79 protein-coding genes and 5 tRNA genes are annotated in these 90,788 nt (G+C 32.5%); 54 read left to right on the plus strand and 30 right to left on the minus strand.

Translation table 11 applies throughout. The features are described 5' to 3' along the window. The first annotated feature begins 177 nt into the window (after positions 1 to 177). On the plus strand, positions 178 to 3,864 hold the full coding sequence (locus H526_RS0114820) for a starch-binding protein (protein WP_035085688.1): 3,687 nt from the start codon (positions 178 to 180) through the stop codon (positions 3,862 to 3,864). Between the two features lie 75 nt (positions 3,865 to 3,939). Here H526_RS0114820 and H526_RS0114825 read toward each other — a convergent pair whose 3' ends face one another. The 8 genes from H526_RS0114825 to H526_RS0114860 form a co-directional block, all read right to left on the minus strand. Next, positions 3,940 to 4,434: a DUF192 domain-containing protein gene (locus H526_RS0114825; RefSeq protein ID WP_027393734.1), complete on the minus strand. Its 495-nt coding sequence runs from the start codon at positions 4,432 to 4,434 to the stop codon at positions 3,940 to 3,942. Positions 4,435 to 4,649: 215 nt separating this feature from the next. Beyond that, complete coding sequence (gene creD, locus H526_RS0114830; RefSeq protein WP_027393735.1) at positions 4,650 to 6,014, minus strand: cell envelope integrity protein CreD; 1,365 nt, start codon at positions 6,012 to 6,014, stop codon at positions 4,650 to 4,652. Between the two features lie 29 nt (positions 6,015 to 6,043). Then, positions 6,044 to 6,697 carry a DUF1361 domain-containing protein gene (locus H526_RS29240; RefSeq protein WP_051336175.1) on the minus strand — a complete coding sequence of 218 codons (654 nt, stop codon included), beginning with the start codon at positions 6,695 to 6,697 and terminating at the stop codon, positions 6,044 to 6,046. Then, positions 6,697 to 6,975, minus strand: coding sequence for a hypothetical protein (locus tag H526_RS0114840; RefSeq protein ID WP_147404134.1), 279 nt, complete (start codon positions 6,973 to 6,975; stop codon positions 6,697 to 6,699). The genes H526_RS29240 and H526_RS0114840 overlap by 1 nt, the downstream gene beginning before the upstream one ends. 26 nt (positions 6,976 to 7,001) lie before the next feature. Then, on the minus strand, positions 7,002 to 7,469 hold the full coding sequence (locus H526_RS0114845; protein WP_027393737.1) for a Coq4 family protein: 468 nt from the start codon (positions 7,467 to 7,469) through the stop codon (positions 7,002 to 7,004). A 54-nt stretch (positions 7,470 to 7,523) separates the two neighbouring features. Further along, on the minus strand, positions 7,524 to 7,817 hold the full coding sequence (locus tag H526_RS0114850; protein WP_027393738.1) for a winged helix-turn-helix domain-containing protein: 294 nt from the start codon (positions 7,815 to 7,817) through the stop codon (positions 7,524 to 7,526). A gap of 42 nt (positions 7,818 to 7,859) precedes the next feature. Then, positions 7,860 to 8,465: a hypothetical protein gene (locus tag H526_RS0114855; protein WP_027393739.1), complete on the minus strand. Its 606-nt coding sequence runs from the start codon at positions 8,463 to 8,465 to the stop codon at positions 7,860 to 7,862. A gap of 74 nt (positions 8,466 to 8,539) precedes the next feature. Beyond that, positions 8,540 to 10,021, minus strand: coding sequence for a carboxypeptidase-like regulatory domain-containing protein (locus H526_RS0114860; protein ID WP_027393740.1), 1,482 nt, complete (start codon positions 10,019 to 10,021; stop codon positions 8,540 to 8,542). A gap of 63 nt (positions 10,022 to 10,084) precedes the next feature. On the opposite strand from H526_RS0114860, the gene H526_RS0114865 reads away from it, so the two are divergent. Beyond that, positions 10,085 to 10,447: a DUF1801 domain-containing protein gene (locus H526_RS0114865; protein ID WP_027393741.1), complete on the plus strand. Its 363-nt coding sequence runs from the start codon at positions 10,085 to 10,087 to the stop codon at positions 10,445 to 10,447. On the opposite strand, the gene kdsA is transcribed toward H526_RS0114865, so the two are convergent. Continuing rightward, complete coding sequence (gene kdsA / locus H526_RS0114870) at positions 10,434 to 11,252, minus strand: 3-deoxy-8-phosphooctulonate synthase (RefSeq protein ID WP_027393742.1); 819 nt, start codon at positions 11,250 to 11,252, stop codon at positions 10,434 to 10,436. The two genes, H526_RS0114865 and kdsA, sit on opposite strands and share 14 nt — an antisense overlap. A 275-nt stretch (positions 11,253 to 11,527) precedes the next feature. Here kdsA and typA point away from each other — a divergent pair, with 275 nt between their 5' ends. Both typA and H526_RS0114885 read left to right on the plus strand, forming a co-directional pair. Continuing rightward, positions 11,528 to 13,327, plus strand: coding sequence for a translational GTPase TypA (gene typA / locus H526_RS0114875; protein WP_027393743.1), 1,800 nt, complete (start codon positions 11,528 to 11,530; stop codon positions 13,325 to 13,327). Between the two features lie 552 nt (positions 13,328 to 13,879). Then, positions 13,880 to 14,812 carry a GNAT family N-acetyltransferase gene (locus tag H526_RS0114885; protein ID WP_233557590.1) on the plus strand — a complete coding sequence of 311 codons (933 nt, stop codon included), beginning with the start codon at positions 13,880 to 13,882 and terminating at the stop codon, positions 14,810 to 14,812. 3 nt (positions 14,813 to 14,815) lie between these two features. On the opposite strand, the gene H526_RS0114890 is transcribed toward H526_RS0114885, so the two are convergent. Continuing rightward, a complete protein-coding gene (locus tag H526_RS0114890; protein ID WP_027393746.1) occupies positions 14,816 to 15,961 on the minus strand; it encodes a glycosyltransferase family protein in 1,146 nt (381 codons plus the stop codon). A 182-nt stretch (positions 15,962 to 16,143) separates the two neighbouring features. On the opposite strand from H526_RS0114890, the gene H526_RS0114895 reads away from it, so the two are divergent. The 4 genes from H526_RS0114895 to H526_RS0114910 are packed head-to-tail and all read left to right on the plus strand — an operon-like array spanning position 16,144 to position 20,085. After that, on the plus strand, positions 16,144 to 17,262 hold the full coding sequence (locus H526_RS0114895) for a DegT/DnrJ/EryC1/StrS family aminotransferase (protein WP_245591211.1): 1,119 nt from the start codon (positions 16,144 to 16,146) through the stop codon (positions 17,260 to 17,262). 4 nt (positions 17,263 to 17,266) lie between these two features. Then, complete coding sequence (locus H526_RS0114900; protein WP_027393748.1) at positions 17,267 to 18,562, plus strand: O-antigen translocase; 1,296 nt, start codon at positions 17,267 to 17,269, stop codon at positions 18,560 to 18,562. A 36-nt stretch (positions 18,563 to 18,598) separates the two neighbouring features. Then, a complete protein-coding gene (locus tag H526_RS0114905) occupies positions 18,599 to 19,672 on the plus strand; it encodes a glycosyltransferase (RefSeq protein WP_051336176.1) in 1,074 nt (357 codons plus the stop codon). Positions 19,673 to 19,677: 5 nt separating this feature from the next. Beyond that, positions 19,678 to 20,085, plus strand: coding sequence for a sugar 3,4-ketoisomerase (locus H526_RS0114910; protein ID WP_027393750.1), 408 nt, complete (start codon positions 19,678 to 19,680; stop codon positions 20,083 to 20,085). Here H526_RS0114910 and H526_RS0114915 read toward each other — a convergent pair. Continuing rightward, entirely contained in the window at positions 20,068 to 21,012 is a 945-nt protein-coding gene (locus tag H526_RS0114915; RefSeq protein WP_035085689.1) for a glycosyltransferase family 2 protein, read from the minus strand. The two genes, H526_RS0114910 and H526_RS0114915, sit on opposite strands and share 18 nt — an antisense overlap. Beyond that, positions 21,012 to 21,884, minus strand: a complete 873-nt coding sequence (locus H526_RS0114920) for a glycosyltransferase family 2 protein (protein ID WP_027393752.1) — start codon at positions 21,882 to 21,884, stop codon at positions 21,012 to 21,014. The genes H526_RS0114915 and H526_RS0114920 overlap by 1 nt, the downstream gene beginning before the upstream one ends. Before the next feature lie 59 nt (positions 21,885 to 21,943). Between H526_RS0114920 and H526_RS0114925 the strand changes: the two genes are divergently transcribed. Further along, positions 21,944 to 22,771 (plus strand): 2OG-Fe(II) oxygenase, encoded by an 828-nt coding sequence (locus H526_RS0114925; protein WP_027393753.1) that lies wholly within the window; start codon positions 21,944 to 21,946, stop codon positions 22,769 to 22,771. A 13-nt stretch (positions 22,772 to 22,784) separates the two neighbouring features. Here H526_RS0114925 and H526_RS0114930 read toward each other — a convergent pair whose 3' ends face one another. After that, entirely contained in the window at positions 22,785 to 23,762 is a 978-nt protein-coding gene (locus H526_RS0114930) for a class I SAM-dependent methyltransferase (RefSeq protein WP_027393754.1), read from the minus strand. 20 nt (positions 23,763 to 23,782) lie between these two features. Continuing rightward, positions 23,783 to 24,466, minus strand: coding sequence for a cell division ATP-binding protein FtsE (locus H526_RS0114935; RefSeq protein ID WP_027393755.1), 684 nt, complete (start codon positions 24,464 to 24,466; stop codon positions 23,783 to 23,785). 299 nt (positions 24,467 to 24,765) lie between these two features. On the opposite strand from H526_RS0114935, the gene H526_RS0114940 reads away from it, so the two are divergent. The 12 genes from H526_RS0114940 (at position 24,766) to H526_RS0114995 (ending at position 38,836) form a co-directional block, all read left to right on the plus strand. Further along, complete coding sequence (locus H526_RS0114940; RefSeq protein WP_342667689.1) at positions 24,766 to 26,016, plus strand: MBOAT family O-acyltransferase; 1,251 nt, start codon at positions 24,766 to 24,768, stop codon at positions 26,014 to 26,016. A 3-nt stretch (positions 26,017 to 26,019) separates the two neighbouring features. Next, positions 26,020 to 26,949, plus strand: coding sequence for a hypothetical protein (locus H526_RS0114945; protein ID WP_027393757.1), 930 nt, complete (start codon positions 26,020 to 26,022; stop codon positions 26,947 to 26,949). Between the two features lie 180 nt (positions 26,950 to 27,129). After that, complete coding sequence (locus H526_RS0114950; RefSeq protein WP_035085691.1) at positions 27,130 to 30,147, plus strand: tetratricopeptide repeat protein; 3,018 nt, start codon at positions 27,130 to 27,132, stop codon at positions 30,145 to 30,147. A 27-nt stretch (positions 30,148 to 30,174) separates the two neighbouring features. After that, on the plus strand, positions 30,175 to 31,923 hold the full coding sequence (locus H526_RS0114955; protein WP_027393759.1) for a TonB-dependent receptor: 1,749 nt from the start codon (positions 30,175 to 30,177) through the stop codon (positions 31,921 to 31,923). 94 nt (positions 31,924 to 32,017) lie between these two features. After that, positions 32,018 to 32,830, plus strand: coding sequence for a M23 family metallopeptidase (locus H526_RS0114960; RefSeq protein WP_051336177.1), 813 nt, complete (start codon positions 32,018 to 32,020; stop codon positions 32,828 to 32,830). A 109-nt stretch (positions 32,831 to 32,939) separates the two neighbouring features. Further along, positions 32,940 to 33,635 carry a hypothetical protein gene (locus H526_RS0114965; RefSeq protein ID WP_027393761.1) on the plus strand — a complete coding sequence of 232 codons (696 nt, stop codon included), beginning with the start codon at positions 32,940 to 32,942 and terminating at the stop codon, positions 33,633 to 33,635. An 85-nt stretch (positions 33,636 to 33,720) separates the two neighbouring features. Beyond that, complete coding sequence (locus H526_RS0114970) at positions 33,721 to 34,260, plus strand: SRPBCC family protein (RefSeq protein ID WP_027393762.1); 540 nt, start codon at positions 33,721 to 33,723, stop codon at positions 34,258 to 34,260. Positions 34,261 to 34,435: 175 nt separating this feature from the next. Next, positions 34,436 to 34,846 (plus strand): hypothetical protein, encoded by a 411-nt coding sequence (locus H526_RS0114975; protein WP_211237843.1) that lies wholly within the window; start codon positions 34,436 to 34,438, stop codon positions 34,844 to 34,846. Positions 34,847 to 34,896: 50 nt separating this feature from the next. Beyond that, positions 34,897 to 35,694, plus strand: coding sequence for an RNA polymerase sigma factor (locus H526_RS29245; RefSeq protein ID WP_035085693.1), 798 nt, complete (start codon positions 34,897 to 34,899; stop codon positions 35,692 to 35,694). 370 nt (positions 35,695 to 36,064) lie between these two features. Then, entirely contained in the window at positions 36,065 to 36,532 is a 468-nt protein-coding gene (locus tag H526_RS0114985; RefSeq protein WP_027393764.1) for a hypothetical protein, read from the plus strand. 72 nt (positions 36,533 to 36,604) lie between these two features. Further along, positions 36,605 to 37,087, plus strand: a complete 483-nt coding sequence (locus tag H526_RS0114990; protein WP_027393765.1) for a hypothetical protein — start codon at positions 36,605 to 36,607, stop codon at positions 37,085 to 37,087. A gap of 123 nt (positions 37,088 to 37,210) precedes the next feature. Then, a complete protein-coding gene (locus H526_RS0114995; RefSeq protein ID WP_027393766.1) occupies positions 37,211 to 38,836 on the plus strand; it encodes an amidohydrolase in 1,626 nt (541 codons plus the stop codon). Between the two features lie 24 nt (positions 38,837 to 38,860). Here H526_RS0114995 and H526_RS0115000 read toward each other — a convergent pair whose 3' ends face one another. Then, a complete protein-coding gene (locus H526_RS0115000; RefSeq protein WP_027393767.1) occupies positions 38,861 to 39,631 on the minus strand; it encodes a hypothetical protein in 771 nt (256 codons plus the stop codon). Between the two features lie 45 nt (positions 39,632 to 39,676). On the opposite strand from H526_RS0115000, the gene H526_RS29250 reads away from it, so the two are divergent. Beyond that, entirely contained in the window at positions 39,677 to 40,207 is a 531-nt protein-coding gene (locus tag H526_RS29250; RefSeq protein ID WP_051336178.1) for a DUF2059 domain-containing protein, read from the plus strand. On the opposite strand, the gene H526_RS0115010 is transcribed toward H526_RS29250, so the two are convergent. Further along, a complete protein-coding gene (locus H526_RS0115010; protein WP_371813704.1) occupies positions 40,185 to 40,910 on the minus strand; it encodes a class I SAM-dependent methyltransferase in 726 nt (241 codons plus the stop codon). The two genes, H526_RS29250 and H526_RS0115010, sit on opposite strands and share 23 nt — an antisense overlap. A gap of 49 nt (positions 40,911 to 40,959) precedes the next feature. On the opposite strand from H526_RS0115010, the gene H526_RS0115015 reads away from it, so the two are divergent. Next, positions 40,960 to 41,478, plus strand: a complete 519-nt coding sequence (locus H526_RS0115015; protein WP_027393769.1) for a YkgJ family cysteine cluster protein — start codon at positions 40,960 to 40,962, stop codon at positions 41,476 to 41,478. On the opposite strand, the gene H526_RS0115020 is transcribed toward H526_RS0115015, so the two are convergent. The 12 genes from H526_RS0115020 to H526_RS0115075 form a co-directional block, all read right to left on the minus strand. Then, positions 41,479 to 42,354, minus strand: a complete 876-nt coding sequence (locus H526_RS0115020; protein ID WP_027393770.1) for a hypothetical protein — start codon at positions 42,352 to 42,354, stop codon at positions 41,479 to 41,481. Between the two features lie 14 nt (positions 42,355 to 42,368). After that, a complete protein-coding gene (locus H526_RS0115025) occupies positions 42,369 to 43,010 on the minus strand; it encodes a hypothetical protein (RefSeq protein ID WP_027393771.1) in 642 nt (213 codons plus the stop codon). Positions 43,011 to 43,186: 176 nt separating this feature from the next. Beyond that, entirely contained in the window at positions 43,187 to 44,287 is a 1,101-nt protein-coding gene (locus H526_RS0115030; RefSeq protein ID WP_027393772.1) for a DUF6620 family protein, read from the minus strand. A 28-nt stretch (positions 44,288 to 44,315) separates the two neighbouring features. Next, positions 44,316 to 45,353, minus strand: a complete 1,038-nt coding sequence (locus tag H526_RS0115035) for an SPFH domain-containing protein (RefSeq protein WP_027393773.1) — start codon at positions 45,351 to 45,353, stop codon at positions 44,316 to 44,318. 16 nt (positions 45,354 to 45,369) lie between these two features. Further along, complete coding sequence (locus H526_RS0115040; RefSeq protein WP_027393774.1) at positions 45,370 to 46,137, minus strand: hypothetical protein; 768 nt, start codon at positions 46,135 to 46,137, stop codon at positions 45,370 to 45,372. Between the two features lie 19 nt (positions 46,138 to 46,156). After that, complete coding sequence (locus H526_RS0115045; RefSeq protein WP_027393775.1) at positions 46,157 to 46,357, minus strand: hypothetical protein; 201 nt, start codon at positions 46,355 to 46,357, stop codon at positions 46,157 to 46,159. 95 nt (positions 46,358 to 46,452) lie between these two features. Next, positions 46,453 to 47,142 (minus strand): Lipl32 family lipoprotein, encoded by a 690-nt coding sequence (locus H526_RS0115050; protein WP_027393776.1) that lies wholly within the window; start codon positions 47,140 to 47,142, stop codon positions 46,453 to 46,455. A gap of 30 nt (positions 47,143 to 47,172) precedes the next feature. Then, positions 47,173 to 47,517 (minus strand): zinc-ribbon domain-containing protein, encoded by a 345-nt coding sequence (locus H526_RS29255; RefSeq protein ID WP_035085696.1) that lies wholly within the window; start codon positions 47,515 to 47,517, stop codon positions 47,173 to 47,175. Positions 47,518 to 47,631: 114 nt separating this feature from the next. Further along, positions 47,632 to 48,054 (minus strand): hypothetical protein, encoded by a 423-nt coding sequence (locus H526_RS0115060; protein ID WP_027393777.1) that lies wholly within the window; start codon positions 48,052 to 48,054, stop codon positions 47,632 to 47,634. Positions 48,055 to 48,360: 306 nt separating this feature from the next. Continuing rightward, a complete protein-coding gene (locus tag H526_RS0115065; RefSeq protein ID WP_027393778.1) occupies positions 48,361 to 49,005 on the minus strand; it encodes a response regulator transcription factor in 645 nt (214 codons plus the stop codon). Continuing rightward, positions 48,980 to 51,196: a tetratricopeptide repeat-containing sensor histidine kinase gene (locus tag H526_RS29260; protein WP_051336179.1), complete on the minus strand. Its 2,217-nt coding sequence runs from the start codon at positions 51,194 to 51,196 to the stop codon at positions 48,980 to 48,982. Before H526_RS29260 ends, H526_RS0115065 begins: the two co-directional genes overlap by 26 nt. Before the next feature lie 183 nt (positions 51,197 to 51,379). After that, positions 51,380 to 52,714, minus strand: a complete 1,335-nt coding sequence (locus tag H526_RS0115075) for an exo-beta-N-acetylmuramidase NamZ family protein (RefSeq protein ID WP_027393779.1) — start codon at positions 52,712 to 52,714, stop codon at positions 51,380 to 51,382. 8 nt (positions 52,715 to 52,722) lie between these two features. Between H526_RS0115075 and H526_RS0115080 the strand changes: the two genes are divergently transcribed. The 3 genes from H526_RS0115080 (at position 52,723) to H526_RS0115090 (ending at position 56,569) form a co-directional block, all read left to right on the plus strand. Beyond that, positions 52,723 to 53,964, plus strand: coding sequence for an ABC transporter permease (locus tag H526_RS0115080; RefSeq protein WP_027393780.1), 1,242 nt, complete (start codon positions 52,723 to 52,725; stop codon positions 53,962 to 53,964). A gap of 99 nt (positions 53,965 to 54,063) precedes the next feature. After that, a complete protein-coding gene (locus tag H526_RS0115085; RefSeq protein ID WP_027393781.1) occupies positions 54,064 to 55,425 on the plus strand; it encodes a pyridoxal-phosphate dependent enzyme in 1,362 nt (453 codons plus the stop codon). Between the two features lie 160 nt (positions 55,426 to 55,585). Further along, positions 55,586 to 56,569, plus strand: a complete 984-nt coding sequence (locus H526_RS0115090) for a helix-turn-helix domain-containing protein (protein ID WP_027393782.1) — start codon at positions 55,586 to 55,588, stop codon at positions 56,567 to 56,569. Positions 56,570 to 57,000: 431 nt separating this feature from the next. Here the strand turns inward: H526_RS0115090 and H526_RS0115095 are convergent, their stop codons facing one another. Continuing rightward, complete coding sequence (locus H526_RS0115095) at positions 57,001 to 57,855, minus strand: peroxiredoxin family protein (protein WP_027393783.1); 855 nt, start codon at positions 57,853 to 57,855, stop codon at positions 57,001 to 57,003. A 173-nt stretch (positions 57,856 to 58,028) separates the two neighbouring features. On the opposite strand from H526_RS0115095, the gene H526_RS0115100 reads away from it, so the two are divergent. The 27 genes from H526_RS0115100 (at position 58,029) to H526_RS0115230 (ending at position 84,827) form a co-directional block, all read left to right on the plus strand. Continuing rightward, a complete protein-coding gene (locus H526_RS0115100; RefSeq protein WP_245591212.1) occupies positions 58,029 to 59,336 on the plus strand; it encodes a DUF2851 family protein in 1,308 nt (435 codons plus the stop codon). Between the two features lie 17 nt (positions 59,337 to 59,353). After that, complete coding sequence (locus H526_RS0115105; RefSeq protein ID WP_035085698.1) at positions 59,354 to 59,575, plus strand: PspC family transcriptional regulator; 222 nt, start codon at positions 59,354 to 59,356, stop codon at positions 59,573 to 59,575. A 2-nt stretch (positions 59,576 to 59,577) separates the two neighbouring features. Further along, positions 59,578 to 60,585 (plus strand): potassium channel family protein, encoded by a 1,008-nt coding sequence (locus tag H526_RS0115110; protein WP_027393786.1) that lies wholly within the window; start codon positions 59,578 to 59,580, stop codon positions 60,583 to 60,585. A gap of 99 nt (positions 60,586 to 60,684) precedes the next feature. After that, entirely contained in the window at positions 60,685 to 62,259 is a 1,575-nt protein-coding gene (locus tag H526_RS0115115; RefSeq protein WP_027393787.1) for an alanine/glycine:cation symporter family protein, read from the plus strand. A 20-nt stretch (positions 62,260 to 62,279) separates the two neighbouring features. Beyond that, the gene (locus tag H526_RS0115120; RefSeq protein WP_027393788.1) at positions 62,280 to 63,152 is read left to right on the plus strand and encodes a ComEA family DNA-binding protein; all 873 of its coding nucleotides are present in this window, start codon (positions 62,280 to 62,282) and stop codon (positions 63,150 to 63,152) included. Positions 63,153 to 63,268: 116 nt separating this feature from the next. Continuing rightward, positions 63,269 to 64,432, plus strand: a complete 1,164-nt coding sequence (locus H526_RS0115125) for an acyl-CoA dehydrogenase family protein (protein WP_027393789.1) — start codon at positions 63,269 to 63,271, stop codon at positions 64,430 to 64,432. A gap of 440 nt (positions 64,433 to 64,872) precedes the next feature. Then, positions 64,873 to 66,852: a thiol-activated cytolysin family protein gene (locus H526_RS30940; protein ID WP_027393790.1), complete on the plus strand. Its 1,980-nt coding sequence runs from the start codon at positions 64,873 to 64,875 to the stop codon at positions 66,850 to 66,852. A 494-nt stretch (positions 66,853 to 67,346) separates the two neighbouring features. Further along, the gene (locus H526_RS0115135; protein ID WP_027393791.1) at positions 67,347 to 68,726 is read left to right on the plus strand and encodes an alpha-amylase; all 1,380 of its coding nucleotides are present in this window, start codon (positions 67,347 to 67,349) and stop codon (positions 68,724 to 68,726) included. Positions 68,727 to 68,952: 226 nt separating this feature from the next. Next, complete coding sequence (gene rpsU / locus H526_RS0115140; protein WP_025743950.1) at positions 68,953 to 69,147, plus strand: 30S ribosomal protein S21; 195 nt, start codon at positions 68,953 to 68,955, stop codon at positions 69,145 to 69,147. A 124-nt stretch (positions 69,148 to 69,271) separates the two neighbouring features. After that, positions 69,272 to 70,162: a tyrosine-type recombinase/integrase gene (locus tag H526_RS0115145; protein WP_027393792.1), complete on the plus strand. Its 891-nt coding sequence runs from the start codon at positions 69,272 to 69,274 to the stop codon at positions 70,160 to 70,162. A gap of 67 nt (positions 70,163 to 70,229) precedes the next feature. Further along, positions 70,230 to 70,532, plus strand: coding sequence for a ribosome hibernation-promoting factor, HPF/YfiA family (gene hpf, locus H526_RS0115150; protein WP_027393793.1), 303 nt, complete (start codon positions 70,230 to 70,232; stop codon positions 70,530 to 70,532). Positions 70,533 to 70,633: 101 nt separating this feature from the next. Then, positions 70,634 to 70,707 (plus strand) — tRNA-Thr (locus H526_RS0115155). A gap of 122 nt (positions 70,708 to 70,829) precedes the next feature. Beyond that, positions 70,830 to 70,912 (plus strand) — tRNA-Tyr (locus tag H526_RS0115160). 33 nt (positions 70,913 to 70,945) lie between these two features. Continuing rightward, positions 70,946 to 71,018, plus strand: a tRNA-Gly gene (locus tag H526_RS0115165). A gap of 125 nt (positions 71,019 to 71,143) precedes the next feature. Further along, a tRNA-Thr gene (locus H526_RS0115170) sits at positions 71,144 to 71,215 on the plus strand. 58 nt (positions 71,216 to 71,273) lie between these two features. Beyond that, the gene (gene tuf / locus H526_RS0115175; protein WP_027393794.1) at positions 71,274 to 72,461 is read left to right on the plus strand and encodes an elongation factor Tu; all 1,188 of its coding nucleotides are present in this window, start codon (positions 71,274 to 71,276) and stop codon (positions 72,459 to 72,461) included. Positions 72,462 to 72,518: 57 nt separating this feature from the next. Continuing rightward, positions 72,519 to 72,591, plus strand: a tRNA-Trp gene (locus tag H526_RS0115180). A 90-nt stretch (positions 72,592 to 72,681) separates the two neighbouring features. Further along, positions 72,682 to 72,879, plus strand: coding sequence for a preprotein translocase subunit SecE (secE, locus tag H526_RS0115185; protein ID WP_027393795.1), 198 nt, complete (start codon positions 72,682 to 72,684; stop codon positions 72,877 to 72,879). A 6-nt stretch (positions 72,880 to 72,885) separates the two neighbouring features. Beyond that, a complete protein-coding gene (gene nusG / locus H526_RS0115190; protein WP_027393796.1) occupies positions 72,886 to 73,440 on the plus strand; it encodes a transcription termination/antitermination protein NusG in 555 nt (184 codons plus the stop codon). Between the two features lie 77 nt (positions 73,441 to 73,517). Next, positions 73,518 to 73,955, plus strand: a complete 438-nt coding sequence (gene rplK / locus H526_RS0115195; RefSeq protein ID WP_027393797.1) for a 50S ribosomal protein L11 — start codon at positions 73,518 to 73,520, stop codon at positions 73,953 to 73,955. Between the two features lie 18 nt (positions 73,956 to 73,973). After that, the gene (gene rplA, locus H526_RS0115200; protein WP_027393798.1) at positions 73,974 to 74,669 is read left to right on the plus strand and encodes a 50S ribosomal protein L1; all 696 of its coding nucleotides are present in this window, start codon (positions 73,974 to 73,976) and stop codon (positions 74,667 to 74,669) included. Positions 74,670 to 74,684: 15 nt separating this feature from the next. Then, positions 74,685 to 75,206, plus strand: a complete 522-nt coding sequence (gene rplJ / locus H526_RS0115205) for a 50S ribosomal protein L10 (protein WP_027393799.1) — start codon at positions 74,685 to 74,687, stop codon at positions 75,204 to 75,206. A gap of 69 nt (positions 75,207 to 75,275) precedes the next feature. Next, a complete protein-coding gene (gene rplL, locus H526_RS0115210) occupies positions 75,276 to 75,650 on the plus strand; it encodes a 50S ribosomal protein L7/L12 (protein ID WP_027393800.1) in 375 nt (124 codons plus the stop codon). Between the two features lie 129 nt (positions 75,651 to 75,779). Then, positions 75,780 to 79,589 carry a DNA-directed RNA polymerase subunit beta gene (rpoB, locus tag H526_RS0115215; RefSeq protein WP_027393801.1) on the plus strand — a complete coding sequence of 1,270 codons (3,810 nt, stop codon included), beginning with the start codon at positions 75,780 to 75,782 and terminating at the stop codon, positions 79,587 to 79,589. 100 nt (positions 79,590 to 79,689) lie between these two features. Beyond that, on the plus strand, positions 79,690 to 83,988 hold the full coding sequence (gene rpoC / locus H526_RS0115220; RefSeq protein ID WP_027393802.1) for a DNA-directed RNA polymerase subunit beta': 4,299 nt from the start codon (positions 79,690 to 79,692) through the stop codon (positions 83,986 to 83,988). Between the two features lie 70 nt (positions 83,989 to 84,058). Then, positions 84,059 to 84,373, plus strand: a complete 315-nt coding sequence (locus H526_RS0115225; protein ID WP_027393803.1) for a DUF3467 domain-containing protein — start codon at positions 84,059 to 84,061, stop codon at positions 84,371 to 84,373. A gap of 133 nt (positions 84,374 to 84,506) precedes the next feature. After that, positions 84,507 to 84,827, plus strand: a complete 321-nt coding sequence (locus H526_RS0115230; protein WP_027393804.1) for an Mpo1-like protein — start codon at positions 84,507 to 84,509, stop codon at positions 84,825 to 84,827. Between the two features lie 157 nt (positions 84,828 to 84,984). On the opposite strand, the gene H526_RS0115235 is transcribed toward H526_RS0115230, so the two are convergent. Further along, entirely contained in the window at positions 84,985 to 86,571 is a 1,587-nt protein-coding gene (locus tag H526_RS0115235) for a peptide chain release factor 3 (RefSeq protein WP_027393805.1), read from the minus strand. 325 nt (positions 86,572 to 86,896) lie between these two features. Between H526_RS0115235 and H526_RS0115240 the strand changes: the two genes are divergently transcribed. Next, positions 86,897 to 90,788, plus strand: a 3,892-nt coding sequence (locus H526_RS0115240) for a beta strand repeat-containing protein (RefSeq protein WP_035085702.1), incomplete at its 3' end; no start/stop codon positions are given.

A 90,788-nucleotide genomic window follows, 5' to 3' on the forward strand; every position in this document is an offset into this window, starting at 1 on the left:
CATAATCGAAAGTTTTAGTTGTTCATTTTTTTGAACATATAATGACGCTGAAGTATCTATAGGTAGTTTGCAAATACAAGATCTGGGAAAATTTTCTTTGCAGGGGTTAGTTGTCGTTGGAATATATAAATGTTGTTTTACAACATAACACTATTATATATTTAACACACAATATTCATGAAAAACACTAACTTATTTTTGGTATTGCTATTTGTCTATTCGGGGATAGTAGCACAACAAGTCCACACTTCTTATTTGTGGCATATGCAACAGCCCAATTATTGGCCTGAGAAAAGTAAAGAAAATCCTAACCGCTATCAGACTGTTCTAGAGTCTCATAATCTAAAAACTTCTGGTGACTCCTGGAATATTTATGATGATGGAATAAGTCATCCATTAAATAATTTGGAGGAAATTTTTGGGAAATATGATCGTGTAAAAGCATATCAGTATGGACCAAAGAACTCTGTTCAAACATTGTTGGGATTACCAAATGGTGGTGCGCAGGTTAATTATTCTGGTTGCTTGATAGAAAATGTAAATAGCCTAGGAAATGCTGGAGTTTGGGGTTATAGCCAGGGCTGGGAAAATAATTTTATAGAAGCTAAAAACTGGAAAACATCTGGTGGACAGCCTAGGATGGATCTAACGGGATTTACGTTTCATCATGCATTAGCACCATTAATAAGTGAACGTGCTTTAAGAATGGAATTGAAAACGCATAAATTAATAATGACTGAAACTTTTGGAGGAGAGTATTCTAAAGGTTTTTGGCCAGCAGAATGTTCTTTTTCCGAAAGGATCATAAAGGTTTTGGTAGAAGAGGGTTTTCAATGGTCTGTTGTAGCTAATAGCCATTTATCACGTACTTTAAACGATTACCCATTGGATTATGGAACTTCTGGGGTTAATATTGACCCACCTAATGCTGCGGATAAAGTAGCTACCAATGGACAGAATTGGTGGAAAGGTCAAATAGACGGGAGAGGAGGAACTTTTGCCGCTCCATATTGTTATCAAGCACACAAAGCGCAATATATTGATCCAGAAACTGGTCAAGCATATAAAATGGATGTTGTACCGATGGCAGATTTATTGAGTTATCAGAACGGATTTAGTTCTATGGGAACAGGGGAAATAGATGCTAATATTGCTCCTTTTAGTAACGCAAGTCAGCCATCGATTGTATTGCTTGCTCATGATGGAGATAATGCTTGGGGTGGTGGAGATAGTTATTACCAAGAGTCTGTTCCTGGATTTGCTAATGAAGCTGCTTCTAAAGGATATGATCCCACTACAATACAACAATTCTTAAACTCTTACCCAGTTCCAGAAAGTGATATTGTGAGAGTAGAAGATGGATCTTGGGTAAATGCTGCTAATGATTGGGGACACCCTCAATTTATTAATTGGTTATGGCCTTTGTATGATACCACAGATTATACGTTTAATCCGGATGGATGGACTGAGGATGCTAGAAATTGGGCGGTAATAACTGCTGCAGAAAACTATGTTTTAACTGCAGAGGACAATAGTGGAGGTGTTGATCTTGCAAAAGTTATTGACCCTTCTTTCGGGGCTTCCAATGCGGAAAAAGCTTGGCATTTTTTCTTACCATCTTTAACTAGTGGTTATATGTATTATGGGAAAGCAATTGATATGGAGGTTAAGCAGACGCTAGCGGGTAATATTGCAATAGAACATGCGAAAGCAGAAATTGGAGACGCCCCAGAACAAGACAATACGCCACCATCTGTGTTTATTCCACAACGTTTTCCATATAATCCTGGAGGTAAAGGGTTTGGGCCTATTTATGCATATCAAGAAGTTCAGAATACTTCTGATTTTCATGTTTGGACATTTGCACATGATGTAAATGGTCTGGCTTCAGTAGAGTTAAAATATAGAACAGATAATGATGGCGTAAATCCTATTTCTGATAATGTGAATGACGTATATTCAACTAGTGAAGGTGTGAGTTCTTGGAATAGTATCTCTATGATACAGAAAGAATTTCCAAAAGGTAATGTAACACAAGATCCAGAAATTGATTTATTTATAGAACCAACAGCTATTGCAGATTTATGTTATGCAGAGATTAAAGGCCTCTTTAATGTATTGGTAGATTATTATGTAGAAGCTGTGGATACCAAGGGGAATGTGTTTAAGACCCCTATTCAACATGTATATGTTGGGGAATTTAATAGTAGTGATCAGGTAACTCTAACTGTAACCCCCGATTCTGGAAATTATGATGATACGATTGAAGTAGTGTTAGAAGCTTCAACAACATCTGTTAATGATGGGGTTGTTGTTTATTATACTATAGATGGATCAGATCCTGATCAATCAAGTACTGAATATTCGAATTCATTCGATATTGGTAGTGCTGATAGTGAACCAATCATCTTAAAAGCAATAGCATTTGATGAAGATGGAAATTCTTCCGAAGTAATCACTAGGAATTATACATTTGGTGACTTGCCTTCTTATAGTATTCACTTTAAGAACACTTCTAATTGGAGTCAGGTTTATGTATACGCTTTTGATAAAAATAATAATGCAGCATTACCTGGTTGGAATTGGCCAGGTAAATTAATGACTAAAGAACAGGATTCGCCTTGGTACATTACAATCATAGCGGAGTCAGTAGAGGTTGGTCTTGTTTTTACAAATGGAAATGGAGAACAGTCAGACGATCAATTTAGAAATGTAGATGGTTGGTATGTGTATTCAGAAAATATTTGGTATGATCAATGCCCTTCGGATTGTCCGGGAGTTTTAGGATTGCCTGAATTGTCAGTTACTCCATTAGGAGGATCTTATGAAGGAAGCGTTTCGGTTAATTTATCGACTACCAATCAAGGAGTAATTTATTATACCGTAGATGGATCAGAACCTTCGGATTCTAGTTCTTTATATCAAAATGAATTGATTTTTACAGAAGATACTACGTTAAGGGCTATTGCTTATAATAGTAGCGGTCAGTCATCGATTATTTCTGAAGATTATAATATCACCGAGGCTCAATCATTTACTGTTTATTATCGAAATATGTCTAACTGGAATGATGTATATGTGTATTTATTTGATAAAAATACAAATCAACCATTACCTGGTTGGAATTGGCCAGGTAGATCAATGGATAGAGAACAATCCTCACAGTGGTACTCATTTTTGATCGAAGAAAATGCTGACATAGGTATTGTGTTTAACAACAACAACAATGGAGGGCAATCAGATGATTTGATGAGAGAAGTAGATGGATGGTATGATTCATCTACTAATCAATGGTATGATCAGTGTCCAACAGCTTGTCCTGGCGATGTTTCTGATGATGAATTGACAATTCATTTTAATAATAACAATACTAATTGGAATTCTGTAACATTATATTACTGGGAAACAACTCCCACATCTTTGACTACTTCTTGGCCTGGTTCCCAAATGACGGATATAGATGGAGATGGATGGTATGAGTATACATTATCTGGGGTAACATGTGCAAAAGTTATTTTTAGTATAAATGGAGAACAACAAACAGGAGATTTAGAAATATGCGGTGAAGGATGGTATGATAATGGTTGGGTAAATGAGCCTTTAAATAAAGAACCAGAAAAAAATGCGGTAAGGATTTCTTCACCTTATCCTAATCCTTTTAAAGATGAGATTAACTTTAATATATCGGGAGAGGATAGGTCTCTTAGTGTTACGATTAGAGATATAAAAGGAGGATTGTATTATTCTGATGTGATATCAAGTAAAAATGGAGTGATATCAATACCTCTTAATGTGACAAAAGGAATATATTTTGTGAAATTCAGTGGTAAAACTATTAATAAGGTTGTGAAGATTATTAAATAATTTTTCCGATTTATCCCTGGGTAAAACCCTTGAAAAGAATAATCTTTCAAGGGTTTTTATTTGACTCAGATAAGTTTAGTTTCTTTTAAAGGATATAGAATCACCAATTTTTAAATTCCATTGATCAGATAACCCACTGTTTATTTCTAAAATATATTTAGCAGGTTTTCCAGAAGGAAGAGATGTTTCGTCTAATGGCTTTGCATCTTTTTGAAAACTCACGATTTTATATTGATCATCAATGTAGATAATATCTAAAGGGATCAATGTATTTTTCATATAAAAACTTTGTAGTTTAAACTTCTCCTGAATAAATAACATACCTCTTTTTTCTTCCATAGTTTTACGATACATCAGTCCCGTTTCTCTTTCATAATCATTATCCGCGATTTCTATGTCTAACGAAACAATTTGACTTGGGATTGAATCTTGTAAGTTATAAATAGATAGTTCTCCTTCTTTTGTGAATTTTATCTCTTCTGTGACTATTTTTTTATCGATTTCTTTTTTGCAAGAGAAAATAAATAAACTGAAAACCAGTATTACTGACACAAATATGTTTTTTTTCATTAGTATTTTCTTTTTGTTGGTCCAATATGAGTTAAGATCTGTTTAAGAACGAAAAGTAACGGTTTTCTTTGTGAAACACAATTTCTAAAAGAAACAAATCTTTGTTAAAAAAAAGCCGCACTTCAAAAATTCGAAGCACGACTTTTCTCAACTAACTAACCAGCATTTTTGTTTGTTATTTTAAAAAATAGTTATGTGATTTATATAAAAAAAAATTAACCTCCATCATTCCCCCAATCAATTTTTCTAGATACCATCATAATGGTTCCCAGTATTAAAAACAATCCAATACTACCTACTAATAATGCGTAATCTTCTAACTGAATAATTACAAATATAAAGGCGTACAGAGCAGTCAAAGATGCTGATATCATGCCCATAAACTTAAAACTTCTAAGAATTGCTTTAGTATATACAGAAATTAATACTATTACGGAGATACCAGCAATTAGATAAGCATATAAAAAGCTTGAGTGTTCGGAGATTGATATCAGTAAAGTATAAAACATGGTCAGTGCTAACCCTATCATTAAGTATTGGAATGGATGAATATTTATCTTGCTAATAGTTTGTATTAAAAAGAAGACTAAGAAGGTAAGTGCTATAACTAAATATCCATATTTGGCAGTTCTTTCACTCTTTTGATAATCATCTACAGGGACAATAAATTTTACTCCAAAAGCAGATGAATTAATATGTGGTAACTCTCCAAAAAACTCTTGTTCGAATTCTCTGTTCACCTGTAATACTTTCCAGTTAGCTTTAAAACCTTTCTCGGTAATTGATTTAGTTTTTGGATCTGGTAAATAGTTTCCATCAAATTTTGGAGAAGCCCAATCAGAAGTTATACTTACATTAGTTTCTTTACCTACCGGGATGAATTTTAGTTGATTACTTCCGTTGATGATAAGATCTAGGTTAAAGTCAATTGCTTTTTCTTTTGGCCATGAGTTTTCGTTTAGAAATTTAGTTTCTAACGTATTGGTGTATGAATCTTTTGAGTATTTTGATTGGAGTAAGTAATTTTCTGTACCGAGTTTTAATTGGAGATTACTTTTTATTCCTTTTAGATTTGTAGAGTTAAGAATAATAGTAGATTTATCCCATAAAATATCTTCTTCTGGAATATCTTGAGTATCAAAAGATGGTATTGTAAATGATCCTTTAATCTTCATGTCAGAAGTGTATACTGGAGATTTGTAAATACCTCTTTTTAGTGTGTCAGATGTAACGTTTGCTTTGATATCTAATAAATTAGGAAAGAAGAAAGCATGTCGAACCGTAATAATGTCTTCTTCAGTATATGATTTAGTTTTTTCATCCCATATTTTTTTGATATTATGAGTTTGATATGGAAGTTTTAGAATAGGCCCATAGAGCATTACTTGATTCCCCCATTTTTGGTTGATGTCACTTACTACCGTTTGTTCTTGTCTTATAGAACGTTCCTGTATTAGGCTTTTGATATAAGAAAGTGGAATCAATAGAACTAAAATTAATATGCCTACCATAAGCATACGAATGGTAATTGAGGTTTTTATCCATTGTCCAAAGGATTTTTTTGGTTTTTGATTTTCCATGACTGTTTAAATTTATAATGATTGTCTTTTTAGTTATTTTCTTTGTGATAATGTTGTATTAAGTGATAGGTGATGATTAAAAAACTACCAAAACCAATGGTAAATACCCAAGTATGTATATGTTCGATAGGTGATATTATTCGCCTAAATATGTCACCTAGAATATGTAATGGATTTTGAATGAGATCCCAACTATTCCATCGAAGTATACGTCCCATGTATATACCAAACCCACATAATAATAGGGTTAGATGTATGATGAAATTGGTGGCCTTATTAGAAAAGTGTTCCCGAAGTAGTCGCTGCATTGTTCGCAAAGAAGCAAATCCAATTATTAATCCGTTAATGGCAAAAGATAAGATGAGAAGCACATCGAACCATACAGAATGTAGAGAACTAAGTCTAATATGCTGTAAATCGGTTAGTATGTAAGGCGCGTTAGGTAAAAAAGCTAACCAGGCTATAAAACCTAATCCGAATAGAAATCTATTTTTGTGTATTCTGTCAAAACTAAGCACGGTTGTTATTCCGTATGGGATGCAGGCTAGAAATAAGTTCCAGATTAAAAATAGAAAGAAAACAGAATCTAATTTTGTAACTCTAATAATTAAAAGTGTTATGCTAAATGCTACGGCTATACTAAAACCTTTAATAAACGGGAGTTGTTTTTGTAAAGAATTCATTATAAAATAATAGTATGAAAAGGGTTATTGATAACGATTAAGAAGTATCCAATAGCAATAGGAATATTTAATAAGAAAACTAATACAGTGGTTAAGTTTTCCTTGTAACAGTGATAATTGATAACTGTATTTGCTAATAATCCTATAAAAGTTATTCCGTTAAGAACAACGGCAATTATAACATAAAATAGACCTATTGTGGTTATTTGTTCCCATGGAACAATTAGATGTAGTAATAAGAGTATCGTGCCTAAAAGAAAGCTAAAGGTTGCTATCATAAGGGCGTTTCGATTTGCTGATTGTGTTATTTGCATGGTGTAGATATTAAAAAAGTTGTTCTTATGGTGTCCAGTGATTGATCTAGTAATTTTTTGAAATCCAATTGATGAAATGAATAGGCATTACGCCCTTGTTTAAATGCATTTCTAAATACTTTAAACTTATCAGGATAGAGTAAGGTTCCTATGAAAATAACAGTATATAAGTATGCACTCTTTTTACCGTTACCAAGAAGGTAATACTGCATTGATATTTCCTCAGGAACTGTAATTCCAGTTTTTGTTAGTACGTGAAATACATCATGATTTTCTAATTTAGGCTGAGGTGTGAAATCATGTTGTAGCAAAAAGCTCCCTAAGTGAAATCCAAGACTTGTTTTAGGATATCTTAACAGTTGTGATATTGAAATACCCCAAGGATCTTCTTTTTTGAACCATTTTTGATATGGAATTTTACTCCATTCATATAGTATTTCTAATAATATTGATCTCATTTTTAATTTTTAAAAGTACTTTGAAATTCAAAGTAAATAAATAAAAAAATATAGCTATTGCTTTAGTAATTTTTCAATAGCTTCTACATGTTTTTTAAAGGCATCACGCCCTTTTTTAGTGGCACTATATCGCGTGTTTGGTTTTTTTCCTATGAATGATTTTTCAACCAATATATATTCCGATTTTTCTAGCGCTTTGGTGTGACTAGCTAAATTTCCATCCGTTGCACCTAACAATTCCTTTAGCATTTTAAAATCAGCATATTCATTAACCACCAATACGGACATAATACCTAGTCGTATTCGGTGATCAAATGCTTTATTTATGTTGCCAATTATACTGCTCATTTCTTAGCTTTTAAGCTTAAATTTTAAGTGTTTCGAAGAATTTTATCTATCGTGTTTTAAATAGATTAAACTACCATAGACAATATGCATTATCCCAAACCCTAGAACCCAAAACCAGAAACCATAATTTGGAAATACAGAACACACCAAACCTAATATAATTTCTGCATACCCCAAATATTTTACATTTCCAATAGTATATTTTGACGCATTTACTAAGGCTAATCCATAAAAAATTAGCATTAATGATCCAGTAAGGCCATAATGATGATTATAAACTTTGATGATAATAAAAATACCACCAGTAACCAATGGAATTAAAAAAGCAGTGAGTAATCTTTTGGAAGTTCCATTCCAAAGGGTTTCGTTATTTTGCTTAGCTTTTCTGTTGCTTAATATGATACCGGTTATAATGCTTAAAAGCGCTACTGCTGCAAGGTCAATTAGAATATAGTTAAATATCTTTCCTTCGGCGATAACATAATCTATACCGCTGACACTAACAAGATAATAAGCAATTGCTGCACCTATGATTGCATATATACCTGCTAATATTCCTGATAAACCACTAAGGGAGAAAAATCGTGATGATTTATTCATCATATCCTTGATCTCCGTAATATCTTTTAAATAATCTTCTGTGCTCATATTAAAAGTACTTTGAAATACAAAGTAAAATTAAAATATTGAAACTCACAAATTTTTTTGAACTTAATCCGGAATTAGTTTTTACGTTTAAATTGTGATTCTAAACTTCCTTTAACTTCTAAATCTTCTAATGCCTCTCCTACAACACCAGTAGCTATAAGGGTATTGTAGTTATTCCAGAAATTGCTATCATAGGAAAGCGGGTAGTTAAATAGGGCATTAGAAAAATTATTTTTAAAAATTTCGTCATTAGTAAAAGAAGAAATTTTTTCAATATTAACCGCGCCAACTATTAATTCTGACTCTGTAGTTATTTTATAGTTTTCGAATAAATCACCTGTGTTTTCATACGAATTAATTGCTTTAATTCGCTTTAGATACCAAGTGCTCTTATAGTCAGAGAATGTAACATAAACTTGATAGTTCTTTAGACTGGTAATGCGCGTAATAAATGCTTTTTTGCTACTTTTTTCTATAACTTCTGGAGTTTTTAGTTGGGCTGCGAATCGCTGGTTTAAAGTACTCTTTGCTTCGTTAGTAAGTTTATATTGATATGAAATAATTGCCTTGCTATCTTCTTCTATAGTCACTTCACCAATATAGGGAGTTTCAATATCAGAGAAATCTTTTGGCTTAAAAGAAATAATATAAACTAACTTATTATTATAAGTGCTCTTTCCATAAAGGGTGAAAAGATATTTGTTATTTATTTGAGAATCAAAGAAATCTTCTTTCCTTTTTACTTTATCTGCTCCAGTTAATCGAAGAGGACCTCCACCTATTTCATTATTTTCCAACCATTTTAGATTTAAAGTGTCGATAGATTTTAATTTCTTTGATTGTTCTAAAATTTTATAATCTTGTAGATTATTACTTTTTCTTAAGGCTATTATTTTGGCCTTGTCTCTGGTGTCAGCTACAAATTTTTGGGGCTCAGGAAAAGGAACTTGGTTAATATTATATTCTAGACGATTAAACTGCATGTAATTTGTCCTAGATAATAAATAATCAAAATTAGAATCATAAGCGGAGTAATGTATAAGGCTCGCAGCATCGGAGAATTTTGTGTAATTGTTATCTATTTTTGTTAATTCTCTGTAATATGCTTCTAGTTCAGTGGATTGCTGAGAGTAATTTTCTGGAATTAATGAAATAGCTTGATCAATCAGTTCTTTGTATTTGTTTTTTACCGTTACAACAATTTCATCTAATGAGGTAGAAACTGGATTTAGGTATACTTTTTTAGAAGTATCTTTTAATTTTTTTATTGATATACTACTGTTTTCATAACCTACAAAAGAAAATACAACTTTACGGGATTCATATTTTTTACTAATAGTTAACTCAAATTTTCCTTCTTCATTAGTTATAGTTCCTATTGATGTTCCGTCAATTAAAACATTCGTAAAAGGCAAAGGAGTTTTGGTGCTCTTATCCAGAACAGTTGCTTCTATGGTATATGTTTCTTGTTTCTTTTTTTTTATCTGACTTTCAGCTAGTCCAGGTAATAAAAAAAGGAAAAAGAAGATTAATTGAATTGAGTTTTGAGGTTTCAATGTGATTAGATATCTTGGGGTTAATAATTGTAAAATTAACTATTTTAAAAATACCATTTTTTATTGAATCCTGCAGAAAATTATATTCTTAACCAACCGGAACCATTTCGATCTATGTTACTTCATTTACAGGTACTTATTGAAACTACTTTGCCAGAGGTACAATTGCTATTTAAGTGGAAAGTTCCTTTTTATTACATAGATAAAAGTCCTATTTGCTATCTAAATGTAACTAAAGGATATGTGGATATTGGCTTTTGGGGAGCACAATATTTTACCAAGCACCTGGATAAGCTAGTGTCAGATAAAAGAAAATACGTTAAATCTTTACGCTATTTTGAGCCAAAGGAAATAGAAGAAGACATGCTTATTGACCTCCTTGAGCAAGCATATTTACATAGAAATAAAAAAATTATAACGAATTAACGGTTTGTCTAATAGCAACCAAGTTACTAAGTAACTTTTCTAGATATTGTAGGTCTAGCATATTAGCACCATCACTTTTTGCATTTGAAGGATCAAAATGCGTTTCCATAAATAGACCATCAACACCAGTTACCACTCCAGCACGTGCTATTGTTTCTATCATATCTGGTCTTCCACCCGTTACTCCGCTAGTCTGATTAGGTTGTTGTAGAGAATGTGTAACATCTAGAACTGTAGTAGCATATTGTTTCATAGTTGGTATTCCTCTAAAATCTACAATCATATCTTGATATCCGAACATAGTTCCTCTGTCTGTAATCATAGCTAAGTCGCTACCACTATCATTAACCTTTCTTACTGCATGTTGCATTGCTTCGGGACTCATAAACTGTCCTTTTTTAAGGTTTACTGTTTTTCCAGTTTTGGCTGCGGCAACTACTAGGTCAGTCTGTCTTACCAAAAATGCAGGAATTTGTAAAATATCAACATATTCTGCAGCCATAGCTGCATCATCATTCTCATGGATATCAGTTACTGTTGGAACCTCAAAAGTTTCTCCTACTTTACGTAAAATTTTTAACGCTTTTTCATTTCCAATACCCGTAAAACTATCAATACGGCTTCGATTTGCTTTTTTAAAAGAACCTTTGAAAACATATGGAATTTTAAGTTTAGAAGTGATTTCTACTACTTTTTCAGCAATTCTTAAAGCCATTTCTTCTCCCTCAATAGCACAAGGTCCTGCAAGAAGGAAAAAATTATTAGCATCAAGGTTTTTTAGGTTTTTAATCTTTGAAAGTTCCATATCAATATTTTAAGAATGCAAAGATATGCGTTTTAATGATTGAATGAAAAGATTATCTATCAAGAAGTTTTGTATCTATTATCATGTTGAATATTAGTCGTCTTAACCTATGTTACCAAGATATTATTGTTCGAATACTTAATTGTTAACTGAAATTTAAGAAGCTTTACAAGAGAGGTTTAAGTGTTTGATTTTGAAGCTGTTTTATTATTCTTGTTTTAATATACAACCTATTAAAATATAACGTACATTTGCACCCTTAAATTCAGGCGTATATGACTGCTATAAAAAACATTGCTATTATTGCTCACGTAGATCACGGTAAAACTACCTTGGTAGATAAAATTATGTATCACTGTCAATTATTTCGTGAAAACGAGAATACAGGAGATTTGATTTTAGATAATAATGATTTAGAGCGCGAAAGAGGAATCACAATTACTTCTAAGAATGTTTCTGTTACTTATAAAGGAACAAAAATCAATATTATTGATACACCAGGTCACGCCGATTTCGGTGGAGAAGTAGAGCGTGTATTAAATATGGCTGATGGTGTTCTATTATTAGTAGATGCTTTTGAAGGGCCAATGCCGCAAACACGTTTTGTACTTCAAAAAGCAATTGATTTAGGATTAAAACCTTGTGTAGTTGTTAATAAAGTAGATAAGGAGAACTGCACTCCTGATGAAGTGCACGAGAAAGTTTTTGATCTAATGTTTGAATTAGGAGCAGAGGAGTGGCAGTTAGATTTCCCAACAGTTTATGGTTCTGCAAAGAACAACTGGATGAGTGATGACTGGCAGAAAGAAACTGATAGTATAGAACCATTATTGGATATGGTGATGGAGCATATTCCTGCGCCAAAGATCCAAGAAGGGACAGTACAGATGTTAATTACATCATTAGACTTTTCTTCATTTACAGGTCGTATAGCGATTGGTCGTTTACAAAGAGGTACATTGACAGAAGGAATGCAGGTTTCGTTAGTAAAACGTGATGGAACAATAAAGAAATCAAAAATAAAAGAACTTCATACTTTCGAAGGTTTAGGAAGAATGAAAGTCGATAAAGTAGAGGCAGGAGATATTTGTGCTTTAGTTGGTTTAGAAGGATTTGAAATCGGTGATACCGTTGCTGATATCGAAAACCCAGAAGGTTTAAAAACGATCGCAATTGATGAACCAACGATGAGTATGTTATTTACGATTAACGATTCTCCGTTTTTTGGTAAAGATGGAAAATTTGTTACTTCGAGACATATCAAAGAAAGATTAGAAAAAGAATTAGAGAAAAATTTAGCACTTAGAGTTAATGAAACTAATAGTGCGGATAAATTCTTGGTTTTTGGTAGAGGTGTACTTCACTTATCTGTACTTATTGAAACAATGCGTAGAGAAGGATATGAATTACAAATCGGACAGCCGCAAGTAATTATTAAGGAGATTGATGGTGTAAAATGCGAACCTATTGAAGAATTAACTATTGATTTACCTGAGAATGTATCTGGTAAAGCGGTAGAAATGGTAACAATGCGTAAAGGAGAAATGTTAAGCATGGAAGCCAAAGGAGAGCGAATGGTTTGTGAGTTTATGATCCCATCTAGAGGTATTATTGGATTACGTAATCAGTTATTAACGGCTACCGCTGGAGAGGCGATTATGGCGCACCGATTTAAAGAATATCAGCCACTTAAAGGTGATATTCCAGGTCGTATTAATGGATCTTTAGTATCTATGGAAAAAGGTTCTGCAATACCGTATTCTATTGATAAATTACAAGATAGAGGGAAGTTTTTTGTAGATCCAGGTGAGGATATTTATGAAGGTCAAGTGATAGGAGAGAATTCTAGAGGAGATGATATGACAGTTAATATTACTAAAACTAAAAAGTTAAGTAATGTTCGTTCTTCTGGAGCTGATGATAAAGCTAAGATCGTTCCTGCAATTAAATTCTCTTTAGAAGAAGCTTTGGAATATATTCAAAAAGATGAGTATGTAGAAGTTACTCCTAATCATTTACGATTAAGAAAAGTATTCTTAACAGAAGTTGAGCGTAAGAGAAATAAAATTGTATAAGTCTAAAACTTCTTATTTATAATATATAATTAAAAAATCCCGAGGTAACTCGGGATTTTTTGTCGAAATCTTGGGGTAATTGTGGTTTTGGGATTAATTCGTTTGTAGGAGTAATTGTTTATTAGTATAATTTTTTTGTCCGCGCAAATGTAATTTTTTGAAATAACTGTAAACTTGTAAAATCCTTTAAAATAACGGTAAAATACATTTTTTATCGATAAAATACATTTTTTTATGTCTTTAGATCAAAATTTAGTAATAGAACTGGTTGGTTATTTTGCATCATTTATGGTGCTTATATCGTTTCTGATGCGTAATATCAAAAAACTTCGTCTAATAAATACTGTGGGGTGTGTGGCTTTTGTAATTTATGGGGTCTTACTCAACTGGTCATTGCCAATAATAATTACTAATACAGCAATTGCGGGTATAAACTTTTATTACCTTTTCTTAAGAAAAGAAGCATAACTTCTTACTTAATCATCTAAAAGTAAGTTTTATATTCCAGATACTCAAACAAATTAGCTATTTTCACTTTCATAAATACTTATTTTGTCAACGTATACAATTAAAAAATATCAAAAAGAAGATTATTCGTTATGGAATGATTTTATAGATAACTCTAAGAATGGTACTTTTCTTTTTAACCGGGATTTTATGGAATATCATTCTGATAGATTCCTTGATTTCTCTTTATTAGTTTTTAATAATTCAACGTTGATAGCTGTTTTTCCCGCTAACATCAAGAATGAAGCGGTTTATTCACATCAAGGCTTAACCTATGGAGGTATAATTCTTAAAAAGAGTATTGGAGGAGAAAAAGTAAGAAATATTCTTTCTGAAATAATTAAATTTCTTGATTCTTATAAAGTTCGTAATCTATTTGTTAAGACTATACCAATTTTTTACAATAAAAAACCAACCAATGAGTTTACATTTTTTTTGTCAGAACATGGAGGGAAAATTTATCGTAGAGATCTAAATTTAGCTATAGATTATAGTCTACCATCTAGCATTCATAAGAGTAAACTTAAGCATTATGAAAAAAGAAAAGATATTGGTTTTGAAATACAAGAAGTAAATGACTTTTCAGGTTTCTGGAATAGTGTCTTGATACCAAGGCTGAAAGAAAAGCATAATGTAAAACCTGTTCATACGTTGCAAGAGATTGATTTATTAAAGAAAAGGTTTCCCGAATCTATAAAACAATTTGTCATAAGTTTAGATAAAGAAGTTCTTGCAGGAATTACCATTTTTAAAAGTGAAGGAGTAGTAAAGTCCCAATATGGAGCTGTGACCAATAAAGGTGAACAATATAGAGCGTTGGATTTTCTTTTTATCTCTTTAATTAATAAATATAGAAAAGAAGGGTTTCGTTTTTTCGATATGGGTACAGTTACTGAAAATAATTTTGGATTGTTAAAACAGAAGGAGGAGTTAGGATGCGAAATCTATACACAGGATTTTTATGAGTTGGTCGTTTAGATGTCAACTGTATGTCTTCCACGTTTCAATATATTTTTTTGCGACATTAATGTAATGATGCTCTTTTTCGATAAATGCTCTGGCATTTTTTCCTATTTCAAAAACCATATCAGTATTAAGAATTAATTTTTCTAGGTTTTGAGCTATTTTAGCACTATCAGGAGATGTGTCGATTGCTACGACATCTTTAAGATTATAATATTTTCTAAAGTCTTCTCCAGCACCTGTAAAAACCACTTTGCCCATTGCCATGGCTTCTAAGGCATTATACCCTTGATCATGTGCCTGAGCTTGGTCTAATATAATATCTGCAGATAAGAAGTGTTTGATATATTGGTTATACGGGAGATCTTTGGTGGTAATTAATTCGATTTTATCAGGATATTTGTTTGTAATGGTAGTTAAGGCGTTTTCAAAATATTCATTTCCTTTTTTTATGTAATTTGAAGTATTGATTCCGTGAAGTATTTTTATCTTTTTATGCTTTACGAAAGGAATTATCTTGATAGAGTCTATATTTACAGGATTTGGAATCAGTGGTAATACTTTAGGAGTGTTTTTATAAGCAATATGATACTCCACACTTGCTGGAATAACCCCTTTTATATTTTTAAAGACGAAATCGTGTATGTTTTTTTGTTTTTTAGAAACAAATTTCAAAGTGTTTTTATATTCTTTTTTTAGAGTGTTGTCTTTTAAAAAAGGACTTACCGTGCTGTATGGAAATTTTCCAGAAAGTAAATAAGAAATAAATCTAAAATCATCGCCGCAAGCAAGTAAAAAAACATTCTTGTTGTTTTGAAAAAGAAATTTTAAGAGTTTTTTCTCGAAATATTGTCCAATATTAAAAGGAGTTTCGTTAATTAATTGAACAAAATCATAATTGGATAGAGAGGCCTTGTTTTTTTTGAATTTAATGTAGGATTCCACAGATGCAATATCAATCGAAGTAATTTTAAAAATTAAGTGTCTAATCTTATTAAGCACAAAATTGTTTTTTACAACACTTCCATCAACGTCTATATCAATTGGATATTTCTTAAACACATCACCATTACCCACAATAGTTACCTCATGTCCATTTTTTATTAGACCTTCTTTAAGCGAATTGTGTAATCGACTGTATTCTCCTACTAATAATATTTTCATTCAAGTAACGTTAAGTCCCTATATTAAAGACTTTAAAAAATTATCATACGTTTTTATGGGCTTTCACAAAAACAAATATCTTTGCTGTAAAGGTATTTTTAATACTGTAATAATAAAAACTGAATCCTACTGAATTCTTTTTGTACAAGATAATTCATAAATGTAGATAGATATTTTTGATAATGACAAACCCTAAACAGTTGATTCCATTTCTAGATCTTCATAAAATTAATAGTCGTTATCATGAAAAATATAAAGATTGTTTTTCCAAGTTTTTGGATGAAGGTAGATACATTAAAGGAACTTTTGTTAAAGAGTTTGAGGATTCTTATGCTAAGTTTTGTGGAGCTAAGTATTGTATTGGTGTTGGTAATGGACTAGATGCGTTAACAATAATTCTTAAAGGGTATATTGAACTTGGAAAAATTAATTCTGGAGACGAAGTAATTGTTCCTTCAAATACATTTATAGCTTCAATTTTATCTATTAAATATGCTGGGTTACAACCTGTGTTGGTGGAACCTGATAGAGATACTTTTAATATAGATATTAATAGAATTGAAGAACATATTTCTAATAAAACCAAAGCGATTGTGCCTGTTCATTTATATGGTCAGCTAGCGAAAATGAAAGAAATCAATGAAATCGCTAAGAGATATAATTTATTTGTAATTGATGATGCCGCTCAAGCGCACGGAGCAATTTATAACAATGATAGATTGGTAGGTGATTTATGTAATGCTTCTTCTTTTAGTTTTTATCCGGCAAAAAATGTGGGAGCATTGGGGGATGCGGGCGCAATAACTACTAATAATAAAGAATTAGCAGATGTTGTTAGGAGTATTGGGAATTATGGTTCTTCTAAAAAGTATCAAAACGATTATTTAGGGGTTAATTCTAGATTGGATGAACTGCAAGCAGCATTTTTATTGGAGAAGTTAAAAGACCTGAAAGAAGATAATCAAAGGCGAAGACAAATTGCTAAAAGGTATCTGTCAGAAATTGAAAATGATAAAATTGTGTTGCCTGGTTGGGATGGTTCAGAGAATCATGTATTTCATCTTTTTGTGGTTAGAGTCAAAAATCGTTTAGAGTTTTGTCAATATTTAGATGATTTAGGAATTGGATATCATATCCATTATCCAATTCCTCCGCATAAACAGAACGCTCTAAAAGAGTTTTCTGAACTTTCATTACCGATAACGGAACGAATGCACAAAGAAGTTGTTAGTATTCCGCTTAATACGGGCTTAACCGATCAGGAGGTTAGTAAGATTATAAAAACCTTAAACGAATACTAAAGGAGTGGATTCATACTTTGATAAACTAAAAAACAATGTTTTAATTAAAGTTAGCTCTTTTAATGCCATAGGTGTATTCGTAAAAATGATAACTGGCTTTATAAGTCTTAAGGTAGTTGCAATATTTTTAGGTCCAGAAGGGTTAGCGTTGATTGGTAATCTTCGAAATGTTTTGACCTCTATTCAATCGATTGGTACCCTAGGTTTATATAATGGAATTGTAAAATATATTGCAGAATTTAAGAGTGATAAAAAGGAAATTAGATCTGTGTTATCAACTTCCTATCTTTTGTGTTTAATAATAATCATTTTCTTGTCTACATGGCTTTATTTGTTTCCAACGTTTTGGAATAATCTGGTTTTTGGAAATAGTTATCAGTATAATTTTGTTTTTAAAGCCATAGCAATAGCACTCCCTTTTTATTCAGTAAACACCTTGTGTTTGGCAATAATTAACGGATATTCTAAATATAAGATGTATATACTACTTAATATTGTTAGTAGTATTTTAGGTTTACTAATTACGGTTTTCTTAGTTTGGGAATATAAACTAGAAGGTGCATTTTGGGCTATTATCATAAATCCAGCGGTATCATTATGTTTTACCATTGTAATCATACTGAATAAAAAAGATGTTACTAAATTTTTGCCATCTACTAAGATATCGCCAAAATATCTAAAAAGATTAAGCTCATTTGCTGTTATGACATTGGTTTCTGTAACCGTTTTACCCGCTATTTTGATCAGAATAAGAAATTTTATTATTGCTAATGAAGGTTTAGAAGAAGCCGGTTATTGGGAAGCAATACAGAGTATTAGTAGTCAATATATGTTATTTATAACGACTTTATTAACTATATATTTATTACCTAGACTATCTGAAATAAATAGTAGTAAAAGTTTTAGATTAGAAGTATTTAATTTTTACAAGACGATTTTACCAATATTTGTTATTGGGTTTTTGATTATTTATTTTTTGAGAAATATCATAATTGGAATTCTTTTTTCAAATGATTTTACTGCAATGGAACCTTTGTTTATCTGGCAGTTGTTTGGAGATCTTTTCAAAATAGCATCTTTGGTGATAGCATATCAATTTTTGGCTAAAAGAATGTTTTGGTATTATATAATTACAGAAATTATTTCGTTTACATTTTTATATTTTGCAAGTATTTATTTTATAAACCAATTCGGATTTATTGGTGCTTCTATGGCGTATTTTTTTAATTATGTCGTTTATTTTTTATTGTTGATTTTAGTGTTTAGAAAATCATTTTTTGGACCTGATAGGAAAATTTAACTAGTGACTCAAAACAAAAGAATAAAAATTTGTTTGATGGTTTCTTCCTTAGGCGCGGGAGGAGCCGAACGATCAAGTGCTATTTTGTCGAGAATGCTAGAAGATTCTGGGTATGATGTTACGATTGTTAGTATTCTTGATGATATTGTTTACGATTATAAAGGAAACCTAGTAAATTTAGAATTGCTTACTACTTCTAATAAGGGTTTGCACAAACGTTGGCGAAAATTTGTAATTAGTAGAAAACTTATTAAAGAAAATAAGTTTGATTATATCATCGATGCAGCTCCAAGACCTTGGTGGTTTAGACAATGGTTTATTAATACTTTTGTGTATCAAAAGACGGATACAGTCTTTATCATTCACAGTTATAATATCGGTATTTATTTTCCTGATAATAGATTTTTAGGAAAATTGTTATATAAGGATGCATATGAATTGATTGGAGTTTCTAAAGAAGCAGTATGTCATTTTAAAGAAAAATATGGTTTAAGTAAAGGAAGTTGTATTTATAATGCATTTGATAGAAAACGTTGGGATACGATGTCTGAGGTAAATGTAGAGACACCTAGTTATCCTTACATTTTATCTTATGGTAGAATTTCTGAAGATTCCAAAAATTATAGTTTTCTAGTAGAATCATATGCTGCATCAAGATTGCCGAAACAAGGTGTAAGACTTCTTATATTAGGTGATGGGCCTGATAAAATAAAGATTCAAAATCTGGTTAAAAAATTAAAGATTGAAGATTATGTGGTTTTCAAAGGATTTTCGGAAAACCCATTTCCTTATGTAAAAAAAGCTTTGTATACAACATTAACCAGTAACTACGAAGGTTTTCCGATGGTGTTAATAGAATCTTTAGCTATGGGGACGCCAGTAGTGTCGGTAGATTGTAAATCAGGTCCATCAGAAGTGATTGTTACCGGTGAGAATGGTATATTAGTGCCTTTAAATAAAGAAATGGCTTTTACAGAAGCTTTAAATAAAATGATAGAAGATCAAGCTTTTTATCAAAAATGTAAAAATGGTACGATCTCTAGCGTTTCAAAATTTGAAATAGAAAATATAATACCACAATGGCAAGCAATACTTCCTTCCAAAAAATAGAAAATATGACAACCGCCGAGGATTGTGAAATTATTGAAATTCCTAAAATAAAAGATCCTAGGGGTAATATTGCGGTGGTAGAGAAGGATGTTATACCTTTTGAAACAAAAAGAGTATATTATTTGTATGATGTCCCTAGTGATGCTAGTCGAGGAGGTCATGCGCATAAAAATTTACAACAGTTTTTGATCGCTTTAAGTGGTAGTTTTGATGTGATTTTGCATGACGGGGAAAATCAAAAGAAAATAACTCTTAATAAACCTAATAAGGGGTTATTGATTAAATCTGGAATATGGAGAAAGTTAGAAAATTTTTCTTCTGGATCAGTTTGTTTAGTATTAGCTTCTGATGTATATAAAGAGGAAGATTATATCAGAAAATTCACTGAATTTAAACTATTTAAAACTAGATAGTTTTAGCCTAAAAATAGAAATTAAACTACTTTGGACTTTTTTAAACAAGAGTAATACTATTTTAGGTTGTTTTATTAAAAACCTATTTTTCCAATGTAGGTTTTTCCAATTAATATTTTCACAATATTTTTTCGAAGTCAAATAATCTCCAGCAATTCTATATTCTAATGCTATAGAATACCGGTTAGCATCTAGATATATTTTTAAAGAACGGTTATGCTTTTCTTCCTCTACAAATTTTTCAAACTTCATAAAGTTTTTGTTCTTTATGTTTATTTCTTTTGATCGATTTTTGGCATCTAGGTTATATGTGGCAGTAACATATGTTGCCAAAGCTACTTTATATCTTAATGCAATACGAATCCAAAGATCTGTATCCTCACCGTGTGTTATAGAAGAATCAAAACCTTTAATTGCATTTAAAACAGTTTTAGGAGCTGCGCTGGCCGAAGTCCATGCAATAGCATCAATGGAACTAGAATCAAAATAATTATCTATAATTATAAAAGAATTACTATCTGTTTTTATGTTCCTAAAGTCAGCTAAAAAGATAGAATTTGTGCTAAATTTTTTCTCATAAGATGTCGCTAATATACCAGCATCGGGAAATTTTTTGTATAATTGGAATAATATTTCGAGATGATTGGGATACCAATAATCATCTGCATCCAGAAAGGCAATGATCTCACCATTCGCCTTGTCAATCCCAAAATTTCTAGCGTTAGAAACTCCCTTGTTTTCTGTTAAAAAATATCGCAGTCTTTCATCGCTAAAAGTATTTACGATTTTTTCACTGTTGTCATTAGAACCATCATTTATGATTATAATCTCATAGTTCGTGTAGTTTTGAGCGAATACGGATTGTATCGTTTTCTCGATATTTTTTTCTTTATTGTAAAGTGGAATAATGATGGAGAAAAAAGGCACTATATTTTGTTTTTGATTAAACAAAAGTAACCTAAACGATAAAAATCATAGCATACTATAGAAGGATAAGAGGAATTGAAATTTCTTTTAAGAAGATTTCTTGAGATTCGGAAGATAAAAGAAATGATTTTGTCGGTTTTTATTTTATTCATTTTGTAGTACATACTAGAAACCTTGTATCTGTCATAAGAAAGTTTATTAGTATTAATTAAAACAATTAGGTTTTCAATGGCTTGCTCTGTTTTTATAATAAAAGCCTCTGCATTATCATTAGCATCATGTACAACAGGGTTGTCAATATATGTAATAGGAATGTTTTTTTTAGCAATAGCATCAAAAAACACTACATCTTCACATCCATATTTTTCTAAAGATTCATCAAATTTTATGGTTTCAAAGATTTCTTTTTGAATTAAGAAATTTGATGAACAAACAATAGATCGTTTATTTCTGTTGGATAAAGATTCCCTTTTTTTGGTATACATCCATCGAAGGCGATAAGGTTTGTTGGGAGGCTTTTTTAAATAAGTCATTCCTCCTGTTACAACCTTATGGTTTATATTATCTAGATATGTTTTAATAAAGTTTTTGCGTTCTGGAAATGTCCCAGCGTCAATAAAGAGAAGGGAATCATATGTTGCTTCGGAAGCTAGTAGATTCCGAATAGCACTTCTGCCTATGTTTTTTGGCAATTTCTTAAAAGAGCAATTTGATAATTCATGAACATCATTATTTTCTTTTATAAAATGATCCGAATGATCATCAAACACTAATATTTCGAAAGAGACGTTACGTAATGAAATTTGCTGATGAACCTCTTTAATCAACGGAATAATGTTATAATTATAGACAGGGATCAAAATTGATAACATTTATAGATGTTTTACTAGAAGTTTATAATTATTTTTAAGACAAAATTGTAATTGGATAGATGAATCACCCTAATAGAGATAAAATTGCTGATCTCATTTTTTTAAAGCTCAAAGATAATGAAGAAGTTTTAAAAAAACACTTTGCTCATACCAGTGAGGGTATTGGGTATTTTTATTTAGATGATCTACTACCAAAACATTTAACTGATGAAATTTTTGATAAGTTTCCTAGTACGAAGGATATAAAGGTAAAAAGGAGTCTGAGAGAGTATAAATATGTAGCTGCCCAAATGAATAGATATCACCCTTTATTAGAGGAGACTATTTATGCTTTTCAGGATAAGAGGATTGTTGATTTAATCTCCAAAATATGCGGATATTGCAGTGTAAAACCTGATGGAGATTTATATGCAGGAGGAATTTCGATGATGGGAAAAGGAAATTATTTGAATCCACATCTGGATAATTCTCATGATAAGGATGTCAAACTATGGCGTGTACTTAATTTATTATATTACGTAACACCAGATTGGATGCCAGAAAATGGAGGGAACTTAGAACTATGGCCTAAAGGACTAAAAAGTGAACCGGTATCTATAAATTCTCGTTATAATAGATTAGTGGTTATGTCTACTCATAAGGATTCTTGGCATTCTGTTGGTAAGGTAAAAGTAGATAAGGTACGATGTTGTATTTCTAATTATTATTTTTCGACAGAACCAGTAGATGCAAAAAGATCTTTTCATGTAACGACTTTTAGAGGTTGGCCAGGTCAGTTTTTTAGAGATAAAATATTGAAAATCGATTCATCAATACGGATGGGGGTTCGAAAAATATTTAAAAAGGGAATTCGAGAAAACCCACACGTATATAAGAAAGATGATTGATTAGTCTAATCAATCAATTAGTTGTGTTTTGATAAATTCCAAATACAAAGTCACTAGAGTGGTTTCTTAAATAATTATCTTCAAAATCAAATAGTTTATTTAGTACAGCTTCCTTTTCTGAATCCAGTTCTAAGAAATGATGCGATAGGTCTTTAAGCGCATTTGCTAAAAGATTACCACCATAAGAAGCTTCATAAATAGTTGTGTAATTTTTATGAATTGCAGGTAGTATTTTTTCTGATTCTATACATTCTGATGGGTCAGCCAAGATCATTCTAATAATGCCTGAGCCATAAATTCTATTTTTAAATAAATTCAATTTGAATCTTTTTCTATAGGGTTTAGGAATGAGTTTTATAGCATTATTTGTTGCCATTATTTGATGTTTTGGGAATTGTAATCTATTTGGTCCCACGAACTCATTAATTATGAGCTTTCCATCCGTTTTCAAGGTTTTTTTTATTTTTTGTCCTACGAGCTCTTCTATGTTTTTAAAATGATGTAATGAAGCATGAAAAAAAACAATGTCAAAATAATTCTCTCGAAAATCATAGGAATACAAATCTTGAATCTTAAAACTAATATTGTCTAATTTTCGCTCTGATGCTGATTTTTTTGCGGCATCAAAAAGTACTTCGTTAATATCAATACATACGATCTCTTTAAAATTCTTATAGCTTGCAAATGTGAGTTCATGACTACAAATTCCACTTCCTAATGAAAGCATTTTTAGATCTTTAGAATTTGATAAGAACTTTTTCATCACAAAGTCTTCATATTCAACTTTGGAGTCCCCAGTAATAAGTTGATTCCATCGTTCTTGAATTTTAGGAATGATCCACCAATTAGAGGATTGTATATCTAATTCATTAAAAGCGCTTTTAGTTCTTTTAATACTATTAATGTTTAGTTTAGAGGTAATAAAAGACAACCCTCTTTGTCTAAATTTAGTGTAAGTCTCTATAAAATCATCGAGGGTTACTAGTCGCATTATTGTATTAATTTGTAGAGTTATCCTTTTCGTTGAACCACTTCAAAAACCTTGTTACCCTCACATTTTAAAGTCTTAGATGGATATTTTAATAGCAGTGCATAATCATGAGTGGCCATTAAAATTGTATTACCATTTTTATTGATGTCCTGCAGTACTTCCATAACTTCTACAGAAGTTTGAGGATCCAAATTTCCAGTTGGTTCATCGGCAAGTATTAATTCTGGATCATTAAGTAATGCTCTGGCAATAGCGATTCGCTGTTGTTCTCCACCAGATAATTGGTATGGGAATTTAAAATCCTTTGTTTTCATGCCTACTTTATCAAGGACATCATCAATTTTACTATCCATCGCTTTTTGATCTGTCCATCCAGTCGCTTTTAGTACAAACAATAAATTATCCTTTACAGTTCTGTCATTAAGAAGTTTAAAATCTTGGAAAACGATTCCTAATTTTCTTCTAAGAAATGGAATTTGATTTTCTTTTAAAGTACTTAAATCAAAATCAACAATACTTCCTTCTCCTTCTATTAGAGGGATATCTCCATAAAGTGTTTTCATGAAACTACTTTTTCCTGTACCGGTCTTACCGATCAGGTATACAAAATCTCCCTTATTAACTTCGACATTAACATCTGAAAGAATTAAATTTTCTCGTTGATAAATTGAAGCATTTTTAAGGCTTAAAACCATATCGGACATAGTATGAAATTCTGATTTTATTAATTTTAGTAAAAGTAAAAAGTTTATGCAATAATGTATTTATTAAAAATGTTTTTTTATCCACGTAGATTTTAAGTATTTTTCCAGAGAATTCATATGCTCATATTTTGCAATTTAATACCGTTGATTTTGCGTTGTTTTTTCCAATCGTTTTTGTTTTCTATTGGTTCGTCTTTAACAGCTCAAAAAAGATTCAAAATATCTTTCTTCTAACGGTAAGCTACTTGTTTTATTCTTTTTGGGACTGGAGATTTTTATCGCTTATATTTTTAAGTTCAATGATTGATTTTTTGGTTTCAAGTCAATTACAGACCACAACTAGAGTTAGAAAAAAAATACTTTTGGGAATTAGCTTATTCTTTAATCTAGGTGTTTTATTCGTCTTTAAATACTTTAATTTCTTTATAGAAACGTTCACAGAAGCATTTTTGTTATTTGGTAAGCCAATATCTTATGGTTCATTGCAACTCGTTTTACCCGTAGGGATAAGTTTTTATACGTTTCAGACATTGAGTTACACGATAGATGTATACAGAGAAAGAATGCGCGCTACTAATGATATTGTTTCATTTTTTGCATTTGTTTCATTTTTTCCACAGTTAGTTGCGGGACCTATAGAAAGAGCTTCTAATCTTTTGCCTCAGTTTAATAAAAGTAGAGTTTTTAATTATAGTAAGAGTATTGATGGTTTGCGATTAATTTTGGGCGGCTTGTTCAAGAAAATGGTAATTGCGGATAATTGTGCGGTAATAGTTAATAGACTGTTCGAAGATTATACAGCATATTCAGGAAGCACTTTGTTATGTGGTGCCATATTTTTTGGTTTTCAGATTTATGGAGATTTTTCAGGTTATTCGGATATTGCTATTGGTTCTGCAAGATTGTTAGGGTTTGATTTAAAGAAAAATTTTAATTTCCCTTATTTATCAAAGAACTTAATTGAGTTTTGGAGACGATGGCATATTTCGCTTTCTACTTGGTTTAGAGATTACGTATACATTGCGTTGGGAGGTAATCGTGTTTCAAAATTTAGATTGGTATTTAATATTCTTGTTGTTTTTCTGCTAAGTGGATTATGGCATGGAGCTAATCTTACATTTATTTTTTGGGGATTGATTCATGGAATCATATTGATATTTACAGTTTTTATAAATAATGAAACAAAATTTGAGGTTTTTCTCCAAAATCAAAATTCAATAATAGTTGATTTTTTAAGAATGAGTGTTACATTTTTTATAGTTACTATTGCTTGGGTTTTTTTTAGAGCAGATTCAATCACGGAAGCCTTTGGGTATCTAGATCGTATTTTTTCATCAACACTTTTTTCTATTCCACAAGGGAATAAGTTGTTTTTGATTTTATTGATTGGATATCTAGGCATAGAATGGTTTCAGAAAAAAAGAGAACACTTATTGGATATTCAGTATATATCATCTAAAAGCATTCGATATCTAATTTATTATGTTACGGTATTCGTCGTGTTTTACTATGCAGGGGATTTACAAACCTTTATTTATTTTCAATTCTAAACTATGAAGGTTTTTATAAAAAAAATATTCTTATTTCTACTACCACTGCTTTTTATTTGGGTAGCACTAGAGTGTTTTTATAGAACTGTAGAATCTAATTATTCTTATAAGCATAAAATGATTAGTAACTCTTATAATGACATAGAGACATTGGTTTTAGGAGATTCCCATGCTTTTTTCGGTATTAATCCAGAATTTATGGATACCAAAACTTTTAATGTATCTAATATAAGTCAGAGCTTGTATTTTGATCAATTGTTGTTTGATAAACATGTAGATAGTCTTCCTAATCTAAAAAATGTAGTTATTACCATCGGTTATTATAGTTTAAGTCAATTGGAGAATACAAAAGAAGATCGATGGCGTAAATATTTTTACCATCATCAAATGGAATTAGATGTTCCCATTATTAATCCACTAGATCTGAAAAAATATAGTCTCTCATTGACTCGTCGTTTTGATAAATCGATTACTTTATTTCACGATTATATGTATAAAGAAACAATTATCGGGTGTGATGATAAGGGTTGGGGGACATATTATGAAAATACAAACAATATACCTTTAGTAGAAGGAAGTAGAGCTACGGCAAAAAGACATGAGGATTTTTTAATGGATTTCGAAGAAAACTTAATTAGACTTCAATCGATTATAGCGTATTGCAAAAAAATAAAATGCAATGTTTATTTAGTTGATATGCCAGTATATAATGGGTATTTAAAACTACTTAACCCAAGTAAATTAGAGAAAATTACCAATTCGTGTAAAGATCTAGCAAGTCATTATAAGAATGTAACTTATATAAACTTAAGAGAAGATATTAGGATAGAAGATACAGATTTTTATGACCCTGATCATCTTAATCATAAAGGGGCAAAAAAATATACTAAAATCATAAATCAAATTATATCTGATCCAAAAAATGAGGGTTAATGTAATTATCTCCAAAATATTTCGTTATTAGTATGAAGATTAGGGTATCTTTAACACAAAATTTATTCGCGGGAAACGATATTTACTTTAAGAAAAATTGGTCAAGGTCAATCCTTGAGATTTCTATTAAACTGGAACTTTGGTATTATCCAGAGTCTAAACTTTGAAAGAAATATTTACATGAACAAATACATCACTTTGATGCTTTTTGTAGCGGTCCTATCTTCGAAGATTTCTGCACAACAATCAGCAATTTACACAAATGAACTAGTACTGTACAATCAGGCATTAGAACTTTATAACAATAAGCAATTTCTAGCTGCTCAAAATCTTTTTGATAAAGTAAGAGATGCGGTAGACGATGAAAATATCGATGCAGAATGTACTTATTATATAGCAAATTGTGCTGTATGGCTAAATCAAAAAGGTGCGGACGATTTGATGGAAGAATTTGTGGTACAGTATCCGACAAGTATAAAACGTAATGCAGCATATCTGGATGTAGCAAATTATTATTTTGATAATGGTAAGTATGCATATGCTCGTAAATGGTATGACAAAGTAGATGAGGGGAATATGAGTCGTTCCGAAAAAGAAAAGTTCAACTTTAATAACGGATATGCATATTTTAAAATTCAACGATTTAATGAAGCTAAAAAATTCTTAACTAAAGTAGAAGAAACGGATAAATATGGAGCGCAGGCCAAGTACTATCTTGGTTTCATCGCATATGAAGGAGATAATTATCAGGAAGCCGATAAATTGTTTGATGAGGTTAAAGATCTCGATAAATACAATAAGAATTTATCCTATTTCCAGAGTGATATGAATTTTAAATCTGGAAATTTTCAGGATGCAATTAATGATGGGTTAGGTCAACTTTCTAGATCTAAACCTTCGGAAAAGTCGGAATTGAATAAAATCATTGGAGAAAGTTATTTTAATTTAGGACAATATGATAAAGCAATTCCACATCTAAAGGCATATAGAGGTAGAAAAGGGAAATGGAATAATACGGATTATTATCAATTAGGGTATGCGTATTATAAAGGTGGAGATTATACTAATGCTATTTCAGAGTTTAATAAAATAGTAGATGGGCGTAATGAAACTGCACAGAATGCATATTATCATTTAGCAGAATCTTATTTAAAAACAGATCAGAAACAACAAGCATTAAACGCATTTAAGAATGCTTCAGAAATGGATTTTGAAGCTAAGATAAAAGAAGATGCTTTATATAACTACGCTAAGCTAAGTTATGAGATTGGTAATTCATATGAGAGTACTCCAAAAGTATTATTGTCTTATGCAGAAGCATATCCTAATTCTGAGTTTAAAGAAGAAATTCAGGAATTGTTAATTAGTTCCTACATTACTTCTAAGAATTATAAGGAAGCCATGGATTTGCTAGAGGGAAGTCGCGATTTTGGTGATAAAGTAGTATATCAAAAAGTAGCATATTTTCGTGGAATAGAGTTGTATAATGAAGCGAACTATGCGGAGGCGAAATTGTATTTTGATAAATCGTTGGCACAACAAACAGATCCGAAATTTACAGCAAAAGCAATTTATTGGAAATCAGAATGTGATTATTTGCAAAATAGTTTTGAAGAAGCACTTATAGGATTTAAACAATTTAAAGGAAAAGACGGAGCTGCTGGAACAATTGAATATGAAGGAATAGATTATAATATTGGTTATACTTATTTTAAACTAAAACAATACCCACAGGCTGCAGAGTTTTTTGATACCTATTCTAAAAAAAGGGGTATAGATGAAACACAATTAACTGATACTTATTTAAGGTTAGGAGATAGTCATTTTATTTCCCGAAAATATTGGCCAGCAATGGAAGCTTATAATAAGGCAATTAAAAATGGTGGTGCTGATTCTGATTATGCACATTATCAGAAAGCAATAAGTTATGGTTTTGTAAAAAAGAATGATAAGAAGATTAGTGATCTAGAGCTTTTTATTAAAAAATATACACGATCCACATATCGCGATGATGCAATGTTTGCTTTAGGAAATACATATGTGGCAGAGAATAATACACAGAGAGGTATCGAAGCATACGATCGATTAATCAGAGAAGTTCCGAGAAGTTCTTACGTGCCAAAGGCTTTGTTAAAACAAGGATTGATTTATTATAATGGAGATCAGGGAAATAGGGCTCTCACAAAGTTTAAGAGTGTAGTTGCTGATTATCCTGGAACAGAGGAAGCAATCCAAGCCGTTAATACCGCAAGATTGATTCATGTAGATTTAGGTAGAACGGATGAGTATTCGAGTTGGGTAAAAGGATTGAGTTTTGTGGATGTTACAGATGCAGATCTAGATAATACCTCATATGAGGCAGCAGAAAAACAGTTTTTGGAAAATAATGATAATGCTGCAATTACCGGTTTTCAAAAATATTTAAGCGAGTTTCCTAATGGATTACATGCATTAAAAAGTCACTTTTATATAGCACAATTGTTTTATAAAAAAGGAGATAAACAAGCAACCATCCCGCATTATAAATATGTATTAGAAAAAGATAGAACGGAGTTTACGGAGCAAGCATTGGCTAGACTTTCTCAGATCTATTTAGAGAATCGTAATTATAATGAAGCAATTCCTGTATTGGAACGATTAGAAAAATCAGCCGATTTTCCTCAGAACATTATATTTGCGCAATCTAATTTGATGAAATCGCATTATCAACTAGTACATTATCAAGAAACAATTGCATACGCAGAAAAAGTATTGAGTAATCCAAAAATCCAGAATGATGTAAAAAGTGATGCTCAGATTTTTATTGCTCGTGCTGCTTTACAAACCGCAGATGATACTCGAGCAAAAAGAGCATATGCCGAAGTTAGAAAAATTGCCACAGGTGAGTTAGCCGCAGAAGCTTTATATTATGAAGCGTATTTTAAAAATAAAGAAGGGAACTATAAAGAGTCAAACGAAACTGTACAAAAATTAGCAAAAGATTTTTCAGGATATAAATTATATGGTGCTAAAGGTTTAGTGTTAATGGCTAAAAACTTTTACGGACTAGAAGATGCATATCAAGCAACTTATATTTTAGAAAGTGTTATTAAAAACTTTACTGATTATCAAGATGTAATTGACGAAGCACGATCCGAACTCAAAAAAATCAAAGCTGAAGAGGCAAAAACAAATTCATCCATCCAAACCGAACAATAATAATCAGTTATAAACTCTTAGCAATTTATGTCGAGATATATCAAGAAATTAATTTCCTTTACTTGTGTTTTTGCGTTTAGTGTTACCGCAATAGTGGCCCAAGAAAAAGAAGAAGAGGAAACCATAGAAACAGAACGTGTAGTTATTGTTAAAACATATACACCTACGATTAGTGATGCATTTAAAATAAAGTCTACACCGATTCTTAATGATTCTGTTACCCAAAAGAAAAAACAGCTGCGATATAGTATTTTTTCAGTTCCGGTAGCGTCAACATTTACTCCTGCAAAAGGAAGAGCGGCTAGTATTGATAAACCAAAGAAAATACCATTGTATGATAATTATGCTACTTTAGGTTTTGGTAATTTTACATCTGTATTAGCGGAGTTTTATAGCAATTTTCAGATAAATCGTACAGATAATATGGGATTGTACTTACATCATAATTCTTCTCAGGGAGGAATAGAAGATGTAGCGCTAGACGATAAATTTTATAATACGTTTTTGGATCTTAATTATACTTCACGAACCAAGGACTTTACATATGGAATAGAAGTAGGAGCAGAGCATCAATTGTATAATTGGTATGGTTTACCCGAAACTCCTGCATTAACAGAGGCACAAATTGATGCAATTGACCCTCAACAAAATTATTTTGGGGCCAAGTTGGGGGGCAAATTGCAGTTTGATGACTTATATTTTAAAAGAGCTTCGTTAAATTATAGATATTTTGGGGATGCATTAAGCTCTACAGAACATCATGCAGTTTTTACACCTACATTTGAGTTCGAAATTGTAGATGAATTAATTACTACGGATTTCATCGTTGATTATTTGGGTGGAAGTTTTGATCGACCATTAGATCAGGTATTACAAACTCCAAATGATTTTAGTATTCTTAATCTAGGAATACAACCAAGTCTTGTAGTGCTAAGAGATAATTTAACTTTAAATTTGGGTGCTTCAGTTTTTTATAGTATTGATAGCCAGAATAATGATAATGACTTTTTTATCTATCCTAAAGTTACAGCATCTTATCGATTATTAGATGAAGCAGTAATTGCTTATGGAGGATTAGAAGGAGGATTAAAACAAAACACATATAGAGATGCGGTACAGGCAAATCCATATGTTTCTCCAACATTGGTGTTGACTCCTACTCATAATCAATTTGATGCATACGTAGGGTTAAAAGGAAAAATCTCTGATATAATAAGCTATAATTTTAGAGGAGGATATACATCAGAAAACGATAAGGCTTTGTTTGTAAATAATAGACCAGAAATATTACAATTAGAAGGGTATGATTTTGGTAATTCATTTGCATATCGATATGATGATATTCTAACACTGAATGGATATGGAGAGTTAAATTTTAATATCAATAAGAAATTTAAATTGGGAGTTTCTGGAGAATACTTCAGCTATAATACCGAAGATGAACAAGAAGCTTGGAATCTACCAGAGTTAAAAGCATCTGTGCTATTAGATTATCAGATTACTGATCAATGGTTCGCTGGAGCACAACTTTTTTATGTCGGTGAGCGAAAGGATATCAATACTGCCGTTGCTTTTACTCCGCCAACACCGGAAGCTACCATAACATTAGATAGCTATTTTGATGCTAATGTGAACCTTGGATATCGATTTAATGACAAACTCTCTGTTTTTATAAAAGGTAATAATCTTGCGGGTCAAAACTATGAACGTTGGGTGAACTTTCCTGTACAAGGAGTACAGGTGTTAGGTGGAGTAACGTATAAGTTTAATTATTAATCTAACTTTTGTTTAGGTTTATTAAAAATATAATCCATTAGTAATTCCAAAATAAAAAGCTTATTTTCTGCTAGTAATTGGAAATGAATTGAATATGAGGAGCGCTGTATTTTGGATCGTAAGTTTATTATGGATAACTACTTTTAGTCAAGATAATTTTAAAGTCTATTACGAAGAAACAGATAATGGATATACAATTTATGCAGATAATTGGGAGTTTTGCCCAGTTTCGGTAGAGATAGATTTTAGGATAGAGAATCTTACTTCAAATATTGGGGATATCAAGATCATAGAAGTCCCTGAACAAACAACCAAATTTTATATTGCTGATTTAACAGTGGTAGATAGAAAAAAAGCCATTCGTTTAGGGTTTAGTGTTCGCTATAATCATGGAAATCATTTACAAGAATCTTATGATACTGATTATCCATATCACTTACCATTTAAAAAAGGTACGGAACATATGGTAACTCAAGGTTATAATGGCAAGATATCTCATCATAATGAATATGCATTAGATTTTAGAATGCCTGTAGGGACACCCATTTATGCGTCTAGAGAAGGGAAAGTGGTTTTAGTAGAACAAGGGAATAATAAAACGTGTACAGGTGCCGATTGTGCTAAGTTTAATAATTATATACTAGTGTATCACTCTGATGGTACTTTTGCAGAATATACGCATATCAAAAAAAATGGATCCAAAGTGACTCCAGGTGAAGTCATCAAAAAAGGACAGCATATTGGATATAGCGGTAATGTAGGATGGTCTACAGGACCACATCTTCACTTTATAGTATTTCTACAGCGATTTAATGATAGAGAAACACTTCCAACAAAATTTCTTGTTGGTAATGGGAAGCAATTCTTAGAATTAGAAGAAAGGAAGAGGTATATTAAATCTTATTAGTTTTAAAATTGATTTAACTTGGAATAAAGATAAAGAAGAGTATACATTTTAATACCTGTGTAGAAAGTTAAAATATCTTAGTTTTGACTTTATAACTGGAAAAGCTAAAATGAATAAGATATTACTATTAATAGTTACAATTTTTTCAATACAATTAATTTCTGCTCAGCGTACGTATACTTTTGACAAATTGTTTGAGTTTAGTTATCAAGAGTCTCTCGATTTACCAAAAGTAAAGGAATTGGTTTTAACAAATTCTAAAAATAATGACTACTTTCTTTTGGTTCGAGACGATGGGAAAAACAATTTGAAACTATATTTTCTTGAACGTAATAATTTACAATCTACTTTTTATTTAGACAAGAAAGCCTTTTTAGAAGCTAATAGGATAAATCTGGATTGTGATTTGGTTGAAAAGGTTAAAATAAAAAAAAGAGATCTTAAGTATTCTAGAAAATTTATTTTCGAAAATTTGAAAGATACTATTATCAATGATACGGTATTTAATCATATACTATTCAAAAGAAAAAGCAAGAAACATACACCTCCTAAACAAAGAAAAGAGTATGATGTTCACTTTATTACATATCAGAATGAGAGTCAAGAATATCCATTTCTTGGAACTAATTATGTGTACCTAACTTGGAGACAAATGATCAATAGAGATAATTTTGATTTAGGTGTTATAAAAGAACAATATGCGATAAAGAGGAATGGGAAGGAATACATCTATAAATTAATTAATGTTTTGGATATTAAAAATAAATACATTTCAGTGCCAGAAGCTTGTGATTATTCTAATTGAGATATAGTGCTGATTTATAGATGTTGTGTGTGAACTATTTAGATTTAATTTGATAAATTTATAGTGAACACAAAACATTTTGATTATGAAGTATTTAAAATATTTATTATATCTAATTATTGTATTAACGTTAGTGTTTTTTGGAATTGGTTTTTTTACGCCATCTGTATCTTATGAAAACGAGATAACAGTTAATAAACCGGCGAGTGAATCCTGGGAAGTGATGTCTGATGTCGCTAATTTACCTAAGTGGATTAAGGGATTTAAAAGAACAGAATTAGTTAGTGGTACTCCTAATACGGTTGGAGCAGTTTCTAATGTATATGTAGATAATAGTGGAGAAGAAATGATTATGGAAGAGACTATAACCGCCATGAAACTTCATGAACATATGGCAATGACTTTTACGATGGATTTTATGGATATAGATTACGAAATGTTTTTTAAAGAAGCAGGTGGAAAGACAATAATTACTTCTAAATCCAACATTAAGGGGAATAGTATGTGGGCAAAATCATTACTTTCTTTTATGCCAAGTTCTATGAAAACGCAAGAAGACGAAAATTTAGAAAATCTAAAAAAATTAATAGAAGAAAATTCTAAGAACTATTTTTCTGAAAAATAATAGATACCTCAGCTTAAAGAAGATTATGAATTATCTTGATTTAGTTTAAAAATACAGTCATTCTTACTATAGTTTTTTACCTGTAGAAAAAAAACGTAAAAAATTTTCACAGTGCGCATTCTTGATTGTCTAATATAATGTAGCCAAAATAAATTGGTTATTAAAAAATATAAGAATGATGGTAATAAAGAATCATGATGTTCAGAGCATTAATTTAACAACATCAACAGAAAAGGCGTTTGATTATATAGCAAACCCTTTTAATCTTTCTAAATGGACTGGCGCATTTAAAGAAGCTGATCAAGAATCAGCATTATTAGTAACCCCTAATGGTGAACTTAAAATTGGTTTAGAAACAAAGACAAATAAAGAGTTGGGGACTATTGATTGGTATATGACAATGCCTGACAATAGTATAGGAGTTGCGTATTCCAGAGTGACAGCTGGACCAGACAATAATGCAATTTACTCTTTCGTATTAATTGCTCCTCCAGTCCCATTAGAGGAAGTGGAAGGTACATTAAGTGCACAAATTGGTCAGTTAAAAGAAGAACTACTATTGTTACAGACAATTTTAGCGAATTAAAGAAAAACAAAAAAAGGCTAAGGTAAGCCTTAGCCTTTTTACTATATATTATGGAAGAACAACTTATAAAATCTTGCTTAGAAGGTGATAAAAAGAGTCTTGAAAAACTTATTAAGTCCATTGATCAATTAGTGTATAATCTATCAATACGGTTTTTATGGAATAAGGCTGATGCTGAAGATGCTACTCAGGAAATTTTATTAAAAGTAATTACTAATTTGAGTAAATATCAAGGGAAAAGTAAGTTTAATACTTGGGTTTATAGAATTGCAACAAACTATTTAATTAATCAAAAGAAAACTTCGTTCGAAAAAAGACCTATCTCATTTAGTCAGTTCTCAGAAGAATTAAACTCGATTAATGACCCTGTGAGTTATGACTTGCCTGATAGTGGTTTGTTAGAAAAGGAGATGAAAACAGGGTGCACTTTAGCAATGCTTCAATGTTTATCCAGAGAATTGAGAATAGTTTTTATACTAGGCAGTATTCTTAAAATAAAAAGTAATGTTGCCTGTGAGATAATCGAAATTTCTCCCGAAAATTTTAGGAAACGACTCCAAAAATCTAGGAAACTAATTGGTAGTTTTTTAAATTCTAATTGTGGTGTTTATAACACTGCTAATAAATGTAGGTGTAATAAAAGAATTCATATAGCTATTGCTTCTAAAAGAATTGTAAAAGGAGATCTTAATTTTGTGGATAATATAGATGTGTACAATGAAGAAATGGAAGAATTAAATTCAATGACAGGAATTTATAGCAATCATGGGGATTTCATTAATAAATCTGATTTTTATAAAGAATTGAACCAATTAATAGCGTCCAAAAGAATTTTTAATGAGATCTAACTCGCAAATTTCTGTTGAAACTTTTTAGGAGTAAGTCCGTGATGTGATTTAAACCTTATTAATTCTTTGTTTGAAAAGCTACGCTCAATTTACTCAAAATGAAAAGAAAGAGCTCGTAATTGGAATAGAGGATGTTTATATTGTGAAATACTACAAGAGCTAATAGAGTTTTTTTATAAGCATTATAAAAATAAGATTGTATTTACTAGGTCTGTTGCTATTATTTAGAGAAGTATTTCTAATTTGATGTTTTAGAATACTATATAAGAATACAGGTACGCAGCATTGAGTTATGCGTTGACTCGAAAATTTATTATATTTAAGCTTACTATGTTAAAACACAAATCATTAACTAATACTACACTAAGCCATGAAACTATCTGATTTAATTGATGAAAAAATCTCAAAAATTCGATTTAATTATACAGTCGAAAACGAACAGGGAATGCAAGAGTTTCAGTCTCAGATTAGATTATCCAGTGGTAAAGTTGTTTTATTGCCTAAGCATCCAGACGATGATCTTGATTTAATAGAAGATTATTCAAACAATAAACGTGTCAGTTTTGAAAAAGCTCAAAGATACGGTCTAACATCTAGACTAATGTTTAGAAATAAACAGATAAAAGATATACATTTTAAATTCTTGGATGATGAGCAAATAAGCGATTCCAGCGCAATATTAGAATTGGATAATGGAAAGTTTATTACAGAAAATAATTATGGACCAAATGGATTAACCGACATTAATTTAGTCATCATGAATAAAACTCAATTCCTAAATCTTGCTGATGACAACATTCAAATACGTTCACTGCGCAATGATATTTTGAACCATTAGTTATTAAATATTTTTGTAGTATATATGATTTGTCATAACACATAGCATCTAGCGATTTACCTTCTGATTGTAATGACGAAATTAACTGTTTTACTTTTACTAATAATTTTCATATTTAATAGTTGTTTTGATTCATCGAATTCAAAACCTAATACTACTATATTAGATAGTGATGAATATGACTCTAAGATTGAACGCGTAGAAATTCTAAAAAAAGAAATTAAATATTTTAGCGATTTTGAAGACGCAGAGTTCGAATTATTTAATGTAAATGGATTTTCAGATAGTAGAATTGTACTACCAGGGGCATCTTCTTGGGATTATAAGTTTGTAATTAAGATAAATCCATCTGATGTTAATACATGGACAGATGGAATGGAGAAGATTCTATCTAGTAAAGATGATAAAGATTGGATGAATGATATAATTGAGAAAAGAAAAATAAAATGGAAAACAACGAGTAGTCCCGAGTTATATAATAGACAAGGAACTAATGTCCTGATGATAGTGTATAGATCAGAAGGGATTATTTATAAAAGAGTGGTTAATTTATAAATAGTACTACTAACTAAACAATGATTTCCATAGCTCTACAAAAGTTAAGAATTTGAAAAAAAAGGAATATCATCTTTTTTATCTTTATTTTTATCCGATAACACATTTCAAACTCAACACATCATGAAAAAAGTACTTTTAGGTACGTTTAGTGCGCTTGTTTTTATTTCTTGTCAACAACCTAAAGAAATAGCAGATTTACTCGTTTTTAATGCCAATGTATATACGGTGGATGAATCAAAACCTAAAGCAGAAGCTTTTGTAATTAAAGATGATAAATTTATAGCAGTTGGGAATCTAGAAGAAGTAAGTAAAACATATTCCTTTACAGATTCTATAGATGCAAAAGGTAAGACGGTAGTTCCTGGTTTAATAGATGCTCACTGTCATTTTTATGGATTAGGACTGCAACAGCAAAAAGTAAACTTAGTAGGTACTACTAGCTATGATGATGTATTATCCCGTATTATAGATTTTCAGGATAAAAAGAAAGTATCATTTATAACTGGTCGAGGTTGGGATCAAAATGATTGGGAAGTTAAAGAATTTCCAACCAAAGAGAAACTAGATAGCCTATTTCCAGAAATCCCTGTAGCAGTGACCAGAGTAGATGGTCACGCAATGCTTGCTAATCAAGCTGCATTAGATTTAGCAAAAATCACTATTGACACAAAAATTGCTGGTGGCGAAATTATCCAAAAAGAAGGAAAATTAACAGGTGTGTTGATTGATAATCCAATGGAATTAGTAGAAGCAATTTTTCCACAGCCTACAGTGGCAGAACAAGTAGCAGCGCTAAAAGATGCCGAAAAAATTAATTTTAGTTATGGATTAACAACTGTAGATGATGCAGGTTTAAGTCCAGATGTTATTAAGGTTATTGACAGTTTACAAAAAGCTGAAGAACTAAAAATAAGGATGTATGCTATGGTTAGTAATGTACCTGCATATGTAGATTATTATTTAAAGCAGGGGGTGCATAAAACAGATAAGCTTAATGTGTCTTCGTTTAAGGTATATGCAGATGGAGCATTGGGATCTCGAGGAGCAGTATTGAAGAAACCATACTCAGATAAACATGATCATTATGGTGCAATGGTTATTGGGACAAAAGAATTTAAGGAATTAGCAGTGAAATTAGCGGCTTCTCCTTTTCAGATGAATACACACGCCATTGGAGATTCTGCTAATGCCGTAGTGATGAACACCTATTATGATGTATTAAAAGATAAGTCTGATAGAAGATGGCGCGTGGAACATGCACAAGTAGTAGCTCCAGAAGAATTTAAAATACTAAACGATAATTTAGTAATGAGTGTGCAGCCAACACACGCTACGAGCGATATGTATTGGGCGGATGAACGATTAGGTAAGGAACGTATTAAAAGAGCATATGCGTATAAACAATTACTTAATAAAACAGGTAAATTAGCATTAGGGACTGATTACCCTGTAGAGAATGTAAGTCCATTTTATACATTTTATGCAGCAGTAGCTCGTAAAGATCTAAAACAATACCCAGCAGATGGTTTTCAAAAAGAAGACGCCCTAACCAGAGAAGAAACCCTAAAAGGAATGACTATCTGGGCTGCTTATAGTAATTTTGAAGAATCTGAAAAAGGAAGCATTACAACTGGTAAATTTGCCGATTTTGTGATCTTAGAAGAAAATATTATGGAAATCAATGAAGACAAAATCCCTAATATTAAGGTGAATGCTACCTATGTAGGAGGAGAAAAAGTATATTAATAATTGATAAAATTAGTGTAGCTTTTAACGACCTCCATTTCCTTGGAGGTCTGCTATGCATTGTGCATCAAGTTCAGGTACTCCATTACCCATCATATCCATCATACCGCTTTCAAACTCGATAGCTGCTTCCATAAGGCAGTTTTGTACATTACAATGTCCTCTAGACACGGTGTTTTCGTGTTGCGATTGTAAGGGTGTTCCAATATTAACAAGTCCTAGTAAATGTGCAAATTCGTGATTTAGTGTAGCGGCTTCTATGGTAGATAGCATAGGAGCGTTAGGATTACTGCTTAGATTACGAAGTGTGCTTTCATAAATAACAATAGAAGTATTTAAATAAGCAGTACCAAGGGTAACTCTAGATCCATCATCATTATCATTAGTGCCATCTGCAAAATAGATATAAACCGTAATTTCATCACCTTCATTAAATTCAGTTCTTACCGTAGTTTCAATTTCTTTTATTTTATCAATATTAAATGGAGATAATCCAGAAGAAGAAACAGTACGTTGGTTTATTGTAATCCCATCTGGCTTAAAAAGACGTTCTTCTAAAAAAGTTCTAAAAGTATTTACGGCAGTAGTTGTTGGAGCAAACCCTTCTACAGAAACAATCTCTACTGTTAATCCTCTAAAATTAGCATCACTTAATAAATCATTGGCAGATGTTCCTAAAGGCTGTGTGTTAGGTGACTCGCCGTCTGGAATAAGCGTATTATCATCATCATCAGAACATCCAACAAGAATGAAAGAAGCGAATAAAAGAATACTTAAGAATTTTGTAATTTGCATAAAATTTGATTTTCCAGAGGTGTTGGTTAGTAAATAAACGAATTTATGAGAAACTTAGTTTTTGTTTTAACGTTATTTTTAACAGTTACTGCAAATTTTGCACAAAGATCGTACCATGAAGATGCGATGCGATACTTTTCTTTAAACGGAACAGAACAACAATATGATCAAGCGATTGATCAAATGTTTACATTATTAAAACAGCAATATAGCTCCCAGAATGTTCCTGATAGTATTTGGAATGAACTAATGGGTGATAAAACAGAGCCATTAAGAAATATTAAATCATTATTAGTATCTGCATATCGCAGTAATTTTTCTCATGAAGATATAAAAGAGCTTATTGTTTTTTACGAATCAGAAACAGGACAACAGATGGTAAAAGATAGAACACAGCTTAGCGATAGTCAAAAAGTGGCATTGTCGGATTTTTTTAGTTCCGAAGTTGGTCAAAAAGTTCAGAATCAAGGTGATTCATTAAGAACAATGGTTGCTGAGGTTAGTGAGTTATGGAGTAGAGATTTATATACCGAGACTATTAAGAAATTAAAGACTAAAGGATATCAGATGCCATAGTTAATTTAGCCAAAAAATCATTATTTTCTCCTTCTAGTAAAAGTTCGCAAATAAATCCATTAGCATTTGCAGCATTTTGTAAGGTATTGTAATCGACATATAACCAATCGAACCAATCAGATTCTAAATTTTTATATTTTAGTTTGTACTGCATTTCTCCGTAATATGCTGCAGAAGCATCTACCCAAAAACTTCCGTCATCTTCTGCAAATAAATAAGAGATATCAGAAGAATCAATAAGTATTTGACCATTTGGTTTTAATAAATTTTTAATGTGTAAAAAAAAACGATCAATACTTCCTAATTTCCCTATGATTCCACTTCCATTCATTAAAAACAAAAGGGTATCATATTGTGTTTTTTTCAAATCAAAAATATCCTGAACATTAGCATTTATGATTCCTCTTTTTTTACAAATCTCTATGGCTCCTTCAGAAATATCAATTGCGTGTACTTTTAGTTTTTTCTCTTCTGATAAAAATAAGCTATGACTTCCTGCACCACAACCTACATCGAGGACTTCTCCAAAAGCAAGTTCTAATGCTTTTTGTTCGATTTTAGGCATTTCAGAATAATTTCTAAATAAATAAGAAACAGGTATGATATCATCATCAAAATCTGGAGCTTGGACTACAATATCTTCTTGATGTTTTTTATTGTAAAAATCTTTAATAGCTTCTCCAAAAATATCTTTGTTCATCATTATAGTTCTCAATTCGAAATTCGTGATTCATAATTCGTAATTTTGCGCTATGCAAGAATTCATAGATCAATTACCGAAACTGGCCAAAGATACACAGAACGAGAATAAAAAGTATTTTGCAAAGCTAAAAAAGAAACCACCAAAGAATTTGGATAGGTTTATGCAAGATTTACATACTAAAGAGTTTCAGAAAACCGATTGTCTAGAGTGCGCTAATTGTTGTAAAACTACAGGACCTTTATTTACAGATATTGATGTAGATCGAATCGCTAAGCATTTAAAAATGAAATCATATGATTTTGAAGAACAGTATCTAAAAAAGGATGAAGACGGTGATTTTGTTCTTAAGGAAGTGCCTTGTGCTTTTTTGGCTTCTGATAATTATTGCTTGATTTATGATGTAAGACCGAAAGCTTGTAAAGAGTTTCCACATACAGATCGAAAAAAGTTTCATCAAATTTCTGATTTAACTATGCAAAATATTACTGTTTGCCCGGCAGCGTATAATATTGTAGAAAAGATGAAAGAAGTTATGCCTTTAGAGCATAAAAGTAATAGACGTGCATAATTATCTATAAAATTGCCAAATGCCATTTTTGCGTCCTATTATATTTCTGTATGTGATACGATCCCATTTACTATTTTGATTTGTACGAATTAATGGAGATCCATCAGTTCTTCGAAGATCATATAATCTACCATTACCCACTGGAATTGCCGTAAATGATAAGGTGTCAATATCATCAAATTGCCAGATGTTCTTTTTAGAATTCTCTAAAAGACTTTTTCTTAGCTCTTTATTTCTAATTGATAGTGTTATTTCTGGATCAATGGCTGACATATCATAATATATTGGATTCAATGCAGTAATAATTTCATCCAAATTTTCTAAATCTTTTAGATTATTATAGAATGATTTTGCAAAAGCAATGGCTTCCTTATGACTTTTAGGATCAGATATGACATCAGCATTTAACCAGGACCAATGTGGTTTCTTTCCTGATAACGTTATTTCTTTATGGACTGGAGAATCATCATTTTTGGTTTTGATCAATAGCAAAGTTTCTCCTCCTACACCGTCTATCCAATCTCCTTCAGTATACCTAACTAGTCGTACTGCAATATTCCCTTTATTTGACGAGGGATAAACAGATAGTTTGTTTTTTCCAGTTACTATATTCAATTCAACCTGGATGTGTTTCATTTCAGAATCTCCTTTAGGAGAAAGATATCCAATAGGAATGTCATTTAGACGTATTTCTGCACCAGTACCTTCTCCAGTACCTTCTATGTAGAGAATTTTATTTTGATATTTTTCAGCTGTTATACTAGTTGATTTTATAGGAGTATTAGTATTATCTAATGGGTAGGTGTTAAATCCATAAATAATTATACTAGCAAGTATGAAGAAAATAAATTTATAGGTTTTAAGTTTCAATTTCATTACTTAGTAATATTTTAATTTTTTATTTCTGTAAACTCTTCTTGATCGATTGTATCTTCAGGAAATATTGGAGCAGGTTCATAATGTCCGCTGATAGTAGAAAGTATTTCTCCAGTCTCCTTATCTATTTCTTCTGAAGAAAAACTTCCACCTAGATAAGGATCTCTAGAAGAAAAATCTACTTTATAATGTTTTTCTTCTTCATAAATAATCGTTGGAGAATATGGCGTTCCTTTATGAAAAATATCAGAATTCTTTCCGTTTGGATTTAGTATAAGATTAATTACTCTAAGATGTTCTGCCGTTGGATTATAAAATGCAGTATTTTGACTTCCATTACTTTCAGAGCTTTTAGATACATTTTTTGAAGGCAATTCGACAATAATACTCGAGTAATAGCTGGTGTTTTTGGGCAGATATAGTACGTTATACCCAAATTCTACAAGTATTCTCTGATCACTTGCTTTTACCGTAATAAAATGAAAATCATCTTTTTTAATTTTTGGCACCTCTGATTCATTTATTTCTTTTAGTGCAGATTCAATAATATGTTCTCTTCCTAATTTAACTAATCGCTCGACTTCTTTATTTGGTTTGGCATTTTGAGAATATGTCACTTGAATAGATAGTAGAATTAATAAAAGAACTGATTTCATTTTTTGAGTTTGTTGTATTGATCGTTTAGAAAATTCCTAATGTTAATTATAAGGATTAGAAATATACTGCTAATTCATAAAACAAATGACCTGATTTTATCAAGTATAAACTATATCTAATGTCAAGAAACCCTCTTGATTATTATCAGGCCATTGTTCTCTATAAATCAATACTACTAGAAATCTATATCATCTCCTGCACCCGCAGTAGCAAACTCGGAGTTGTATTTTTCCATTAATTCTCCCATTTTTAAGGCCATACGGGTATCAGTAGCCATTTTTGTACTCCATTGTGCTCCAACTGAACTCCAATCGGTTACACTAAGCCCATATTCACCAAGTATAGAAGCTGCATCTTTTCCTTGTGACGCTCCCATATTTTGATGGCACATTATCTTTATATAAAGCTCAAAATCTTCGGTAACTTTATCAAGAGCGCTTCCACCATTTGAAGTATTTGCTTCTGTAGTTTCATTTGTTGCTGTCGATGCGAACTTACCGATATCAGAATTTAAAAAAGCATCTCCATATACTTTTGAGATGGCAAATGTAGTATCTTGAGACATTCTAGCAGTCCATTCTGCAGAAACTTCATCCCAAATAGGTTTTTCGGTTCCTACTACTTTTAGCATTTCTTCTAGATTCATACCTCCCGCGATTTTTGCATTTGCAGCGGCCCAAGTTTCCATATCGATCCCTTTAATTGGATCAAGTAAGCCTCCTTCTGTGGCAGCCTCTATATGAGCATCCATTTGCGCATCAAGTTTTGCCTTTTGTTCTTTTAAAAAGTCGTCTGCAGCGTCAAAAGCTTTTCCTTCTGCTTTTTCTATTTTTATAAGAGTAGATGCTACGTGATCTTCTAACGAAAAGTGCTGATTATTTTTGAATCCATATTGCTTCGCTACAGTTTCGAAGTTCTCACTATTATTAATTTCATCTAATATATTTCTTGCGCTATCAGAATCTGTATTTAAAGCCTCTGGAAAACCTAATGTTTGTAGACATGCATTAAGTTTTCTTTCTTGTCCATTCGCAAACTGATTGAGATCTACCCATCCACCAGTAGTTCCATCGTTTTTCTTGTCATAACATAACCAAGGTTCTATATGTCCAATAAGATCAGGATTGATATCTGGCCAGTTAAAATCTGCAGCTTCCTGAGAAGTATAATCATAATCAATCTCTGATGAAGATTGTTTGTTTTTTATTCCTAAGGCGATCGCTTTTTGACCTTGTTCTGTTTTATCGTGATCCGTGAATTTGTGTATGTTACTCATTTTATTAAATTTTTGTGATTGGTTTTTATTAAAATTGAGACAGGATTTCCTGTTTTTTTTGCTTGTATTCTTGTTCGTCAATAAATCCAGCGTCAAACATCTTTTTTAGTTTTTCAAGTTTTTCCATTGGATCGTTTGGATTTGGTTGTGCAGGAGTAGTATTTTGTTGCTGTTGTGAAGATTGTTGATGATGATTCTGACTGTTCATCATATTTCCCATCATTTGTCCCATTCCTAGTCCAGCTCCCATTTGCATACCTAAATTTCCACCACCTTCGTTCTTTGCCATGTTTTTAAGAGCCTCTAGCTGTTGATAATCTTGATAACTTACACCAAGTTCTTTCATTGCTTGTGCTTCGGCACTCATGTCCGAAATTCTACCGATTCTAGTTTTTGTTTCTTGATCAAAACTGGTTCCCTCAATTCTAAAATCAAGTAGTTCGAATCCTAATGCGTTAAAAATTTCTTTACTAGTTGTTTTGGAAAATTCTGCAATCTCGTTGCGATGTTTATCAATATCAATATAGCTAAAAGATGCTTTGGCAAGAAAATCACTAATTGGTTGTGTAATCCTTGATAAAATTACTTTTTGTATGGATCTCACCGGATAGTAGTCATCACCTGCGATTACATTGGTAAAGAAATCAACAGCTTTGGTTATTCTAAAGGAAAAATTTCCAAATGCACCTAAACCTACAGGAAAATTATAAACAGGATCTTTATAGGTTATAGGAGAAGGTGTACCCCAACGTATGTTTTGCATTTCTGCTTTTCGATAAAAAAAGATACCTACTTTATGTGCAGATTCAAACTTATACATAAGGTTTTTTATGGTAGTCCAAAATGGGATATTACCTGTCTTAAGATCATAAAGCCCCTCTTCTTCAAAAAAGCCTTCAACTTTACCTTCGTATACAAAAAGACATCCCTGTCCTGGTCCGACAATAAGTTTTGAAGCATTTTTAATCTCATCTCCACTTTGTGTCCACTTTTCAAAAAGTATATCAGATTTTGGATTATTCCATTCAATAACTGAGCGCAGTTGATTGCTAAAAGAGTTTGACATGTTTTTTGTTTTTGAATTATATATAATCGATTAGAAATGACATTTTTGACGTGAGATCTTTTTCGTACCTATCTTGATAATCAGGAATGATTTCTATTCTTTTTTTTAGAAAGGTTTCGATGTATTTTCGATATTGAGTGATTAATTCGTCCTTACTAATTATATCTCGATCGCTTAGGTAGTTTTGAAACTTAAGATCTTCGTAAGTTAGGTGATGTTTAAGCGCTGCTGCTTGTCCTAATGCATCAACAGCAAAATGTTCTATGTTTCTTGCTTTGGTTCCTGGTTCGAAGGTGTTTACAGTTTGACAATAATCACAGGTGCTATAATAAGATCTGAAAAAATTACTTTTTACAGGAAGTTTTGCCTGACATTGAGTACACGAAAAATCTTCTGATAATGTTTCTTTTACAGATGACAATAGTTTTTTTGAAGCTTTTTCAAAAATTCGTACTTCATATGATTTTAGCTCTTGATTTAAATCGTGCTGTAACTTAAATCCTTTATTTCGTTCATTGATAAATTTAGTTGAACCATATTCTAAATCTGAATCTAAAAATGTTTGTTCTACTTTATCAAACCAGGTATCATCTATTTTTGATATCAAATCAGATGCCTGCGAGTATATTCCTTGCCAAGCATTTTGAAATGTGATAGTTTCAAAATCTGTAGCTTCAAATAGTAATGGTAATGCTTCTTCTGTTTTACTAAGTACTTCGTGAAATCTATCTTTTATTTTTAAAAGAAAAGTATCCCATCTGTTTTGCGTAGAAATAAAAGACATTATCTGAATTTGTTAGGTTTTAATAGAATTGATTTCCGCAGAAATCGCAATATTTGAGATCGGTGTCACTTGGTCTTGCAGCACCACAGCTTATGCATTTTTTTGTTTCTAAGCCAGCATTCGTTTCTTCATATTTTTTTGTGGAAGAAATAGCATTCCCTAAGATGTCATCTAGAATATTTTTTTTCTTTTTTTCATCTTTATTGTTGTCTTCTTCCATATAGGTAAGCGATTAAATTCAGGATGTTATCCCTACATGGTTGTTATAAATCCATGTAGGAATAACAGCTCCTTATATCATCTAATAGCAATATGTTATTTGCTTAATCCGGCTTTTAAATCTTTAATAGTTTTGGCCATTACTACACCTGGTAGTTTTACCGGTGCAGCAACTTCTGCTAAGAAAGTACCTTTTACTTCTCCAGTTTTGTAAGTAGTGAAACCGATACGGTATAAACCAACAGTTAATGCTTTTAAAGGATCATTAACATCGCTTTTATATCTCAATAGGGAGTTGTAAGAGCTACCACTTGGTTGCTTTGGCATTTCACCGCTATCATCATTTCTTTCTAAAATTGTCCAGTTGGCACCATCTACAGCATCTTGACTGATATTGGCTGTGCTAATGATATCGGATCTTTCTAATGTAATGTATGTGTCAAAATAATCTCCGGATTTTGCATTTTTAGTATATGCTTCGGATTTGATTGCTTTTTTTACTTTAGCTTTACCTACAGGAGACATCATTCTTACTCCAAGTTCTGGAGCAACTGCAGGAACCCATACATAAATATAATAGAACTTTTTTCCATCTTTTACTTCATCCTCATTTCCTGGAGCAGCATATCCAAGATATGATACAACATCTGTATAAGGTACTTTAATTGTTTTTGGACCTATTTTTTTCTCAATAGAGCTTCCGAATTTTTTTAACTTTTGAGCTTGTAAAGTGGTTGTAGTTCCAAGAACAATAAGGCTTAATAGAAATAAAACTTTTGTTTTCATAATGTAGTAATTTGTGTAATTTAAATTTGTTTAATTAGTAAATAATGGTAACACTGTTATTAGTGTAATTAGTAATAAAAAGATGATTATACCTGTAAAATGATACCACGGAATTTTGATTCGATTTTTTTCAAAATGTTCGAAGCTATTAATTAGTTTTTCGTTGTCGAATTCTTGTTTTTCAAAAGCACCTTTGCAGTGACTACACACAGAGTATACTTTTTTCCACAGTGGAAAGAACGGAATCCAGAATACGTGAAAGTACTTTCTATATCCTTGAATCCACATTTGATTTTCTGTTTTGCAAAAAGGACAACAACCTCCATCAAGCTTTGCAGGATGAATTGTAGAAGAACTTGTTCCGAAGATTATCATGGTACGAGTATAAGTTTGATATTTATTTTTATGAATTTTGGTTGTTCAGAATTGAGGAGAGAATGATATCTCTAAACACGATGTTCTCTCCCCATTCTTCAACTAACTAACATTTTATGTAAAGAAAAGGAATGATGCTACGATCATCCATCCACCAACGATCAATCCAAATACTCCTAGTTTACCTTGTTTAGGAGCTAGTTTTGCTCTCAATTCGTTTGCTTTTTCCTTTGCTGCTTCATTTTTGGATAAGAAAAATTTATTGATAAGTCCGAAACCTAACATAAATCCAAGTACTGCAGAGATGATATTACCGGCTAATAAAGTCACCCACCAGATAGGATAGGTAGTAAGCCATCCTAGATTTAAGATTGCTGAAATAATTCCCCAAACACCCCAGAAACAGAATACTAGACCAATCCATCCTTGATAAGGCTCTATTTTTTCTAAAAGTTCTTTTGCGTTTGGTTTTTTTGAAAGCAATAGTGATGGTACTGCTAAAATACTTAATAAAATTAATGAGATTCCCCAGATCATGTCTTTATGGTTTTATAGGGTTAGTAATTAGTTTAATGCTGTACGTTTTGATATTTTGTTTATCAATAACTACAGTACAAAGATGTGATTTATATAAGCTGTTAGAAACACAGTTTCTGGTGAAAATGAGTACCCTGAAAACAGGGATGTATTACTTTTTTAAGTCTGAAAATAGGAGAGAAGTGTGTGCCGTTTTGGGTACACACCTAGTGTCACCAACAATAGGATGGGCGTAATAATGGGGAAGAAATATTTAAATAAATAGAGATTGGTATGAGAGTAACTTAACTTTTTGTCTTAAGAATTTTAATGCTCTACGTAATTCATTTTTATAGCATACTTTGTAAGACCTGCTAGGTTTCTTACATTAAGTTTAGCAATTAAGTTCTTTCGATAACTTTCTATAGTATGTTTACTTAAGAATAATTTATCCGCGATTTCCTGAGTGGTGAATTCTTGAGCAATTAATGTAATAACATCTATTTCTCTTTGAGTAAGTTTTATTTCTTCATCTTTCTTTTTGGAAAACTTATTTTCCATATAAATATCCTTTATCTCACGAGAAAAATATTTTTCTCCACTCAATATAGTCTGTATTGCTTTTAGAAGTTCTTCTTTTTCAGCGTTTTTAGGAACATAACCATCCACATCATGTTCGATTAGGTTATCAATCATATCTGGATTGTTATGCATACTTACGACAAGTGTTTTTATAGTAGAACTTCGTTCTTTTACGATCTTGTTTAGAGCAATACCGTCCATTTCTGGCATAGTAATATCAGTGATGATTAAATCTATTTTTTCATCAGGGTTGATTTCTAGGTATTTAGCAATATGCTTGCCGTTTTTAGCTGTTAAAAGAATATTATAATCGTTTTCAGAATTTAAGATGCTTAATAATCCATCTAAAAACATTTTATGATCATCAGCTATAATTAGGTTGTACTTCATCTGTGGTTGTTGTTAAGCTGGTTATTGCTATATTAATAATTGTCCCTCTTTTTATTCTAGAATCGATATCTATCGTTCCATCAATTTTATCTAATCTACTCCTTATATTTCTGAATCCAATACCCTCGGTATTTTTATTTACATCAAATCCTACTCCATCATCTTCAAAAAGAATATTCAATTCATTATCTAATAAATTAATTTGAAGCGCAATAGAGGATGCTTTTGCGTGTTTAATACTATTAGTGACTAATTCTTGTATGATCTTAAAAGTTTCGACTTGTAACGTTTCTTCTAGGAGATCAACTCTTCTTCTTGGGTACACACTAAATCCAGTTTTTAGCTTACTTGCCCCTCCAATATTACTAAAATATTCTTCTAGTACATCAGAAAAATTGTTTTTACTAAACTTTTTAGGAATTAAGTTATGAGAAAGATCACGGACTAATTCATACGTGTCATCAATTTGAGTATTGACAGCTTTTAATGTGCTTTGGTTTTTTTGATCAGAGTTGTTCAATTGAAGTTTAATAGCAGCAAGATTTCCACCGATACTATCATGTAATTCTTGAGCGATACGTTTTCTTTCTTTGTCTTGCCCTTCTACGGAAGCTTTGATTACTTTTAATTCTTGATCCTTTAATAAGGATGAAATTTTTGTTTCGTTTATTTCTTTCTGTTTTTGATTAAGCTCACTTTGTACTTTAATTTTTTGATAGTAAGTCACTAATAACCCAATTACTGGTACGAGTAATATTAAAAAAGAATATAGTATGATATTTTTAAAAACTTTTTGTTTTGCAGTTTCGTCTTGTTGGATTTTTAATTGCGCATCCTTAAGTTCTTGGTTTTTCTTTAGAATAATATTATCCTTTAATGCTTTTTCGGTAGTGTTTTGAAAAGTTAACAGTTTGTTTTCATTTTCTTTTCTAAGAATTTCATATTCTTTATTTTCTATCTCTTGTACAAGTTTAAGGTTACTTATAGCTTCTTGTTGATTCGCTAATTCCAATTGTTTATTGGTGTTTTCAATTTGCAGAAACCTTATTTCTTTTTCTTTTTGTAATGTTTTATATTTTACTTCTAGTTCGTTAATCTCTTTATCTTTATCAAGTGTTCGGGCAGAATCAGAGATTTGATCATAATGTTCGTAATAGCTTAATGCTTTTTTATAATCATTTTTAGAAACTGCAATTTCTTTTAAGCGGAAATAGATTTTTTCTTGTTCATTTAAGAAACCTATTTTTGTTGCGATATCTAACGCAGAAAGCGTAATGTCTTCTGCTTCTTGGTATCTTTTTAATTCATTTAAAAGTCGCCCTTTTTCTACACTACCAATAATCTGCATTCGTTCAAAATTATTGGCTTTAGCAATTTCTAAGGCCTTATCGAAAGAAACCAATGATTTATCTAAAGCTCCAATTTTTTTATAGGTAATACCCATATTTATAGAAATTGTCCCGATACAGCTTGTTCTATTAGCTGTTATACAAATTTCTCTGGCTTTTTCGAAATATTCAATAGCTTTGTCAAATTCTTCTTTATAGCCATATATGTTGGCAATATTTACAATGGAACCAAATACCATTTCTGGATTTTTCTTATACTCTTGGCATTTTTCTAAGATCTCTAGAGCGAGATCATACTCACTCGTGGCGATATAGACATTAGCTAAACCAAAAGAATTTACATAATAAATACGTTCATCATTATGTTGTTGTGAAATATTAATTCCTTTAAAATACCATTTTTTGGATTTTTCGTTCAGGCCAATAAAACTATTAGCTTGGCCTAGAGTGAAATATGCAAGACCATAAATATTATTTTTAAGAGTGTCATTTTTGAAATTATTTAGTTCAAGTATTTTTTGTCCATAGTATTTTACCGAATCAATCTGGGATATACTTCTAAAATAAGAACTTATAATTAAGCTCAAGTCAGCTTTAAATCGATCACTCTTAACAGCTTTTTTATGTAGTTGTTCTTTAGCAATAAGATAACTTTCTTTTCTTCTATCTGGTATATTAGATATAGTTTTTAGTTCATTTATAATTTCCCTTTCACCTTTATAAGAATAAGGAAATGTTTTTTTAACGTCAATTTGCCCTTGAATATTTAAAGAAAACAGTAGCGTGACTATGGCAATACTGTTTTTTAGATAAGATAATATATTGTAATTGACGAACTTCATTTTTGCTTTAATTATTCTGGGGAGAATATTTTTCTATTTCGTTATGATAAATAACTTTTAAAGTTAAAATTATATTGAAATATCTATTTTACAATGTTTTATAATTTGTTATAGTCAAAGATATTAATTTCAAAAATCATCAATATCCCTGAAAACAGGGAACTTTAGATCTCTATTTTAGGGTTATTTATACAGAAGATATTGAGATCTTATTTTTTTAAATTTTTCTAGATCTTTTATCCACGTCTTTTTTATTTCCCGAGCAGTATATCCTTGTTCTATTTGTTGTTGTAGCTTTTTTGTTCCTGCATGTATAGTGAATGATTTATTGTTGAAAAAACCTTCTTTGTTTTTAGAATTATTATATGCGTTAAGGAGCCATTGTATATTAATACTGCCAAGTCTTTTGATTTTTCTAAGATCTTTTCCATAACAGACTTCTCCTTTGTGTTTAGGGTATTTAGCACCGAAATTAGGTTGTGGAGTGTAAGCAAAATCGTATTGATCAATTGGGAAATCTGGGGATCCAAAAATCTGAAATTGCATTTCCGTACCTCGACCAGCATTAATAGTAGTACCTTCGAAAAAACCTAAACTGGGATATAGGTTTATCGATCTATCATTTGGTAGATTAGGTGAGGGTCGTATTGCTAAACTATAATAAGTTTGATGTGTGTAATTTTTAACAGGGATAATCTGGATTTCGCATTTTAGGTCATTTCCTAACCAACCTTCTCCATTTACCATTTTTGCGTATTCTCCGATTGTCATCCCATGAACTAATGGAATTGGATGCACCCCAACAAAACTGCTATGTTCTATTTCTAAAGTTGGTCCATCTATATAATGCCCATTGGGATTCGGTCTATCCAAAATTAATAAAGGAATATTATTTTCTGCACAGGCTTGCATTACATAATGAAGTGTAGAAATATAGGTGTAAAATCTAGCACCTACATCCTGAATGTCAAAAACAACCACATCAATATCAGAAAGCGAGGCAGCAGAAGGTTTTTTGCTTTTACCATGTAATGATACGATCGGTAATCCCGTTTTTATATCTTTTTCGTCAGCAACGAGCTCTCCGGCATCTGCTTTTCCTCTAAAACCATGTTCAGGAGCAAATACCTTTTTTATGTCAATGTTTTTGGATAATAAAGAATCTACAAGATGTGTATATTGACCTAAAGTGTTTGTAGCAACTTTTTCAGTTTGTAATAATGGACTGATATTAGGAAATTTGAAAATTACAGAAGTTTGATTCCCTACGATTGCAATTTTTTTATTTTGCAGTAATGGTAAGTATAATTCAGTTTGATTTGCTCCAACTATAACAGGTTCTAAAACATTTAGCGAGTCTTGTTGTTGGTTTTCTGAAATAACACTTTTCTTATTTATTTCAGACTTTTCTTGATCAGAAGTGGTCTGTGATGATGTTTTTGTTCCGCTTCCGCAAGAAATAAGCAGTGTAAAAAAGAATAAAAACGTATTTTTGAATGCATTTCTTATAAAAACCATAAGTAACTTTGAATTTCGAATATTTTATTGCCAAACGCCTTATCAAAGGTAAGGAACATAAAAGTAGCATATCATCAGCAATCATAAAAATTGCCATTTTAGCTATAGCCATTGGTATGGTTATGATGTTGATAACTGTAGCTACTGGTATAGGGTTACAACGTAAAATTAGAGAAAAAGTTGCTGCATTTAATGGTCATGTTATTATTACCAGTTTTGATAATAATAACAGCTTAGAATCTATGATCCCTATTAAAAAAGATCAGCATTTCTATCCTAATTTTACAGACGTTTCTGGAATTAAACATGTTCAAGGATTTGCTACTAAGGGCGGACTTATTAGAACAGAGAATGACTTTGAAGGAATTGTAGTTAAGGGAGTTGGAGAAGATTATAATTGGTCATATTTTGAAGAATATTTGATAGAGGGTACTTTACCGGATTTTACAGATCCTAGAAATAATCAAATATTAATATCCGCATATACTGCCTCTAGGTTAGGATTGGGGATTGGGGATAATGCAAATACTGTTTTTTTGAAGAAAAACTCTAGTTCTAACATCCCGGCCAATATTAGAGCTTTTAAGATTGTTGGTATTTATGATTCTGGTTTTCTAGAGTTTGATGAGAAATTTATTTTTGCAGATATCCGGCATATTCAGAAAATGAATAAATGGAAAGAGAATCAAGTCGGAGGTTTTGAGGTGTTTATTGATGACTTTGATGATATTGACAAAAAAGGGAGACAGATTTATGAAAATATTCCTTCGGACCTAGAAGCCGTAACGATTACTTTAAAATATGGTAGTATTTTCGAATGGTTAAAACTCTTTGATCTTAATATCATCGGTATAATTAGTATAATTATATTAGTTGCTGGAATTAATATGATTACGGCATTACTGGTTCTTATTTTAGAAAGAACGCCTATGATTGGTATCTTAAAATCGTTAGGAACAAATGACTGGAGTATTCGAAAAGTATTTTTATATAACGCGGGATATTTAATATTGATAGGATTGCTTTGGGGTAATCTCATAGGTGTAGGATTGTTGTTTCTACAGAAATATTATGGTATAATTGGATTGAATCCTGCTACATATTATGTGAGTACAGCTCCTATTTATATAGATATTGGTTATATAATTTTACTTAATTTGGGGACCATGGTTTTATGCCTTATCATGCTTCTTATTCCATCATATGTGATTGCTAAAATATCGCCTTCTAAGGCTATTCGATTCCAGTAGCATGAATTAGTACATCTTCCTCTAACTTAATGGCTTTGTATTTGTATCTTTGCACCGCATAAAAAACAATTAAAGAGACTCTAATAAATTAGTAAGCTTGTGAAGTACGCAAATAATATTTTGGAAACCATTGGGGATACACCTATGGTAAAAATGAATGCTCTGGTAAAAGATGTTGATGCTTTAGTGTTAGCTAAATACGAGACATTTAATCCTGGGAATTCTGTAAAAGACCGAATGGCTTTAAAAATGATCGAGGATGCTGAAGCTGATGGAAGATTAAAACCTGGAGGAACAATTATAGAGGGAACCTCTGGGAATACCGGGATGGGACTTGCTCTTGTTGCAATTGTAAAAGGGTATAAGTTGATCTGCGTTATGGCGGATAAACAGTCCAAAGAAAAAATGGATATCCTTAGAGCTGTAGGAGCTAAAGTAATGGTGTGTCCAACTAATGTAGAACCAGATGATCCTAGATCTTACTATTCTGTTTCTAAAAGGTTGGCAGAAGAAACACCTAATTCTTGGTATGTTAATCAATATGATAATCCGTCTAACGCAAAGGCTCATTACGAAAGTACGGGTCCAGAAATATGGGAACAGACAGAAGGTAAAGTAACACATTTTATTGTTGGAGTTGGAACAGGAGGAACAATTTCTGGTGTTGGTAAATATTTAAAAGAGAAAAACCCAGATGTCAAAATTTGGGGTATTGATACATACGGTTCTGTATTTAAGAAATATCATGAAACCGGAATATTTGATGAAAATGAGGTGTACTCGTACATTACAGAGGGTATTGGAGAAGACATTTTACCAGAAAATGTGAATTTTTCTATTATCGATGGTTTTACGAAAGTAACTGATAAAGATGCTGCAGTTTATACACAACGACTTGCAAAAGAAGAGGGAATGTTCCTTGGAAATAGTGCTGGAGCAGCTATTAAAGGATTATTACAATTAAAAGATCATTTTAAAAAGGATGATGTAGTAGTTGTACTATTTCATGATCACGGCAGTAGATATGTTGGTAAGATGTTTAATGATGATTGGATGAGAGAACGTGGTTTTCTGGAAGAAGAAGTGTCGACAGCAGTGGATTTGGTAAAAAATCATGAAGAGAAACCTTTAGTTACAGTAAAAACTGAAGAGTTGGTTTCTCATGCAATAGAACGTATGCGTAAATTTCAAATTTCGCAGATACCAGTTTTAGATAGCGAAGGTTTTGTAGGGTCGGTAGATGAAAGTGCTTTATTTTCTGCGTTTTTGGATGATAAAAACACTGCGGATACTCCAATCAGAGAAATTATGAATGACCCTTTCCCAATTGTAGAAGCAAATACATCACTAGATGAGATATCAAGTTTAATCAAAAATGGTAATCCTGCTGTTCTAGTTGCACTGGAGAATGGAAAGCATCATATCATTACAAAATATGATGTTATAAGTCATATAAAATAAATTATTTATATTTATATCATATAAGGTATCCCCTTTATTAGTATTTAAACTGATTTAGGGGTTGTTTTTATACCAAAATCTGAACTTCTTTATTTTTGTGCGCAACTTTATGCAAAAAAAACAATCTATAAAGAAAAGATTCGTATAAAATCGAGGGTGTATGCAAAAATATTCATTTGACTTTTCTGATATAGATGTATTAAGGAGCTATTTTAGATCCCAATTGGATCCTGATGGTACTACGGATAGAATTTATTTTCCTTCAGAAATTGGAGAAGGATATCTTAGCTATTATAAAATATCTCCAGAGGTTTTTCTTTTCATCAATAATTATAAAGCACACGTAGATATAGAATATGTAAGAGAACCTATCGGAGAAAAAGATATTATCTTACATTTTAGGAAATATTCATTAGATCATCAGATTGAACAAAATGAAATAATAAGCTCATATTCTGATGGATATACTCCCGGAAATATGAGATGTATGGATGCGCAACAGGGAGAGAGGGTCTACATAACCAAGGGAGCAGAGGTGAAATCAATTATGATAGTATTGAAAAGTAAGTATACAAAACCTTATTTTCTCAAGAATAGTAATATGGCTGATAAAGTAGATCAATATATTAGATACTCCCATCAGCATATTAATAAGTTTTACCTTTCGTATAAACAATCTCTTTTATTTGACCAGATAGTATGCCCGGATATAAAGAAAGTTGAAAATTACCTGTTTTTTATTGCAAGAGGAATTCGCTTACTCGAAACATTCTGGAAAGATGTCCTAATGTGGGAGACAGAAAGCAATCCTTTTAATATAAATAGTGCTCAGGTTGGTAATATTTATAAGGTAAGTAATTATTTAGAACATAACCTCCATGAACCTTTTGTAGGGGTAGATTATTTGGCTTCGATGGCTCATATGAGTCGTACAAATTTCTTTAATATGTTTAAAGAGATTCATGATCAAACACCTTTGGAGTTTTTTAATAATAAAAAATTAGAAAGTTCTTATAATATGATATTTACAGAAGGGTTGACTATCAAAGAAGTTATGGATAATCTTAATTATTCGAATTCATCAAAATTTAAAAAGGCGTTTTTCAATAAATTTGATGTTTATCCAGATATACAAATTCGATAAGTTTTTTTGAAAAAAAAGTATATAAAATAAAGATGGTCGTCAAAAAATGACAACCATCTATAACCTAACACAAACTCAACTAAGCTTAGGATTTTGAAATCTTTATATATTTTTTTTGAAATTATCTTCCCTATTTCGTTAACAAAGAAAAGAAATGATAAGGTTGTAATAATTTCCATTAATACATAAAATCTTACCAATAGTACATTTTTGTAATTTTTGTGATTTTTTTAAGAAAAACAAAGGTAAAACCGTACTATTGGTAGGTGAATAGTGTGATTTTTTTTGAGATTTCTTTAACTTTTTAGTTTGAAATATCCCGTAATAGGTTTTTAGTCAGTACTTAAGAGTGTTTAGGTGATTTCAAGAAATTTTCAAGAGACAATTTCGTCTATTAGTGTTATGCACTTTGTTATTTTTTAGTGTGCTATCTAGTTAATATTGTCAATAATATTTATAAAAGTATCCGGTTCTGGCCTTACTCTATAATTATCGGTTAAATCTGCGAAGATGATTTTTTGATTAGAGTCTGTAATAATAACTGTTGGTAAAACTGTATCATTATCATACCCCAATACCTGAAGGCCCATTGGTAATCCATTTTTTGCTAAAATATTTAGTTTTTTGGATGCTTCACTTTTATAATCTTGTAAGAAATGAAAGTTTAGTTCATACTTTTCTGCTAAAGATTTAGAAAGTGTATGGGGTTGCGGACTTATTAAAACAACATGTACATTCCTTTTTTCCAGTTCTTTATATTGTAATGCAATTTCCTTGATTTGCATCATGCAAAGAGGACACCAGTTACCACGATAAAATAGATATATAGTAGGGTTTCCCGAAAATGTACTTGTAGTGATTTTGTTTTTATTAATATCTAAAAAATCAAGTTTCGGAAATTGTGCGCCTTTCTTTAATATGGCATTTTCGGAACGGTTATTAAAAATCGAATACCATTTTAAATATAAAATCCAGCTTAAAAACATAGCTAGACTGGGTAATATTTCACCTAGATTTATTTCTCTAAGAATACTAAACCCAAGATTTATCAAAAGACCAATAATAATTAACGTAGTATGGGTTTTTAAATTCTTGTCGGTTCTGGCTACTGGTTTTAGAAAAAGTAAAACAAAAAACAGTGTAATAGTTGATGCTATTATTATTTGTCCAAAGAATTGAAGAGCAGGTAGCCCATGTTTAATAATATGTATTGCGCCAAGTATGGTAAAGTAAAGGCCCGATAAGGGTAGGAGCGTAATGAAAATAGATTTTAATATACTGTTCATGTAATTGTTTTGTGAGTAGTCTTAGTAGCGTTAATTCACTTACAATAAAAGAGTAAAATTATGTAATATTCTTTATAAGTTATTCGTAGCAGGGTAACATTTCATCTTTTTAAGACACATCTAAAGTATATGAACAAATGATAATGTTTATATCAACTGTGATAATTTTTTAAATGAATGATTTATTTATGAATGAAGATTTTCTACATTATATCTGGAAATACAAAAAAATCAATTTTTCGAATCTAAAAACTACTGATAATCAATCTTTAGTGCTTCTTAGGGTTGGAGATCATAATCAATTGAATTCTGGGCCAGATTTTTTTAATGCACAATTAATAATTAATGATCAGAAATGGGCAGGAAATTTAGAGATTCATATAAAGTCTAGTGATTGGTATGTGCATCATCATGAGATAGATCCGGCATACGATAATGTTATATTGCATGTGGTATGGAATGATGATATCGAAGTTTTTAGAAACGATAATTCTCGCTTACCTACTTTGCAACTTAAAGATTATGTAGGTACATCTTTACTTATTCAGTATCAAAAAATTTTTCAGAATAAAACTACCAACTGGATTCAGTGCGAGAAACAACTTCCAGAAGTGTCAAGTTTTACAATTTCTAATTGGCAAGAAAGATTATATATAGAACGTTTGGAGTATAAGTCATCCCAAATTAGAGAATTATTAAAAAAATCATCAAACGATTGGGAAGAGGTGCTTTTTAAGTTATTAGCAAAAAATTTTGGGTTAAAAGTTAATGGTGATGCATTTTTAAGTCTAGCTAATTCATTTGGGTTCCCTTGTTTAAGGAAATGTAGTACAAATGTAGAACAATTAGAAGCGCTATTTTTTGGACAAGCTAATTTGCTAGATGTAGACTCTAGTGTTCCATATGTACAGAAGCTTTTAAAACAGTATGCCTTTTTGAAAAATAAATTTAAATTACAAAATAAAGGAGTGATACCTTTTAAGTTTTTTAGATTAAGACCTTCTAATTTTCCTACAATTCGAATATCTCAATTAGCAAGTCTTTATTTTAAAAATAACCAACTTTTTAGTGAGGTTATGAGTATGAATAATCTCGATATGTTTTATGAACTATTTGATGTAAGTGCGAGTGAGTTCTGGGAAACGCATTATACTTTTGATAAGGAATCCAGTTCGAGAGGTAAAAAAATAACAAAGTCATTTATAAACTTGATTTTGATAAATACGATTATTCCTTTGAAATTTTTATATGCTAGGGATATTGGAAAAGATGTAGAAGAGGAAATATTTGGATTAATGTCACAATTACCTTGTGAAAAGAATAATATTACGAATCATTTTATTGATTTGGGAGTGCGTATGGATGATGCATTACATTCACAATCTATGATTGAACTTAAAAACAATTATTGTGATAAAAAAGCTTGTTTAAAATGTTCCATAGGTAATTATTTATTGAATAGAGAAGGTAGTTTAGGATAATATAATTATTTTGCATTATGCTTTATAATTTAAGACATTTTTTGGAGCGCAATGGATTTTATGTTTCCAGTAGGCTTGCAGACAGGTTAGGAATGCGTGCTAAAAATGTACGCTTGTTCTTTATTTATTTAACCTTTGCTACGGCAGGATTAGGGTTTGTGATTTATCTTAATATGGCCTTTTGGTTAAAATTAAAGGATTTGGTGTATACTAAAAGAACTTCAGTTTTTGATTTATAAGTATGTTAAAGCGATTTGGGTCTAAAATATATATAGCCTTAGCTTTACTAATTACTGTAGTTGCGGTAGGAGTAATAGGTTTCCGTTTTTTTTCCGATTATTCTTGGATCGATGCCTTGTACATGACCGTTATTACAATGTCTACTGTAGGGTTCGGAGAAGTAGAACCACTAGATGATACAGCAAAGTTATTTACGGTTTTTTTAATAACAACAAGTGCAATAATTTTAGGATATTCCTTATCCGTAATAACAGAATATATTGTAGGGAAAAGTGATCCTCAAAGAGTACAACATCGAAAACTGCAAAAAATGATGAACAAACTAGAAAATCATATCATTATTGTCGGCTATGGTCGAAATGGTAAACAAGCTGCAGATAAACTGTTGGCATATAATAAGCCTTTTATTATTATAGAAAATGACAAGGCAGTAATCGAAAAATATCAAAGTGATGAGCTTTTTTTTCTAGAAGGAAATGCCACAGAAGATAATGTATTAATAGACGCTAAAATAAAAGAAGCCTTTTGTTTAATCTGTACCTTACCAGAAGATGCTGATAATTTATTTATAGTGTTATCCGCAAGACAAATTAACAGGGACCTTAAAATTATTAGTAGAGCATCACAAGATGCTTCTTATAAGAAAATAAGATTGGCAGGAGCAGATAATGTGATTATGCCAGATAGAATCGGAGGAGATCATATGGCTTCTTTAGTTGTGGTGCCGGATTTAATCGAATTTTTAGATAATTTATCAATAGTTGGTAAGCGATCTATAAATATAGAAGAGGTTTCTTTTGAAGATTTGTTTGATGATAAAAAAGAGAGAACTATTCGTGAGATTGCTATGCGATCAAGGACAGGATGTACTATCATAGGTTATAAGTCTCCTGAAGGCGAATATATTGTAAACCCAGAAGCTGATACCATTTTAAAGCCAGGTTCTAAAGTTGTTGTCCTAGGAAGACCTGAGCAGGTAAATCAATTGAATAAAGAATTTAATATTTAGATTAGCATAAAAGATTTAATCGTTAAATTATTGTAAACAATGGTTTTTTTTAGCATCTTGCTCACTTCTAAAAAACTAAATTCAATTAACTCACACATTATGAAGAGAATTCTTCTTTCAATTTTAGCACTCACAATCCCATTTTTAACATTTGCGCAGGAGACTGCAGAAAAAGGTTTAGATGAAACAATAAATGAGGTATTTGCGGATTATACAGGTTGGTTTGTTAACGCTATTTTTTATCAAATACCAATAACTGAAGGTGTTGGTATTCCATGGGTAGTAATAATGTTACTAGGGTTTGCAACTTTTTTTACATTCTATTTTAAGTTTATTAATATTGGAGGATTTGCAACAGCGATTAATGTGGTAAGAGGTAAGTACGATGAAATTGATGATCACGGTAAACCAGAAGATACTAATGTTAATGTTGTTGATGGTGATATAGTGGATACTATTAAAGATGAAAGTCAAGAAGGAGAAGTTTCTCATTTTCAAGCGCTAACAGCTGCATTGTCTGGTACAGTTGGTTTAGGGAATATAGCAGGTGTAGCAATAGCTATTACGATAGGTGGACCAGGTGCTACGTTTTGGATGATTGTGGCTGGTTTATTAGGAATGACTTCTAAATTTGCAGAATGTACATTAGGGGTTAAGTATAGAGACGTTGGAGAAGATGGAACGGTATATGGTGGTCCAATGTACTATCTTAAAAAAGGTTTATCAGAAAAAGGTGCCGCTGGATTAGGAAAAGTTTTGGCAGTACTTTTTGCTATATTTTGTATTGGTGGTTCTTTTGGTGGAGGAAATATGTTCCAAAGTAATCAGGCTGCACAAATTTTTAATGAAATTGCTGGTTTTGATGGAAGTAGTTCAGGATTAATATTCGGAATTGTAATGGCTATATTTGTTGGTATAGTGATTATTGGAGGGTTGAAAAGAATTGCTTCGGTTACAGAAAAAGTGGTTCCTTTTATGGTTGGAATCTATCTGTTAGCTGCGTTTGTAGTAATTGGGATGAACTTCAGTGAAATTGGGAGTGCATTTGCTGCTATTTTTAATGGAGCATTTGCTCCAGATGGAGTTGTTGGAGGTTTTGTTGGAGTTTTGATTCAAGGATTTAGAAGAGCGGCTTTTTCTAATGAAGCAGGAGTCGGAAGTGCAGCAATAGCTCATAGCGCAGTAAAAACAAATTATGCTGCTAGTGAAGGTATAGTAGCTTTGTTAGAACCATTTATTGATACTGTAGTTGTTTGTACTATTACTGCATTAGTAATTGTTATAACAGGTAATTATTTAGATCCAGGTGCAGCTTCAGGAGTTCAACTTACTTCTAATGCCTTTGCAAGTGCCATTCCTTGGTTTCCTTATGTATTAACTATTGCTGTTGTATTGTTTGCTTTTTCCACTATGATTTCTTGGTCTTATTATGGATTACAATCTTGGTTGTTCTTATTTGGAAAAACCAAAAGGAATATAATGACTTATAAAATAGTATTTTGTTTGTTTACAGTTCTTGGCGCTTCTATAAGTCTTGGTGCAGTTACAGATTTTTCTGATGCAATGATTTTTGCAATGGCTGTCCCTAACTTAATAGGAGTTTCTTTATTATTGCCTAGAGTAAGAGAAGAATTGAAAAAGTATAGAGATGCTATAAAAGCTTCTAAAAATTAAGATTTATTTATCGTCTTAACATGAAAAATACTGAATCCCATTTCGAGATACACAGACGTTTCCGAAATGGGATTCTTCTTTTAGCACTATTAATGTTCTTTTTAATAGGAGTGTTGTATTTTTTTCCTAACACTATAAGTAGTGAGGACAACTTTGTAGCTTATACAGAATATCAGGTACAGATAGATTCATTGAAAAAGGAAGCACTTAAAAAGAAAAAGGAGTATAAATTAAAGCAGTTTAATCCAAATTTCATAACGGATTATAAAGGATACGTTTTGGGAATGACGACAGGTGAATTGGATAAACTTTATGCATATCGAAAAAAAGATAAATGGATAAATTCTGTATCAGATTTTAAAAGGGTTACTGGGGTTTCTGATTCATTATTAGCAGTAATTTCACCTTTATTTAAATTTCCTGATTGGGTACAAAATTCTAAAAAATCAAAACCTTATAATAATGTACGATATCCTATAAAATCTTTTGCTCAAAAAGAGGATCTTAATGGTGTTACTTCTAAGGAATTTCAAGATATTATTGGTGTGCCCGATTTTATTGCAGAGAGGATTATAAAATGTAGAGATAGATTAGGTGGCTTTATAAGCGATGTACAGCTTAAAGATGTTGAAGGCTTGTATGATAATCAGCGTAAAAAAATTCTATCTCTATATACTGTTAAAGAAATAAGAAGATTTGAAAAGATTAATATTAATAATGCTTCAGTAAAGGAATTAATGGAAGTTCCTTATTTTGATTTTGAGACTGCGTTAGAAATTAAAGATTTTATAGATGCACATCAAGGGATTTCTAATTTTGAAGAATTAGGAAAAATTGAGGGTTTTTCTTTAGAAAAAATAGATAGAATAGCATTATATTTGGAATTAAATTAAAAATCGGAAAAAATTACCGTGATTATTGATAATATGTAAATTCTTAGAAGAGTTTTTTATGTTTTTATTTATGGTAATATGTTAGCTATATAAATCAAAGTTATCATTTAAACAACATGTATTTTACAGAAGAGCACGAATTATTTAGAGAAAGTCTAAAAGATTTTTTACAAAAAGAAGTAGTCCCACATATAGAAAAGTGGGAAAAGACTGGTGATATTGAACGTTTCATTTGGGAGAAGTTTGGCGAAATGGGTTATTTTGGGATAGCTTATCCAGAGGAATATGGAGGATTGGGACTAGATCTTTTTTATACCGTAATATTTTTAGAAGAGTTACAGAAAATAAATTCTGGCGGTTTTGCTGCGGCTATGTGGGCACATGTTTATTTGGCAATGACTCATGTAAATAAAGAAGGAGATCATAGAATTAAAGAAGAATATCTTAGGTCTAGTATTTCTGGAGAAAAAATAGGATGCCTATGTATTTCCGAACCATTTGGTGGTTCTGATGTCGCGGGTATGAGGACTACTGCGGTAAAAGAAGGAGATTCTTATGTTATTAATGGCTCTAAAACATTTATTACCAATGGAGTTTATAGTGATTATCTTATAGTAGCTGCTAAGACTACTCCAGAACTTGGTAATAAAGGGATTAGTATTTTTATAATGGATAGAGAAACTCCGGGTATTTCTGCTACTAAATTAGATAAATTAGGTTGGAGAGCATCCGATACTGGGGAGATAGCTTTTGATAATGTTAAAATACCTGGAAATAACTTGATGGGAGAAGAGAACAAAGGTTTCTCATATATTATGCAGCATTTTGCATTAGAAAGATTGATAATGGGTATCAATGCTCATGCAAGAGCCGAATATGCTTTAGATTATGCAATCAAGTATATGAGCGAAAGAGAAGCTTTTGGGAAAACAATCGATAAGTTTCAAGCTCTTCGTCACTCAGTAGCTGATATGGCTAGTGAATTAGAAATGTGTAAAGAGTTTAATTATTCTATAGCTAAAAGATTAAATGATGGGCAGTATGTGGTAAAAGAAGCAAGTATGTCTAAGTTAATGTCGACAAAAATAGCTGATGAGGTGATTTATAAATGTCTACAATTATTAGGAGGATATGGTTATATGGAAGAATATCCATTAGCAAGACTTTTTAGAGATAGCCGATTGGGACCAATAGGAGGAGGTACTTCTGAAATTTTAAGAGAGATTATCGCCAAAATGGTAATCGACAAGAAAGAATACAAACCAGCTGTGAAATCATAATTATAGGTTGCTTTTTTGGCGAAAATTGTTTTTAATTTGCCAAAATGGTAATTATAAGAAGATGTTTCGCTTGCTTATAAAATTTTAAAAGGCTTTTTATATGTCTATAAACTTAAGACATATAAAAAGCCTTTTTTCTTCTTATTGTCTAGCTAGTGTTTATATGAAATAGTACAAGTTTTTTAATCAAAAGAAGGATTGATAATTTTTTTTACTTCCAAATGTAAATTGGATCAATATACACCAACTTGTAAACTTTATCCCTGATATAGATACGATAATCCTAAATCAGTAGAGGTATTATAGTATTCCCTTTAACCGTTTTTTTTTTCCTTCTAAACGCTTTTTTTTCGTCTTCATCTTACTTCTTTTTTTTTGCAGCGTACTGCGGTTGTAGTATTGCGTCACAAATCATTTATTTAAAAATATTTTAATTAATTATGAAAAAGCTAATAACACTTTTTATTAAACTCAACACATTGTTTTTTTTATGTCTCACTTTTGGGTGTAGTAATGATGATTCATCTGATGAAGAAAACTCGATTGTTGGAGAAGAACCTTTGACATATGAAGATGTGTTTTCTGTCGGAAACGAGATTCCTTCTTTTAATGAAGAAAGAATAGAGGAAGTTATATCTATAGAAGAAACTGCATTAGATGAGAGTAATGCAGATGGAACCACTTCGAGATTTATTTGCGTTACCGAAACTATAGATTTGAAGGATGGAACAGGAAAATTTAATTTATTTGATACAAATGCAGATGTAATATTTCCAGGTAATTTATTACAAGGAAAAACTTTGTCCGAGCCTACGCCTTCTCCTATTGTAGTCGAAAGAGCAGGAGGAACTATTTCTATAAATATTAATAACGGAAATTTACAATCTTCTGTAGAAGTAGATGAGGTGAAACGAAGTACGATTCAAGATGCTATAAACCAAATTATCAGCACATCAGGAGAAGAAGCTCCAGCAAATTTTACAGTGGACATCGAGCAGGTAGAGTCTGAAGAGCAGTTGGCGATAGAATTAGGTATTAATGTACGTGCATTTAGAGTGAATGTTTCTAGCAATTTTAGTTTTAGCACAGAAAAAGAATTTAATCGTACGTTAGTTAAATTAGACCAAAGTATGTATACAATGAGTTTTGATTTGCCTACCGAAATTGGGCAAATTTTTGGCGAAAGTGTTACTCCTGAAGATTTAGCACCATTTGTACAAGGTGATAATCCGGCAACTTTTATTTCCTCTGTAACTTTTGGACGTGTTTTTTACATGTTGATAGAATCGACTTCTTCTCGTCAAGAAATGGATGCAAGTATCAATGCGAGTTTTAGAGGTCTTGCGGTTAATGCTTCCGCTGGCTTGGATGTTTCTTCAGTTGAAAGCTTAAATGACTTAAAAATAAAGGTAATTGCATATGGAGGGCCTTCTAGTGGTGCTTTTGAGTTGATTGGTGAAACCAATATTCGAGATATTGCTTCAGCATTAGGAGAAACTTCTGATTTACGTTTTGCATTGCCGGTTTCTTATGTGGTAAGAAGCGTGGAACGACCTGATCAAATTGTTGGTGTAGATTTAGCTACAGAGTTCTGTAGAACTACTTGCGAATTAAAAGGGCAACTACCACTAAGAGCTTATCAAAATCTGGTTGATATTTTTGGTACCGATGATCGTATAGGAGCAGCTTTCAATATTAAAGATGCCGTCATAGGTGTTTATAATGAAGCAGGTGATAGATACGCTATTTATGACGCAGGATTAGCAGAAGTATTAGGAGTATTTGATCATAATGATCCTGATGGTCCATTAGGAGTTAGTGATTTGGATAACGTAGGGGCTGGTTTCAAACATACAGAAACTGATAAAGGATTTCCTGAAAACACTGTGATATTTATTGATAATGGAGGGATTAGGTCACATCGGTTTTTTGTGAATGAAAATTTTGATATTAATGATACAAATCCAATTGGAGTTTATGCTTCCAATACTGAAAATGTCGATACTATTTTAAGTACTTCTGATTCACCTTTCCCTTTTTCTGCAGAAGGTGTTTCGGCGGCTGCAGGATTACCTTCTAACTTGGCTGATGGTAATAGAATGACTTCTATTGTTTTTTCTGATGGGTCGCCAGAGTTTATGCAAAACCTTTTTTCCAGTAGTACAGCTATGGATAATGTAGAAACGCAAAATTTATCGGTATTACTAAAAAATGAAGGTAACGACAGTTTTAATAAAATAGGAGCTGCGGCTGTAATACGTTTTTTAGGAGGAGTAGAAGAGCTTTTGCTAATTAATGAAGAAGGTGATCTTATGATGTATTTAAATGATTTGAATGCGAGGAGAAGAAATGTGTATAGAAGAATTAGAGAGGTTGATGATTTTGAAGCTGATTATTCAGGAGTTAGAGTACTGCAATAATAGTTTGTTGAGTATTATGTCTCTGTAAATCTTACCTACTTATTTATAGTAATTGCCCTAAAACCCTTTCCCCAAGTTTACTTTTCATGACTCCCCGAAGGTTTTGCTTCGGGGTTTCTGATATATTTCTATTTTGAAAGTTTGAATTTTCTTTTTAAAATGAATAGCAAGGTAAAACATAGGATTTGGATTTTATAACCCAAGACTAAAATGAAACAATAGACGGAAAGACTTCCATAATCTTAAGAGAGATTATTGCCGAAATATTTCATCTATACTGTTTAAAATCCTTGATCTAGAGATGAAAATTAAGTCCGAACTGAGAATTTTCTTTTTATTGTCTTTACAAAATGACAATTTGCTACTTTTTAGCGCTCATTTTTGAATACATGATAAAATTTTATTAACACGAAAACGTTTGAGTGGTTCTTCAAACGTTTTCGTGTATGTAAAAATATTACATTGTGAGAAATTTAACACAAAAAACACTTTTTATGAAAACTATTAAATTCGTTTATTTTCTGTTGACGGTATTTTTTATCGTTTCATGCGGTAAAGACGAGGTTCTAGATTCAGTAGAGCCTGAGTCGATCAAACCAGAGGAATCAACTTCTACTAGAGCAGGTCTTAAAGCTATTGGATCTGGGGTGATGATGCAAGCTTTTTATTGGGATGTTCCTGCAGGTGGTACTTGGTGGAATGTTGTAAAAGGAAAAGTTAATGCTTGGAGTAATGCAGGTGTTGATGCTATTTGGCTACCGCCAGTAAGTAAAGCACAGAATGGGCCATTCTCTATGGGATATGATCCCTTTGATTATTATGATTTTGGAGAATATAACCAAATGGGAAGTACCGAGACACGATTTGGTTCAAGATCCGAGCTCGAAAGTCTTATATCGACGGCTCATAGTAACAGTTTAAGTGTGATTGCTGATATTGTTATTAATCATAATAGCGGTGGGGATTTAGAACCGAATGAATTTGCAGGAAAAGAGACGTACACAAAATTTAATCCATTGTCTAATAAGTTTAATAGAACAAAGTATGATTTTCACCCAAATGAAGCCTATAATTCTGATAGTGGTTTCTTTGGAGGATTCCCAGATTTAAGCCATAACAAAACATATGTTCAGGACTGGTTATGGAAGAGAAGTAACTCTGTGGCGAAGTATTATACTAACACTATGGGGTTTGATGGATATAGGTTTGATTATGTAAAAGGTTTTGCTCCTTGGGTTGCAAAAGAATTTCGTCAGTCAACAGGTGGCTTTGGTGTTGGAGAATATTGGGATGGAAATGTAAATACCTTGGATTGGTGGACAAATGAAGCACAGATGTCCGCATTTGATTTTGCTTGCTATTATAAAATGCGGGACGCGTTCGTAGGTAATAATCTAAATGCACTTAGTGGAGATATGCTTTGGAAAAGAAATGCCAGTAGAGCTGTTACTTTTGTAGCTAATCATGATACTGATGAAATTTATACCAATAAGTTATTAGCATACGCTTATATTTTAACTCACGAAGGATATCCTGCACTTTTTTATAGGGATTACGAAGACTGGTTGGATAAAAATAAGCTGAACAATCTTATATGGATTCATAATAACTTGGCCGGAGGTAATACTTCAAATTTATGGACAGATAACGATGAGTATATTGCTAGAAGAAATGGTGGTGGAGGAAAGAATGGTTTAATTGTGTATATCAATAATTCTAATTCGTGGAAAGAAAGATGGATTCAGACAAACTGGTCTAGCCGAAGAATAAAAGATTATACAGGTAATTCGAGCTGGGAGCCGGTAACTCAAGGAGGGAAATGGGTTAAAATACAAGCTCCGCCGAAAGGGTATACTGTATGGTCTCTTAAGTAAGGATTGGGTATATTGTTACTTGTGTAAAAAGATACTGTATAAATCAAGGACAGCTCCTATTTCTATTAAATAATTATATAGATAGAGGAGCTGTTTTTTTTTATGATGATATTCGAATGTTTACAATAAAAAATGAAGAATAATTAACTTCGTGAAGAAAAAGCTTTGTAGATAATACTTTTGTGTTATATTTGCACCCTAATTTTTAAAGAAAGGAGGTAACACTATGTTAATTATACCAGTTAAAGACGGAGAAAATATAGATAGAGCGTTAAAACGTTTTAAGCGTAAATTCGACAGAACAGGAACTATGCGTCAGCTGCGTAAGCGTCAGGCGTTCACAAAGCCTTCTGTAGAGCGCAGAGCTCAAGTTCAAAAAGCGCAGTACATTCAGCACTTAAGAGATCAAGAGGAAATTTAAAAAATGTTGAAACGTTGTATGTTTTGATTTCTTGTATAGAAATCGAACTTCGTTTTTCAGTATATATAAATTGAACCATTAGATGTAAAAGTTTTATACTTTTGCGGTCTAATGGTTTTTTTTTATGTTTATTAAAGAGTTTGTAGATTATTTACTTTTAGAGAAAAAATACTCTACACATACTGTTGCTGCTTATAAAGCGGATTTGCTGTCTTTTGTTCAATTTTATGAAGATGAATACGATGTAAAAGATATTTCAAAATCGGATTATACTCAAATCCGTTCTTGGATAGTTAGTCTGGTTGATAAAGAAGTTTCGAATAGAACAATTAATAGAAAAGTGTCTTCTCTTAAGACTTATTTTAAATTCTTGCTTAAGTCGGAGCAGATAGATAAGAATCCGTTAGCTAAACATAAGGCGTTAAAAGCTTCTAACAAACTTCAAATACCATTTTCGGATGCAGAGGTTGATCTCGTTTTAGAAGAGTTGTCTAGTGGTGTGGATTTTAAAAGTGTTAGGGATAGGTTAATTGTGGAGTTATTTTATGCAACTGGAATGCGTAGAATCGAATTGGTGAATCTTAAGCTTAAAGATGTTGATGTCTCATCTAAGCAGATCAAAGTCTTAGGGAAGCGAAATAAAGAACGGTATGTTCCATTAATCCCTTCGGTTATTAAAACTATAGAGCAGTATATAGAGTTGCGTAAAGATGTAGTTAAAGAGTTGGGAGATTCTTCGTTACTACTTACAGAAAAAGGAGTTAAAATATATGAAACACTTGTTTATCGAGTCATAAATGGCTATTTTAGTAATGTATCTTCAAAAGTTAAAAGAAGTCCGCATATATTGAGACACTCATTTGCGACACATCTACTTAATGAAGGCGCGAACTTAAACGCTGTAAAAGAATTGCTAGGTCATTCTAGTTTAGCAGCTACTCAGGTGTATACGCATCAAAGTATAGCACAGTTGGCAAAAGTGTATAAACAATCCCATCCAAGGAATAAAAAATAAACTATAAGCTGCTTTGTTAATTTCTTTTAGGTTTTAAGTATTTGTTTAACCAATTAATATAACACCTATGAAAGTGAACTTGCAATCCGTAAATTTTAATGTAGATCAGAAGTTGATAGATTTTACTCAAGCAAAATTGGATAAGTTGGAAAATCATTTTAGTCGTATTATTTATGCTGATGTTTTTCTAAAAGTTATGAATACGAGTGGTAAGGAAAATAAAATCACAGAAATTTTGCTTAGTGTGCCAGGAGATGAGTTTATAATCAAAAAAATAAATAAAAGTTTCGAAGAAGGTGTGGATGAGTGTGTTAGTTCATTGGAGAGACAGTTAAGGAAACGCAAGGAAAAATTAAATGCACATGTTTGATGATTTTTTTTAAAAAAATGTTTTGTGTAATAAATAAATTCTATACATTTGCAGTCCGTTAGAAATAGCGGACTTTTTTATGCTTAAAAAAGTAACCAAAAGCCGATGTAGCTCAGCTGGCTAGAGCAGCTGATTTGTAATCAGCAGGTCGTGGGTTCGAGTCCCTCCATCGGCTCAAAAAAAGGTTAAGTTTGAAAATAAATAAACCTTTTTTTTGTAAAATTTTGAATTGTAAAATATTTGATTACTTTTGCGCTTCGAAATTTAGAAGTTCATTCTAAAATAATGATTTTTTTTGGGGAGATACTCAAGCGGCCAACGAGGACAGACTGTAAATCTGTTGTTTTTTAACTTCGCAGGTTCGAATCCTGCTCTCCCCACAACCTTCAATTTTGATTTCAAAATTGTAAATCGCGGGAGTAGCTCAGTTGGTAGAGCGTCAGCCTTCCAAGCTGAATGTCGCCAGTTCGAACCTGGTCTCCCGCTCTTAAAAAATACAGAGCTAATCTTGATGCATTATTAGCATTGGATTTTTAAAATAGAATGTGATGAATCGGTTTTCTTTTTATGCTAAATAAAGGACTCTGGTTTATCATTGTGTACTTTAAAAAGCCGGTGTAGCTCAGGGGTAGAGCGTTTCCTTGGTAAGGAAGAGGTCACGAGTTCAAATCTCGTCATTGGCTCTTGGTTCAGAAGCATTAATTGAACACTAATATATAACTAAGATTAAATAAATTAATTATGGCAAAGGAAACTTTTGATCGTTCCAAACCGCACTTAAATATTGGTACTATTGGACACGTTGATCACGGTAAAACAACTTTAACGGCTGCTATTACTAAGGTATTGGCAGATGCTGGTCTTTCTGAGGCTAGAGATTTCGATACTATCGATAACGCTCCAGAAGAAAAAGAAAGAGGTATTACAATTAATACATCTCACGTAGAATATCAAACAGCTAACCGTCACTATGCACACGTTGACTGTCCAGGTCACGCCGATTACGTAAAGAACATGGTAACTGGTGCTGCGCAGATGGATGGTGCTATATTAGTGGTAGCTGCTACTGATGGACCTATGCCACAAACTCGTGAGCACATCCTTTTAGGACGTCAGGTAGGTATTCCAAGAATCGTTGTATTCCTTAATAAAGTGGATATGGTTGATGACGAGGAGCTTTTAGAATTAGTAGAGATGGAAGTTAGAGATCTTCTTTCTTTCTATGAGTATGATGGAGATAATGGACCTGTAGTTGCTGGATCTGCACTTGGTGCTCTTAATGGAGAACAAAAGTGGGTTGATACGGTTTTAGAATTAATGAAAGAAGTAGATGCTTGGATTGAGGAGCCATTACGTGAAATCGATAAGGATTTCTTAATGCCGATCGAAGATGTATTCTCTATTACTGGACGTGGTACTGTAGCAACTGGTCGTATAGAAACAGGTATTGCTAACACTGGAGATCCTGTTGAGATCATCGGTATGGGTGCTGAGAAATTAACTTCTACTATAACAGGTATTGAGATGTTCCGTCAAATCCTTGATAGAGGAGAAGCTGGAGATAACGCTGGTATCTTATTAAGAGGTATTGAGAAAACTCAGATTTCTCGTGGTATGGTAATTACTAAGCCAGGATCTGTAACTCCACACGCTAAATTCAAAGCTGAGGTATATATCCTTAAGAAAGAAGAAGGTGGACGTCACACTCCATTCCATAATAACTACCGTCCTCAGTTCTACGTTCGTACAACTGATGTAACTGGAAACATTGCGCTTCCTGATGGAGTTGAGATGGTGATGCCTGGAGATAACTTAACTATTACTGTTGAGCTTATTCAGCCAATTGCAATGAATGTAGGTCTTCGTTTTGCTATCCGTGAAGGTGGTAGAACAGTAGGTGCCGGTCAGGTAACTGAAATTTTAGACTAATAATATAGATGATATAAGGAAAGGTATTCGTTACGACGAATACCTTGACTTATGTATACGGGTTTAGCTCAGTTGGTAGAGCACTGGTCTCCAAAACCAGGTGTCGGGAGTTCGAGCCTCTCAACCCGTGCTTAGAAAATTTGAATTATATATGCTTAAAAGCATAATGATTTTAAGATAAGTTTCAAGTGACAGGTTTGTCGTTAAAAAGAATAGAAAGATGGCTGGATTAATAAATTATATTTCGGAATCATATAGCGAGTTGAAAAACCACGTTACTTGGACTCCTTGGGCAGAAGCACAAAGACTAACTTTAGTTACCATTGTATTTTCTGTTATTTTTTCCTTAGCTATCTGGGGAGTGGATACTGTATTCAGTAATTTGATAGAGTATTATTTTACTTTAGTTAAATCATAAATTAGTATGGCTGAAGTTAGTAATACAAAGAAATGGTACGTAGTACGTGCTGTAAGTGGTCAAGAAAATAAGGTTAAAGACTATATAGAGAGAGAAATCGCTCATATGGGTATGGAGGATTATGTTTCTCAGATCTTAGTTCCTACTGAAAAAGTGGTGCAAATCCGTAACGGAAAGAAAATAAATAAGGAAAGAGTGTATTTTCCTGGGTATGTTATGATAGAAGCTAACCTATCTGGAGAAATTCCTCATATAATAAAGTCTATTAATGGAGTTATTGGTTTTCTTGGAGAAGTAAAGGGTGGAGATCCTGTTCCTTTAAGAAAAGCAGAGATTAATAGAATGTTAGGTAAGGTTGATGAACTTGCTGTAAAAACTGATAATGTTGCAATTCCTTATACTGTTGGAGAAACGGTTAAAGTAATTGATGGTCCATTTAATGGTTTTAATGGTACAGTAGAGAAAGTAAATGAAGAAAAGCGTAAGCTAGAGGTAATGGTAAAGATTTTTGGAAGAAAAACACCATTAGAATTAAGCTATATGCAAGTAGAAAAAGTATAATAATTGTTACATTATATATCCTGAATTGTTCTTATTGCTTCCACTTTATAGAACAATTCTAATTTAAAATTAGAAAAATGGCTAAAGAGATAAGTAAGGTTGTAAAACTTCAAGTACGTGGAGGAGCGGCTAATCCGTCCCCACCAGTTGGACCTGCTTTAGGTGCTGCCGGAGTGAATATCATGGAATTCTGTAAGCAATTCAATGGTAGAACACAAGATAAGGCTGGTAAAGTATTACCAGTTGTTATCAATGTTTACAAAGACAAATCTTTTGATTTTGTAATTAAAACTCCACCTGCAGCAGTTCAAATACTGGAAGCAGCAAAAACGAAAAAGGGTTCAGGAGAGCCAAATCGTAAGAAAGTAGCTAGTGTTACTTGGGATCAAGTTCGTGCAATAGCAGAAGATAAAATGCAAGATTTGAATGCATTTACTGTTGAATCTGCTATGAAAATGATAGCCGGTACCGCTCGTTCAATGGGTGTAACTGTAAAAGGACAAGCTCCTTTTTAATCCAAAAACGTGTAGAAAATGGCAAAAGTAACTAAAAAGCAAAAAGAAGTTAGAGCTAAAGTTGAAAAGAATAAATCATATTCAGTAGACGAAGCTTCTGCTTTAGTAAAAGAAATAACAAACGTAAATTTTGATGCATCTGTAGATTTAGCAGTTCGTTTGAACGTAGATCCACGTAAAGCTAATCAAATGGTACGTGGTGTGGTAACTTTACCTCACGGAACAGGAAAGGATGTTAAAGTTCTTGCATTGGTAACACCAGATAAAGAAGCTGAAGCTAAAGAAGCTGGTGCTGATTTTGTAGGTCTTGATGAGTATCTTGATAAAATCAAAGGTGGATGGACTGATGTAGATGTGATTATCACTATGCCAAGTGTGATGGGTAAATTAGGTCCATTAGGTCGAGTTTTAGGACCTCGTGGTTTAATGCCTAACCCAAAGACTGGTACTGTAACTATGGATATAGCTAAGGCTGTTTCTGATGTTAAAGCTGGTAAGATAGATTTCAAAGTTGATAAGACAGGAATCGTTCACGCTGCAATTGGGAAGTCATCTTTTTCTGCTGATAAGATAGCAGGAAATGCAAAAGAATTATTAACAACATTGGTGAAGTTAAAACCTGTGGCTGCTAAAGGTGTATATATAAAATCTATTTATATGTCTTCTACTATGAGCCCTAGTTTAGAAATTGATTCTAAGCACTTTGCTGGGTAATTAAGATATACGATTATGACAAGAGAAGAAAAATCACAAGTAATTGAAGACTTAACTGCTCAGTTAGCTGAAAACTCTAATATTTATTTAGCTGATATTTCAGGATTAGATGCAGGAACAACTTCAAATTTACGTAGAGCTTGTTTTAAAGCTAACGTATCATTAAAAGTAATTAAGAATACGCTCCTTGCTAAGGCAATGGAGAAATCAGATAAGGAGTTTGGAGAATTACCTGAGGTATTAAAAGGTAATACTTCTATTATGTTTTCCGAAACTGGAAATGCACCAGCGAAGGTTATTAAAGAGTTTCGTAAGAAATCTGAGAAGCCTGTATTAAAAGGAGCTTTCGTAGAGTCAGCGATTTTTGTTGGTGATGAGAATCTAGAAGCACTTGTTAATATCAAGTCTAAGGAAGAAGTTATCGGAGATATTATTGGCTTATTACAATCACCTGCTAAGAATGTTATTTCAGCATTAAAGTCAAGTGGTGGTACTATTGCTGGTATTCTTAAAACATTATCCGAAAAAGAAGGATAATCTAAGCGTGTACGCACTTTTTAACAAATTATATTTCAATTAAAAAAAAATTATTTAAAACGATAGAAAATGGCAGATTTAAAAGATTTCGCAGAACAATTAGTTAACTTAACTGTAAAAGAAGTTAATGAATTAGCAGATATACTAAAAGAAGAGTATGGTATTGAGCCTGCTGCTGCTGCAGTAGCTGTTGCTGCTGGTGGTGCTGGTGGTGGTGAAGCTGCAGAAGAAAAATCAGAATTTGATGTAATTCTTAAAGCTCCAGGAGGTGCTAAGTTAGCAGTTGTAAAATTAGTAAAAGAATTAACTGGTCTAGGTCTTAAAGACGCTAAAGGATTAGTTGATGGTGCTCCAAGTGCAATCAAAGAAGGAGTAGCAAAAGATGAAGCAGAAGCTCTTAAAGCTCAATTAGAAGAGGCTGGAGCAGAGGTTGAGCTTAAGTAAGCTTACCAAATATTGACATAGAGGTTTAGACCTGGAGAATTTTCTCTAAGGTCTAAACCATTTTGCGTATATAAATATGATGTATTAAAATACGCTGTTTTTTAAATTTTAATTTAATTCCGTCCATTGATGTTAGCAACGCAAACTGAAAGATTGAATTTTTCTTCCGTAAAGAATAGACCTGATTATCCTGATTTCTTGGATATACAGATCAAATCCTTTCAAGACTTTTTTCAATTAGAAACAAAGTCAGAAGAAAGAGGAAATGAAGGTCTTTATAATACCTTCATGGAAAATTTCCCGATTACGGACACACGTAATCAATTTGTACTTGAATTTTTAGACTACTTTGTAGACCCACCAAGATATGATTTGCAAGAATGTATAGAGAGAGGTCTTACATATAGTGTTCCGCTTAAGGCGCGTCTAAAACTTTTCTGTACCGATCCTGAACACGAAGATTTTGAGACGATTGTACAGGACGTATATTTAGGAACAATTCCTTATATGACTCCTAGTGGTACATTCTGTATTAATGGAGCAGAACGTGTTGTTGTATCTCAATTACACCGTTCACCAGGTGTTTTCTTTGGACAATCATTCCATGCAAATGGAACTAAGCTATATTCTGCAAGAGTAATTCCTTTTAAAGGATCTTGGATAGAATTTGCAACAGATATCAATAGCGTTATGTACGCATATATTGATAGAAAGAAAAAATTACCAGTAACTACTCTTTTCCGTGCTATCGGGTTTGAAAGAGATAAGGATATTTTAGAAATTTTTGATCTTGCAGAAGAAGTAAAAGTTTCTAAATCTGGATTGAAAAAAGTACTAGGGCGTAAGTTAGCGGCACGTGTATTAAATACATGGCATGAGGATTTCGTAGATGAGGATACAGGAGAGGTTGTTTCTATAGAGCGTAACGAAATTGTATTAGATCGTGATACTGTTCTTGATAAAGATCACTTAGATGAGATCGTGGATTCTGGAGCTAAAACTATTTTGCTTCATAAAGAAGATAATCAGAAAGGTGATTATGCGATAATCCATAATACATTACAAAAGGATCCTACGAATTCTGAAAAGGAAGCCGTAGAACATATATACCGTCAATTACGTAATGCAGAACCGCCTGATGAGGAGACTGCAAGGGGTATTATTGACAAGTTATTCTTCTCTGATCAACGTTACAACCTTGGTGAAGTAGGTCGTTATAGAATGAATAAAAAATTAGGTCTTAATATTGAAATGGATAAGCAAGTGCTTACTAAAGAAGATATTATTACTATTATAAAATACTTAATTGAGTTAATCAATTCAAAAGCTGAGATTGATGATATTGATCACCTTTCTAACCGTCGTGTAAGAACTGTAGGAGAACAATTATCACAACAGTTTGGAGTTGGTCTAGCACGTATGGCACGTACAATTCGTGAGCGTATGAATGTTAGAGATAATGAAGTATTTACACCTATTGATTTGATTAATGCAAAGACATTGTCTTCTGTAATTAATTCTTTCTTCGGTACGAATCAGTTATCTCAGTTTATGGATCAAACGAATCCATTAGCAGAGATTACGCACAAGCGTCGACTTTCTGCTTTAGGACCAGGTGGTTTATCAAGAGAGCGTGCTGGTTTCGAGGTTCGAGATGTACATTATACACACTATGGTCGTTTATGTCCAATTGAAACTCCAGAAGGACCGAATATTGGATTAATATCTTCACTAGCAGTTTTTGCCAAAGTGAATTCAATGGGGTTCTTAGAAACTCCTTACCGTAAAGTTGAAGATGGAAAAGTAGATTTAAGTGAGTTTAGATACTTAAGTGCGGAGGAAGAGGAAGAAAAATTAATAATGCAAGCGAACTTGCCGTTAGAAGAAGATGGTAAGATTCAAAGTGATAAGGTAATTGCTCGTATGGAAGGTGACTTCCCGGTGATAGAACCATCATCTGTAAATTATGCTGATGTTGCTCCTAATCAAATTGCCTCTATTTCTGCATCTTTAATTCCTTTCTTAGAACATGATGATGCGAACCGTGCATTGATGGGATCGAATATGATGCGTCAGGCAGTACCATTATTAAGAGTTGATGCACCAATTGTTGGTACAGGACTAGAGCGTCAAGTAGCTTCAGATTCTCGTGTATTAATTAACTCAGAAGGAGCAGGAGTTGTTGAGTATGTAGATGCACAAAAGATAACTATTAAGTATGATAGAACGGAAGAACAAAGAATGGTAAGTTTTGATAGTGATTCTAAAACTTATAACCTTATTAAATTCCGTAAAACGAATCAAGGTACTTCTATTAATCTTAAACCGATCGTAAGAGTTGGTGATAGAGTAAATAAAGGACAGGTTCTATGTCAAGGTTATGCAACTGAAAATGGAGAACTTGCTTTAGGAAGAAATATGAAGGTTGCCTTCATGCCTTGGAAAGGATATAACTTTGAGGATGCAATCGTAATTTCTGAGAAGGTTGTTAGAGATGATATCTTTACTTCTATTCATATCGATGAGTACTCTTTAGAAGTAAGAGATACTAAGTTAGGGAATGAAGAATTAACTAACGATATTCCTAATGTTTCTGAAGAAGCGACTAAGGATCTTGATGAAAACGGAATGATCCGTGTTGGTGCTGAGATTAAGCCAGGAGATATTCTTATCGGTAAGATTACGCCAAAAGGAGAAAGTGATCCTACACCAGAAGAGAAATTATTAAGAGCTATCTTTGGTGATAAAGCTGGAGATGTTAAGGATGCTTCTTTAAAAGCTTCACCATCTTTACACGGTGTTGTTATAGATAAGAAATTATTTGCTCGTGCGATAAAAGATAAGCGTAAGCGTTCTCAGGATAAAGAAGATATTTCAATCTTAGAGCGATCGTATGACGCTAAATTTGCATTATTAAAGGCAGAGTTAGTAGATAAATTATTCGTAATCGTTGGAGGTAAAACTTCGCAAGGAGTTATTAACGATTTAGGAGAAGAAGTACTTCCAAAAGGTAAGAAGTTTACTCAAAAAATGCTTAATAGTGTTGATGATTATGCTCATCTTACTAAAGGGACTTGGACTACTGATGATAGTCTTAATAAGATGGTTGCGGATCTTATCCATAACTTTAAGATTAAAGAAAATGATTTACAAGGTAACTTGCGTAGAGAGAAATTTACGATCTCTGTGGGAGATGAATTACCTTCTGGAATTATAAAACTTGCTAAAGTTTACATTGCTAAAAAACGTAAACTAAAAGTAGGTGATAAGATGGCAGGTCGTCACGGTAACAAAGGTATTGTTGCCCGTATCGTAAGAGAAGAAGATATGCCATTCTTAGAAGATGGAACACCAGTAGATATTGTATTGAATCCACTAGGGGTACCTTCTCGTATGAATATTGGTCAGATCTATGAAACTGTACTAGGTTGGGCTGGTCAGAAATTAGGTAGAAAATATGCTACTCCAATTTTTGATGGAGCTTCTTTAGATCAGATTAATGAATTTACAGATGAAGCTGGTATTCCAAGATTTGGTCATACATATTTATATGATGGTGGTACAGGAGATCGTTTTGATCAACCGGCAACTGTAGGTGTGATTTACATGCTTAAGTTAGGTCATATGGTTGATGACAAAATGCACGCACGTTCTATTGGTCCTTATTCATTGATTACTCAGCAACCACTTGGTGGTAAAGCTCAGTTTGGAGGTCAGCGTTTTGGAGAGATGGAAGTTTGGGCATTAGAGGCATATGGTGCTTCTGCTACCCTTCGTGAGATATTGACTGTTAAATCTGATGATGTTATAGGAAGAGCTAAAACATACGAAAGTATTGTTAAAGGTGAGCCTATGCCAGAACCTGGATTACCAGAATCATTCAACGTACTTATGCACGAATTGAAAGGTCTTGGTCTAGATATCAGATTAGAAGAATAATATAGATTAGGAAATCGTACCCCGAGAGTAATCAAAGGGTACGTTTACACTATTTGTTATTCAAAATTAAATTACAATAATTCTTAAGTAACCATATATTATGGCAAGAAATAATGATAAGAATGCAGTAAAGAGATTTAATAAGATCTCGATAGGTTTGGCATCTCCTGAGTCTGTTTTAGCAGCATCGCAAGGAGAGGTTCTTAAGCCTGAAACTATTAATTATCGTACTCACAAACCAGAACGTGATGGTTTGTTCTGTGAGCGTATTTTTGGACCTGTTAAGGACTTTGAGTGTGCTTGTGGTAAATATAAAAGAATTCGTTATAAAGGGATCGTATGTGATCGATGTGGTGTAGAAGTAACGGAAAAGAAAGTTCGTAGAGATCGTGTTGGTCACATTAATTTAGTTGTACCAGTTGCACATATTTGGTATTTCCGTTCGCTACCTAACAAAATAGGATATTTATTAGGTCTTCCTTCTAAGAAGCTGGATATGATTATTTACTACGAACGTTATGTAGTAATACAACCAGGTATCGCAAAGAATGAAGAAGGTGAGCCAGTTCAGAAAATGGACTTTCTTACAGAAGAAGAGTATCTTAATATTTTAGATAGTCTTCCTCAAGAGAACTTATATCTAGATGATACAGATCCTAATAAGTTCATCGCTAAGATGGGTGCAGAGTGTCTTATCGAAATTCTAAAAAGAATTGATCTTGATGAGTTATCTTACGAGTTAAGACATAAGGCAAATAATGAAACTTCTAAGCAGCGTAAAACGGAGGCTTTAAAGCGCCTTCAGGTTGTAGAATCTTTACGTGATGCAAATAAGAATAGAGAAAATCGTCCAGAATGGATGATTCTTAAAGTGGTTCCGGTAATCCCGCCAGAATTACGTCCGTTAGTACCATTAGATGGTGGTCGTTTTGCTACATCAGATTTAAATGACTTATATCGTCGTGTAATAATTCGTAACAATCGTTTGAAGCGTTTGATGGAAATCAAAGCTCCAGAAGTAATTTTACGTAATGAAAAGCGTATGCTACAAGAATCTGTAGATTCTTTGTTTGATAATACTCGTAAAGCTTCTGCAGTTAAAACTGATTCTAACAGACCTTTAAAATCGCTTTCGGATTCTTTAAAAGGTAAGCAAGGACGTTTCCGTCAGAACTTACTAGGTAAACGTGTGGATTATTCTGCTCGTTCTGTAATTGTTGTAGGACCAGAATTGAAATTATTCGAATGTGGTCTTCCTAAGAATATGGCAGCAGAATTATACAAACCATTTGTAATCAGAAAATTGATAGAACGTGGTATTGTAAAGACAGTAAAATCTGCTAAAAAAATTATCGATAGAAAAGAGCCTGTAGTTTGGGATATCTTGGAGAATGTTCTTAAAGGACATCCAGTATTACTAAACCGTGCTCCTACGCTTCACCGTTTAGGTATTCAGGCATTCCAGCCAAAACTTATTGAAGGTAAAGCAATACAGTTACACCCATTAGTGTGTACAGCATTTAATGCCGATTTTGATGGAGATCAAATGGCGGTGCATTTACCATTAGGACCAGAAGCAATATTGGAAGCACAATTATTAATGTTAGCTTCTCATAACATTCTGAATCCTGCTAATGGTTCGCCGGTTACTGTACCTTCTCAGGATATGGTACTGGGTCTGTATTATATGACTAAATCACGTAGATCAACACCTGAGTTAGAAATTAAAGGTGAGGATTTAACGTTCTATTCTCCAGAAGAAGTAGTTATTGCTTATAACGAAAAACGTCTTGATATTAACGCTAATATTAAGGTTAGAACAAAAGATATCGAAGATGGAGAAGTGGTAACTAAAATTATAGAAACTACTACAGGTAGAGTTTTATTTAATGAAAAAGTTCCTGAAAAAGCTGGTTATATTAATGAAGTATTAACCAAAAAATCTCTTAGAGATATTATTGGAGGTATTTTAAAAGTAACTAGTGTACCAGAAACTGCTGCTTTCTTAGATGAAATTAAAACGTTAGGATATAACTTCGCATTTAGAGGAGGATTATCCTTTAGTTTAGGTGATATTATTATTCCTGCAGAGAAGCATAAAATGATCGCTGATGCTAACGGTCAGGTAGACAATATAGTTGCTAATTATAACATGGGTCTTATAACTAATAATGAGCGTTATAACCAGGTAATTGATATATGGACATCGACCAATGCGGAATTGACAGAATTGTCAATGAAACGTATTAGAGAGGATCAGCAAGGGTTTAACTCAGTATATATGATGCTTGATTCTGGAGCCAGGGGATCTAAAGAACAGATTCGTCAGCTTACAGGTATGCGTGGATTAATGGCAAAACCAAAGAAATCGAATTCAGCTGGTGGAGAGATTATTGAGAATCCAATTCTTTCTAACTTTAAAGAAGGTCTTTCGATTCTTGAGTACTTTATCTCAACACACGGTGCTCGTAAAGGTCTTGCGGATACTGCACTTAAAACTGCGGATGCTGGATACCTTACACGTCGTTTAGTTGATGTTGCACAAGATGTTATTGTTAATATCGAAGATTGTGGAACATTACGTGGGGTAGAGGTTACTCCTTTGAAGAAAAATGAAGAAATTATTGAAGGTCTTGCTGCTAGAATTACCGGTAGGACTTCATTAGTAGATGTTATAAACCCTCTAACTCAGGAAGTGCTTGTAGAAGCAGGAGTTGAGATTGATGATGTAACTGCTAAAAACATTGAGAATTCTCCAGTAGAATCTGTAGAAGTTCGTTCAGCATTAACTTGTGAGGCTAAAAAAGGTATTTGTGTAAAATGTTATGGTCGTAACCTAGCAACTGGTAAAACAGTTCAGCGTGGTGAGGCAGTTGGTGTTGTGGCAGCTCAATCGATTGGAGAGCCTGGAACTCAGCTTACATTGCGTACATTCCACGTAGGAGGTATTGCAAGTAACATTTCTGAAGAAAATCAATTGAAGTCTAAATTTGCTGGTAAGGCAGAGATAGATGAATTGAAAACTGTTAAAGGTCAAGATTCTGACGGAAATGAAATTGATGTGGTAATCTCTCGTACTTCTGAAGTTAAGGTTGTAGATCCTAAAACTAAGATCGTACTTAGTACAAACTTAATCCCTTACGGTTCGCAGTTATTTATTAACAGTGGAGATACCGTTAAGAAAGATCAAAGTATCTGTCAATGGGATCCATATAACGGTGTGATCATTTCAGAATTTGCAGGAAAAGTAAGTTATGAAAATGTTGAACAAGGTATTACTTATCAAGTAGAAATAGATGAACAAACTGGATTCCAGGAAAAAGTAATCTCAGAATCTCGTGATAAGAAAAAAATACCAACGCTATTAATTATGGGTAAAGATGACGAAGTTCTTCGTTCTTACAACCTTCCGGTTGGAGCCCACTTAATGGTTGATGACAATGATAAGATTAATGTTGGTAAGATTTTAGTAAAAATTCCTCGTAAGTCAGCAAAAGCTGGTGATATTACAGGAGGTCTTCCACGTGTAACGGAATTATTTGAAGCACGTAATCCATCTAATCCTGCTGTAGTTAGTGAAATTGATGGTGTAGTTTCTTTTGGAAAAATTAAGCGTGGTAATCGTGAGATTATCGTAGAATCTAGGATAGGTGAGATCAAGAAGTATCTTGTGAAGTTGTCTAATCAGATTCTTGTTCAGGAGAATGACTTTGTTCGTGCTGGTATGCCATTATCTGATGGTTCTGTAACTCCAGAAGATATTCTTAAGATCAAAGGACCTTCAGCTGTGCAACAGTACTTAGTTAATGAAGTACAGGAAGTATATCGATTACAAGGTGTGAAGATTAATGATAAGCATTTTGAGGTTGTAGTACGTCAGATGATGCGTAAAGTAAGAATTCAAGATCCAGGTGATACTATTTTCTTAGAGAATCAATTAGTTCATAAATCAGATTTCATCCAAGAAAACGATGCTATCTTCGGAATGAAGGTGGTAGAAGAAGCTGGAGATAGTGAAAACCTAAAAGCAGGTCAAATTATTTCTCCAAGAGATCTTAGAGATGAGAATTCTATATTAAGAAGAGAAGATAAAAACTTAGTAGAAGCAAGAGATGTTACTCCTGCGACGGCGACTCCAATCCTTCAGGGTATTACAAGAGCGTCACTTCAAACTAAGTCATTTATTTCTGCAGCTTCATTCCAGGAAACTACTAAAGTATTAAACGAAGCTGCCGTAAGTGGTAAAGTTGATGATTTAGAAGGGTTAAAAGAGAATGTAATCGTTGGACATAGAATTCCTGCAGGAACGGGTATGAGAGACTACGAAAGTATCATAGTTGGTTCTAAAGAAGAATTCGAAGATCGAATGGAACAAAGACAAGAAGTAAATTATAATTAATCAGTTAAGCCTGCCAATTGGCAGGCTTTCTGTTTTTAGAAAGCTATTGGCTTTTGTAAAATAATATAAAATGGCAGAGGAAAAGAAACAAAAACAAAATCAGTTAAATATAGAGTTGGATGATGCAATAGCTGATGGAGTATATAGTAACTTGGCAATTATTAATCACTCGGTATCCGAGTTTGTGGTAGACTTCGTTAATATTATGCCGGGACGGCCTAAAAGCAAAGTAAAGAGTAGGATTATCTTAACTCCTCAACATGCTAAAAGATTATTAAAAGCTTTAGGTGATAATGTGTCAAGGTTTGAAGCTGCTCATGGCGAAATAAAGGATTATGATCAACCACCAATTCCTTTAAATTTTGGGCCTACAGGACAGGCATAATAACATATTGTTATAAAATTATATACAACCCATTGTTTTTTTTAACAGTGGGTTTTTTCATGAATATTTTAGAGTTTGATATGGAAGTATATTTTTAGTATCTTAAACCTTCTTTTATTTAACGTATTAAAATATGTCCGAAAGAATTAAAACATATTCAGAATTTTATAGATTTTATCTTACCGAACATCAAAATAGGACAAGTAGGACTTTGCATTTTGTAGGGACCTTTTTGGTTTTTATTATTATAGGCATTGCTATATATAATGGATGGGGTTGGAAGTGGTTTTTGGTTCCTTTAGTTGGTTATGGATTTGCATGGGTAGGTCATGCTTTTTTTGAAAAGAATAAACCTGCTACTTTTAAATATCCTTTTTGGAGTTTGATTTCAGATTTTAAATTATTTTTTGAAATTCTTTTGGGAAAACGAGCGTTTGATAGCTCGAAAGATTAAAATAGTTTTTGATTATAAATATTTTTTTTTCATAAATTTTATTGATAAACAAATTAAAAACGGATCAAATAAAAAGCATTTCATCCGTTTTTAATTTAAAAGCATAAGTTATGTAGTTTATCTTTTTAATTGCTCTAAAAAGCTATTTAAAATAAGTTTAGAATTCAGATGTAAAATGAAAAATGATAGAAGGATATTTTTGTTGCGTCATTTGTAAACTAAAAGAAGAGTCTGCTAAAAATACTAATTGCCCTTGTTTGTCTTTAGCAAGAAATTTACTTTTTACTCTTTTGAAATCTTTGAATTCATCATTACTTTCATCTTCAACTTCTACCCAGCAAGCTTTATGTACATTTAGATTTTCATAAGTACATTTTGCACCATATTCATGTTCTAATCTATATTGTATTACTTCATACTGTAGGGCGCCAACCGTACCAATCACTTTTCTTCCATTTAGTTCTAATGTAAATAATTGAGCTACACCTTCATCCATTAATTGATCAATTCCTTTTGCTAATTGTTTGGATTTTAACGGATCTGCATTATTAATATATCTAAAATGTTCTGGAGAAAAACTAGGAATACCTTTATAGTTTAACTTTTCACCTGTTGTTAATGTATCACCAATTTTAAAATTACCAGTATCATGTAATCCCACGATATCTCCTGGGTATGAGATGTCGACAATTTCTTTTTTCTCTGCAAAAAATGCATTTGGACTCGAGAATTTAAGTTTTTTGTTATGTCGTGTATGTAAATAGGGTACGTTACGTTCAAAAGTTCCTGATACTATTTTAATAAAAGCTAATCTATCTCTGTGTTTAGGATCCATGTTTGCATGGATCTTAAATACAAACCCCGTGAAATCTTTTTCATCAGGTTGTACAACTCTTATATCACTTTCTTTGGCTCTTGGAGTAGGTGCTATGGATATAAAACAATCTAATAATTCTCGAACACCAAAATTATTTAATGCAGAACCAAAAAAAACAGGTTGTAAATCTCCTTTTTGATATAATTCTTTATCAAATGATGGATAAATACCATCTACTAATTCAATTTCTTCTCGTAAGGTATCTGCGGCTGTATCTCCGATTAAAGTAGTAAGTTCAGGAGACGATAAATCGGATACTTCAATGGTCTCTTCAATGTTTTTTCTACTATCTCCACTAAAAAGATTGATGTTCTTTTCCCAAATATTATAGATACCTTTAAAATCATATCCCATTCCTATAGGAAAACTTAAAGGAGTTACCTTTAATCCAAGTTTTTGTTCTACTTCATCCAAAAGCTCGAAAGCATCTTTTCCTTCTCGATCCAGTTTGTTGATAAAAACAATCATTGGGATATTTCGCATTCTACACACCGAAACCAGTTTTTCGGTCTGTTCCTCTACACCTTTAGCAACATCAATAACAACTATTACACTATCAACAGCAGTTAAAGTTCTAAAAGTATCTTCTGCAAAATCTTTATGCCCTGGTGTGTCTAAAATATTTATTTTAACACCCTGGTATTCAAATGCTAATACAGAAGTAGCTACGGAAATCCCTCTTTGACGTTCGATTTCCATAAAGTCACTGGTAGCACCTTTTTTGATCTTATTAGATTTAACAGCTCCTGCTTCTTGAATTGCACCACCAAAGAGAAGTAATTTTTCTGTTAATGTTGTCTTACCTGCATCAGGATGAGAAATGATACCAAAGGTTCTTCGTCGCTTTATTTCTTCTGAGAATTTCATTGTAGTTCTATTGCTAAAGTTTGCAAATATACTATATAAATGTACAATGATGATAAGAGACTTAAAAACTACGTTATTTTGAAATGTTATAGTTTTTGACTGTTTTTCGCCGTTCGAAAAGTGTATTTCATCGAAAAAACGAAAAAAATTTGGGGAATTAAGTGTTAATTGTTCTAATGTGTGCCATATTTGTATAAATTATAGATTACGGTTTTACCGTAACTTTGTCACGTATTTTTAAAATATAAATATTGTTTAAGATATTTATGAATGGTAAATAAAGGTTATACCCAAGCTTTTATATACTGTTGTAAACCATCGTCATATGAAAAAAATTACCCAAGTCTTGTTGGGTCAAAGTGCGTTTATGTCTCTTTTGACCTTTATCTTTTTAGTTACCTACAACGCTTCTGGTCAGGAAGGAAAAGATGGTAATCTTACGGTAACTGCTGCAAATACGGTTCTTAATACTTACAGTCCTATAACTTCGGACATAACAGCTGGTGATACATCTATTGATGTGAATAGTGTTGCAACTGATCTAGGAGGTCTTTCTAGCGGTGATTTAGTCTTAATTTATCAAGCTCAAGGGGCATCTATCAATACAACAAATACCGTTAATTATGGCGATATTACGGATTATGGAAGTTCTGGTGTGTATGAGTTTGCATATGTTTCTTCTGTAGCAACAAATACTATAACTTTAACATGTGAAATTGCAAACTCATATTTTGTAGCAGGAAGAACTCAGATGGTAAAAGTTCCTCAATATGATACACTTACAATACAAGCAGGTGCCTCTGTAACATCTTTGGCTTGGGAAGATTTTGCGGGTAGTAGAAGAGGTGGTGTAGTTGTTATTACTGCGAACATAATTGACATAGAAGGAGATATAGATACATCTGGTCTTGGGTTTAGAGGCGGTGAGGTAGAAAACAGTACTACAGGAGCTAATGCGACTGTTTATAGCGATTATGTTTCAACTTTAGCCAGTTTGAGTGCAGAAAAAGGTGAAAGTATAGTAGGTTATCAAGCGGATTATGATGTTTTAGGTGGTAGATATGGCCGTGGTGCTCCCGCCAATGGTGGTGGAGGTGGAAACGCTCATAACTCCGGTGGAGGAGGGGGATCTAATGGGAATAATGGTAATACTTGGTTTAATGGATCAGGTGTAATGTGTTCCGGATGTACTGGAGCCACAGCTTGGACTTTAGATCCTGATTATATTGCTAATGGAAATGCTCTTACGAATTCTTCTGGTGGAGGAAGAGGAGGTTATTCTTTTGGAAGTAGTAATCAAAACGCTTTGACTCTTGCTCCAGGTAGTGCTGCTTGGGGAGGAGATTTAAGAGATCCAGTTGGTGGATTAGGTGGTAGACCTCTTATTGCAAACGAACAAAATAGAATCTTTCTCGGAGGAGGAGGAGGAGCCGGTGATAGAAATAATAGCGCAAGTCAAGATGCTGCTAATGGAGGTGGTATAATTTTGCTTGGTGCAAATTCTATTACAGGTTCTGGTAACATAATTGCTAATGGAGCTGATGCTTTACCAACAGTTCCAAATCATAATGATGCACCTGGAGGAGGAGGAGGAGGAGGAAGTATTGTATTAAGAGCTTCTTCTATAGCCAATACCTTGATTCTTACTGCTAATGGAGGAGATGGAGGAGACCAATTGATTACTAATAATGAAAGTGAAGGCCCTGGTGGTGGTGGTGGTGCTGGTTTTGTGGCAATTTCTGCAGGCTCACCTACTATTAATATAAATGGAGGTTCTAACGGTATTACTAATAGTGGTGCCGTAACCGAATTTCCAACAAATGGAGCTACAAGTGGGGCAAGTGGTGAATCAGTTACAGGTATAAGTAATGGAGCGATAACTTGTTCTAATCCGGGAACAATAAGTGGAGTAGTATATAACGATGCAAATGGTGATGGTGTACAAAGTGGCGAATCAGGAATTGGTAGTGTTACCATTACTATTACAGATGTAAATGGAAATACTCAGACGATACAAACAAATCCTGATGGAACATATAGTGCTACTTTACCTCCTGGTAATGCTACTATTGATATTTTGGATTCTGATACGGATTTACCAGTTAATGCTATCCAAACACAAGGAGATGATCCAACAAGTATAGTTGTAGTTGCAGGTTCAAATACAGCTTCTGTCCCTGACGGATTCGTTATAGATACAGATGGAGATGGTACAGGTGATCCATTAGATAATTGTCCTACGATTCCTAATGCAGGTCAAGCTGACCAAGATTCTGATAATGTTGGTAATCTTTGTGATAGTGATGATGATAATGACGGGATATTAGACACTGATGAAGGGTTGAATTGTGCATCTTCATCAATTAGTGTTGGAACGGCTCCTTCAGGAAATCAGAATGGAGTAGGTGCTATAAATGATATCTTCGACTTTGATGGAGTAGATGTTGATATTACTACAACGATAAATCAAGTAGATGGAGGAGCTTTAAACATATTACAGGTTGATGATCCAACTACTATTAGAATTCAAGGTGAAGAAATAGATGACGGATTATCTGAAAGCTTAGTGTATACTTTTACATTCAGTGAGCCGGTAACTGGTGTTAAGTTTAGGTGGTCTGGAATAGATAGCGGCGATAAAGTAACTGTAAATGCTACTGGTCCGGGAAGTCAAATTATTAATTTGGGATCCTTGATGAATCCAACAACTTTTCCTAGTGGGAGTTATACAATTACTTCATCTGGAAGTTCTCATGTTATTGTAAATAACGATAGTACATCTCCTTCCATAACTTCTTATACTAATGGTTCGGGCGATACGACACTTAATTATTCGGATATTGTTATAGAGGGATTAGTATCATCTTTTCAAATTACTACAGGGAAAGCAAGGCAAGATGGTGATGTAGCGAATAATGGATTAATAACTTTTTTACTTTCTAATGTTACCTATTGTACTTATGAAGATACGGATGGAGATGATATTCCGAATCATCTAGATTTAGATTCTGATGATGATAATTGTAGTGATGCTAATGAGGCTTACAACGATGCGAATGCAGATGGAGGTGATGGTGGACAGTTTGGTTCGATAGATCCTGCAACTGTAAATTCTACAGGATTAGTAACTGAAACAGGTGTAGATTATACGTTAGGAACAAATGCTAATGTTACTGCTGGTGGAGCAAATATATGTACAGCTCCTGCATCAGTAACATTACACCAAAGTCCAGCTTGTACGGATACCGTGTATAATTTAATATGGGATGGGTTCGTACCTAATGGAGTAGATCAATTCGATTGGACTCCTGATGGAGCTTTAACAAATACGTTTTCTGATGTAGATGGATCAGGAATAAATATAACGCATACTTTTTCTGGAGAAACGGGGACTTTAGGTACTTGGCCTACAACAGGTTCTACTGTAAGTCCTAGTGTAGATTCTAATGCAACAGCAAACCTAGGTGATGAAGTGTTAGAATATTTTACAAATGGCTTTGGAGCAACAGGGATTACACAAACAATAACATTTAGTACGGATATATATTCTGTAGGATTTGATCTTTATCATATCAATGCTAATGGTTCTGGAAATGGAGATTTGTTTACGGTTACTGCTACAGATGGTGCAGGGAATACAATTTTTCCAACATTCACTGATTCAGGAACACCTTCTTATACTTCTAATAGTGGTACTGGAGTTATTGATGCTAATGCGAATTCAGTAAATAATCAAGATGACCAAATAGGTGTCAATTTTGAGGACCTAGATGGAATAGCGAGTATAACTATTGTGTGGCAAAATTGTACTACTTGTAATCCTGCAGTTCAGCACGGTTCTGCAATAGGAGGGTTTGATTTTTGTACGGAGATACCAGATACACCAAACATTGCATTATTAAAGGCGGGATTATATGTTGATGCGAATGGCGATGGCGTTGTTAATGTCGGAGATCGAATTGACTATAGTTTTACAGTAACCAACAATGGTAATGTTGACTTGACAGGAATTACGATTAGTGATCCATTATTAGTTGCACCGAATGGTAGTTTAACAGGCGGTCCAATTGATTTAGTTGTTGGCGCTAGTGACACCAGTACATTCACAGGGAGTTATAACATTCAGCAGAGTGATATTAACAATGGAGAAGTAGTAAATAGTGCTACCGCTACAGGAAGTAGTCCAGGTAACACGGATGATGTAACAGATGTATCCG

Source organism: Aquimarina latercula DSM 2041, assembly GCF_000430645.1.
Taxonomy (GTDB): domain Bacteria; phylum Bacteroidota; class Bacteroidia; order Flavobacteriales; family Flavobacteriaceae; genus Aquimarina; species Aquimarina latercula.

Bases quoted from the DNA above. Each gene is read 5' to 3' on its own strand.
- H526_RS0114995 (WP_027393766.1), top strand. From the start codon at position 37,211: ATGAAAAAAGTACTTTTAGGTACGTTTAGTGCGCTTGTTTTTATTTCT.
- H526_RS0115035 (WP_027393773.1), bottom strand. From the start codon at position 45,353: ATGTCAAACTCTTTTAGCAATCAACTGCGCTCAGTTATTGAATGGAAT.
- hpf (WP_027393793.1), top strand. From the start codon at position 70,230: ATGAAAGTGAACTTGCAATCCGTAAATTTTAATGTAGATCAGAAGTTG.
- H526_RS0114820 (WP_035085688.1), top strand. From the start codon at position 178: ATGAAAAACACTAACTTATTTTTGGTATTGCTATTTGTCTATTCGGGG.
- H526_RS0115030 (WP_027393772.1), bottom strand. From the start codon at position 44,287: ATGAGTAACATACACAAATTCACGGATCACGATAAAACAGAACAAGGT.
- rplL (WP_027393800.1), top strand. From the start codon at position 75,276: ATGGCAGATTTAAAAGATTTCGCAGAACAATTAGTTAACTTAACTGTA.
- H526_RS0114905 (WP_051336176.1), top strand. From the start codon at position 18,599: ATGGTTTCTTCCTTAGGCGCGGGAGGAGCCGAACGATCAAGTGCTATT.
- typA (WP_027393743.1), top strand. From the start codon at position 11,528: ATGACTGCTATAAAAAACATTGCTATTATTGCTCACGTAGATCACGGT.
- H526_RS0114895 (WP_245591211.1), top strand. From the start codon at position 16,144: ATGACAAACCCTAAACAGTTGATTCCATTTCTAGATCTTCATAAAATT.
- H526_RS29255 (WP_035085696.1), bottom strand. From the start codon at position 47,517: ATGATAATCTTCGGAACAAGTTCTTCTACAATTCATCCTGCAAAGCTT.
- H526_RS0115095 (WP_027393783.1), bottom strand. From the start codon at position 57,855: ATGAACAGTATATTAAAATCTATTTTCATTACGCTCCTACCCTTATCG.
- H526_RS0115225 (WP_027393803.1), top strand. From the start codon at position 84,059: ATGGCAGAGGAAAAGAAACAAAAACAAAATCAGTTAAATATAGAGTTG.
- creD (WP_027393735.1), bottom strand. From the start codon at position 6,014: ATGGAAAATCAAAAACCAAAAAAATCCTTTGGACAATGGATAAAAACC.
- H526_RS0115230 (WP_027393804.1), top strand. From the start codon at position 84,507: ATGTCCGAAAGAATTAAAACATATTCAGAATTTTATAGATTTTATCTT.
- H526_RS0114940 (WP_342667689.1), top strand. From the start codon at position 24,766: ATGATTGATTTTTTGGTTTCAAGTCAATTACAGACCACAACTAGAGTT.
- H526_RS0114945 (WP_027393757.1), top strand. From the start codon at position 26,020: ATGAAGGTTTTTATAAAAAAAATATTCTTATTTCTACTACCACTGCTT.
- H526_RS0115100 (WP_245591212.1), top strand. From the start codon at position 58,029: ATGAATGATTTATTTATGAATGAAGATTTTCTACATTATATCTGGAAA.
- secE (WP_027393795.1), top strand. From the start codon at position 72,682: ATGGCTGGATTAATAAATTATATTTCGGAATCATATAGCGAGTTGAAA.
- H526_RS0114910 (WP_027393750.1), top strand. From the start codon at position 19,678: ATGACAACCGCCGAGGATTGTGAAATTATTGAAATTCCTAAAATAAAA.
- H526_RS29260 (WP_051336179.1), bottom strand. From the start codon at position 51,196: ATGAAGTTCGTCAATTACAATATATTATCTTATCTAAAAAACAGTATT.
- H526_RS0114955 (WP_027393759.1), top strand. From the start codon at position 30,175: ATGTCGAGATATATCAAGAAATTAATTTCCTTTACTTGTGTTTTTGCG.
- H526_RS0114845 (WP_027393737.1), bottom strand. From the start codon at position 7,469: ATGAGATCAATATTATTAGAAATACTATATGAATGGAGTAAAATTCCA.
- H526_RS0114960 (WP_051336177.1), top strand. From the start codon at position 32,018: ATGAGGAGCGCTGTATTTTGGATCGTAAGTTTATTATGGATAACTACT.
- H526_RS0114990 (WP_027393765.1), top strand. From the start codon at position 36,605: ATGACGAAATTAACTGTTTTACTTTTACTAATAATTTTCATATTTAAT.
- H526_RS0115135 (WP_027393791.1), top strand. From the start codon at position 67,347: ATGAAAACTATTAAATTCGTTTATTTTCTGTTGACGGTATTTTTTATC.
- tuf (WP_027393794.1), top strand. From the start codon at position 71,274: ATGGCAAAGGAAACTTTTGATCGTTCCAAACCGCACTTAAATATTGGT.
- H526_RS0114890 (WP_027393746.1), bottom strand. From the start codon at position 15,961: ATGAAAATATTATTAGTAGGAGAATACAGTCGATTACACAATTCGCTT.
- H526_RS0114975 (WP_211237843.1), top strand. From the start codon at position 34,436: ATGATGGTAATAAAGAATCATGATGTTCAGAGCATTAATTTAACAACA.
- H526_RS0114935 (WP_027393755.1), bottom strand. From the start codon at position 24,466: ATGTCCGATATGGTTTTAAGCCTTAAAAATGCTTCAATTTATCAACGA.
- H526_RS0115040 (WP_027393774.1), bottom strand. From the start codon at position 46,137: ATGTCTTTTATTTCTACGCAAAACAGATGGGATACTTTTCTTTTAAAA.
- H526_RS0114920 (WP_027393752.1), bottom strand. From the start codon at position 21,884: ATGTTATCAATTTTGATCCCTGTCTATAATTATAACATTATTCCGTTG.
- H526_RS0115075 (WP_027393779.1), bottom strand. From the start codon at position 52,714: ATGGTTTTTATAAGAAATGCATTCAAAAATACGTTTTTATTCTTTTTT.
- H526_RS0115010 (WP_371813704.1), bottom strand. From the start codon at position 40,910: ATGATGAACAAAGATATTTTTGGAGAAGCTATTAAAGATTTTTACAAT.
- rplA (WP_027393798.1), top strand. From the start codon at position 73,974: ATGGCAAAAGTAACTAAAAAGCAAAAAGAAGTTAGAGCTAAAGTTGAA.
- H526_RS0115120 (WP_027393788.1), top strand. From the start codon at position 62,280: ATGAAAAATACTGAATCCCATTTCGAGATACACAGACGTTTCCGAAAT.
- H526_RS0115050 (WP_027393776.1), bottom strand. From the start codon at position 47,142: ATGAAAACAAAAGTTTTATTTCTATTAAGCCTTATTGTTCTTGGAACT.
- H526_RS0115125 (WP_027393789.1), top strand. From the start codon at position 63,269: ATGTATTTTACAGAAGAGCACGAATTATTTAGAGAAAGTCTAAAAGAT.
- H526_RS0114985 (WP_027393764.1), top strand. From the start codon at position 36,065: ATGAAACTATCTGATTTAATTGATGAAAAAATCTCAAAAATTCGATTT.
- H526_RS0115105 (WP_035085698.1), top strand. From the start codon at position 59,354: ATGCTTTATAATTTAAGACATTTTTTGGAGCGCAATGGATTTTATGTT.
- rpoB (WP_027393801.1), top strand. From the start codon at position 75,780: ATGTTAGCAACGCAAACTGAAAGATTGAATTTTTCTTCCGTAAAGAAT.
- H526_RS0115060 (WP_027393777.1), bottom strand. From the start codon at position 48,054: ATGATCTGGGGAATCTCATTAATTTTATTAAGTATTTTAGCAGTACCA.
- H526_RS0115115 (WP_027393787.1), top strand. From the start codon at position 60,685: ATGAAGAGAATTCTTCTTTCAATTTTAGCACTCACAATCCCATTTTTA.
- H526_RS0114850 (WP_027393738.1), bottom strand. From the start codon at position 7,817: ATGAGCAGTATAATTGGCAACATAAATAAAGCATTTGATCACCGAATA.
- H526_RS0115025 (WP_027393771.1), bottom strand. From the start codon at position 43,010: ATGAAATCAGTTCTTTTATTAATTCTACTATCTATTCAAGTGACATAT.
- nusG (WP_027393796.1), top strand. From the start codon at position 72,886: ATGGCTGAAGTTAGTAATACAAAGAAATGGTACGTAGTACGTGCTGTA.
- H526_RS0114840 (WP_147404134.1), bottom strand. From the start codon at position 6,975: ATGATAGCAACCTTTAGCTTTCTTTTAGGCACGATACTCTTATTACTA.
- H526_RS0115090 (WP_027393782.1), top strand. From the start codon at position 55,586: ATGCAAAAATATTCATTTGACTTTTCTGATATAGATGTATTAAGGAGC.
- H526_RS0115145 (WP_027393792.1), top strand. From the start codon at position 69,272: ATGTTTATTAAAGAGTTTGTAGATTATTTACTTTTAGAGAAAAAATAC.
- H526_RS0114965 (WP_027393761.1), top strand. From the start codon at position 32,940: ATGAATAAGATATTACTATTAATAGTTACAATTTTTTCAATACAATTA.
- H526_RS0114970 (WP_027393762.1), top strand. From the start codon at position 33,721: ATGAAGTATTTAAAATATTTATTATATCTAATTATTGTATTAACGTTA.
- kdsA (WP_027393742.1), bottom strand. From the start codon at position 11,252: ATGGAACTTTCAAAGATTAAAAACCTAAAAAACCTTGATGCTAATAAT.
- H526_RS0115020 (WP_027393770.1), bottom strand. From the start codon at position 42,354: ATGAAATTGAAACTTAAAACCTATAAATTTATTTTCTTCATACTTGCT.
- H526_RS0115000 (WP_027393767.1), bottom strand. From the start codon at position 39,631: ATGCAAATTACAAAATTCTTAAGTATTCTTTTATTCGCTTCTTTCATT.
- H526_RS0115015 (WP_027393769.1), top strand. From the start codon at position 40,960: ATGCAAGAATTCATAGATCAATTACCGAAACTGGCCAAAGATACACAG.
- H526_RS0115110 (WP_027393786.1), top strand. From the start codon at position 59,578: ATGTTAAAGCGATTTGGGTCTAAAATATATATAGCCTTAGCTTTACTA.
- H526_RS30940 (WP_027393790.1), top strand. From the start codon at position 64,873: ATGAAAAAGCTAATAACACTTTTTATTAAACTCAACACATTGTTTTTT.
- H526_RS0114950 (WP_035085691.1), top strand. From the start codon at position 27,130: ATGAACAAATACATCACTTTGATGCTTTTTGTAGCGGTCCTATCTTCG.
- rplK (WP_027393797.1), top strand. From the start codon at position 73,518: ATGGCTAAAGAGATAAGTAAGGTTGTAAAACTTCAAGTACGTGGAGGA.
- H526_RS29250 (WP_051336178.1), top strand. From the start codon at position 39,677: ATGAGAAACTTAGTTTTTGTTTTAACGTTATTTTTAACAGTTACTGCA.
- H526_RS0115235 (WP_027393805.1), bottom strand. From the start codon at position 86,571: ATGAAATTCTCAGAAGAAATAAAGCGACGAAGAACCTTTGGTATCATT.
- H526_RS0115045 (WP_027393775.1), bottom strand. From the start codon at position 46,357: ATGGAAGAAGACAACAATAAAGATGAAAAAAAGAAAAAAAATATTCTA.
- H526_RS0114925 (WP_027393753.1), top strand. From the start codon at position 21,944: ATGAATCACCCTAATAGAGATAAAATTGCTGATCTCATTTTTTTAAAG.
- H526_RS0114930 (WP_027393754.1), bottom strand. From the start codon at position 23,762: ATGCGACTAGTAACCCTCGATGATTTTATAGAGACTTACACTAAATTT.
- H526_RS29245 (WP_035085693.1), top strand. From the start codon at position 34,897: ATGGAAGAACAACTTATAAAATCTTGCTTAGAAGGTGATAAAAAGAGT.
- H526_RS0115065 (WP_027393778.1), bottom strand. From the start codon at position 49,005: ATGAAGTACAACCTAATTATAGCTGATGATCATAAAATGTTTTTAGAT.
- rpoC (WP_027393802.1), top strand. From the start codon at position 79,690: ATGGCAAGAAATAATGATAAGAATGCAGTAAAGAGATTTAATAAGATC.
- H526_RS29240 (WP_051336175.1), bottom strand. From the start codon at position 6,697: ATGAATTCTTTACAAAAACAACTCCCGTTTATTAAAGGTTTTAGTATA.
- H526_RS0114825 (WP_027393734.1), bottom strand. From the start codon at position 4,434: ATGAAAAAAAACATATTTGTGTCAGTAATACTGGTTTTCAGTTTATTT.
- rplJ (WP_027393799.1), top strand. From the start codon at position 74,685: ATGACAAGAGAAGAAAAATCACAAGTAATTGAAGACTTAACTGCTCAG.
- rpsU (WP_025743950.1), top strand. From the start codon at position 68,953: ATGTTAATTATACCAGTTAAAGACGGAGAAAATATAGATAGAGCGTTA.
- H526_RS0114855 (WP_027393739.1), bottom strand. From the start codon at position 8,465: ATGAGCACAGAAGATTATTTAAAAGATATTACGGAGATCAAGGATATG.